Consider the following 115,343-nt stretch of genomic DNA (forward strand, 5'->3'; position numbering starts at 1 on the left):
ATGAATTGATTTGCTGTGAATACTGCCTGAATTGGGCAATATTTCAAGGCGGGCAAAGTACACACCGCTTGGATTTTTTCCTGCATTCCATTCGAGCGCATACTCTCCTGCCTCATATAACTCATTATTCACCAACACGCCTACTTCCTGTCCAAGCAGATTATAAATTTTCAAATTCACCAATGAGGAATGACTTATAACAAATGACAATGTAGTCGAAGGATTGAACGGGTTCGGATAATTTTGAAAGAGCGTTGTCGCTGTCGGGAGTTCATCTTCCGTTGTAACATCTGTGATAGATTGTTCTGTTCTATAAAGTCCCCCCTGATATGTCCCTGCAATGAGATTGTCGTTCTCATCAAACGCGAGAGAGAGAATGGTTGTTTGACGCAACCCTGTATTGCTCATCGCTGCCCATGTCTCACCACCGTTCGATGATGAATACACACCGGAAAATGTGCCTGCATAAAGGTGATTGGTCCCTTTCGGTAGCAGTGCGTTCACATATGTCGAAACAAAAGAAACATACGACCATGTTTCTCCGTTATCGGTCGAACGGTGAACACCGCCGTAACTTCCGGCATAAATATTTCCGGCATCATTGATTGTCAAACAAGAAATTGTTTGGCCTGAGAAACCAAGATATTGCCAAGACATTCCATTATCTGTTGAACGAAACAATCCATCGCCATCCGTTCCGGCAAACACATCGTTGAACTGATTGACTGCAAGTGTTGTGACAATGGTTGATTCTAAATGTGCTTGCATCCAATCTTCACCTTGATTTGAAGAACGATAAACTCCCCAGTTCGTTCCGATATACATCATTCCAGATTGAGCAACAGCCACACAATATGCATTTCCTCCGAACGTAGAATCCGTCAGGTTTCTCCAACTTGTTCCATGATTCGAAGTTCGGTACAATCCTCGGTCGGTTGCGGCGTACACAAAACTATCCGCGTTTGCAAAACCATGGATTTCATCACCAATGGTTCCATCAGGAAGTTGCGTCCAGCCAGTTTCATTATAGTTTGAGGAATAAATTCTGTTCCCCCACGTTCCGAGATAAATTTTGTTTGATTTATCCAAACAAATTTTTGCAACATTTTCATTTCTGACAGTAATCGTCTTTGACCAAGTCGTACCTGCATTCGTTGTGCGATATAAACCTTCCGCCGCGCCTGAAGTAAGTATAATGTTTGATTTGGTTACAAGCATGTCATCGAACGATGCAGATTTTGGCCCGATAAAATTCCAAATCGTTCCTGAACCGGAATACTGGTACAAACCCTTGTCTGTTTGAGCATAGATAGTCCCCAGTGAATCAGAACTAAGAGAAAGAATCGGCTTGATTGTCAACCCTAAGAGTCTCCAAGTTTTCCCTGTATCGGATGAAAAATAAACTCCTCCTTTGTTTGTATCCTTTAACGCAGTTCCGGCAAAGACATTGTTGGTTGGCGAGACATAAACAACTGAGACATCTTTGTTCTGTAATACATTGTTCCAGGTTTTTCCCGTATCGTAAGAGACATACATTCCGTTTCTATTTGTGCCAACAAAAAAATTCAACTTGTTATCCACACGAAGTGCTGTGGGGTCTTCACCCGTAGATAAAGTCAATGAAGTACCGATTGCTCTCCATCGTCTCAATACCAAATCACACTGTATAACCTGTACCGGATTCCCTAAATCCAAAGCATAAATTCCGCCTGAATTTGACAACGCATGAAAATAGGGGAAGAAACCTCTTGTCCCGATTAGTGAACTCCATGTCGAACCGTTATCCGTCGAGTAATTTCTAACATAGTCAAAGTTGGGACGTCGTGTTGTCAGAAGATATTTACCGTTTGTTTCAAACTCGTCTATTTGACCACTGATGGCTGTCCTGGTCCAAGACATCCCTTCGTTCGTCGAACGATATAATCCATCTTCCGAACTCGCGAGTGTATTGAAAACACCATACGTCGCGAACAACACACCGTTCGCTCCTTCGTTCAGCAATGAAAAATTAGGAGAACCGCTCAAGTCTTTCCAAAAGGGAGTTTGTCCCATCGTCAAACTTACTGCAATCAAATACAACAGTATGAATCTCAATTTTAAATTTACTTTCGATGTCATTAGTCAATAGTCATTTGTCATTTGTAACCCCAAATCCGTAACCTGTAATCCGTAACCGGAAACAGAAAACTGGAAACTCAGAGTCGTCCCTTCTTACTTTCCTTCTTGAACGCCGCTTCCGGAAATTCTTTCTCAAGCAGATTCTCGTAGTAGAAACGAATGTTTTCCATGCGCGAATGGTCAGACTTTGGCGGTCCCCAGCCGTGGCGTTCATTCGGATACACCATAAATTCAAAGTGTTTTCCAAGATTTTGGAGCGTATCTACAAGTTGAAGCGAGTTTTGATAATGAACATTATCGTCTGTCGTTCCATGAACAATTCGCAATACGCCTTTGAGTTTATCCGCATACGTCATCACTGAACCATTCTTATACCCTTCAGGATTTTCTTCCGGCGTATCCATATACCGTTCGGTATAATGCGTATCGTACAGTTTCCATTCAGTCACAGAAAAGTTTGCAATGCCGTGTGTGAAGTAATCCGCACCGGCAGTGAGAGCCATTGCCGTTGCATAACCGCCGTAACTTCCGCCGGTAATGCAAATCTTCGTCGCATCAACATACGATTGCGATTGTAACCATTTCACTGCTTCGATGTAATCGTTCATTTCCCACTTGCCGAGATTACGATGCATTAACGCGACTCCTTCTTTTCCAAAATGACCCGACGCGCGATGGTCAACAGTGAACGTGATTAATCCTTCAGTAGCAAGTGCTTGATTCGTCATCGAAAGTTGCCAGCCATCAGCAACTGAACCAGCGGCTGGTCCGCCATACACACTTATCAGGACAGGATATTTTTTGTTTGGCTCCATGCGAGTCGGCTTCATGATGATTCCCGGAAGTTTGTAACCGTCAGGAGTTGAAATCTCCACAAACTCTCGCTTTGCTAATTCATATTCATCCAGATCTTTTTGATATGCATCGCCGAGTTCACGAATAATTTTTCCAGCGTCATTGCACAAAGCCATCTTTGGTGGCGTTGAAACATTGGAATACGTCGTGATGAAATATTCTCCTTCAGGAGAGATTCGGACAGAATGTGTGAAGTCACCAAACGTCAATCGCTTCAACCCTTTCCCGTTCAACTTCACAGTGTATAAATCCGTTCTTGTTGATGCTTCTTTTTTTGCTGTGAAATATATCAGACCATCTTCCTCATCAAGAAATTCAAGATTCACGACTTGCCACTTTCCTTCCGTGAGTCGGTTCTTTAATTTTCCATCCATCGAATACAAATAGAAATGCGCCCAGCCATCTCGGTCTGATTTGACAATGAAGCCCTTGTTGTTTTTCAGGAAATGAATTTCGTCATACCAATCAACCCACGTACTTTGTTTCTCATCTAAGATTTCCTTCTTCGCACCGGTTGATGGATCAACAGAAATAATTTTTAAATCATCCTGACCGCGATTCATCCATTGTACCCAAAATTCTTTTCCGTCCGGTGTCCAGAACGGTGTTCCGAAATATTGGTCATCTTTTTCATTGAAATCCGCCCACGTAGTTTTTGCTGTTGCAAGGTCAACAATTCCGACTTGTACTTCCGGATTCGGGTCTCCTGCTTTCGGATACCGTGTTTTTTCCAATGTTCCATGATGTCCGTCTGAATTGTAAATCGGGAACATCGGCACGTTCGATTCATCGAAACGATAGAATGCCAGATGCTTGCTATCGGTTGACCACCAGAATGCACGATAGTTTGTACCACGTCCGAAAATTTCTTCCCAATATACCCACGCCGCATAGCCGCTATAGACAACATCACTCCCGTCGTTCGTGTACTGAAATTCTTTTGCAGAATTCAAATCAATCGCGAACAGATTGTTATCACGCGTAAATGCAATCCAATTTCCATCCGGCGAGAACGTCGGATTTTTTTCTTCCGACGAATTGTTCGTCAACCGTTTGAATTCCTTCTTCACAACATCGAGCAAATACAAGTCGTTCTCTTTCGTGTAAATGTGCATCGTCTTTTTCTCGTTTGAGAGAGTTGGACGCGACACAGTAAACGTAGTATCAACTATCCCCTTGAAATCATCCCAATTCACATCGGGCTTTTTCTCTCCCCTCTCTTTTCCACTCTTTGCCTCAATGATGTATGTCTTTGCTTTTTCCTCTCCATCCTTTTTCTTTGATTCGAAATATGTTTTCTCATCCTGCCAACCGGAAATGTTCGGAAGTTGCTTCGTCAATTGCATCGGAGGGAACTTGAATCCTATTTCGGGAGTGATTCGCTTTTTGTCCTGTGCGTTGAGGGTAACAACGTACAACGTACAGAGTACAAAGTACAAAGTAATGAATCGTACATAATTCTTGTTGTGTGATTTCATTGTATAGTTCTTTCAGTTATTAAAATAAATCTATTGTTGGGTTGATTTTCGTTTTGATTGCTTTAATGTCGGATACGAATATTTCTTTCGATGACCCTTTTTCTGTTGTTCAATATATTCAGAAATCTTTCTTCGTTCCTCCGATGACAACTCACGATTCACAACATAAAAATCAACCCCTTTCGGTTCTTTAACTATTCCCATTTGTATTCCTTAAAATATCGTTGAACAAGTTCTTTAGAAATTTCATATTTGAATATCATTACATCACCAAATAATATTTCAGCGTTAAGACTTTGCTGATAATGTTGTTTCAGTTTAGTCTTTGAGATAAATGAAACAAAACCGTTATAACCTTTCTCAAATGAAACCTTGCATGCATACGCGAAGAGATTTCCCGCAACTCCATCATAGAGTTTTGATTTACCCCGGTTAAATTTAGCGCTTTCAATCAAGTTAACTAAGATGTGATCCCTCTTATCCTCAATACTTATCATCCCCTGAATGATGTCCGGATTTTTCGTAACGGATAATTTGAAGACTTCTTTCGATGCGTCTTTCAATTCTTTGTGCCAATCAAATTGCCATTCTTTTTTCTTTATAAATTTACCATCTTTTTCTGTTAACCGAAACATTTCGGTGTCGAACTTCTCGCCTGTTACTCTATTCTCTATTGACCTTGTGAGTTTATCAATGACAATTCCGATAGGATGCCTTTTTCTTTTATCGTTGCCTGGCAGCCAATCAATAATAATATCAATCGGATGAACGGTTTTCCCTTTCATCATTTCAATAGAAATATTTCGAAATGCTTTCTTCAACTAACAATATTTTTAAAAATCTCAAGTGAATCAGTATTGCTCAGTCGGAATCGGAACTTCCCACATCAGCCGAGCAACAGGATAAAGATTGATGTGCTTATCCCAATACGGTGAACGCTGATAAAAGAAATTCAATCTATCGTACGAAGATTTTGCAAAAGCCGAATCGTTCTGAAGTTTGTAATCAAATTCAGTTTTTAATTTCGGATTTGCTGCTATCATTTCGCGTGCGACATTTTCCATCACGTAATCTTCAAAATATTCTTTCTGCTCGAAGATTGCATCGAAGAATCCCCACTGCACAAACGCATCTGGCGCTTCCGGTTCAAGGGCGTGAATCAACACACGTGCAGTCCGTTGGTTCATCCACGCGACAATTGTTCCGGCAGGGAATGTACGCTTTTCTTTGAACTTCTCAACAGAAAATGTAACCGGATGCCGTCCTTCGTACGGTCGCTCCTGCCACTTCGCATTCGTGAAGCGATACATCTCAACATCCAAATCGAGTGCGGTTGTCATTCGCTCCAACTTCACACCATGAATCTTCAGGCGACCAATCACTTCCTGCCATTGCGGCGGAATCAAATATGCTTTTGGCGGCTCGATTGTCTTCGTTACATAAATGCTGTCGAGCCGCGGTATATCCGCTTCGTACGGCTCGTTCGAGTACTTAATCCAATCGCCGCCGGAGATATCGCTCTTTTCTACTGTATGTTTTAAACCAAGAAAATGTGTTGACGAGGTTGAACCTTTGCCAACGCCAAACAACAGAGGGTACGGATTTTCAATTGCATTCTTTGTTTGCTCGTCAGCCGCTTTCACTGCTTTCTTCAGTTCACTGAAATCCTCATTCACTTTTTGAATTGTTGCAACGAGCGTTTTATATGTTCCATCAACTCGTGTCTTGTAATCTTTCAGCATGTGCGTTTCAATGAGCAAGCCCGGACGATTTTGAATTGCAGAATAAGCAGTAGAGAATCGCGGCGGCGAGGGCCAATCGAGCAAGCCCTTCATCGGTTCTTTGTTATCAGCGAAGAAAACATACGGCACAATGTTCACACCATCATTCTTTAGTCGCGATGTAATTGTGGGGATGTATGAATCTTTAATCCACGTTCTGACAGGTTCGGCTATCATCTCGCGAGTTTCAATTCCATAAGTGACGACATGTTGGAAATCCGCGCCATCGGTTACATGGCAATCAACAAAAAAATCCGGCAACCACGAGTTGAACAGTTTCAGCCATGCCTGCATTTCGGGCGCGTCTGCTTTCATGTAATCGCGATTGAGATTCAGGTTCTGTGCTGTAACACGCCAACCCATTTCTTCCGGTCCGTTTTGGTTAATGCGATTGTACTTCCCGAATCGTTCATGTCCATCCACATTGAAAAAAGGAATGATGAGCAAGTTCACATGGTCGAGCAGAGATGCTTTTGTTTTCGTTATTGCAATATCACGTAGCAACATCAGACACGCGTCTTTCCCGTCAATCTCCCCCGAGTGAATTCCGTTTTGAATAAGAACCGTCGCCTTCTTCGATCTTGCCGCTTTCTTTGCATCGAAAGTTTTATCACTTGATGCAATCACAAGCAACATCTCTCTCCCCTGAGGACTCTTGCCGAAGTTCGTCACCTTAATCCACGGCGATGCCTTCTCAAGCTCTTTGCAAAATTGCAATGTCTCTTCGTAGCGAGGAGTTTTTTTGAAATCGGATTTCTCGTAGTACGTCAACCATTTTTCGGGAATGGATTGCGCGTAAAGGTTCGAGGACGTTAATAGAAATGTAAGAACGATTAGTATTCTTTTCATAATGATTTCGAATTGTCTATGACTCGTAGAGCGGATTGTCAATTTCGGATTTATACTGTTGATGGTTTTTGAATGTTGATTTATCTACGCTTGTTTTCCCATTCATCACACTTTCTGTCTTCGTCTAATTTTGGTTCGAATGACCAAAGGTATTTATTATCGCTAAACATGTGCGAAGCAATTTTCAAAAAATCTCTGGATTCTCTCTTCGTGAGTAACCATTCTGATTCTTTTGCCCTTGGGTTATCTGTTCCAATATTAAATTCATTGAGAACTTGATTCAATGTATTGATGCATGAATACCTTTTCGATTCTTTATGAATGGCGGTGATGGAGAAAGAGAATAATTCCTTGTAAGGCTGAGACTCGACTTCAAAAGAATATTTGAAGCCGCTGAAGGTTTTAACATATTTTAATCTGTAAATTGATATTCAGGCATCTCGTTATAAAATTTTCCATTGAGTTCTCTGCCATTGGCTTTTTTGTTTCGACCCCCCCACTGTTTGAAGAAGAAAGCAACATTTGCCTTCTCGCATTGCTCCTGAATGTCAAGAACCCAATCTGCGTCCATCGGTCTCGGTCTGAAGCCGCTTTCGCCGCCTGCAATCACCCAATCTATTTTTCGAAGTTTGAGATTTGGTAACGGACCAAGCAACGGTTCTAAAGATAAAAACTTCACTTTGGCTTTTGTTCTTCTTAACAAGTCAATGCGATAAGTATAGTCAACATTTTCGACAGAGACTCCCATCCAAATATTATGTGTCCAGTCAAGTTCTTTGTGAATTTCAAAAAGCCGTTCTGCTCTCTTTGTTAATATTTGAAAAACATGATTGGGATTATCTTTCATAACATCAAAGACTCTTTGAATAAACTCAAGAGGAATTTTTTCATGGAATAAATCGCTCATCGAATTGACAAAAACAATCTTCGATGATTTCCAAGTGTAAGGAATTCTCAATGCCTCAGGATGAATCCTTACTTTGAACCCGTCTTTGTATTTTTCAAGTCCCATTGCTTGAAGTCGTCTTGACATAACTTCAGCATAACAGAACTTACATCCGGGGGAAATCTTGGAACAACCTGTTGTAGGGTTCCAAGTCATTTCTGTCCATTCTATACTTGATTCAGCCATATTACTTATTATATTTTTTGACTATATCGTTCGCAATGTTTACAGCGGTAGCATTGTTCGAAGCCAAAAACAAATGATACATAAGAACATTTCTGTTGTTTCTTAATTCATATGGTTTTTGAATCACGTTCAAACATCTCCTTCATTTCTTCACGATGCGTTTTTGATGAAATCGTATTCGCATTTTTTTCGTGTCCTTACATAATCCAGATGTAAGCATGGCATGAAAAATATTTTATATTCTTCCTGTACCACCACAAGTTGGACAAGGTTTACCTGACGGTCCCAACATGTAAGATTCCCTAATTAATTCTTTTATAAGTTCTTTGATAATAGCTTCATCTGCTTCTTTATTAAATTGTTCAAAATTCAAACTTGAGGTTTTTTTCTCGTTTATTTGCCTATAAGAGCGTAACGTTAATGTTGTATCTCGAATTGATTTTTTAACTTCTTCAAAAGTCATTAGAATTTCCTTTTAATGTTGATGTTTTTAAATAGTTGATTGGGTCACTTTATTAATATCCATATTCTGCATGTCCTGATATGCCCTAATAATTTCTGAGGTTAATAAATCACGACATTTCCTGTTTATTCCTGGAACTAATTTAGAAGAAGATTGTAATGTATCATAAATATCTTTATAGGGAATCCAGTAAGTTTGATATAAGATTTCCTTTTCTATAATGTCATGATTCCAAAGCGTCGCAGTTAATGCAAGTGCATTTACAGCTTTCACAACGTCAGGTGTAATAAGATTCGATATTTGAATTTCATTTACTCCACTCCAAGCCATGAAAAGATCAATCACACCTTGTCTTTTAAACATTTTTTTATTTGTGTTGTAAGATTTTCCAGCCATTATAAGTGCTATTGAGCTAAAAATCAAACTAATAATAGCCGCCCCTGCTGAAACAGCTGAAATAAAATCTGCTGTACTCATTTTTCTAAAACCTTTAACAAAATTATTTTACTTGGAATAAAAATCAATCATCCTCTCAATCGCCGCACTGCACACTGGGTCGAAATCAATAAGAGAAAGCGTGAACATGCGGCAATCAATTGCGGGACGATAGAAACCTTCGGAAGCGTAACCGGCGCCTTGAAACGCTCCGACTTTGCCCACGTACTTTGTCTCTTTAAGAATTTTCATTTCTGCATCGTACAATGGTTTTCGTTTTTCATAATAATCAGAGGCAAGGCGATTGAGTTTTCCTCGTTCTCGTCCAAGACTATCGTATTGATGCTTTTCCCATGGAGTAGGAAGTGGTGTTTCGGCTTCCATCATATTTTTCCACTTCATTGTTTTCGGATTCAACAACGCAGTGATGTTCGGTTCCCACGGCTCGACTCCTTTTTGATAAAAATCATTGTAGGCAACTTGCGACGAATAATATTCATCACCAAGTCCGCCGAATGAATGACCGAACTCATGTACATAGACATAATCCATCTGCCACTCCATGCCTTCCTTGTCGGTTTTGGAAAAGCATGTTGCATACAAATTATAAATACCGCCGCCGCCGTAACGGTTGTCGTTGACAAGTATGTGAATAAAATCGTACGGTGCGGCGGAAGCAATATCACGAAGCGCACGATTCTCCATCGTCAGTACGTAGCGAGGCGTTTGGAACACATCGTAACTCGTACCGAGCGGAGTCTTTCTCCACACATTCGAGTCCGGTCGGTCAATTCCCGATTCTTCCGACTCGACTTCAACAATCCACACATTAAAATTATCTTTCCGTTTGCTGAACGGATACGTAGCAAACAATGCGTCAGTAAAGTGTTTGCAATCTTTTCTAAATTTTTCCATTTCGGCTTTCGTATAACCATCACCGAGAATAACAATATCCACTTTCTTTTCCGGCGCGCCGTTCTTCAATAACTGAGTAACTTTGAAATCCGGTGTGTGTTTCTCTTTGCTGATTTCTCTCGAAGTATTCGGGTCAATCGTCGTAGAGAAAATTTCATTAAACAACATCTGCTTATTGCGGTGAGAAATCGTTAATTGAATTGCATTCTTTGGGTATGGCAATCGAACCGTCTCATGAAATGTGCGAGTCATCTTATCGGCTTCATCGGTTGTTTGCCATTCGTTGAAGATAGTCGAGTAGCCGCGTGAATAAATCATCGTCGTTGTAGCGACATCATACACGCGCACCAAAAATTCGCCGTAGTTCATGACATCAAGAAGATTGGTTTTGCTTCCGGGCCATGCACCTTCTTCGTACACTTGGTCAAGACTAACACTCTCGGTTGATTTTGTTCCGGAATGAAAATAATCTACACGCAGTGTTTTATCTACAAAGAATTGGTCGAAATCTACTGACTGTGAAAAAGTAGTTGAGTAGATGAGTAGTTGAGATGTTAGTAGTAGAGTGGTGAGTAGTGAGTAGTTTTTCATTTTGAATTTTTCATTTTTAATTGAGAATAATTCCTTGTTGCCAGAGAACGAACAATACAATTGCCGTAATCACTGTCAGAAGGAAAATAAAAGCTAAAATCTTTGAGAGCATCCACAGCGCTTTCAGGGGAATCCATATTGGAGCGGTGAGGATTTTGAATAATGTTTTCATTGAACGTGCAATTCAGATTTTTTGGGAATCAACCAGACGGCTAAAAGATAGCCAAGACCGAACGGGAAAAATCCGGTTCCGATAAGTAAGATGATAAAGATAATGCGTACAACAACCGGGTCAATGTTGAACACTTCGCCGATGCCGCCACAAACACCGGCAAGTTTTTTATCTGTTTCTGAACGGTAGAGACGTTTCATAGTTCTTGATGCTTGATATTTGAAAATAGATTCTGTTACTGCCCTTTGAAAAACTTAGAAAGTCGAAGCACTTCACCAACTTGTGTCATGCTGTTTTTCCTGAGTAAAGAACTGTATTCGCCTTCCTTGCTTCGTCTACTAACCGCATCATGTTTTGGAGAGCTAATACGCGTTCAGTTGGTGTTTGTTTAAGTATGGATTGATTCAACGTCAAATCAATCCCATATTCTTTCGCACGTTCGATTGCGGAACCTGATTGTGGTTTTTCTGTTTCCATATTGCGCAGTAAATATAAAGAGAAAATCAATCTCAGAGAAACAAAAATTCTCTTTTGCTCACTTTTTCCTTATCTTTCTGCCGCTTGATGAAGATACGGATTGAAGATACAAATTTGATTATGCTTAGAACTACTACCAACCGTCAACTGACAACTTACGAATCACTACTTACCACTCACAACTCACTAACAGAAAATGAATATTCTTGTATTAAACTGCGGCTCATCATCTCTTAAATTCCAGATTATTGAAACTGACCTTGACCTCATCGAAAAGAATGCTGACAAACGGCTTGCAAGCGGATTGCTTGAACGTGTCGTCGGCAACGCGCTCATCACGTTGCAGGTTGAAGGACAACCAAAAGTTCGCGAAACCGCGCCGTTGCGCGACCATCGTTCGGCAATTGATTTTGTGTTGCGATGGATAATTTCTCCGAACTCAAAAATCAACAACATCAAATCACTCGGAGATATTCACGCTGTCGGACATCGTGTTGTGCATGGCGGCGAGAAGTTTACCAAGTCTGTTTTGATTGATGAACAAGTGATTGAACAAATCGAAGACAACATCGAACTCGCTCCTCTTCATAATCCTGCAAACCTGAAAGGAATTTACGGCGCGAGAGAACTTCTTGGTTCAGGCGTTCCGCAAGTCGCTGTGTTTGATACTGCGTTTCACTCGACCATGCCTGAGACTTCGTACTTGTACGCGATTCCATATCAGATGTATCGTCGGCATCGTGTACGTCGTTATGGATTTCATGGAACGTCTCACCGATATGTCGCGTATCGGTATCGCCAATTGGTGAATATCGAACGGGAGAATGTGAATATCATAACTGTTCATCTTGGCAACGGCTGTTCCGCCTGTGCGATTAAGAACGGCGAGTCGCTCGATACTTCAATGGGGCTCACGCCAATGGAAGGACTTGTTATGGGAACCCGTAGCGGTGATGTTGACCCTTCAATTCTCGAATTCATCCATCACAAAGAAGGAATCGGGATGCGTGACATTGACACAATTCTCAACAAACAATCGGGCTTGCTCGGCATTTCCGGTTTGACGAACGATATGCGAGAACTTCTCGCTGAAGAACAGGAAAAGAACGACCGCCGCGCACGTCTCGCTATTGATATTTTCTGTATGCGTGTGAAGAAATATATCGGCGCGTACCTTGCGGAGATGGGTGGAGCGAATGCCATTGTCTTCACCGGCGGAATCGGAGAAAACAGCGCCGCTGTGCGTGAACGAATTTGCAACGGCTTAGAATGGATGGGTCTCTCTCTCGATAAAGAACGAAATGGAGAAAAAGTGAACGGACGAGAAGGAGAAATATCCACGGAAGATTCACGATTGAAAGCATACGTCATTCCCACGAATGAGGAATTACTGATTGCACGGGATACAGTGAGAACGATAAAGGATGTGCCGAGAAGATGGTAGTTATTTGTTGACAGTTAACAGTTGTCGACACATGGTTAAAGATTTCATTTGCATTCATCCATAAAGAAATGTATTTTTTTGATGTGATACGGTACAGACGTGCAATATAATTTCGAATGGGACCCAAAGAAAGCCAAAGAAAATTATCAAAAACACAAAGTTACTTTCGAACGTGCATCTGAAATTTTTCTTGACCCATTGATGATTTCCATATTTGACGAGGAACATAGTGATATGGAAGACAGATGGATTACTATCGGTAAAGATCGAAACGATGTTAACCTTGTTGTCATTCATACATTTCGTGAAGGAACTTCACAAACATCAGGGATTCGAATTATCTCGGCACGAAAAGCAACAAAGCAAGAAACGAAACAATACATAAGTAGATAAGTTTATGAAAAAAGAATACGATTTTAGTCAAGGGGTTCGAGGAAAATTTTACAAGGCAAATACTCGCCTCAATTTACCAGTGTATCTTGATGATGATGTCCTCAAATTTGTTCGGGAATTTGCTAAACGTAAAAAAGTTGATACACAAACAATAGTCAACACACTTTTACGCAGTAATAAAGACATCGTGCTAACTTTAAAAGAGTGAATACTTGTTAGAATCCCTCAACATAGAAACCATTCTCTTCTTAGACATCGAAACCGTTCCGCAGTTTCCTGATTACGATTCTGTGCCGGAACACATCAAACCGTTGTGGAACAAGAAATCTGAATCGTTGATAAAAAATCCTGAAACGGAAACACCGAAAAGTATCTACCCACGAGCGGGAATTTATGCTGAGTTCGGAAAAGTGATTTGCATTTCGGTCGGGTATATCAATGGAAAAGAGTTTCGTGTGAAATCGTTTGCAAGTCATGATGAAGCGGAACTCCTTTCGGAATTTATTTCTCTTGTCAACAAACATTTCAACAGGAGCGAGAACCTGCTTTGCGCACACAACGGAAAAGAATTCGACTTCCCCTATCTTGCACGAAGAATTCTCATCAACGGATTGAAACTTCCGAGAGCACTCGACACCGCAGGAAAAAAGCCGTGGGAAATTCAACATCTTGACACCATGGAATTGTGGAAATTCGGTGATTACAAAAATTTCACTTCGCTCAATCTCCTTGCCTCCATCTTCAACATCCCGACTCCGAAAGATGACATTGACGGAAGCAAGGTTTATGAAGTCTATTGGCAGGAAAAAAATCTTGAACGCATAGTCACGTATTGCAACAAAGATGTGCTCACCGTTGCTCAGATTTTATTAAGAATGAGAGGCGAACCGTTGATTGAACCGGATAAGGTGTTTATTGTGTGATCTATGAAATTAAAACTATTTCCCCTGCTCATTATTATCATCTTTCTCGCTTGCTCTGATGATGATAATCCTATCGGTAGTACACAACAATCGCTGAGGCTTTTTGGAAAAGTTGTTGACAGTCTTGGTGTACCAATTGATAGCGTTGGAGTTCATTACTTGTTTGAATATAAATCAGGAAAATTTCTTAAATCCCCTTCTTCACCTCCTTCTACACAAATCCGCTATTCCCTACCTCATCGCTCTTATGTAAGAATCGATATCTTTCGTTGGTTTACGCGCGATTCAATCAGTTCATTTATTAATGATACACTCAATGCCGGGATACATACTTTTACCGTTGACGTTTCAACAATGACCAATGGTTTTTACATTTATCGAGTCATAACTAATAATTTGGTTCAGGAAAAATATTTTGCTTTGCTCAATACGAACATTTCTGAAGTGATACAGCTGAACCTTTAGCTGTTACCGATACATCGGGAAGTTTTTCACTTCCGTATGCCCTTTTAGGTTTCGGAGTTCCCTTGTTTCGCGCGCTTGATAATCCAACTGTCGTTGATACAATGTATATTTCCCGTACCATCGAACTTGTGCTTCATAAAACAGGATACAGTACGAAAGTTCAATCAATAACAATTGACACTTCTACAAATATGTTTCGAACTTTTGTTCTTGAGCATTAAATTTTTGAAACAAGTACCTTTCCAAAAACGAATCTGACTCACACCACATTTACTATGTAAAGCCTTTTTCTTCAAAGTAGAACTTCTTATATTCACCCATCAACTTCGGGGAAGATTGATGCAATGTGCATCAATCAGTAATGTTCAAATTACCGTGCAAGACATTGAAAGAATCTCATTCACTTTTTTTGATTTTCCTGTTGTTGATTGCCGTGTTGGCTGTTATTTCTCTCAGTCTTCGTGGCTGGGAATATTATTTGACGCCACTTGAAGCGCGTCCGTTTCATTCCGAGTACTCTACGCTCAAACCTTCCGGTTCGTACAGTCATGGTCTTGGTATCATCGGGACATTGATGGTCATCGTCGGTGTCTCGACCTATTCAACCCGTAAGCGAATTCGTTCGCTGTGGAATGTAGGCAAGTTAAGCCGGTGGTTGGAATTTCATATTTTCCTCTGTTTACTCGGTCCCATCCTCGTTCTCTATCATACAACATTCAAAGCGGGCGGCATTGCGGCAATCAGTTTGTGGACAATGCTTTCTGTTGCCACAAGCGGAATAATCGGGCGATTTCTTTACACGCTTGTTCCGAGAAATCTCAATGGCAACGAATTGACGTTGGAAGAAATCAATGCGCAATTAAATGAACTCGGTTCTTCACTTGAATCAAGCACAATCGGGAAACAGATTGTTCAGATGATTGACGATGCGTTTGCAAACATCAGCAAACCGAAAAGCTTGGGTGAAACATTTTCCACGTTTATGCACTTGCAAACAATCAAATCGCATGTAAAACATAACATTCACAAGTTGATTGTTGAAAGCAACCTTTCACACGACATTGCAAAGCAAATGACTGCATCTTCCAACGCTCGTGCCTCACTCTTTCAAAAGTCATTGGTGCTTTCACAAGTCGAGCGAATCTTTTTCTATTGGCATGCGATTCATCTTCCGTTCACGATTATTATGTTCATCACGCTTGCCGCGCATGTTGTGGTTGTTGTGATGCTTGGCTACAGGTGGATATTGTGAGATTACAGACAATAAAGAACAGGAGTCATTCCGAACGAAGTGAGGAATCTCGTGTCTCAATTTTACATCAAACCACACGTGAGAGATTCTTCACCCCGCTGAAGCGGGGATTCAGAATGACACTAAACTATATGTTGTCGTATATCCTCTTTTGTTTTGCCTTGCCATTACCATCATTCGCTCAATTCTCCCCTGGCGAACTTTCACGAGCTCATCAAAAATTGGAAGGAACAGATAATTGCACGCAGTGTCACGAAGTCGGACAAACAATTAGCGGTGCGAAGTGTTTGGCGTGTCATACGGAAATTAAAAAACAGTTTGATAACAAACGGGGATTTCATTTTTCAGAATCAGGCAAGCAATGCGTTGATTGCCATAAAGACCATCTTGGTCGCGATGCAAAGACGATGATGTTTGATGAACAATCATTTGTTCATACAAAAAGTGGATTTGCTTTGAGTGGAAAACATAGCAACGTCAAATGCGAACAATGCCATGCGACAAAATATATCAAAGATGAAGATGTGAAAAAGAGATTGGCTGAGTTTCCCCACAAAACTTTTTTGGGTTTGAATCAGTCATGCAGTTCTTGTCATGAAGATACTCACAAAGGAAGATTCAAGGATGAATGTTCATCCTGTCATACTCCTGCCAGATGGAAACCTGCATCAAAGTTTAATCATGCAACTCTTGCGTTCAAGTTGGAAGGCGAACATGCAAAAGTGGAATGTTCGAAATGTCACTCTTCCCTTTCTTCAAAAAAGAATTTGGTTGATTTCATGACAAAGATTTTTTTTGATTGCACTCCCTGCCATGCAACTCCGCACGGTGAAAAGTTTTCAGGAAAAGAGTGTAAATCGTGCCACAGCACGCAGGGCTGGCGAGCGACGATGAAAAAAACTTTTGACCATAAGTTGACAGCGTTTAACCTTGTGGGACTTCATGCAACAGTCAAATGCGAGAAGTGTCATCAACCGAACAAAAAGAAAGCAAAGTCGCTCCGGCTTGCGCATGAGCGTTGCACCGATTGTCATTCGGATAAACACAACGGTGAGTTTCTTGCACGATATAAGAACGACTGCAAAGTCTGTCACGATGAAAACGGATTCAAGCCATCAACGTTCACTTTAGCACAACATAACGAGAGCACGTTCAAACTTTCCGGCGCACACACGGCAACTATGTGTTCTTCCTGTCATGTGAAAAAAGAAACAATGCAACTTCGTTTTCATTTTGAAAATCAACGATGCGAATCGTGCCACAACGACCCGCACAGGGGCGAGTTCAAGAATGTTATGCTTAATGATGGTTGTGCGAAATGTCATTCGACAGAGCAGTGGAAGTCAGTTTCATTTGACCACTCAACAACGAAGTTTCGTTTAGAAGGAAAACATGCACGTGTATTATGTTCTGATTGCCACAAACAACTTGGCAAAGAAAATCAAACAAAGGAATTTGGGAAACTGAAAACAGAATGTGAATCGTGTCATCAAGACATTCATCAAAAACAATTTTTTTCCGGCGAAGGAACGAATTGCGGTTCTTGCCACAAGCCTGATAGCTGGAAGATGCGCGTCTTTAACCATGAAACACAAAGTTCATTTTCATTGAAAGGTGCACACATGAAAACTGAGTGTCGTTCATGTCATCGAGTTGAAGAATCGGGCGGAGTAAAGTTTGTTCGATTTAAACCTTTGGCTTCTCAGTGCGAATCATGTCACCAGAAAAGTAATGAGCGATGAATCTGAATTCTTACCTACTCTCCACTATCCGTCATGCTGAATTCATTTCAGCATCTATCAACGCTCGTTTATGGATCCCGAAACAAGTTCGGGATGACATAATACTATTTTTATTGATATTTTTACCAGCGTCTGCCTCTTCACAACAATCACCACATGGAAAGATTGCATTGAAATGCGAAACGTGTCACTCGACTGAGTCATGGAAGATGCGGACAGATGCTTCGTTTAATCACAACTCAACCGGATTTGCACTTGAAGGGAAACACAAATTTACTTCGTGCCAATCGTGTCATCAGAAATTTGAGTTTACCAAAGTAACAAGCGAATGCGCGTCTTGTCATACAGATGTTCACAAATCGGAATTGGGAACAAATTGTCTTCGTTGCCACTCGAATGATTTGTGGCTTATTCCCGATATGAAAGAGAAACATCAGCAAACTCGATTTCCGCTTATCGGCAGTCATGCTTTTGTAACGTGCGAAGCGTGTCACGAACGGACTTCTGCAAATCGTTTTTCCGGCACACCGCTTGAGTGTATTGCGTGCCATCAAAAAGAATATCAGGCAACGACAACTCCAAGTCACGAGCAAGTAAAATTTCCGGTGGATTGCAATCGTTGTCATCAGGTAACATCAACATGGTCGAGTGGATTTAACCACAATCGTACAACATTTCCGTTGACGGGCGCACATCAAACAGCAATTTGTTCACAGTGTCATGTAGATAATAAATTCCTCAACCTCCCTTCTGATTGTTACAGTTGTCATGCTCAACATTTTGCCGATGCACAATCACCGAATCATGTAGCGGCTGAATTGAATCACGATTGCAAATTGTGTCACACCACAAGCGTTTGGAAACCTTCTACTTTTGAACACAGCGCAACAGCGTTTCCACTTACAGGAAAACATTTCACCACTGAATGTCAAGAGTGCCACAAGAATGGAGATTACAATCTGACATATTCTAACTGCGTGGAGTGTCATCAAACAGATTTTCAACAGGCTTCAAATCCGAATCACCAGGCGAATGGTTTCAATCAGCATTGTCAATCATGTCACACAACAACTAATTGGCAAACAACAACGTTCGACCATACAACAACAACATTTGCTTTGACTGGCGCACATCAAGTTGTTCTTTGTTCATCGTGCCACACGAACAATAATTTTCAATTGACATATACGAATTGTTATCAATGCCATCAGGCGGATTTTCAGCAAGTAACAACGCCAAATCACGTGGCCGGAAATTTTAATCAAACATGTCAGCCATGCCATTCAACCACGGCATGGAAACCGGCAACGTTCAATCATGACGGAACAAGTTTTCCGCTGACTGGACGACATGCGTACTCTCAGTGTCAATCATGCCATGAGAATGGGAATTATAATTTGACTTATTCAAATTGCGTACAGTGTCATCAGACAGATTTTCAGCAGGCGACAAACCCGAATCATCAAACAAGCAGTTTCAATGAGAATTGCGTTTCTTGTCACTCGACGGATGGATGGAGTCCGGCTTCGTTTGACCACACTTCAACTGCATTCGCTTTGACAGGAAGCCATGTTTCAACTCTTTGCTCATCATGTCATATAAACAACAATTACCAACTGACGTATTCGAACTGTTACCAATGTCATCAGACAGATTATCAACAAGTAACAGAACCGAATCATGTGAATGGAGTTTTTATTTACACATGCGAGCCGTGTCATTCTACTTCTGTGTGGACTCCTTCGTTGTTTAGTCACAGCAATACAAATTTTGCCCTTTCAGGTCAGCACATTACGACCCTTTGTCAGTCATGTCATCAAAGTGGAAATTATAACATCACGTACACGGATTGTTATCAGTGTCATCAAACAGATTATACTCAGGCAACAAATCCTGACCATCAATCAAATAATTTTAACCATGATTGTACGTCGTGTCATTCTACAGCAGGTTGGTCGCCTGCGTCGTTCGACCATGCTAACACTGATTTCCCGTTGACAGGACAACATATCTCAACTGATTGTCAGTCGTGCCACGTGAATGGTAACTACAATCTCACTTACACTGATTGCTACCAATGCCACCAGACAGAGTTTGATGGAACAACGAATCCGAATCATGTCGCGGGAAATTATCATCATGATTGTACAGAATGTCATACAACATCAGGTTGGAGTCCCGCTTCGTTTGACCATACACCAACGGCATTTCCTCTTTCCGGAAGTCATGTTGCAACGCTGTGCGTCTCATGTCATACGAATGACAATTATCAGTTGACGTATTCAAACTGCTACGTTTGCCATCAAACAGATTATCAAACACCGACGAATCCGAATCATTCAACAAATGCGTTTGATTATGTATGCCAGCCTTGTCATACAACAACTGCGTGGTCACCATCAGTGTTTAATCATAGCACAACTGCGTTGCCACTAACAGGGGCGCATACAAGCACAACATGCATCTCGTGTCATACAAATGGAAATTATCAATTGACATACAACGATTGCTATCCTTGTCATCAAACAGATTATCAGCAACCGACAAATCCGAATCACGTGCAGGCAAACTTTGAACACGATTGTTCGCCCTGTCATACAACCTCAGTGTGGACTCCCTCGACGCTGAATCATGATACGAGATATTTTAAGATTAAGTCAGGTAAACATCGCGGCAAATGGACGCTATGTACTGAGTGCCATACAACACCGACAAACTACGGAACATTCTCCTGCATTGATTGCCACGAACACAATCGAACCGATACCGATAGAGACCATCGTGAAGTTAGTGGTTACTCGTATGTTAGTTCAGAATGTTACCGATGCCACAGGAATGATTAAGGATTTCGGATTGACGATTTTTTCATTGACGATTGAATCATTGCCCTAACATGAAATTATTTAGTATTGTATTTATTTGCCTGATGCTACTCGCTTCCGTTGGGGTTTCACAAACAACGCAAGTTCGAGGAACGATTACCTACATCGTCAAGGATGCAGTCTATACTTCACTTGGTCGTAATGCCGGCGTGCAAGATTCAAGTCTTCTGTTTGTGGTATCAAAAAATGATACGGTTGCGACTCTCATGGTTTTTGCCACAAGTTCTAAATCTTCGGTTTGTAATATTCAATCAACCAAAAGGAAATTGGTTATTGGCGATTCGCTTGTTGCTGATGTTGAACTTCCTAAACAAAAGGAAGAGCAACAACCACCAATCTCAAAACGGGAAATTGTTAAACAAGATACTACAGTTGAGATTGCAGAAGTTGAAAAACTAAAACTACCCACATCTCAAAACTCACATCTCATATCGCTTCAAGGACGCATTTCACTCCAATACTCTTCTTCCGTCCAATCAAATGCGAACCTGATTTTCACTCAACCCGGAATTGTTCTCAATCTTCGAGGCGCGTTCAATAACTCACCCTTCAAGTTTGATGTGTATGCAAACTTCCGTTCGAGAGTTATGGGAACGCAAAGTCCGTTTTCATCAAACAGCACAAGCCAAACCCGGCTCTATCGGTTTTCGGTTGATTATGATGATAGTGTTTATCGTTTTTCCGTAGGAAGAATTATTCCACAACACGCGCCCTCGGTTGGATACATTGATGGCGTTTTGATTTCGAGAAAGTTCAATAATTTTATTGTCGGATTGACAGGTGGATTTGAACCAAGTTATTCTCAACGAGGAATCTCGACTGAATTCAAAAAGATTTCTCTGTTCGGAAATTTTCAATCGGATGGTGTGTTGCGTTCCAATATCAATGTTTCTTATGCACGAACGTACTTTCATTCACAACTTGACCGCGAAGTTGTGAGCGCTATGTTGTTTAGTTCCATCACAAACAACATTTCCCTCACTGCACAATCGGAGATTGACATGAGAACAAAATCAGGAAACAACTTTGAACTCGCTCCACGTTTGACAAATCTTTTTTCAAACATCAATTATCGTTTCTCTCCCCTCTTCACTTTCGGGCTCGGATATAATTCCTACCGCTCGATGTATTCCTATTCATCGGTTCAGTTGATTCCTGATTCCATGTTCGATAGAACTTCACGCAACAATCTTAACGTGAATCTTAACTTCTATTTCCCTTCGGGTATTTCTTTCTACAATACATATTCACCCCGTTCATCAACGGAAGGTTTCGGGAGTGAGTTCTCAAACTCTTCATCACTATCAGTTTCAAATATATTCAATCAGGGAATATCGGCACGAACTTTATTCACTATCAATTCAACTCTTTTAAGCAGAACGCTCGGCATTGGCGGTTCCTTGCAAAAAACATTCAGCAATGTATTTGATGTCAGCGCACGCGTTCAAACATATTCTCACAACATCAAGCAACTCGATGAAACCCGACGCACACAATCGTTCGGGATTGATTGCATGACGCTCTTTCTTGAACGGCTGACTGTTTGGGGAAGCATTGAGTGGCTGAGCGGCTCAAACACGAACGGCTATAATCTTTTTGCCGATGTGAGTTGGAGATTCTGATGGAATCCCTCATCACGCTCCTCATCTTCTTAGTTCTCCTTCTACTCGTCGGTGTTCCGTATTGGAGAAGAACGATACTGCATCGTAAGCAGGCAGAAGAGGCACGGGAGAAAAATGTAAAAGTCGGATTGCACGAACCCGTCACGCTTCATCCACGCATTGATGTCATGACTTGTATTGGTTGCGGAAGTTGCGTCCGTGCTTGTCCCGAAGATGTGCTTGGAATTGTTGATGGCAGAGCGGCGGTTGTTCACGGAGCGCGTTGTATCGGTCATTCGCTTTGTGCAGATGCTTGTCCCGTGAATGGAATTACCATGACGTTCGGTACGCCGAAGCAAGGAATGGAAATACCATTCTACGATGAAAACTTTATGACCAACATTGCAGGCTTATACATCGTCGGCGAACTTGGAGGCGTAGGGTTAATCCGCAACGCGTTTGAACAAGCCAAAAAAGCAATCGAACATATTGCAACCTCCAACACTCCATCACTCCAAAACTCCAACACAACGTTTGATGTTGCAATCATCGGTGCTGGTCCCGCCGGAATCTCTGCCGCTCTTTCCGCAAAAGAAAAAGAACTCACTCACATCGTATTAGAACAAGACGATTTCGGCGGCTCCGTCCTTCATTATCCGAGACAGAAACTCGTTCTTACTTCTCCGGTTGAATTACCGCTCTATGGCAAGTTGAAATATTCTGAAATCTCCAAGGAGGATTTGCTTGTGCTGTTCAATTCTCTTATTAAGAATCATGAGTTGAACATTCAACCAAAACAAAAAGTAGAAGCAATCACAAAAGAAGAAACATTCTTTACCGTCAGAACATCAACACAAACAATCACTGCAAGAAATGTTGTGCTTGCGCTCGGACGAAGAGGCAGTCCCCGCAAACTTGGTGTGCCGGGAGAACAACTTCCGAAAGTCTATTACAAATTGATTGAAGCCGAGTCATACAACAACAAACATTTGTTGGTAGTCGGCGGAGGCGATAGCGCAGTTGAAGCGGCGATTGGTTTGGCGCGGCAAAAGGGAAATACCGTTACACTCAGTTACCGGCGAGAATCATTTGTTCGATTGAAAGAAAAGAACGAGCAACGAATTCAGGAGATGATTCATGCCGGGAAGATACATGCGCTCTTCAACTCTGAAGTCATGGAGATTACTTCTGAATCAGCAATCATCAAAGAACAAAGCAATCTCATTCATAACATCAAGAACGATGTTGTCTTCATCTTTGCCGGAGGAGAATTGCCCGCCGAGTTCTTAAAAAAGATTGGCGTTCAATTACGAACCAAAGAATCAACTATCCTCGCGGCGTGAAATCATTTATTGGTGAATGTCAATTGTCATTTGTCATTTGTTATTTGTCATTCGTCATTTGCTATGAAGAACTTTAGTGGAATTCAATCCTAAGAAAATTCACTAATGACTAATGACCAATGACCAATGACAAATGACTATAACAAACGACAATTTACAGCCTCATTTTTTTAAGATTTTTCTTAAATATTTCTTGGATTTTTAAAAATCCTTTTGTAAGTTTGCAAAGTCGTTAAGACGAAACGAAGAACGTGAATCGTTCTGAGGATGGGGATAGTCCTAAAGTTCCATCGTACTTCCCGCACCAGCCTTCCTTAGAAGTTCCGTGTTGTTTCTGACTGTTGTTATAAGCGTTCATCATTCGACGTTCTCAATTCGATATTCATTATTCAAATGAATGTCGAATAATGAATGTTGAATAATGAACTTTGAAGTTGTCAATCAACTATCGCATTGGCATCTGATTTCAACAGGTAAGTTTGCACAAAGCAATCATTTGCTTTGTATGTAGATTTTGAAGAAATCGCGGTCTTTTACCCGCTACGATTTCAAGGTTTAGTAATAATATCAATATGTTACTGCTCTTTGATAAAGTATATCTGTAAATACTTACACTATTTTCTTGTTCGATGCGAACATCCTTGCATTTTCTTTTTGCATCCGGGCATCCGCACGTTGCATACGAGCATTTTCCTTGCGCATCCAAGCGACCGCATTGCGCGACCAAGCATCCGCATTGCGCAGGGAAGCCCACGCACGTTGCAACCACGCTCCCGCACTGCGCATCTTAGCATGTGTGATGGCGCATCTAAGCAAAAGGAAACCGCAACCTTGCCTCCGCTACGAGCAGGGAAGCAAATGCAATGAACAAACAGGCATAAGTTTCCCGCAGGTTTGTGTATGAGGTGTTTGAAAACGGATATACACAAAACAGAATGAGAAAGGAATTATGCTCCGAAGAGTATATACCATCTTGTGACTGTCCGAAATGGTCTTCATCATTCGATATTCATTATTCGACATTTGATATTTGAGTGAATAACGAATATCAAATGACGAATTCTGAACTCCGAAACTCCTTTTGGACAACCACAGTGGCAGAGACGCTCTCTACGAGTCGTTGACCGGCGTCTTTATGGAACATGATTCAAAATAAATTTAATAATATAACGGACGCAAGAGCGTCAATAACGAACATGGGGCTGTCTCAAAAGTTAGATTTTATTGTAGGCGCAAACTTCATGGTTGCGTTTCTAAATCAAAAACGCAGACATAAAGTCTGCGGCTACATCATAATCAGACTTATGAGACAGCCCCACGAGCTAAAAACATCAAGATATATTAGAAACATTATGAGTCAAATAACAAGTGATAACGGTCCTAAGCAGGAACGTGAGAAAAAAGAAGTACGGACTTCATTAACCGAACCTTCTTATAAAAAAAACAATCTTTTCTACATTATTTTTGGATTTATTTTAATTCTGGTAATCGCTGTCTTAACGTTAATGTATTATACAAATTATACAAAAAGCGAACGAGTACTCTTTTTTGGATTGGTGTTATCGGTTATTATTATGTACTGTTTGAAGATCATGCAAGATGCTAAACATACATCATCTAAGGGCAACGATAAACCACAACAAGACTTCGAAAGAACAATTCAAACGATAGAAAGGATTTCAGATGTTAAGATTAAAGATTTGGTAATAGCACAAATTATCTTGAATGAATCCGGCTTACAACTTACATCCGAATTGTTAAATTCGATTGAAAACAAAGATAAGGACAACAAACCTAACGGAGGAAAACCATAATGGAGACTATTATCAATTTTACATGGAATTTTTTCATATTTTTATTTTCAGTTCTTCTCTTTAGTTTTCTCGTCATTATTCTGTATGCCATACTGTATTTCTTCACGCGAAGATACTCTACCATACATCATCCACATCAGGATATTTTCGGAGTACACGGTTTACCACCGGAAGCGCAAGAGAACTTAAAAAAAATAGGATTGGATTTCTTCTTTGCAGGTAGATCGGAAGAACGAAAATGGTATTGGAAATTATTTGATGAACCGGATGAGAATAATCGAATACGATTTTTAGGACTATTACCTTTCGACCATAAAGTCATTCTCGGAGACCACGAGAAAGTTTCACGATTAGTATTCCGAAGATTACTGCTACGGTATAAACAACTCGGCATATTAACCAAATTAACAGAGGAGCAACTCAGTGGAAGGATCGAGAAGAAGAATGAAAATTTGGAAATAACCGAAACAAAGCACTTTCGAGATTCTAATAACAGTGATAGATTTGATTATAAGCAATCAGTAGAAAAAAAAATATACGAACCCCCATTTGGAAGTTCGGGACTAATAAGTTATAAACACGCTATCACCGATTTATTTGTTGAAAAAGCAATAACATACCTTGAAATTCAAGCGGCGAAATACAAAAAGTGGGGGCATTTTGCTTACACTCTTGGACTGATAACGATAGTTTTCGCTACCGTTTTTTCCGGTGCGTTGTATTTACACAGATCCCATACTTCATTAAATGATGTTATCGAGCGATTGAATATTTGGGATGAAAGTAATAGAAAGATTACTGATCAAAGCCAAATTACAATAATCAATAAGAATGGTACGGCTAATCAAGATACAATTCAACAAATTGTTATGAGAGTTTATGATTCAAAAACCGGTTTGATGTATGCAAAAATTGATTCCTTAGAAAGGAATATCATTCATTATGGCAGCGAAACAGGTGAATGGTATTCTGTTGCAGAAAAATTTATCCTTGGATTTACGTTCTATGGTTTTTTAGTTCTCGCAGCGGTTGGGCTTTGGAGATTTGGTCGAGCTATGTTAGACCAGGCTGAACGGCTGTTAGAACGGCGACATGCCTTACGCCAAGGAAGATTATTTGTTCACCTTCATAACGGTGAACTAACAATTGACGATATGGAAAAAGCTTTTAATTGGAATGTCTCACAACCTAATGCTTTCAGTCATATGTCAACTGATGCAAAAGCACCGTGGGGTGTTGTCCTCAGTGAAGCGATAAAGGCAGGTGCAGAAGTTGCAAAAACTACTAAGGCTGCAAAAGAAAAAGAATCTAAAAAGGAATAATTAAAATAATCCAAGGGCGTCATGGACCACTCCATGACGCAACATCAGTGTCACGGTATGGACCGTGACACCCCGGAAAAGAAAACAAATTTTTCAAAACTATAATCAACTAACTATTCATAACAATCAAGGATTAAACTTATGGCAGACAAAAACTTTCCTACAATGTTTCAGACCATCAGGGATTTGCGGGATGCAACGACTTCAATGTCTGGATTTTCACCAAGACAAAATGCAATCAAAGCCGCCAGCTTAGATGAAAAAATCAACACGCTCCACGGCTATGATACAACCATCAACGAGAAGGAGAATGTCCTCCGGGGATTTCAGACAGAGCGGAACATTCTCGTTGACGGAAAGGAGGAAGAGGATGGCAAGGATGGACTCGTCCGGCTCACCCGGCAAATCATCAAATATGTTGATGGCTTGGGAGATGAGTACGATTCCGATGTTGACACATTGAAAAAAATCCTCGCGAAGATGGCGCCAAGTTCCACCCGTCGCAAACCTGTGGATGACAAAGATAAAACCCGTAGCACCTCCGAGCAGAGTTTTGAATCAATGGTAAAACATGCGGAGAAAGTCTATGACACAATCAAAACCATCCCCGATTACGCTCCTGCGGATGAAAAAATTACTCTTGCTAAATTCAAAACCGATGTTGACCGTCTCAGTGAATTGAACTCGCTTATCCACAACATGGAGAACAAAGAATTGAAACCGCTCCGGAAGAAACGCTTAACCGAATACACATCCCAAACAAGTGGCGTTGCCAAAATTTTACAGGAGACGAAAAAGTACGTCGCCGGCAATTATGGTCTTCGCTCGGATGAGTATAGTCAGATTAAACATTTGAAGGCGTGACCATTGGAGTGTTGGAGTGTTGGAGTGATGGAGTGTTGGAGTGATGGAGTGTTGGAGGAATGGAGAAATGGAGTTTTTCAGAATGAATATTCCTTACTCCATCAATCCACGACTCCAACGCTCCATCAATGCAATCTTTCAACCAAGTGCATCACGAACTATTCCCTACGGGTCAAAGACCATTACGCAACTGTGCCGCTGTGTGAATATTGATACCCAAGACAAAAATATAGAAATAACACAACCACCAAATCAATAACTATTTTGTCCTGAAAGTAGGAATACGGTTTTTGTTCGATTAACAGATGTATGCGGCAGTTAATATGGGCGTAAAAGATATGTTCCGTGATACGCCGTTTAAAAATTTACCAAGAACATAAGTTTTTTTGAAGGTCAGTATGAAAACCATTGTACCATATCTCACTACAATTGTATTCCTGTTGTTCATCTCATGTTCAGAGGATGAACAACCATCGGGTCCTCCGCCCCCGCCGCCACCGAAGAAAATTTCGGTACGTGGTTACGGTGCGCTACTTGAAAGTTCGTATTACAAAATATGGTCAGATAGTAGCTGGGAAAAATTCAACCGGCTGATTACAGTCAACCGTGTTTTATATGCTACAACCATTGACAATCACCAGAACGAATTTTATTACAGCGAGTTTGGTTATGCCGGCGTAAAACCAAAAGGTCAACCACTCTTACTGTTTGATAGTATTCCTGCGCCATTACCGGAAACACTCATTGCGATGGAAACATATAGGCGTCGTACAACCTATACGTATGGAGGAAACAACTATACAGTAGTTACAGACCAAATATTACTTGATACTGCAACTGTGACAGTGAGTTTTGGTACTTTTTCTTCGTGCCTTTGGTTTAAAACAATAAACAGAGTAGCCGTAAACGGCTATCTACAAGAAACGGATTCAAGGACATGGTTGGCAAAAGGTCCTTCAAGCATTCAGTATGAATCGCATGTAGAAGAGCGGTTTAAAATGGTAAGAGGAAGAGTTAACGGGCAGGGCTGGGGAATGCCGTATCCAAAATCGCAACCGGATTCTCCGATGCTCAGTCCATCCAATCTCTCTGCTATTGTTCTGAAACCGTTACTTACGGGAAATGTTTTTGAAAAGAATTTTGTGCGGTTGAGAACATCATTTACTGAGACACCCAAAAAATAATAACTCTCTGAAAGAGGAACTAATGAAAAGTTCAACATTGTTTACAAACACAGTTAGCAAAATAACGCTGATTTCAAATTAACTAAACATCTTCAATCACCATTACAGGAGAACGCCATGAGATTCAAATTATGTTGCATCATTATCTTCATCACAATGTTCATCAATGTTCTTTCCGCGCAATATGTCGTTTCGTATCCATATCTGCTTGAAGAAACTTATTCATCCGAATTTTATATCGGGTCGAGATACTTCACCATTCCTCGTGGAGGAGATTCTTATACATCTATCAGAATAAGAAGTATGTCGGATGGCTTTTCAGGATTGATACGAGATTCTTATTCCGATTATTTTCTTAATTCTGCCAATGCACTCTCCGACAAAAAAGAATTGTTCGGAGACCTTGGTTCAGTATATAGTGGTGGAAAATTTCTCCTGGGCGGGTATTTCCCTACAGATAATTTTTCTGCCAGTGCGTTTGTAGGATTAGATAATTTACGCTCAACTACTTCCAATCAATATACATCGTATGGAACAAGCAGTTCATTTTCGACCGAAACTACCAATCAAAAATATTCGCCTCATCAATACAATATTTCTTTTAGTGTTGCGAAACCGGTCTCGGAGGATAAGCGAATTGGAATCCTCTATCAATACGTGAACATTGATAACATCAGTAGAACCGATAGAATAAGTACCAGCACTTCCAGTTCTTATCGAAGTAATTCTGCTCGATATTCAGACTATTCTACGAATGGAAATATTCACAAAGTTGAATTCGGATTAACTTCTGCAAGTGAAAACCACGAACTTGATGTTCGTTTACGCGGTTTACTCTCTTCATATGATTTAACTAACTCGTATGATAATACAACCTATTCATTTTCCGGTACTTCTTCATCAAAATACTTTCAACGCCAGCATATCCCCAGTACTGTTGATGCGGAAGGTGTATTTATTCTTGTTGGATGCGGTAGTAGTTCTTCTGAGAATAATTACACAAAATATGTATCTGAAATCGGATACACATCGTATGAGCTTTCAGGGACACGACTTAATTATGATTCGAGTGGTTCACAATCAAAACAAACCGGTGTTCATTCAACCAAGGGAAAAATCTGGGATTTGAAATTTGGTGCAGGCTTTGAACATCATCTTTCAGAATGGTTCACACTTTTCTTCGGACCATCAATCGCTTATTTAAGTAATACTTTTGATAATATTGATTACAGAAAAAGATATTCTAAAAGTGGTTCAACCACTGATTCATCAACCCAATCGCAATCGTCAAATAAAAAATTAGTAAGTTATGCACTCAGGTTCCCAATTGGAGTTGAATATACATTGAACGAGTACGTATATTTTCGTGGTGGATTAGAACCGATGTACCTGAAGGGAAAACGTTACAACAGTTCGTATTCTAATACATCGTATTACTACACGTCGCAACGCAGCGATTACGAAAGAGAAGAGGACGGTCTTTCACTATCAGCAAATTCCGGAGTGACATTTCAACACCAAGACTACGGCGAACTCAATATCATGTTAGGAAACATACTGACTGATATGAAATACTGGTCGTTCTCTATGAGGTATTGGTTGTAAGAAGAGTATCCTCTGAAAGCACAAACAACGGTGTCGGGAGGAAACTTCCGACACCTATATTTTCATTTGGTTCTTTCTAATTTTCCCATCACCCACATCAACAATGAGACACTGAGTCCGGGATACATCGGCTCAACTCCGAATGGATAAACACCATCTTTTCCGAGCATCAACCAGCACAGAGAAGTCAGCCACCCGAACAACATTGAAAGAAAAGCAAAGCGGGCTGATATTTTCAGTCGCTCAAAATAACCGGACACCAACGGCACAAGCAAACCCGGAATCACCACTGTTCCGAGAGTGTACCAAATTTTCACTACGCTCGGAACCAGCAATGCAAGAATTACAGAAGCGAGAAATGAAATAATCAAACCAAACCGAATCAGCGTTATCGAAGATGATTTCGGATTTCGGATTTCGGATTTCGGATTTTCAGAATTCTCATTTTGCTCGTCACTTGAATCCTGAATGCTGTATCCTGAATCCTGAATCTTAAATCCCAAAACACGAAACCCAAAACTCAAACCTCTAAACAAAAAACCATTCACTGATAATCCCTCAATTATATCTCTCCCCAACGTCTGCGCCGAAACTAACGCCAGTGTGTTCAGTGTTGACATGATTGTCGCCAACATTCCGACATAAAATAATCCCTTCGCAATCGGGGGAAGCACCGCTTCGGCAAGCATCGGATACGCTTTCATCGGTTCTTCAAGATTCGGAAGCGCGGCTCGTGCGTACAATCCTGCAGTTGCTGTGAGAAAATCAAACACAAGCCAAAACAAAATCGAAACAAGAATTCCCTTTTGTGCAGTCGCTCCGTCTTTCGCCGCGTAACAACGTTGATGAAACGCAGGGTCAACGAGCGTCCACAACGCGATAAAGAACCAGACAAGAATATATTGCCACGAATTTCCCCCATGCATCGTTAAATGCAACGGTGGTAACTTTGATTGAAGAAATTCCAGCCCGCCAAAGGAAGAGACACAAAACGGAATGATAATCGCGAAGCCAAGAAACATGAACACAAACTCGACTTTGTCTGTATCCACATCAGAACGAAATCCCCCAAAAAATAAATATGAAACGGAGACAACTGCCGTAATAAGTACACTGACCAACATACTCCATCCGAAGAGCATTTGGAGAAAAATACTCAGCATCAAAATGTACGGCGCGGGCGTCATCAGAATGAACGTGAGAACGGAGCCGAGGAGCGCCGTCTTCTTATCATACGATTGCTCCAACTTATCGGGAATGGAAACAAGATTTGTTTCACGGATTTTTTTTGCAAGGACAAAAGCAAATATCGCCGCAAAAATATAATATGGGACTCCCTGTGTTACCCAGTTTGAAATTCCGTAACGATAAGAAAACTCACCGACGCCAAGTATCCCGCCGTACCATGTCGAAACGAGCGTCATCACAAAGACCGGAAGCGTAAGCGAACGTCCGGCGAGAAGGAAATCCTCATCACTCGTTTGCTTTTTTCTTGCTGAACGAAATCCTACAAAAAGTATGATTCCGAAATACGCAAAGATAATCAGGTAATCAGGAAAACCGAGATGAATCAATTTCGAAAGTACAATGTAGTTGAGTAGTTGAGATTATGAGTATCAAGCATCGAATCAATGAAAACGATAAAGCAAGAGAATCCCCTTTTTCACTGAAACTGAAATAGACGACGAAAGCGCCTCGTTACTTATTCCCTCCTGCACTCCAATTTCCACGACGGAATTATTCAGTTCATACTTGAGATTATTCGTTGTAACACCGACACATCTTCCGAAAGGAATAAGCGAAAGTTTCTCCCCCTTTTTTGTTTTGATGGTTTCAGATTTTTTTATTCTTGTGAGAACACCAACCGAATCAACAAATCGTAATCCAATGTTCTTCCCGAATTTTTTGAAGCATCCAAGACTCCCCGTCGTATGGTCTAACCTATCTCCGAACGCACCAATAATATCAGCCGAGGTGATTCCTTGCTCAATGCAGTATTGAATCGCTTTCTCTAAATCCGTGCTGTGTTCATTATTGATATGCAATTGTGGTACATCCTTGAAATACCTCTTCGTCGAAGCAGTCACCGAATCAAAATCACCGAGAATAATTGTGGGCTGAATATGTAACGCTCTTGCATGATTCGCTCCTCCATCCGCGCAGATTACAACATCTGCCAATTGTTCTAACGAACGAACAATCCGCATCGATGGCAAAGAACCATTTGCTATAATTAATGCTTTCATTTTTTGATTTACAAAAATCTAGAACCTCAAAACAGGAAACCGGAAACAGAAAACAGGAAACTCTCAGAGATTAACTGTTACTCCAACAAGATAACTTCTCTCCGCCGCCGGGAAAAATTTATCTCCCTCGCCGCTCATCAAATATAATTTGTTCAGTAAGTTCCGAACTTCACCACGCAAATTGAATTCCATTCCCAATACTTCAGGCATTTGATATAAGAACTCAAAATTGATGACGGTGTACTCATCATTTTTGTTCATGCCGTTTTCAAAATTATCTGTAAAGAACGAACCGACATATTTTGCAACAAGTGAAGATGTAACTCCTTCATAATTATATGTTGCCCGGAGATTACACAACACATCAGGAAATCCGGCAATTGAATTACCATCGAGCGAAAACGGAACTGTCAAATCATTTCCGCTTGCATCTTTGAATGTAGAAAACCGAACGAGGTTATTCTGTGAAATTGTCAAATTTCCGCTCAACGAAACCTCATCATTCATCTTCGCGACACCGTCAAACTCCAGCCCGATGTGGCGCGTACGTTCTGCATTCCCTGTTACCGGCTGACCAAACATATCCACCTGACCATTCTTTACTAACTCATCGGTAAATTCCATCCAGAAAAGATTAGCCGTCACCTGCGCATCTGCTGTTTGATATGCAACTCCCACTTCAACATCGAACAATCGTTCCGGCTTCACGAGCGGTTTATCAAAATTGTATTTCATCGTTCCGCCTGTTGTATCCGATTCAAACTGCGGTCCCTGCCACGACCACCATTGGTCTTCCGCTGCGTACAAATTTTTCAATCTCGGTTCGCGGGAAGTGTAAGCAAGTGAAATATATCCGTTCCACTCAGGATGAAAATTATAGTTGATGCCGATTCGTGGATTCACAAAACTATACGGCATACTGAAACTGTTGTTCAGAAATTTTTCATTGGCAATCCCATAGCGATTGTAAACAAACTGCAAGTCTCCCATCAATGTTAGATTACTATCGAGGCGATATAATTCGTGTGCATACAACGAAACAATATCTTTCTCTCCGTTGTACTCATAGAAATGATAATCCGGGTCGTAACCGAAAGGGAGGTTTTCTGCATACTGAACTTTTCCCCAATGCACAGAGCGATGAATACGCAATTCAGTTCCGAGGGTTAAGGTTCCGTTTTCGTGCTCAATCTCCAAACGCGGCAACCAACCGAATTGTTGATTTTCAACATACGCACGAACAAGTGTGTTTGAAGGATTCTCCGTTGCCGGTATTCCCCAATCCGAACCGATACGTAACGCCGAAGTATCAGCCCATGATGCATCATAATCAAACGAACCTTCGCCTGTGTAGAAGAACAAAGTATTGTAAAGAGTGTATGTGGGAGATAATCGCCATTCATTCATCAATTCATAGTGCGGTTGGAAAAAATTCTCCACCTCTTGCGGGCGGCGGCGAGGTATGGAAGATAAATCTTTTGTTACGGTATCTGCCTTATATAAATCCGACATGAGATTGACACGTCGAAGTTGTAAATCTTCATTCACAAATTTGGGCAATCCATAATAGGCAAGTCCGTCAGAAAGCGGTCCTCCAAAGAAGTGAAATCGCGTAGTCATATCTTTGTCGAATCGTACAGCGCCGAGAAAGTACGAATTCAAATCCACCCACGAGTGTTCGCGGTATCCTTCGCTTCGTATCTTTCCTAACTTTGCAAAGAGTGCATATTGGTTTTCAATCATTCCTGAGTTGACCGAGACTTCATATTTTCTTGTATTAAGTTTTGTTTCACTCCCGCCAAACTCCTGAAAGCCGAACAGTGATTCGAGTTTAATTCCCTTCTTCTCATTAAACGGAGTCGTTACAAGATTAATCGAACCGCCAATTGCCGGAGGTCCGTAAAATGCGCTTCCCGCGCCACGCTGAATTTGTATATCGCTAGTGCTTGCAAGTAAATCAGGAAAGTCAATCCAATAGACATTGTGGTCTTCCGGGTCGTTTTGCGGTATGCCATTTATCATCACCGACAAACGTCGCTGGTCGAAACCGCGCAAGTTAATGTAATTGTAACCAATGCCGCTTCCGTTCTCCGAGTAAAATGTCATCGAAGGCATCTCGGAAAGCAGAACGGGAATATCCTGTACAGTGTATCTCTCTTTCAATTGTTCCTGCTTCAAGTTGGAAAACGTCACCGGTGTTTCCCGTTCCTTCGCCTGAATCGGGTTCACAATCACGGGAGATAAATAATACATCGTGTCACGTTCTGCTATTGCCAACTCTTGTCCAACCAGTGATGACAAAACAATCGAACAGTACATCAAACAATACAATATTTTCTTCATAAAATTTCTTTCAATCAAACACAAAATAAAAAGCCGTTATCCTTTTTACCAACGTGGTAAAATGAATGACGGCATGAAACTCGTGTTCAATTTCCCTACGCTGGCATAATCCAGATCAGGTGATAAGGGTATAATCTCAGTCCCGTTCGACTCTGTCGAACGGGACACCCCAAAAATTCAAAGAGCAATTTTTGACTGCGACAATATACGCGGACGAATCTCGGTTTACAAATTGGTTTTGTAAGTTTCTCGGAAATTCCTATATTTGCAGGCGTTTTTAGAAAAATCAATAGAATAGGAATTTAATGCAACGACATAAATCAGCCCAAAAGCAGGCAAGAAAAGCAATTCGGAATCAGGTACGCAACCGCCGTGATAATTCAATAATGAACACCGTGGTAAAACGAGTTACTGAAACGAAGGAATTAGACAAAGCAGTAACCGCTCTCAACCGTGCGTACAAAATCTTAGACCAACTTGCGGCAAAGGGTATCATTCACAAAAACAAAGCGGCTCGACAAAAGTCTCAGTTAAAGAGACTCGTCTCTTCCTTACAACCTGCGGCTGTTGCCGCGACTCCTGCCGCGTAATTAAATTTAAATCTTTTCACCGCTCATGCGGTAAATAAAAAGTCCCGTCGAGTACGGGACTTTTTATTTAGACAAGATGTACCGTCCTTCTGAATCCTGCTTCAGAGGGATGAAGAAACCAGATTTTTTTGAATTTAGCACTTAACCGGTTTTCTGGATTCTTCGTCACCCGCTAAAGCGGGATTCCTCAGAATGACAAAGCTTTGCTTGGTTATTTAATCATACCACCCTTCACTCAAATCTTTCCACTCGGGATTTATTGATTCAATTAAAGCGAGTTTCTTTTTTCTGACCCATCCTTTAATTTGTTTCTCTCGTGCTATTGCCGCGTTCACATCAATAGTATCCTCGAAGTACACTAATTGATGAAGTCCATATTTAGACGTAAATCCTTGAATCAATTTATGTTTGTGTTCATAAACTCGACGCTCAAGATTGTTTGTCACGCCCGTGTACAAGGTACCGTTTCTCCTGTTCGTCATTATGTACACATAATAATTCTTCATCAGTCCATAAAAGAGAACGGTGTCATTCTGAATCCCCCGATTTATCGGGGGTGAAGAATCCAGATAACTCTACAAACGTTTTGGATTCTTCGCTTCGCTCAGAATGACACTCGAAAAGTGTATTACAGTTTCTTCTCCAACTCCCCTATTCGTTTCTCAAACTCGCCGCGATGTTCCGGTTTCATCTCGATGAGTTTTTCGTATGCTTCAATCGCTTCAACAATCAATCCTTGCTTCACATAAATTTCCGCAAGCGTGGGACTGACAAACTCTCCCTGAAACTCAATCATTTCCTGTGACTGTTTGGGTTGTTCCTTTGCCGATTGAAGAGGTTGAACCGGTACATTCGTTTTTTTTGTCTCCCATTCATTCTTCAAGATGAAGAGTTGCTCAGAATCCGGGAAGATTGCTCTCGTCTGTGAAAGCGTTCTCAACGCCTCTTCAAAATCCGATTCAGCGGCAAAACATTTTGCAAGGACAATGTATCCCGATGCGTATTTCGGGTACTGATTGATTCCATTTAAACATACATCTTTTGCTTCGTTCACGTCACCATGTTCGAGCAACATGTAGGCAAGTCGTGCAAAGAGAGGAGAATCGGAGCGGCGCATAACACGCGCCTGAAGTTCATCAAATTCCATAATGTCTTATGAGGCTAATACTTCTACCTGATTTGTTTCTAACTTTTGTTTTCGGGCGGCAAGTGCGAGACGGCGTGCGGTAAATGCCTGACCAATCGAAAGCCAGCCGACAAACCCGAATCCCATTGTGTATAATAATTGAAACGGCACGGCGGCAATTTCTAAATAATAAATCGAAGAACCGACGCCGAACAAACAATAAATCGAAAGCAGTGCTTCGATAACAACGGTGAAACTGAGTTTGACAGGCACATAATGTTTTCCATGCCACTTGTCTTTCTTATCAACGATGCGATACTTCGGGGTGCGCACGAACTCGGATTTCTTTTTGAAAATTCCTTCGATGACTGCCCGTGTATTGTTCACCGCAAAACCCATGCTTCCCGCCATGAAGAGAGGAAACAACAACATCCGCCTCTGCCAATCGCGATAGACAGCTTTCTGTGAATACATGTAAAACAAAAATGAACCGAGAAACGCCAGCACAAACACCGCCATGATTCCGAAATACATTTCGTACCCGCCCTGATGTTTGATGTAAATGAGCGGCACATTTAAAATTCCCGTTAACAAAATAAACGGGAAAACAACGTTGCCGGTGAGATGAAGCGTCGAAGCCATCTTTTTGTTGAATGGCAATTTCGATTTCCACACCATCGGTAAAATCTTTCGTGCAGTTTCCACGGCGCCTTTTGTCCACCGGAACTGTTGCGTTTTCAACGCGTTGATTTCCGAAGGGAGTTCTGCCGGCGATGTAACATCATTGAGGTAACGGAATTTCCATCCGCGTAACTGAGCGCGGTAACTCAAATCCAAATCCTCTGTAATCGTATCCGCCTGCCAGTTGCCTGCATCTTCGATGCACGATTTTCTCCAGATTCCTCCTGTTCCATTAAAGTTCAAAAAGAATCCTGCTTTGTTCCTCACATTTTGCTCGATAACAAAATGCGCATCGAGCGACATTGCTTGTGCGCGTGTCAAAAGCGAATAATCAACATTGATGTGTTCCCACCGCGTCTGCACCATCCCGATTTTTTCATCCATCAAAAAGTAGGGCATCGTTCTCATCAGGAAATCAGGATTCGGAACAAAGTCCGCATCGAATACACCAATGAATTCTCCCTTCGCTGTCAGTAAGCCTTCTTTCAGCGCGCCCGCTTTATATCCCGAACGATTTGTTCGATGGACAAGCGTTATGTCGTGCCCCATCTGACGATACCGTTCGACTTCTTCCGCGACAAACTCCGTTGTTTCATCCGTCGAGTCATCCAGTACCTGAAACTCAAGTTTCTCTTTCGGATATTTCATCTGCACGACCGCTTCAAGTAAACGATGGACAACATACTTTTCGTTGTACATCGGAAGTTGAATGGTCACCATCGGGAATTGTGTCAGTTCAGGCGGCGTCTCCATTTTCTTGTTCCGATACTTCAAATAATAATAGACCATGATGAAGCCGCTCGAGCCAAACATGAACAAGAGCGTTAACGAAACGAAATATACACCAATTACTGTATCAGCCATTTATTTTTTAGAATCAATTTACTCAGTGTGTGTTTGAATTTCTAATTTGTAAATCCGAAATCCTAAACCCCGAAGGGATCCCTTTGGGACAAATTCGAATATCTACTATCGAAAATATTAGACGCGAATGAAATAAGTTTGAGAATTCTCGTTTAGGATTTGTTTAGGATTTTGAAATTCGATATTAGGATTTATTAGTGTTACCACCCCGAAACAGTATCAAGCAAAATATCTTCTGTCAATTGTTCGATTGCGGTTGTGATAGCGGCTTGCTTTGCAGATGGACCACCGGAAATATCGTAGTCAGCGTAGCGGGAGAATTGCTTTTCCCAGATTTGCTTCTTCATTTTTTGGTCACGGTAGAGAACCTTCACGTTCACTGTAACGCGGTTCTTTGTTACCTGCTCGCCTTTTGTTAATACCGCCGGTTCATTCGGCATTGAAGTGATTGTTCCTTCAAGCAACGCATCTGCAGTTCGCTTATCCGCAAGTTGGAAATTGTTATCGCGTATAAAACTTTCCTGCAACTTGTTCGTCAGTTGTTCCCGCAGATTCGGTTCTCCCGAACCGCTTTGGTCATCGAACAAAGGAATTGCAATCGTCTTCAAATGCGGCGGAACGCTCGCACCCGTGAACGAATAGCAACCAACAACTAAACCAACTAAAACTAACAATAAAAAACTAAAAACTAACTTCGCTACCATAGGTTCTCGATTCCATACTCCTTCGCCCGACGATACAACGTCCGCTCACTGATGTTCAACGCTTTCGCGACCAACTTTCTGTTCCCATGATATTTTCTCAACGCTTCGATAATCATCCGCTTTTCCATTTCTTTGATTGGAATTACCGATTCGTCTAAGTGCGATGAATCTGCAGGTGGCGCATCATGCGAGTTCTCAACATCAAGCAGAGGCATCTTCACTATCATATCCTGATTGACATACACAGGTTTTTGCAACATCTGTTTGATTTCCATGATGTCGTTCTTCACTTCAAGCAATGCGCGGTAAATTAATTCGCGTTCTGCTTGTTCAGGAGATTTATTTGTTACAACTGGTAAATTTCGCGTAGGGGGATAATAAAGACGTAAGTACCGCTTCACACCATCAGATTCTATCCGTACTCCGCCACCTAATACAAGCAAACTTTCAACAACATTTTTTAGTTCTCTTACATTCCCTGGCCATGAATATGCCTCTAGTGTTTCAATCGCCTCCTCTGAAATACCCCCAAACTGATAACCTTTCTTTTCTGATAATTGCTCTGTAAAATATTCGATCAAAGGTCGAATATCCTCTACACGCTGACGCAGTGCTGGGATATTGATGTTGATTGGGCGTAAGCGAAAATAAAGGTCTGTACGAAATCTCCCGTGACGTACTTCAAAATTTAGGTCTTTATTCGTTGCGGCAATCACCCGTACATCCACTTTGCGCGGCGTAGCGGAGCCGACTCGCATGTACTCACCGCTTTCAAGAACGCGGAGAAATTTCACTTGTGTTCCGAGAGGAAGTTCCCCAATCTCATCAAGAAAAACTGTCCCGCCATCAGCAAGTTCAAAATATCCCTTCCGTGTTTCTGAAGCGCCGGTGAACGCTCCTTTTTCATGTCCGAATAATTCGCTCTCGATAATTCCTTCGGGAATCGCTCCGGCGTTCACGGAAATCATCGGCTTGTTTTTTCTTGAACTTGCTTTGTGAATAGCCTTAGCGATGACTTCTTTCCCGACTCCGCTCTCCCCTGTTATCAACACAGTAATATCCGTCGGTGCGACTTGTTGAATCACATGGACAATTTCTTTTATCTCCAGCGATTCACCGACAATCCCAAGTTCTTTTTGTTGAGACTCGCTGTTCATCACCGTTCAATCACCATTGAACTTAAACCAAATTTTGACTTCACTTCTTTCGATGCTTTCTCTGCATCGTCACGTGTTTTATATCCGCCAACCCACACTTTGTACAAACTCTTTCCGTTCTGAACTTTGCTTGCGACTTCTACCTTGTACCCTTTTTCTTCAAAACTGCTTTTCACTTTTTCTGCATTCACCGATGTAGAAAACGCGCCAACCTGCAACGTAAATCTTTCCTGACTTCCTTGCGGCTTAATTTCCTGTTCGTTCGTTTTTTTCGTCTCTGTTTTGTTTGATTGCACTTCGGGTTCCTTCGCAACTGTCACCGGTTTATCAACTTTCGGCAAATCCGATTTCGGAACGCTCTTCACATACGGCGATTCGGGATACTCTTTTGCAAGTTGTTGAAGTTGAGCGCTTGCAGTTCTGTATAAACCCATCGCATAATTGTATTGATACAACCGGTACAACGCATCATCCGCCCACTCGCTTTTCGGAAAGTTGCTGAGAATGGTTTGATAAAATTGCTTCGCCTCATTCGCATTCGTCGCCAATCTCCCTTGAAGATACACCACACCCGCATCGTTCTGATATTTCGTGATCAGTTCAGGCAGAAGAGACTTGACTTCATTCACTTCACCCTTCTCTAAGAGTTGGATTGCCTGAGCCACTTCGTTCTTGTTTTGAGTTTCGGGTTTTGAGTTTTGTCCATAGAGCGTTGAGCAGTGAGCAGTGAGCAGTGTAAGGTAAATTATTAGGAACAAAGTACAACAACGAACTGCCAACCGACAACCGTCAACCAAATGATTAATGACCAATGACCAATGACGAATAACGTTCACGCGACTGCCACCTCCAATTCCTCAACAACACTCTCAACTTCACCGAATAACGTCCCCGAATTGGCGCGAACAATTTTCACATTGATATAATCACCAACATTGAAATTACCTTTCGGAAACACCACCATTTTATTTCCGTCCGTTCTTCCCTGCCAGTCGTCAGATGATTTCTTACTTTCCCCTTCAACCAAAATCTCAAATATCTTGCCGACGAGCGCTTGATTATTTTCAAGCGAAACGCGTTGTTGCAATTCTACAATCTCATTTATGCGTTTTGTTTTGATTTCTTCACTCACATCATCAATCATGGTGAACGCAGGCGTATGTTCTCGCGGAGAATACTTGAACATGTATGCGCCATCGTACCGTACTTCTCTCATCACGTCAAGTGTTTTCTGATGGTCTTCTTCCGTTTCCGTCGGGAATCCAGTGATGATGTCGGTGGAAAGACTTGCGTCGGGAATTTCTTTTTTGATTTTCTCCAACAAGCGCATGTAATGTGCGCGGTTGTACGTCCGGTTCATCAATTCCAAAATTCTATCCGAGCCGGATTGAATGGGAAGATGAATAAACTTGCAGATGTTCGGATACGAAGCAATCGTCTTAATCAGTTTGTCCGACATATCCTGAGGATGCGAAGTTGTGAACCGTACACGAATCGAAGAATCAACTTCAGCAACAGCTTTCATCAAATCAGCAAAATCATCATTCCCGTCACGAAACGAGTTCACGTTCTGTCCGAGCAATGTCACCTCTTTGAAGCCACGCGCGGAAAGTATTTCCACTTCCTTCACAACGCTTTCCACTGTTCGACTTCGCTCGCGCCCACGCGTAAACGGCACAACACAAAACGTACAGAATTTATCACACCCACGCATTACCGTAATCCATGCGCTGATTCCATCGGTACGTAACGGTGCAAGGTCGTCATACGTTTCCACACGGGAGAGCCGCACGGCAATTCCCTTCTCGCCATCCCACGCCTTGTTCACAAGTTCCGGAACTTTCCGGTATTCATCCGGACCGACAATCAAATCAACAATCTGTCCGACACTCTTTGCTTTTTCTCCCGTCAGTTTATCGCGCAATCGTTCCGCCATGCAACCAAGCACGCCGACCACAACCTCCGGTCTCTCTCTCTTTAATTGCTTGAACTTCCCAAGCCGACCATACACACGTTGCTCGGCGTTCTCTCGCACGCTACACGTGTTCACCAAAATGACATCGGCATCGGAAATCGAATTGGTAATGTCGTAGCCATCCTTATCGAGGAGACCTAACACCAACTCCGAGTCCGCCACGTTCATCTGGCAACCGTATGTTTCAAGATAGACTTGTTTCTTTTGTTCAGGCATAGAAAAGTTTTCCCGATGAGCAGATGGCTATCGGGAAGTAAAATTGTTTAATTCGTTCGTATTCGTGGTTTGATTTCAAAAGTTCGGTACAAAGATATGGAAAATGTGACAGATAGTCAAACGGGTGACGGAATGACATTTGAAAGTTCATAATTATTAAAATCAGCCTGAAAATGCACGATATTACTTTAGGGAAATGATTTCCTCCTTCGAGGGAAACTTCCCCTCCTTGAAGGGAAACTTCCCCTCCTTGAAGGGAATCTTCCCCTCCTTGGAGGAAATCTCTCCCTACTTTGAGGGAAACTTCTCCTCCTTGGAGGAAATCTTCTCCTCCTTGGAGGAAATCTTCCCCTCCTTGGAGGAAATCTTCCCCTCCTTGGAGGAAATCTTCCCCTCCAACGAGGGAATCTTTTCCTTCAACGAAGGAATTTTTTTCCTTTACTATAAGTTTATACATCACACTAAATAACGGATTATGCTCTGCTTGCAGGCATAACTTTTTTTCAAATAATTAAAATAATATAGGAAGCTTAGTTATATGTCAATTCCCAAATTTAGAAACATGTCAGACGAACGGTTTAACACAACTGTCACGGAAATTAAAAAAGAACTTGTTGATAATTCCGGCGCGTATCAGATTACTGATACTGACAAACAGGCTGTTGATAATGACACCAATACGTGGAGCGGAGATTATGGAACGCATCTCAGCGCGCAATCGGCGGCGCGGGCGGCAACCGTGAAGAAAGATGATTCACGGGAGAAGCTCACCAAAACCATGTCATCGGTTTTGAAAAAGGTGAACCAAAACGATGCAATTCCTGCTGACCAGAAAATCAAGGTTGGCATTACTCAATCGGATAGCACGCCGACTGCATCGCCCAAACCTTCCACTCGTCCGATGTTCCGTATTGACACAAGCACACACCTGCAACATACCATTCACTTTTTTGATGAGACCACTCCCAAGAGCAAGGGAAAACCGAAGGGTGTTCTTGGCTGTATGATTTATCGGAAGATTGGCGGACCCGCACCGGTGGATGAAACAGAGATGAGCTTTTTAGTCCTTGATACTGCCACGCCGTACGTTGTCACGTTCAATGCCTCGGATGTCGGCAAGACGGTTTACTATCTCGGTTGGTGGCAAAACACCACCGGACAGCCCGGACCAAAAACCGAAATCGTCAGCGCAGTGATAGCATAAGAATAAATTTCTTGTGCGATGAAATGGAGTCCACCTTCCGGTGGGCTCCATTTTTTTTGTTTTTTGTTTGATTGAAAAGAGGAATGGTGTATATTTGCTGAAATCAAGTATGCAATTCCAATTCTGTACTTGTCGGACAGAAATAAACTTTGAATTTTATCGTAGTAATAGATTTTAGATATTACCAGAAAATGCTTTAATGTTCACAATCACATAAACTGACATTGCTAAGAAAAAAAAACAATGATGCAACTTAAAGACCTCTGTTTAGCTTTGGTTCATTGCGAAACCGAAGATGAAATAATTGAAATTTTGAAACGGGAAAAGTATTGGGACAGACCAGAGAATTGGCAACTGTTCGGTGATGACGAAAACAATTATTCAATCATCGGCAATCAGCAGAACAAACCTGAATCAGCAATAGTTGAAAAGATAATAAACTCTGTTGATGCAATGCTCATGGGAGAATGTTTACGCCAAGACATAAACCCCGAAAGTCAAGATGCACCGCAAAGTATCAAAGATGCTCTTGTAAAGTATTATCAAATCTTTGACGGAAAGTTGACTAACATTTCTCCAAAAGAGAGAAGTAAGTTAGCGGAGAACATTGGCTTTGTAGCAACAGGACAAAAGACAAACCCTAACTATGCAATTTTTGATAGCGGTGAAGGACAATCTCCTGCACGACTTCATAGCACAATTTTGTCAATTAGAAAATCAAATAAACTTCGTATTCCTTTTGTACAGGGTAAATTCAACATGGGAGGAACAGGAGTATTTCGTTTTTGTGGAGAGAGAAACATTCAATTAATAATTTCAAAACGCCATCCAGGAATTGCGGAATACGAAAGCGACCCGATGAAAGATTTTTGGGGTTTCACAATAATCCGTAGAGACGACCCACAACATGGAGCAAGAAGTTCAAACTACAAATACTTAGCACCAAGTAATCATATTTTGTTTTTCCCAGCTGATGAACTTCTAATCCTTCCAGGTGATTATCCCGAACCTTACTGCAAACCTATGCAATGGGGAACTTACATCAAGTTGTTTGAATATAAAATTGGACCAGGGCTTAGAACAATTGTCAATTTTGACCTTTACAATAAACTTTCGGTTTTAATGCCGAGTATTGCTTTACCTGTGAAGCTTTACGAGCGAAGGAAAAATTATTCTGCTCACACTTATGAAACAATTCTTTCTGGTTTATCAGTTCGTGTAGATGAAGACCGCTCAGAAAATATTGAAGATAATTTTCCAACTTCAGGTTCAATGACTGTTAGCGGACAGCAAATGAAGTATTCAATTTATGTTTTCAAAAAAGGAAAGCACGAGAAGTTCACTAAAGACGAGGGAATTGTGTTTACAATCAATGGTCAAACTCACGGTTACATATCAAAACCGTTCTTCAACAGGAAAGGAGTTGGACTTAGTTACTTAGCAGAATCAATTCTAGTAATTCTTGATTGTTCAGATATTGACGGTAGAGCAAGAGAAGATTTATTTATGAATAGTCGTGATAGGTTAAGCACGTGCCCACTTAAAACGGAAATTGAAAATGAGTTGGAAGATGTGTTAAAGAAACATCCTGGATTAGGAATTTTGAAAGATAAAAGACGCAGAGAAGAAATAGAAACAAAACTTTCAGACCAACAACCCTTAACTGAAGTTTTACAGAATCTTTTAAAAAATTCACCAACACTTTCAAAGCTTTTCGTTCAAGGTTTGAAACTTATAAATCCTTTCAACACAAATAATGCAGGTAAATCTGAGGAGTACAATGGCAGAGATTTTCCGACAATTTTTACTTTGACCAAAAAATTCAATCACGAAAATCCAAAGCAAGCACATCAGAATAGCAAGTTCAGAGTTGAGTTTAATACTGATGTTGCTAATGATTACTTTGACAGAAGTAAAGACCCAGGCACTTTCAAACTTTTTGTGAATGGAAAAGAATCTGAAAACAGGGACATCAATCTTTGGAATGGTAACGCATACCTAAATGTTTTGCTAGAGAATTCTAAAGTTGGAGACCTTGTTCATTTCAGAAGTGAAGTAAATGATATTAGCCGAGCAGCACCGTTCACGGAAGAATTCTATATTAAAGTTATTGAGCCACTGAACAAGCAACAATCAAAAGGAGGAAAAAGAAAGCCACCTGCATCAAATCAACCAGGTGACGAAACAAAAAAACCTGACGGTTTTGCTTTACCAAATATCATTGAAGTTCCAAGAGAGAATTGGACTACTCAAGGGTTCAATGAAAACTCAGCGTTAAAAGTTAAGGATAGCGGTGAATTGGGTTACGACTACTTTGTAAACATTGACAACATTCATTTGCTTTCAGAATTAAAAGCAGCGAAGAACACAGAGATAAGAGCTATTCAAGCCAAGTATAAATTTGGACTTGTGCTTATCGGACTTGCATTAATTAATGACAATGACAAGGAACAAAAAACAGATGACACGGACGACAGTGAAAACATCTTTACAACAATTGAGAAAATTACTAAAGCAATTTCACCTGTAATTATTCCGATGATTGATACATTAGGTGCGTTGGAGATGCAAGACCTTATCGCTTCAATGCCAGAGGAATAATAAATTGTAATCAGACAGTTTCGAGGACGGAATTTTAAACTTTAAGGAAATAGATGAACAACATTTCATCTTCGTGAACAAAACTTTGATAGCAAAAGAAGAAAAAGAATTCAGCGACTTTCTCAAGAACGGAAGGCAAAGTTAAGTGAGAAATGAACTTTGAGAATAAAAACGCAACATAAAAGATAGCGGCTTAATGCCCCGCATACATCTTCACCCCCGCCCCATCTTTTCTCGATAACGAGAATTAAACTGTTACTTGCTTGTGTTTGCTCTGAATACGCTTCTTGATTTCGCGTACCTCATCCTGTATCTTCTTTATTTGTTCTTCTGAGGATAGATGTTTTGTTGTTTCATAATTTTCTTCGCGAATCTTATGAAGGAGGGTCATTATTTTAGGGTCATTCATATTCTTGTTCAATAGCGTACAACACAAAAATCTTATCTTACAATTGATTTCCCATATTTCAGTATCTCACACGCCAACGGGTTAGAATAGGTAAAATCCTGTTCCCGGAAAGGATGTGGTTCAATTCTGCTATCAATACTTCTTCGTAATCGCATCAACTCTAAAAATATTTCAAGTGTATTATCATACTCTTTGAAGACAACAGCAATATCTATATCACTATCATCATGATAATTGCCTCTGATATAGGAGCCAAATAAATAAACACGGACGCTATCGTATTTTCTATTAATACTTTCCGCATACCGTTTGGCGATGGTTAAAGCTTCTCTATTATCCATGTTCTAAGTAGGGTTATTTTATCTATCCATTCTTTAGTGAATTTCGGAGTGCATTGTTTGTAAAATTCGTTTTTGTAATCATCGTATCTTGCCTGAATATTAAACGAGGTAATCGTATCAAGCCAATCTGAATAATCATCGTCTAATGCAAGATTACACAACTCAGCTAAACGATAAAGATTATGAATGAACGGTGCATGTTGTTGATGAATCTTTACATACCGCGCTTTCAATAACTTTTCTATCGAAATATGTCCAAGAAATAAAGCCCAATGGAATGATTGAGATTCAAACAGTCTCATCATTGTTTGGTAATCACCCTCAGAAGTTTCTATCCAATGATTATAAACTTTATCAAAGTCAATATTTACAAGTTTGTTTACCATAGTAAATGTTAGGTCAAATATACCAAGAAAAATGATTTTCTTTATGTAACAAAACTCTATTATTTTACTCCTACGGAGATTATTTGTGTTTCCCTTTCATTCCTACAATAACATCACCCCGTTGGAGTTGAATAATGCATAACATCAGATAAATCACTAACCAGCACTCGCCTATCAGAAGTGCTGTGAGTACATCTTCTCTCCCGCCTCAACCCGCATTGACAAATGATTCTGTCTCGGAGGAATCGGACAGGTAGCATACGGAGTGAAGACGCAGGGCCAATTGTATGCTTTGTTAAAATCAAGAATTACGTTTCCGTTCGCATCAGGTAAATCGCAATACAGTTGGCGTCCGTTTCCATACGTTTCTTTTCCGCTTGTTTCATCGGAGAACATGATGAATAATTCCTTCGCACCCGGTTCCTCAATCACTGCATCGAGCCGGTAACTTTGTCCATCCAGATCAAACACAATTGCGCCCGGGCAGGAATCATTCACCACCGTTCCGATCTGTGTTGATATTGGAATCAATTTAGCCGGAGTGTACGGCTCAAACTTCGCTTCGATTCTCCATTTCGGATTGATAGGAAAATATTCCATTCCCTTGAAATTCACACGAGCAGAACTTTCTTTGTCTTTCAACCGAACGCCGAATTGTTCTCCTCGCTTTATCACATACAAGATTAAAGATTCAAGATTCATGATTGTAGGATTTGTTGTTCCCTCTCCATCCGATTGTATGGTAGAGTTGATAACCACCGAATCCTTAATCTTCAATCCTAAATCCTGAATCGTTTCCAACCGGAGATTTCCTTTTTCTAAGTATATCGAACCAGCATACTTCGGTGCTTTTCCTTCGGGTAAGATAATTGCATTTGCAGAATCGCTTCCAAACTTGTTCTCTCCTTCTTTCAGCCAGAACAAACCAATCAACGTGAGCCAACTATCTTCTCTGCGGAGTCGTTCATCGCGTTCTTTCTGCCATTGCAGAATTTCTTTTTGATATGCTTCCGGATTGATTTTAGTTTTTTGAGAAGAGCATCCTGCAATCAAAACAAGAAGAACAAATGTCATTGCCACAAAAAACCACAACGACGTCATGCCGAATTTATTTCGGCATCCATTTTTTTCACAATTGGTTAGATTCCGACATTCGTCGGAATGACGACTTATTATCTTACTCATTGACTTTCCTTCATTTGCTTCCGCATCTCCATCCCCTTCACAATCACATAGGCAAGCAACGCGAAGATGAAAAACAACAAGAGCATCCACGCGACACTTTGCATTGTGCCGATGATGGTACGATAGAGTTCAAGCACCCAGCGTTCGTTTGTGAGTTCGAGAATGACGCCTTTTTCGGTTTGCGGCGAAATGTATTTTTCCAAATCCCACACACGGACGCCGCCGGAAATTCCAACGACATAAATCGCAAAGACGATGTACTTACTCCATGCGATAAATATATCTTCCGCAACAAGGCGTTGCAGAATTTTGTCAACCGGCTTTTTGAAAATGGCGCCGACGATAAAACAGACAACAAAAGAAACAATAAAATTGATGATGAGAAGCGTAATAAACATGAGCGAATTCCTAATTTGTCGGCACAAGTGTAAGAAATTTTTGTGTGCCTTCCAATGTTGCTTGCATCGTTCAATCTCCTTATCTTCATGGGCATTTTTTCAATTATTTATAGAAAGCCAAACTATGATTCGCCGCCTCATTCTCGTTCTTTGGGGGATTTTTACGCTTCTCTCCTCTCTCGTCAGTCAACCCGCCAAACCTGATTCGTCCAAAAAAGATGAGTCGAAAAAGGAAGAAAAGTGGGACATCGCGACGAAACACGGACCTACGACTGACATCGAATTCGATACAGACGAAGGAACCTGGATTTCCGTTGATGTTTCTCCAGACGGCAAACAAATCGTATTTGATTTGCTCGGTGATATTTACATCATGTCGAGCATCGGAGGAAATGCAACGTTACTCGCTGGCGGTTCAGCGTATGAAGTTCAACCGCGCTTCAGTCCAGACGGGAAAAAGATTTCCTTCACAAGTGATAGAGACGGCTGTGACAATATTTGGATTATGGACACGGACGGGAAAAATCCGAAACAAATCACAAAGGAAAAAGAACGACAGACAAACAACGCTGTCTGGTCGCCGGACGGAATGAACATTATCGCACGAAAACATTATCGCAACACTCGCTCGCTCGGCGCAGGGGAAATGTGGATGTATCACATCGGCGGCGGCGACGGATTGCAACTAACCAAGCGTCGCAACTGGGAACAAGATGCAGGTGAACCGTGCATTTCTCCCGACGGACGCTATCTCTATTACAGTGAAGATGTGAGCGGCGGCGGCGGCTTCCAGTACAACAAAGACCCATACGGAGTTATTTATGTTATCCAGCGGCTCGACATGGAAAAAGGTCGAACCGAAACATTTATCTCCGGCGCAGGTGGTTCATGCAGACCTCAGGTTTCTCCTGACGGAAAAACAATCGCATTCGTGCGTCGCGTTGGGTTGAAGTCTGTGTTGTATTTGTTCGATGTTGAATCGGGAAAAGAAACTCCCATCTACGATAATCTCAACCGTGACGCACAGGAGACTTGGGCAGTCTTTGGTGTACATCCCGGATTTGCGTGGATGCCTGACGGAAAAAATATTCTCATCTCCGCGAAGGGACATATATGGAACATCAATATCAAGAACAAAGACGCGACACAAATTCCTTTCAACGTTCATGTGAAGCAAACAATTACAAACGCTGTCCGATTTCCACAGGAAGTTTCTCCTGAAAAATTTGATGTGAGGATGCTTCGCTTTGCAACAGTTTCGCCTGATAAGAAATCTGTTATCTACACCGCGCTCGGGAAATTATGGATACGCCCGTTGCCGGAAGGAACGCCAAAACGCTTGACGAACGATGAAACACGCTTCGAACTCTTCCCTGCATTTTCTCCCGACGGGAAATGGATTGCTTACACAACTTGGAACGACGAAGAACTTGGCACTGTTTGGAAAATCAAAACAGATGGAAAATCTCCTACTAAACTTACAACCGAAAAAGGACATTTTGTCGAGCCGTCATTTTCATTCGATGGGAAGAAAATCGTCTTTAGAAAAACCGGCGGTGATAACTTACGCGGCAGAACATATTCAAAAGAACAGGGAATCTATTGGATGTCCTCAGACGGCGGCAAGGCAACGCTTATTACAGAAGAAGGTTCCACGCCGATGTTCAACAAAACCGGTGAGAGAATTTTCCTCAATTCAAATGAAGGAGACAAGAGCGCACTCGTCAGCGTTGGATTAAGTGGCGAACAGAGACGAGTTCATCTCACCTCCGATAATGCAGACCAGATTGTTCAATCGCCCGATGAAAAATGGGTTGCGTTTACTGAACGGTTCAACGCATACATCGCCGTCTTTCCAAAAACTGGACAGGCAGTCAATATCGGTCCGAACACTTCGGATTATCCTGTAAGGAAAATCTCCCGAGATGCGGGAACATATCTGAACTGGTCATCTGACAGCAAAACAATTTATTGGACGCTCGGTCCCGAACTGTTCAGCAGAGATGTAACCAACACATTCAAGTTTGTAGAAGGAGCGAAAGACAGCGTTCAGGAAAAGCCGGACACTTCCGGCATCAACATTAGTTTCTCTGCCCCCACAGATATTCCTTCCGGTTCGATCGCACTGACAGGTGCAACTGTCATCACCGCGAAAGGTGATGAAGTGATCTCGAACGCGACAATTCTTGTCGAGCGAAATCGTATCAAAGCGATTGGCACTTCATCAAGTGTCACCATTCCTGCAAATGCAAAGAAGATTGATGTCTCTGGAAAATATATCATGCCCGGAATGATAGATGTTCACGCACATATCGGAACGGGAAGCAGTGGTATTACGGCGCAATCACATTGGGCGTACTATACGAATCTCGCTTTCGGTGTCACAACCACTCATGACCCGTCAAACGGAACAGAGATGGTATTTACGAATTCTGAGTTGCAGAAAGCAGGCGCATTGGTCGGACCGCGTATTTATTCCACCGGTTCGATTTTATATGGAGCCGAAGCGCCGTTCAAAGCGATTGTAAATAATCTTGAAGATGCGAAATCGCATTTACGAAGATTAAAAGCAGTCGGTGCGTTTTCGGTAAAGAGTTACAATCAACCGCGCCGAGATGCGAAACAACAAATCATCGAAGCGGCACGTGAGCTGAAAATGATGGTTGTTCCTGAAGGCGGCTCGACGTACTTCTGGAATATGAGCATGATTCTCGATGGGCACACCGGCATTGAACACTCGATTCCGGTTTCGCCCTTGTACAAAGATGCGACGACTCTCCTTTCAAAAAGTGAAACGTACTATACGCCAACGCTCATTGTCAGTTATGGTGGATTGTGGGGAGAAAATTATTGGTACATGAAAACCAACGTGTGGGAAAACGAACGATTGCTGAGATTCACTCCGCGAGATGTGATTGAGCCGCGCTCCCGCCGCAGAATGATGGCGGCAGAAGATGATTGGAATTACATCGAGAATGCAAAAGCCGCAACCGTTGCCGCAAAAGCAGGAGCGAAAGTAACGCTCGGCGCTCATGGACAATTGCAAGGACTCGGCGCTCACTGGGAACTCTGGATGTTCGTGCAAGGTGGAATGACCCCCCTTGAAGCAATACGATGCGCAACGATTAATGGCGCGGCATATCTCGGTCTTGATAACGACATCGGCTCGCTTGAAACCGGAAAACTTGCCGACCTGATTGTGCTTGATAAAAATCCATTACAGGAAATTCGTAACAGTGAGGCAATTCGGTATGTCATGCTTAACGGAAGATTGTACGATGGTGTAACGATGGATGAAGTTGGAAATCAATCAAAGAAGCGTGGGAAGTTTTGGTGGGAATAGAAGTTGGTATTTTTGTTATTTAAGGAATTTCTCTACCTTGAAATGGAATTGACTTATGAATTGGCGAGAACATATACATTCAGATAAATCGGTTTTACTTGGCAAACCAACAATTAAAGGGACACGATTATCAGTCGAGTTTCTGCTTCAATTATTTGCGTCCGGTTGGACGGAACAACAAATTTTAGAGAACTATCCTCGACTGACAAAGGAAGATTTGCAAGCGCTTTTTGCATACTCTTATGAGTGCTTGCAAGATGGCCTAATGGTGGAATCACCGAGAAAAGCAGTATGATGAAACTCCTTGCCAATGAAAATTTTCCGCTGGCAAGTGTACACATTCTTGAGCAGGCGGGGTACGACATAAAGTTTATCGGAATCGAATGTCCAAGCGTTACGGATGAAGAAGTATTGCAACTTGCAATTTCTGAAGAACGACTGGTGATTACATTTGACAGAGATTATGGCGAACTTGTTTTCCGACATGGATTCCGACCTAAAAGCGGCGTGGTGTATTTACGCTTTCAATTTTTCACACCTGAATTTCCCGGAAATTACCTGTTAGATTTGTTTCAACTGTCAAATTTGAAATTTGAAAACACCTTTACAGTCATTGATAGCAACAGTATTCGACAGAGAAAGTATTAGTACTCCCCTGTTGCATTTGAACATAAAAATAAATATGTTCTTGCATCATGAATCAGGAAAAAAACTTACCATTAGCCGAATTTGAACAGTTTCTCGAAATTACCAAGCGTCTCCGGAAAGAATGTCCGTGGGATAAAGAACAGACACATGAATCTATCAAACATTACTTGATTGAGGAAGCGTACGAAGTCGTTGAGTCAATTGATAATAAGAATTGGGAAGAACTGAAGAAAGAACTTGGGGATATTTTCCTCCATGTCCTTTTTCATGCAAATATTGCCGAAGAGAATAGCGAGTTCACTCTGAAAGAACTCATCCAAACCATCAGCGACAAACTTGTACGCAGACATCCGCATATCTATGGCGATGCAAAGGTTGATGGCGCTGACCATGTCAAACAGAATTGGGAGAAGTTGAAATTGCAAGAAGGACGTGAATCCATAATTGATGGTGTTCCAAAAGCATTGTCAGCGTTACTGCGTGCGTATCGGATACAAGATAAAGCATCGAAAGTCGGATTCGACTGGAAGAAAGCGGAAGACGCGTGGAAAAAAGTGGACGAGGAGACAGAAGAACTCCATTTTGCAATCACGGAAAATAATCCGGAAAAAATCGAATCGGAATTTGGAGATTTGCTCTTTGCTTTGGTAAATTACTCCCGCTTCATCGGCGTCAATCCCGAAAACGCACTCCGCTCAACGATAGAGAAGTTTATAACCCGTTTCCAATACATCGAAAAACGAATGAAAGAAATGAACAAGGACATTCACTCTTCAACACTTGAAGAGATGGATGCGCTTTGGGATGAAGCGAAAGTTAAAGTTTAACACACCCCTTAATCCCCTCTCAAGAGGGGACTTTCATTCCCCTCCTTGGAGGGGCTATGGGTGGGTTTTCTTTGAATTGTAACAAATGTTTTATCTGTCTAAAGGAAAAGATTGAAAGAAGAATATAAAAAATGGCATACGCAGTGGCTTAGCCGCGAGTTTGAAATGATGGTGTTCGGTCATGCCGGATACCCTGTCATTTTATTCCCGACATCGAAGGCGCGCTACTACGAGAACAAAGATTTCAAACTGATTGACTCTGCCGCGCATCTCATTGAATCTGGCAAGGTGAAAATTTATTGCCCTGACGGAATTGATTCGTTGAGTTGGTACAATTACGCGATTCATCCTGCCGACAGAGTGAAAACACACCTCGCCTACGAGAATGTCCTTGTTAACGACATCATACCAATGGCGAAGAATGAAACAGGATGCAACAAAGTTGCAACAGCCGGTTGCAGTTTCGGCGGATACCATGCGGCAAATCTCGCATTCCGTCATCCTGAACTTGTTGGCTATTTGTTCAGTATGGGTGGCGCGTTCGATATCAAGCAATTCATCATGGGATATTACGACGACAATTGTTACTTCAACAATCCGCCCGACTTCCTTCCGGGACTGAACGATGAATGGCAGTTATCTCAGTTACATCAAATGGGAATTGTGCTTGGCACCGGAGAGTGGGATATGTGTTTGGACGAAAATCTCCGTCTCTCAAACATTCTCAACCAAAAAGGAATTCAACATTGGCTTGATAACCGTTCCGGCACGGGGCACGATTGGCCCTGGTGGCGAGAAATGTTTCCTCAATATTTATCACAAATAAAATAACATTATGAAAAAGATTGGAATCCTTCACGGCATGGAAGAAAGTTTTCCTGCCACACTTGTTGAGCGCATCAACTCGAAGAAAGAAAAAGATATTGTTGCTGAAGCAGTTCGAATTGACAAAGTAATTCAAAACGTATCGCAGGGTTACGCGGTCATCATTGATAGAATTTCTCAGGACGTTCCCTTCTATCGTGCGATGCTGAAGAACGCGGCTATTACCGGAACTGCGGTGATTAATAATCCGTTCTGGTGGACTGCTGACGATAAATTTTTTAACAATGCGCTCGCACTACAAGTCGGTGTCGCGGTTCCCAAAACTGTGATACTTCCTTCGAAAAATCATCCGCCGGATACGACAGATAAATCATTTCGCAATCTTGCTTTCCCGCTCGATTGGGAAGGAATTTTCAACTACGTTGGGTTCCCTGCGTACTTCAAACCGTTTGCAGGTGGCGGTTGGAAACATGTGTACAAGTTGAACAATGCCGAAGAATTTTTCAAAGCATACGACGAAACGGACCAACTCGTGATGATGCTTCAGGAAGAAATTGTCTTCACTGAATATTTCCGTTGCTACTGCTTAGATAGAAAAGATGTTCACATCATGCAGTACGACCCACGGCAGCCGCACCATTTGCGTTACGTTCAAAACCCGAAACCCGTCGAAACAAAATTGTTCAAACTTCTTGGAGATTCGGTGCTGAAACTGAACAACGCGCTTGGGTACGATTTTAACACGGTCGAACTTGCCGTACGTGATGGCATTCCCTATGCAATTGATTTTTGTAATCCAGCACCAGATGCGGAGTATCATTCCGTTGGCGCCGAGAACTTTGAGTGGGTTGTCGAACACGCGGCAGAGATGGCAATCAACAGAGCGAAAAAACATAAAGACGGAAAAATGAATCTCACGTGGGGAGATTTTGTAAAATCCGCGGCTTCAGCAAAATAGAGGAACAAGGGGTTATGGGAAAGAATCACGTTTTTACCATCGGCATCGAAGAAGAATTTCAAATCGTTGACCCGAAAACACGGGAACTTCGCTCACACATCAATGAAATTCTCGAAGAAGGAAAAATCATCCTGCAGGAACAGGATATGCAGGACCAGTTAAAACCGGAAATGCATCAATCCATCATTGAAGTCGGAACAAATATATGTTACGACATCAAAGAAGCGCGGAAAGAAGTCGTTCGGCTTCGGAGTCTTGTTGCACAACTTGCGTCGAATAAAGGATTGTGTATCGCAGCATCCGGAACTCATCCGTTTTCGCATTGGAAAAATCAGAAAATCACCGAACATCCGCGCTACAAGATGATTCAGGATGAGATGCAACAACTTGCATCGGAACTTCTCATCTTCGGTTTACATGTGCATGTCGGAATTCCTGACAAAGAAACCGGAATCCAAATCATGAATGCGGCGCGATATTTTCTTCCGCACATCTTCGCGCTTTCAACCAATTCTCCGTTCTGGCTCGGACGAAACACCGGATTCAAATCATATCGTATCAAAGTGTTTGAGCGATTTCCACGCACCGGCTTGCCGGATTATTTTAATAGTTACGGCGAATACGAAAACTACATAAACTTACTTGTCAAAACCGGTTGCATTGATAACCCAAAGAAAATCTGGTGGGACATTCGCCTCCACCCGGTGTTCAATACGTTGGAGTTCCGCGTCTGTGACTTACCCATGAGAGTAGATGAAACGATTGCTCTGGCGGCGCTTATTCAGGCAGTCGTTGTGAAGTTACATAAACTGCTCAAACAAAATATGGGCTTTCGACTTTACAGAAGAATTTTGATGAATGAAAACCGGTGGCGCGCTGCTCGCTATGGCATCAATGGGAAGATGATTGATTTCGGAAAACAGGAAGAAGTCGAAACAAAATCTCTCCTAGAAGAATTACTTATCTTTGTTGATGATGTGGTGGACGAACTGAACAGCCGTGAAGAAGTTTCATCCATCAAAACCATTTGTGAGATGGGAACCGGTGCTGACAGACAACTCGATGTCTGGTATAAAACAAATGATTTCAATAAAGTCGTTGATTACATTATCAGCGAAACATATCTCGGATTAGAATTGAATTAAAAAGGAAATTCATGCATCATCTCCTTCAGGACATTCCAGTATTAGCTGAACTTTTACAGGGCGCGCAAAATGCCGTCAACGTCTGTTTGCGGATTCAACCGGAAGAACACACCGTTATCATCACAGACGAAGAAACAATGGAAATCGCCGCGGCGCTTGCCCACGAAATTCATAGCATTGGTTCATCGCTCGACGTTTATACACTTGAAGATTTTTCAGAGCGACCGTTGCCCGGCATGCCTCAGCCAATCCTTGAAGATTTGGAACATGCGCAGGTAAGTATCTTCGCGGCACAAGCGCAGCGTGGCGAACTCGGTTCCAGAATTCAAATGACGGAAGTAATTAACCGAAAGAAAATCCGACACGCTCACATGGTGAACATCAACAAGCAGATCATGACCGAAGGAATGAGAGCCGATTTTCTTGCTGTGGATGATTTAAGCACACGGGTTGTCAACCGCGCACGGAAGGCAAAACATATTCGTGCAACGTCTCATGCAGGAACAGATATACGGGTAGAACTATCCGACCAACTCCGTTGGGTGAAGACAAGCGGAATTATTTCCCGCGATAAATGGGGAAATCTCCCCGGCGGTGAAGTATTTACTGCTCCATATAACATCAACGGGCATTTCGTTGTTGACGGAGTCGTCGGCGATTATCTTTGCCAGAAGTACGGCGATTTGAAAAACAATCCGCTCAGCATTACCATCACTGATAACCGTATTAGCAACGTTGAATGTGCAAACGATGAACTACGCGGAGAATTTCTTTCTTACACTTCCACTGATGAGAATTCAAACCGTGCAGGTGAGTTTGCCATCGGAACAAACATAGCACTCAAAGGAGTCATCGGGCATATTTTGCAGGATGAAAAACTTCCCGGCATCCACATAGCGTTTGGAAACCCGTACGGAGAACATACAGGTCAAACATGGAACTCGACTACGCATATTGATTGTGTCGGAAGAGATTTTGATATCTGGATGGATGAGGAGAAGATTATGAATAATGGAAGATTCCTCATCTGATTTTGGAATACATGCCCGCCGACGGCGGGTGCGATTGGGGATTTCGGATTTATGATTGAAGATTTTTGATTTGAGATATGTGATATGCGTTTTGAAATTTCTCCCTTGCTCTCCACTCCCTTCTCCCATGCACAGCAAAAAGTATGATAAAAGAAGTTCGCTCAGAGTACAACAAACAATTCACGCAGGAACGATATAATTCGTTTCTTCAGGAAGTGAATAACACTTATCGTTTTCCCGTTGATTTCCGACTTGCGGAAACTCCGATTTTTCTCTCTCAGGAATTTACTACAAAACTTTACAACGCATGTGAAGAAATTCTTTCGCAACTTCAATCGGAGAATTTTTCACAACACGCACAAACTGCAATTCCTCCAGGGCTTGAAGTTCCGAACGAAACGAACCACACGACATTTCTCCAACTCGATTTTGCTCTTGCGCTTGACAATGATGGAACTATGGTTCCACGATTGATTGAGTTACAAGGCTTTCCTTCTCTCTATTGCTATCAGGTTTTTCAGGACAAGATGTTTCGGAAACATTTTTCCATTCCGGAAAATATGGTGACGTACTTTAGTGGGCTGGATAAAATTTCTTACCTGAACATGATGAGAGAAACGATTGTCGGAAATTTAAATCCGGAGAATGTCATTCTGCTTGAAATAGAACCATTCAAACAGAAAACACGTATTGATTTTGTCTGTACCGAAGCGATGCTCGGTGTACAATCAGTTTGCGTTACTGAAATTGTGAAACGGGGAAGCAAATTATTTTATCAAAACAATGGGAAGGAAATTCCCATCGAACGAATTTACAACAGGGTAATCTTCGATGAACTGCTTCGGAAGAAGCCGGAGATGAGTTTTTCATTAACCGATGAACTTGATGTTACTTGGGTTGGACACCCGAACTGGTATTTCAAAATCAGTAAACACACGCTTCCGTTCCTGAAAAGCGAATACGTTCCTCAAACATTCTTCCTCAATGACCTGACTGAATATCCGTCTGATTTGAGTAATTTTGTATTGAAGCCGCTCTACTCATTTGCCGGAAGCGGAGTTGAAGTTGATGTCACGAAAGAAATGCTCGGAAACATTCAACAAAAAGAAAATTATATCCTCCAAAGAAAAATTACATACGCGCCGGCAATTGAAACGCCAGATGGATTTTCAAAAGCGGAAATCAGAATGATGTTTGTCTGGAACGAAAAGCCAATGCTTGTGAACAACCTCGTTCGGCTAAGCAAGGGAAAGATGATTGGAGTGGATTTTAATAAAGATAAAACGTGGGTGGGGTCGAGTTTGGCGTATCATTATTAAGAAATTATTAAACGTGCCTTCAGGGTTTAAGCCAATTGCTCTGTGGTTTGACGATAAGTCTTGCATTATTATATGCCATCTTTAGGGTTAGACAAGTTCTTGCCGTGTAGGTTCCTTCGTTGAGTTTATGTGCAACTAAGGCTAAATCCGGATTTGGAGAACCAGATGTTAGACATAATGGTAATAACAGTTGTGTTTTTCCATCATAATATTGGGGAACAGCTATTTTGTAATTAGTACGAACTCTCTTCTTAACTTCATCTATGGCACCCACTAATTGTCTTCTAAGTTCTGCATCATCAGCATTCTGAAGGTGTGTAGGAAATCTTGAAATATTATCTTTAAGGATGTGGTCTATATCGGGAATAAGGTCACATTTTGGATTAAATATTAGTAAATCAGGTTTATCAAAAAAATTTGCAACATCTGGAAGGTTTGATGAGAATAACCTCAAAATTTGATTATCACTCTTTCTTAAAAAGGCCTTAAAACAATATGGTGTTGTAAAACCTTGACGAGGGTTTTTATATTTTTCAAAAAAAGCATAAATGTCTTCTAAATTCATTGTCACTAACCCCGTGTTGAAGCAGGCGTGCACATTATCTTTTGTAAAAACAATTTTCTTTTCTTGTTGAAGTTTGCGGAAAGTAAACTCTAAATAATTTTTTAGAATAGAATAATTCTTTGTTGTCGAATCCGAAAAATCCCACTCTTCAGGGTCTGCCAATGTTTCAGCCAAAAACTCGATACTTTTTTCATAGTTAGGTATTACTGCAAATTTGAATAGTTCTGAGTTAAATTGTTTTCCCATAGCAAGTTTTTTTTGATATCAAAATAAATAATAAGAGCCGTCAACTTTAATCTGGACGGCTCTTTATATTTTTCCTTTTTTTATGTTTTGTTTTTTGCTTGCAGATAGATTTGCAGCCATCTATATGTTATAATTGTCATAAATTGAATAGTTTTAGTTCCTATTTTATTAGAATTATTACTGAACTACTTCCCAATACCAACTTCCAAACGTCCCCATAGCGTACACAATAGCGTTTGTCCCAGTGATTCCCGAACTCAGAGTTGCCCAGCCAGTACCATCTGTTTTTGCAATGTTGTTGGCGCCTACTCCTCCTGCGCTGACAAACTTCCCGCCGACGTACAATTCATTATTAAACACGTAAAGATTTCGTACGACACCATCAATCCCGGAACCGACTGGATGCCATGCAATTCCATCCCACTTGGCAATATTGTTGGCGCTGACTCCTGCTATCGAACTGAATCTTCCGCCAACGTACAATTCGTTATTGAACACCGTCATTGCATACACACGAATTGAGTCTACGCTCGACATTCCCGGACTTGCAACCGGCAACCATCGTTCCGCAAGAATATTCCACTTTGTAACATAACTTAAATCTCCGACCGAATCCTGCAACGTGAACGAACCGCCCGCATACAACTCATTATCATACACCGCAAGAGCGTAGACGGTGCTTGGTAATCCGTTTCCAATCTGGTCCCACCGACTTGTTCTCTTTGCAATGTTGTTCACAGGGCGATTACTTGCTTCACTGAATTTTCCCGCCGCAATGAAAGTATTGTTAAAGTACGAAGTTGCATAGACCGGTCCGTTCATTCCGGTTCCGAGCGCTTCCCAACTTGAGCCGTTAAACATTCCAACTCCATGTTGCGCCGCACCCAACTGCCCGAATGTTCCACCTGCATACAATCGTCCATTTGTATCATGGAATGAATATAGATAGTCATTATCATTTGTCAGCGCGCCGACAAGTGTTGAATAAGTCTTACTATCCCAAGCCGTGATTGTTTTCTTTCCCCCGATAAAAATCCGTTCATAGAATCGTTTCAATGCAAACACGGGTTCATCAAGTCCGTTGCCGACTCCCGCCCAATTTGTTCCGTTCCATCGTGCAATGTTTTTCGTGTTTGATGCGCCGGCATAGGTGAAGTTCCCGCCAGTGTATAACTCATCCTTGAAATAAATTTTCACCGTATTTGAATAGAGTGTAGTATTCAAACTGGTTCTCAGATACATTCTGAAACTATATGTTTTGAATCGTTGATAGGCGAACGTTAGAGTTGCCGACGTTGATTCTCTCGGAACAGTCTTGGAAAGCAGGAACGGTCCATTATCTATTTGTCGTTCAATTTCGAAGAACGAACCAAACACAGCGTTATCTTTCCAACGCAATCTGACAACATCATCAGTAATTGATAATACAACTAAGTTATCCGGCGCCGGGAAGTCCAGCGATTTCGAAATCGTATTTGAATAATCGCTGAGGTTGATATTAGACCTCGCTTTGATTCTGAAAAAATAATTCTTCGTCGTCTGATATAAATTCCACAGCATGATTGACCGTGTCCCTCCGGGAACTTGTGCAACACGAACAAAGGGGGATTCATCCGTTCGTGTCCATATCTCATACCGTTGTGCGAAGTTATGCGGGTCATCCCACTCAAGACGTGCCGAGTCTTCATCCATATAAGAAATTCGGAGATTCACCGGCGGAATAAATTCAACTTTTTCCGAAGCAATATTAGAATACTCGCTTCGTCTTCCATCAGTCAACGCCCGAACCCGATAATAATAAGAACTATCATTGAAAAATGAGTCAATCAACACTGCGTATGTTGTATCTGTCGGGACAATAGTCCGTGTGGTAAAATTAATTCCGTCGTTACTCTCTTCCACTTCAAACCCGGATTCGATACTGCTGACATCATTCCATTGAAGAACGGCGGCTGTATCATTTAAAAAGGAAAGCCGAAGGGTATTCGGTGTAAACCGAAGAACGCGGGCAACAATGACCGAAGATGTAGAAACATTTCCATCGGCATCGTATGCTTTTGCATAGATTACATGCAAACTGCTATCGGGCAGGTTTTTTACATTCCAGTGCCATCGAAATGGTGGCTGAATGAATATGCGGGTACTGTTCAGTGTGTTATTAAGATAAAGTTCTACACGAACGATTCCTTTATCATCAGATGCGCCAACATCTATAACTGTGCTGTCCACAACATTCACGGTCCCCTGCATTCCTATGATGGAAACTACGGGAATTGGAGGAACAGGCTCAGGTCCTTCATCCGAACAACCTACCATAAGGAGAAGGAAAATGATTGAAGCAATTAGTATTTTATTCATAAACGTTTGCTTTAAGGGATTTGTCAGAATTTCTTTATCCAACCGATACTGACTTCATAGAATTACACGATGAATTTACAAATCTTGGTTGTCAAATACAAGAGGTTTTGCAAAATAATCTTTCACCTAATTTTCCATGTATAATCTTGTGTTAAAGGCAAAAATGGATGGAAAATGGGTTACAGATTTCCGGTTACGGGTTCCGTCTATGGCATCACTTTGAACATGAACCTTGACACAAAATTCTCATAATCACTAATCACCATTCACTAATCACTAATGACAAATGACCATTGACCAATGACTATTGACAAAGCACCCTTAATTTCCTTCCGTTCTCGGTTCATTACGTGAGCCGTATTTATCATACGCCTCAATGATATCCTTCACTAATCTATGCCTGACAACATCGTGCTTGTCGAAATAGCAGAATGTCACTCCATTGATGCTTTTGAGAACTTCCTGAATCTGAACCAAGCCGGAAACCGTTTTCGATGGTAAGTCTATCTGTGTAACATCGCCCGTAATGATTGCTTTTGAATTTGTGCCGAGACGAGTGAGGAACATTTTCATTTGCATTCCCGATGCATTTTGCGCTTCATCCAGAATAACGAATGCATTGCTGAGCGTTCGGCCGCGCATGTATGCAAGCGGAACTACTTCAATAACCCGACGCTCGACATATGTCTTTAACTTATCAGGAGGAATCATATCATCAAGCGCATCGTAGAGGGGACGAAGATACGGGTCAACTTTCTCCTGTAAATCTCCCGGAAGAAATCCCAAACTCTCCCCCGCTTCAACCGCAGGACGGGCGAGAATAATTCTTGTAATTACTCTATCCTTCAATGCGGCGACAGCCATTGCCACGGCAAGATATGTTTTCCCTGTTCCTGCGGGACCAATGGCAAAGACAATGTCGTTCATTCTCATTTGCCGGATGTATTCTTTTTGTCCGGGAGTTTTTGCACGGATTATTCCGTTCCGCGTGAACAAGACTGCCGAATCTCCATCATCGCCGCCGACCTGTTTTGCAACCGATGAAGGAATTGCGCCTTCTCCGTTGATAGCAACCAAATCCATCACGGTATCAACATCGCTCATTGAAAGCGAACCGTTCTTGGTTAAGATGTAGATGAGTTCTTTGAATATCTTTTCGAGTTGTTCGACTTCTCTCTCTTCTCCCCGAAACGTTAACTGATTGCCTCTCACAAAAATGCTTGCACTGAATCTATCTTCGACTGCATGCAAATTCGCATCGTTCAATCCTAACAGATGAACCATGTCAATTCCCTCCGCCGTAATTTTTTTATCTACCAATGAAGTGATTATCTCCTTAAACGTTTAGTGAATTATTCCTGAAATACCTTCTCCACCTCCAAGTTCAAAGGGGCGATTCGTCTCCCCAAATGATAAAATATCATTATACGTCAGTTTTACAGATGGTCGTCGGATATCGTGTAATAATTCTGTCGGATTCATGTTGCTTATTTTTTATTGATATGATAATACAAATCTCATTTCAAAAAGACAAACACTTCGTAGATTAATGATTCAAGATTCCGGGATGGTTTATAATAAGTGAAAATAACAAAGCCCATCATCCCGATGAGGAATGATAGGCTTGATGACTGACTACTTTTGAAATTTATTTTGGAAGACGCTGGAGCGTTAGATGATACATTCCTTCTCTTGAAAAATAATAGGGTCGCAAGAATAAGAAAAACTACTTAGAACCATAAATAACAACTATTACATTTTGATTAATCATTTGTTCGCCAAACTTTCTATATTCCTCATTTAGAGACCATCTAGATGCAACTTCTTTATTTATTTTTGGTGGTTCCCAGCCAAACCATGTCATACTAATCCTCTCGCGTGGAATTCCATTAGCAACGAATTTATTAAGTACACTAGTAGCACGTCTGCCAGATAAATTCCTGTTAAACTGTTTTTCACCAACTCTGCTAGCATTTCCAAATAATGCAATTCTTTTAGTCCTATCGCTTTTTAAAATATTTGAGTAAGTATCAATAATACTTGAATATTTTGAGGGAACAATATCGCTACCAGTGGGGAAAAAGATAAATTCATGTTTTGTATTTGCGACAGCGACAGCATAACATGATGATAGATGCGCAATTAAAGGAGAACAAAATTGATCACATTCAACGATGTCACGTATATATTGGATATTATCAATCAAAGAATCATTTTTAATAAATTGAAGGAGTTTGGCAACCTTACTCATAGTTGCAATCTGAACCTCGTTTATATCTGCTGTCTCAATCGTTCCTAAAAATTTTTCTAGAGAAAATTCTACTGCTTCCTTAATACAATCAGCATTCATTATTCTCATCATCCCTCCATACGATTCTGAAGGATTACTCTTTGAATCGGCCTTAGTTTCGTTTTTAACTGTTTCATGTAACCCCTCTAATTGTTTGATAATCTGATCCCTAAGATCTCCTATATTTGTTTCCTCATTTCCCTGGCCATAACTGAACCACATTGGAATTAAAAAAAGAAATAGCAATAATTTTTTCATAAATTTGCTGCTCGTCAACTATTTGTTAAGATATCTATTAATTATGGTATTGGTTTCATTTGCGTTCCAATCTAAAGATTGAAATTTTTCACATCTACCATTTTTATCAATTATCAAAGTAAACGGTATCCCCTCAATTTTTTTATCTGAACTCACAAATCTTTTATTTGCCCACTCAATACATCTTTGATCCATGATATCAAGCATTACTGGGAAAGTATATCGTTCTCTGCGCATATAATCAATAAGAATATTTGTAGAGAGATCTGTACTTATTGTTAGAATTTCAACGTCTGCCTCTTTTAGTTCTTTATTTCGCTTGGTATAAAATTGATTAAAAGATTTCAATTCTTTTATACATGGTTTACACCAACTAGCCCAAAAATGCATTACTAATACCTTTCCCCTATATTGTTGAAGAATATTTCCATAATCACTCTCGCTTGATATCATTTCAACTTCATTTTTCTCTGATTTAACATTCTTTTTCTTATCGCATTGCTCAATCTGCAGCACCGCCTCCTGACGATGTTCACTATTCTCCGTAACCAAGGCTAAATAAATTTTCAACTCCTCACATGACATTGGAATATTATTCATTTGTGAATAGGCAAATCCTAAGTAATAAAACACTTCCGGATATTGGATATTGGTCACGAATATCAACTGCTTAACTAGTAAAAAATAGTTTATACTTTGTTGGAATTCTTGCACGTCGAAATACGATTTTCCAATAAACATAAAGATTCTGAGCATTTCTTCAAGTTTTGATTTGTGTCTAACATATGCAGTATCAAGTGCCTTTGTTGCAAAATCTATTTCCTCTTTATTTATGTACTCATAAATCAAAGTAGAATCTTTCAACATCATAGAAATTACATCAGTATTTCGTTTTATAGAATCAACCACAAGAATAAGTGAATCGATTGATTGTTTAAGGTTCTTATTATCTTCATTTAAATTCACGATTGTATTCTTTTGTTCATCTATCTGCCTATTCATTTTTTCAATTGTACGTTCGATCTTATTGGGTAGATTCTTTGACCTATTCTGATGATCTGTAGTCACTGAAGGGGTAACCGATCTATCAAAAGGATAAAATGATGCTTGAATTCCGAAGTAATCATTCGAGTATGTGTTGGTAGAATATTGAATCCCTATTTTTAATGGACTATTACTTGCGAAGGTAATTGGTAGCTTAAGATTATATTCAATTGTGCTCCGCCAAGCCCCGTTTGTATTTTTTATATTGAACAATTCAAATGAGGGTTCAAGCGATAATTCTAAATCACCTAATGAAGTTGTCCTATCACAAATCGTTATTAATGGTACTTGGATTCCAATACCACCCAAAATAATTCCGCTATGTCTTTCATCACCCATTTGACCTGAAGTACCAAGACCAAGGCGAAAAGCCACGTTGGTTGCCTTTCGAGGTAAAATTTTAACATAGTTTTCTGTCGAATCATCAGCAACCTGAATTTTATGATCTAGAAGTGGATAGCCGGTTGTTACTGATATTAATTTAAAATAATCTATGAAATCTAATGAAGCGTTGAATTTTAATTTCGAACTTTCAAATATTTCTAAATGATTGAACTCAACTAACTTCTCTTGTGAAAATACATTTCCAAGATGAGCAGTAGGTAAAAGTAAGATAAAAGTGAAGATAATGTTCACGTGTAGCATACTATAAAATCACTCTTTATTTGCGCTGAATACGTACGATAAATTACCTCTATAATTCTTTTTCGTTCCCTCCTCAATAGAACGTCCATGAAACGATATTCTACATTCCCAAATACCATCTATTAGTGAATCTCTGACTGTTTCAAAAAAAACCAATTTATTATTATCCTGAATTGTACCTCTAAAGGAATTAGTAACTGTTCGACTAAAAATAGAATAGTCTAAATTGCCACTAAAGTTCGCTCCCTCTTGACGTGAAACAGTGATTGTTAAATCATCGAGTTCCTCAGAAACTCTTAGTTGGATCCTTCCTTTCCAAACACCGATAATATTTTCATATGTATTCGGGTTGTAAAGTATGGTATAGGTTCCAACATTATCCGATTCTTCATTCTTATTCTGTCTAGCTGCTATAAATTGACGTAACGAGTCCATATTATTGAAAGATCGAAACTTATATCCCGCGATCTGTATTGAATCTTTTGTAACAGAGTTAGAATAAACAATAATATTTGTTGTTGAAGAGTATAACGAATTTATTAAGTTTTCAGTTATATCTTTTTTATCACCCTCCATCGACATAGCATTACCAACAACAAAACTTAAAAAATAATCTTTTAAGTTAGAATTATATGTTTCCGCTTTAATATTTTTTATTCCCAACCATTTCGATTTTGCAAATTGAATCCAACTAACTGATGGCTCAATGACTAAAGAATCATTAGTAGTCTTATCCACTCTTACTAAAATTACCGAAGGCAATATTTGCAAATTGTTTTCAGGTTGTTCTATTACATAACTTAATTTTTGTAAATCCATTGGAAGCCTCTCTGATGGATTATTTCCAAGTTTATTAAAGAGTAATACTTTTATGTAAACTTCATCTTGATTGTTTTTTTTTGAACATGAAACAATAAAAACAAGTAAAAATATTAAACATATTTTTTCAATAAGGATCGCTCGATGCTTCAAAAAATGGGATTTCATAATATGCAATTTGTTTTTTAAAATTTTATTTTATGCATTTAACATATCAAGTTGATGCCTCAAACCATATTTTGCTAAAACACTTTTTTGCTCTACCTCAGGTTGAATTGAAATGAACGCGTGTAAATCCTCATCTGTTAACATTCCCTGTGATTTGAACATATATACATTTTCCATTTTTTTTTCTTTTATCTCTCCTTCATCATTTTCGACTTTTTCCAAATAATGAAAAGTTCGAACCTGATATGGAACTAACTTCAATTCTTTTTTAACTTTTATAAGTGTTTTATAACTCCGAACACCATAGGTTTTACCACCACTCGAGGTGAATCTTTTGTAATCTCTGATCACTTTATAAGTTGTATACATCTCTTTATACCAGAAGCCAGTAATTTTTATGTGCCCAACTGCTACTGTTATATAAATTACTGCCATGGCTATTACATTTACGTCAAAATCTTCATACAGCAACATAAAACCCAATGTCTTCCCAATAGCGATCAGGATAATAAAGGTAATAAAAACATTATCTAGAATCTTACCTTTTTCTAAAGCCATCTTTATACGTTGGCGAGTAATTTCAATTTGTCTGCTACGTTGTGCTGGATCATTTGGATCGACATCTTTATCATCAATTTTTGGACCTAAGAACTCTAAATCAGCCAATTCGTTCCTTGCACGACATCTCTCTGCTTCTTTCCTATGAAGTAATATTGCAAAAATAATATCAGCTACAATTGCCAATGGAACCAATACTTGTACAGCAAGCATTCCTCCCTCCTCCAAGATACGCCAAGCCCCGAATAATTCTCCCATGATAATAAGTATTAATAAGATTTGATCTCTATCTTTTTTACTAGTAGAAAACAACCCAGGCAACTTGATTCCTGCACCTGCAATTGGCATTTCTTCTTTTCGTGTTCCGAGCCATTCTAATTTTGCATCTCGTGATGGTTCAAAGTATTCAAGATTTTTAATATCAGGCATAACTTTCCTTATTGTTTCTGAAAAAACTTAGAATTTCTGAAGTGTAAATAACTTGTTAATTATTTATATATTCCCCCCTCACCCCACCCACTTCACCGCCGGGTCGCTCCACATTCCTCTCCCTTCGGCGCCGACTGCGGCTACGCGGAACCAGTATTTCTTTCCGCTCTCAAGATTTCCTATCGTGAATTTTGCTTTCGGGGCTATGCCTCCGTGTGTCCATGTCGAGGGTCCTATCGGGTCGGGAGAATATTCCAGCGCATACGACTTTGCCCCCTTGATGCTCTTCCAACGCAAGTCAACTTCCCCTTCGTTTGTCCCCTGCGAAACACGAACATCCAACACTTGCGGCATCGGCTTCGTAAGTTTCACCGTCGAACGAACTGACATACCGGAACTAAGGATGATTACTTCATCTCCATTACTGACATTTTCCACATAACTTGCTAACAAACTTAATGATTCATCCAAGGCTTTCTCTTTTTCTTCCGCCTCGGCTGCAAGTTGAGCCACTGTTTGTCGTGCCTGTTCCAAATTGCTCAGAACTAATTTCAGGTCATCCTGTTTTTGTTGAACTGTGTTCAAATCAGGATTCGGATTTGGAAAATTTGCATTTCCTGTCATCTTTGCCAGAACGTTCGACGAGAACTCTACTTTCTCCTGCGGCTGCATCGTCGCAAGTCCTAATTTAATTTTTGATTTTGCCATTGCTTCTCCTTTTGTTGTAATTGTGTTATTTCAGATGTAGTTTTTTTCCTGTGATATCTTGATTAAAAAATCAATTATTGTACTTATTATTACGTAAAACATGCTTGGTTATTCAGAAAACATCCTTAGTTTTTCTAAAAACATACTTGGTTTTTCCGAAATCATACTTGGTTTTTCTAAAAACATACTTGGTTTTTCTAAAATCATCCTTGGTTTTTCCGAAAACATGCTTGGTTTTTCTATAAACATACTTGGTTTTTCTAAAAACATCCTTAGTTTTTCCGAAAACATCCTTGGTTTTTCCGAAGTATGCTTTGTTTTTCCAAATTCTTGTTCATGTATGTAATAAATTCAGCCGATTTATTATCTCCATGACAAGAGTAGTATTAAAACCTTATGTAAAGAACAGTAGATTGGGGTGGCTTTTTCCCTATTTCATGCCGTTTTAGAGGAAATTCTCTCTGTGTTTTGAAATAACGGAATGAAGAATTTTTGATGAGGCAAAGGTACGAAGAATAATGAGGCAAGTCAATCCCCAGAATTGGGGATTTTTCAATTTATTTTTACTCTTGTGAGGATTTTGTGGTCGGAAAAGTTTTTGTTACCACAAAGAACTCAAAGGATGATTCACAAAGTTTCACAAAGAAAGAACAAATTTCGCTTGGTGTAACTTTGTGGAACTATCTTCGTGTTCTTCGTGGTAGAGGTTGTATGCATGACAACGGCAGAGTGGATTCGATGAGCGGCTTACAAACCGAAAGTTTTATCCAGTAACCCTTCCCTGAGCGCTTTGGAGGTTGCTTCGGCGCGGTTGTGGACATGAAGTTTTTCGTAGATGTGCTTCCGGTGGTCGTTGACGGTATTGTAGGAGAGAAATAGTTCGTTGGCAATTTGTTGTGCAGTTTTTCCGCCTGCGAAGAGTTGGAGAATTTGCAGTTCCCGTTCCGATAAATCGTATGCGTTTTCTACGCGGGAAAAGGTTTTATTTCGTTCGATAATTTTCTTTGCGGTAAATGCGTCCATCGGGCATCCGCCGTTCATCACATCGCGCATCATCTCTTCGATGTTGTAGTGTTGCGCCCCTTTCCAGTAATATCCCGATGCCCCGTTGTTCATTGCATAGATAATTGCTTCGAGTTCGTCGTTGACTGTCATAAAGATAACGTGCGTGCCGGGAGAGTGCTTCTTGAACTTATTCAATCCCTGAAGCCCGCTCATGCCGGGGAGATGAATATCGAGCAGGATAATATGCGGCGGCTCGGAAGTTTTCAAGACCTTGAATGCTTCCTCGCACGATTCGACCGCTAAGGTGCACCGGTAGTTTTCGATTGCCTGCACCTGAGAAACGAGTGTCTTCCGTGTTTCGTGATGGTCTTCGATGATCCAAACATTTGTATTCACCGGCTGATGTTGTAAGAAACTATTGTTCAAAGGAACTCCCTTTCTGTTCTGTTACATGAAAACCTGATTGATGATGGAGCAAATTATTTGTTTTTGTATTACAATTTCACACAATGTGTATCATGGAATGGGTGAACGTAAAGAAAAACAGATTAAAAACCAAAATTGTTCGCCGAAGAATTGGCAAAATGTATGAATAGTTGGAACAATAGTGGAAGAACTTTGCTCTCGTTTCTTCGTTCCGGGGTGGAGATGGAATAGTTAATAGAAAGTTAATTTATATTTATATTTCATTCACATGCTCAAAGTAATTATCGGGTATGTGAATGGTTTATCTGGCGCTCTTTTGCTGCTGGTATGGCATCTAATCGTGTGAAACAATGGAAAATACATCACAAATACTTATTTATCAATCACCAAACGGCATCACGAAAGTTGAAGTACGGATGGAGGAAGAAACAGTTTGGCTCACGCAAAGCCAACTGGCAGAACTGTTTCAAACCACAAAGCAAAATATCAGTTTGCACATTCAAAATATTTTTGAGGAAAAAGAATTGCTGGCTGAAGCAACAGTCAGGGATTACTTGACAGTTCAAAAAGAAGGTAACCGTGAAGTAAAACGCAAGATGCAATACTTCAATCTTGATGTAATAATATCTGTTGGCTACCGTGTTAAGTCTCATGTGGCAACACACTTTCGCATTTGGGCAACACAGCGTCTTAAAGAATACATTGTCAAAGGATTTACGCTCAACGATGAATTATTGAAAAATGCCGGAGGAGGAAATTACTTCGAGGAACTGCTTGCGCGCATCCGCGATATACGAAGCAGTGAAAAAATATTCTGGCGCAAAGTACTGGATATTTATGCCACAAGCATTGACTACGACCCGAATGAAGAAATTTCAAAAGAGTTTTTCAAAACCGTTCAAAATAAAATGCATTGGGCGGCGCACGGTAACACAGCGGCTGAAGTAATTTACAACAGAGTTGACGCAGGAAAACCAAATTTAGGATTGACGAATTTCAAAGGGAGTAAGCCAACACCACAAGATATTGAAATTGCGAAAAATTATCTGAGTGAAGAAGAGCTGAACATTCTCAACAGAATGGTAACTGCCTATCTCGAAGTTGCAGAGTTACAAGCGTTGAACCGAACACCCATGTACATGAAAGATTGGGTAGAACGACTGAATGACTTTTTGAAAATGACCGGCAACGAAATACTGCCACATGCGGGCAGTATCAGTCATGAACAAGCAATTGAAAAAGCCCGAATCGAGTACGGAAAATTCAGGGAGATAAATAAAGATCAACTTTCACGGGTTGAAGAAGACTTTATTAAACAAATTGAGACCACTGCTAAGCAACTGAAAGAGAAGAAATAATATTCTCCTATCCCCCCCCCAGCGCCCTGCCCCCTTGCACTCCTGCAAAACTACAATCCTTCTTGCGCAAGCACATAAGCCAGCACTGCCATCGCCGCCGCGCCAAGTTCAAGTTCACGCTCGTTCACTTTGTCAATCGTGTCGTTATCGGAATGATGATAATCGAAATACCGATGATTATCCGGTCGTAAACCAATAGTAACAACGCCTTTTCTACCAAGCGCAGAAATATCGGCGCCGCCGCCTCCCTTTCGGATTCTGTCGGCATCCACCGGCTCAAATAAATATGCCCATCGTGCAATCTTCTCAAACGTTACCGAATCGGTCGAAACGCCAAACCCTTTCGGTGTAAATCCCCCCGCATCCGATTCCATCGCGGCAAGATGTTTATCTTTTGTCAAATCCCGCTTCGCATATTCTTCACCGCCGCGCAATCCGTTCTCTTCATTCATAAAAAGGACTGCTCGAATTGTTCGCTTCGGTTTCAATCCCATTTCTTTCAGCAACCGTAACGCCTCGATTGATTGCATACATCCTGCCCCATCATCATGCGCGCCTTGTCCCTTATCCCAACTATCAAAATGCCCGCCAATCACAATTACTTCGTCAGGAAATTCTGTGCCGCGCAGTTCACCAATCACATTTGCCGATTCAACATCGGGCAACGTCTGGCAGGATAATTTGAGATTCACACGAACTGATTGTTCTTTCTTCAACAATTCGCTCAGGTAATTTGCATCAACCGTACTTATTGCCGCTGTCGGTACTTTCGGCAACGAATCAACATAGTGCATCGAGCCGGTATGGGGAACATCATCCAACTGCATCGTCATTGAACGAACAATCGCCGCAACACCGCCGACACTTGCCGCCGCAACTGCGCCGCTTCCCCTCTGGTTCACTGCGCCTCCGTATGCTTCAAATGTTCCTAACTTACTTTTATCCATCGGGCGATTGAAGAACACAATCTTTCCTTTCGCTTTCTCTCCCAACGCCTGTAATTCTTCAAATGTTTTCACTTCAATCACTTCGGCTGTCACTCCTTCCGCCGGAGTTGCAACGCTTCCACCCAACGCACAGACAGTCAATTCGACATTCTCATGTTGTTTCCCATTACTTCCGAATGACGAACCGAGAACATACGCCTGCTCAACATCTCCTCTCACCCAATGCGGAACCATCACCGGTTCGAGATACACGCTATCAAATCCGAGCGATTCCATTTTCCGTTTCGCCCACGCAACTGCTTTCGCCGCGTTCTCGGAACCGCTTAACCGATGTCCGATTGTTGTACTAAGTTCATAGAGAAGTTCGTACGCTTTTCCCGAAGCAAGTCCGGTTTTATGAATGTTCAATGCGAGGGAATCGTACGGACGAGCAACTTTCTCTTGCGAGTAAATGCAAAATGAAAAATTTAAAATTAAAAAAAGGAGAAGCGACAATCGTTTATTATTATTCATTTTGATTTCTTATGATAAATTGATATGAAACAGTAGAACAAGAACTATACTTACCTGATTTCTAATTGACCAAGTTTAAGCAATTGCTGAAGGTCCTTTAATCCATCGGGTTGCCACTCCTGAAATACTTTTTTGGTAGAACGAATTAAGGATACATCTGCTTGACCTAACATTCTTGATATATCTGCTAAGTCTTGTGGTCTTCCTGCTTGAAATTTCATTAACACAAGAAAACGAAACGGTAAAATCGGCAACCCTTGAAGGTCACGATTTTTCTGCGCCTCTTTAATTGCATCGCTAATCCATTCAGCATCAGATTCAAGTAAATCAATATATTTTTTCTTTGGTGATTTCCATGTACTTCCTCCGATGGTTAGTTCGCCTTCAAATGTAAAACGTGCTTTCAACAACTTTTCTCTCGCCTCATTTGCATCCTCCAAAGAAATAATTGCATCCAAATCCTGAGTCATTCGTTCAGGCATATAGTGTCTTGTAGCCACCGCACCAACTACTGCCCATTCAATTGGAGAAAGCACTTTTGTCAAATCTGTCCAAATTGTTACTGCTGTTCTTTTCATAAGAAATTCCTTTGCTGAACCGGAACCGGGATGTTGACGGCGTAAAGCCAAATCAATAAAGAGTCTCCTTTTTTCCCTTATTGTAATGTTATTTTCCATCAATATTCTTGATAACAAAAACTAATAAACTGAAAACCGAAAACTGAAAACCGGAAACAGGAAACCGAAATTCAACTCATCTCCATCATCCGTTGCAACGGCTTCAACGCTTTCAATCGTAACTCTTCAGGCAACGTAATTTCAGGAGAACGGTTCTTCATACACAGATAGACTTTCTCCATCGTATTGAGTTTCATGTAGGGACATTGATTACATGCGCAACTTTCTTCCGGCGGCGCAGGGATAAACAATTTATCGGGACATGCCTTTTGCATCTGATGAATGATTCCCGTTTCCGTTGCGATGATAAATTCTTTGTCAGGACTTTGCTGAACATATTTCAGCAATCCGCTTGTGGATGCGATATAATCCGCTTGGTCGAGAACTACTTCTTCACATTCTGGATGTGCAATGAGTTTTGCCTGAGGATAGACGGATTTCAGATGAAGAATCTTTCTATCAGAAAACGTCTCGTGGACAACACACGTCCCCTGCCAAATCACCATCTTCCTTCCCGTTTTCTTTTGAAGATATTTACCAAGATTTCTATCCGGCGCAAAGATAATTGGCTGTCCTTCAGGAATCTGTCGAATAATTTTCTCTGCATTGCTTGATGTACAAATAATATCACTCAACGCTTTCACTTCCGCCGAGCAATTGATGTACGAAATAACCGTGTGTCCGGGATGTTGTTCAATAAACTGTTTGAACTCAGGTGCAGGACATCCTTCTGCAAGCGAACAGCCTGCATTCATATCGGGAAGTAACACTTGCTTTGCCGGATTTATAATCTTCGCAGTCTCTGCCATGAAATGAACACCAGCAAACACGATAACATCGGCATTGGTTGAGGCGGCTTTACGCGAAAGTTCCAAACTATCCCCAACAAAATCGGCAATATCCTGAATTTCACTCTCTTGATAATAGTGAGCAAGCAAAACTGCGTTGAGTTTCTTTTTGTAGCGCGCAATTTCCTCTTCGAGATTCAGGGGAATTTCTTCGGCGATTTGCGATTGACGATTGAATGATTGAGTCATTGTTGTTTGCATAAATATACTTGCTACAAAGTACTTTTGCTAATTATTTTCTGCACTTCAGAATAGACTTGTTCAATTGAAATTGAATCAATGGTACCATCGTTCGATGCGATGTAATGGTTCTTCATACCGATTGGAGCCCATTGCAAAGGATCAGTCGGACCGAAGAGGGATAGCAACGGCATTTTCGTTCCTGCCGCGACGTGCATTATTCCCGTATCATTGGAAACAAAGACGTCTAGTTCATTAATGATGGCAGCGACATCCCTGATGGATTGTTGTTTCACAACCACATACGGATAATGTAAATGAGCGACCATCCGCTCCACTTGTTCTTCATCTTTCGGTCCGCAGGTAATAACAGTCAGCGATTCATATTCCGAATACAGTTGATTTGCAACGGCGGCAAATTTCTCTGCATTCCATTGGTTCTCTTTTTTTCCCGCCCCAGGATGAAACCCGGCAAACAACTTGTACCGTTCGCGAAATGGTTTCAAAAAATCTTTTGCTCTCGCCTGTTCATCTTCTGTCAATTCAATCACACAAGACAAATCATCACACGGTAGATGAAGTAATTTTAGAACGTCAATATTTCTTACAGTTTGATGACGGTGCGGTTCGTCTGTCCAATCAAGTTCCACTGCATGAGTAAAACAGAATGCCGATTGATTCGGTTTACCCGACAAACGTTTCGCCCCGATTCTGATATTCGCTCCCGAAAGCAACGCAAGCAAATCGCTTGTCACCGAAACGGAAACAGTTGCAGGTACAACTGCCAAATCATATTCTCTTGAACGCAAAGCGCTGAGGAATGAATGTGTCGCCATCCATGAACGCCTGAGTATTTCCTTATCATAATTTAACACAACATCAACAAACGGATGGTGTTTCATGATGTGATAATTGACGGGGCTTGCAATAAGTGTTACATGAGAATTGTGAAATTGATTTTTCAATGTTCGTAGCAACGGAACAACGCATAACATATCGCCAAGTTGGTCGTGCTGACGAACGACAAGAATATTCTTGATGTGTTCCGGCTTGAGTTGAGGAATGTGAGAAGGTGTGAGAAAAAACTCCAGGAACCTGACAGCAATGTTCTTGAGTTTATCCTCGAAAGTATAATGTTGGTTATTCAACGACGGGAAGTTGAAAATGCGGCTTTACTTTTTCTCCTCAGAACCGGGAGTTACGTCTTCAAACTCCGCATCTTGTACATGCTTGAACGTACCGTCGCGCTGTTGTTGTGGTTGTTGAAACGGTTGCTGACGGTGTTTTGTCACAACAATTTTCGTGTTCCGGATCAATCGCCACACAACCCAGAATAACAACAGATAGAGAAGATAGCGCAACATGGTTATCGAATCAAACTGACAGGATTGTAATATTCAACCGGCGCTTTGTTCGGACGGAAGATTTCATATACGAGTTCTTCAAAATGAGCATTGTTGTTCACGAAATCAATATTCGACGCGTTTACAATGAGCAACGGCGCGGCTTTATAGCGGAAGAAGAAATAATTGTACGCCTCATTCAAATCGCGAATGTATTGCTCCGACATGTTCTTCTCCATATCTCTCCCCCGCTTTTTGATGTTCGACATCAATCGTTCAACACTTGATTGAATATATACAACGATATCTGGCGTCGGGATATTATGCTCGATGCTTTGAATCAGCGTTTCATATAACTTCAACTCATCATCAGCAAGCGTGAGATATGCAAAGATTTTATCCTTCTCGAAAATATAATCTGAAATAAGAAAGCGATGAAACAAATCAGTCTGATACAACTGCTGTTGCTGTTTGTAGCGGCTCAACAAAAAGAATATTTGTGTTTGAAAAGCAAAGCGTTCATTGTCATCATAAAACTTTGGCAGGAACGGATTCTCTTCAAATTTTTCCATAATGAGATTGCCGCTAAGTTTTTCCGAAAGCATCTGTGCGAGACTTGTTTTTCCCGCGCCAATCACACCTTCGATGGCAATATATCGTATGTCGGTTTCCTGAATAAGAGTTTCGAGTGAAGGGTTCAAGCAATCTCCATAGTTCTATGAAATGGTAAAATAATTTCCGTTCGAGTTACTGTGTGTGTGTCTGAGCAATTCATCAAAAGCGTTGATATTGATTGATGCAAAACTGGATGAACAAGTTGTGGTGCAAGTTCATTGAGCGGTTCAAGAACAAATCGTCTGTTCGCGAGTTCAGCATGTGGAATTTCAAGTTGTTCATCGTTGTAGATGTAGCCATCAACAAGCAAAATATCTATATCGATCACTCTTGGTTTCATGTGCGAAGAAGAGGAACGTCCGAGTTTTGTTTCGATTTTTTTCAAAGAGTTTAATAACGACTGCGGTTGTTTCTCTGTTGATATTTCAACTGTAAGATTGTAAAAAGGATTTGCATCAGTCATACCGACCGGTTCCGTTTCATATACAGAAGAAATCTGTTCAATTGTTCCAAACTGCTCAATCATTGAAATTGCCTGAGAAAGAAATTGCACTCTGTCTCCGATATTTGAACCCAAACCAAGAAACACTCGAAACATTGCCGTTCATCGTTTCTCCGAAACTTCCACTTCGACATAATCAACCACACCTTTAATGGGCGGATGCGGCTTGCGAATTCGGACGGTAATTGCATCAACCAAAGAAAACTCCCGCAAGATATTTTTCATAATTGTATCTGCAAGTGTTTCAAGCAAATAATATTTTTTTGCTGTCACTGTTGTTTGAATAAGGGAATAGATTGTTTCGTAATCAAGCGTCTGTTTGAGACTATCGTGCGAAATGCCGGAAGAAAGGTCGGCATGAAGTTCGACATCCACCTCGAACTTGCCGCCTAAGTTTTGCTCATCCGTATCTGCCCCGTGATATGCATAAAACGAGGCGTTCTTTATTCTGATAACATCATTGCGCATAAGACGGTGCAAATATAGAAGTTTGTCGAACCAGAAGCAAAAGGAACTTTCATTCTTAAAGAAAAAGTAGTTTTAGAAACTTACTTATTCCATCAAAACATTCATGGTCAAAGTTCCAATATCCTTTTTGCGCTCCTAGTCCTAAAGAATTTACTATAGGAGAACGAGAAGCAAGATAAGCTTGGACTCGAGCTTTGGAATCGTTGTATATTAATTTTTCACCCTCACGTTGTTGTGATTGAACACACCCGATATAAGTATCGATACATTCATTAATAGAATCACTTGAAATCGTTTGCAAACAAAGATTTTCCAACATACCGGGATCTTTATTGTCAGGCATTATAAAAACACCCACATAAATACCATCATTCATCATTATGGCATTTGGATTAATCGGAATAGGAAGTTTATGCTTTTGTAAAATATTACAAATACTTGAGAATACTGTAAGAGGTTGATTTGTTTCTGCATCCCGCACAAAACCTAATCGTTTTACCGACGAAAATCCTTCAATAAGTGTAAGGGCAGGAAATTCCTTGAGGAAATTATCTTTACCTCCAATATCAACTACTTGTACCCCGCTAATTCTTAAATGTGAAAGAAAAGCGTCAAAAAAATTACATTCGTCCTTACCTTCAACTAGCAATAAATACTTCGATTCAATTTTAATGTTTTTATTCATTAACGTATCTCGAATTCTTTTTCAATAGTCGTTTTTAATACCTGAGAAGTGGCAGCAATTACTTTTGAATTTTCAGATTCCTTCTGAATACGAAAAAGACGAATATCATCACCTTCTGGTTCGTTTTCTGAATAACAATCCGAAAGTGCTTCAATACACTCTAATGAATGTGTTGTAGCAATTAGTTGTACATTGTATTCCTTACATGTCGAAAGTATTGCTTTCCAAGCAACCTTTAACGATGCATAATGAAAACCATTTTCGATTTCATCAATCAACAAAACTCCATTTTTCATATCAGCTAATGCGGCTAAGAATGCCAATATTCTTCTCATTCCATCTCCCATTATATTTAATGGCATTAAGTTTTCAGAACCAATATCAACAAAAATCATCCCTCCTGCTCCCATTCTAATATCAGTTATAGTTGGTTCTATGCCTTTGAGTATTGCAATCACATTATCTAATTTTTTTTGAACTAACAAACCCTCCATCTGTTTATCAATTTGGAACATTATTGTTTTTTGGTTTAAATAGGCACACCGTAAGTTTTCTTTATAAGGTGAGGGTACGGTCACTTTACTTTCTTTCAAACTTATTTGCCCATGAAAACGTTGATTCGTATGGTTATAACAATCTAATTGAATTCCTTCTACAAGACGTACAAAATTTGTTGAGGCTGTATACTTATCCTGTGAATTAACTATTTCTGTATTTTTCTGCTTCTTAGTTTGTTGTGGCCTGTAGTCTACATAAAGAGGAGTGATAATCAACTTTCTGTTTCGGTTATCAATCTGACCACTTAAGATTATGGGTGATTCAAAGTTCATATTCCTAAACATAAAACTAAAATCATCATCGTTCGTCAGAATTAAATCGCGAAAATTGTGAATATTAACAGGAAGTTGAGGATTGGACATACCTGACAACAAAAAAATAGCCTCTAGTACAGAGGTTTTTCCAGAGTTATTTCTTCCAACCAACAGATTAATTCTTTTTAAATCTGATAACTCAAGTTTGGAAATTCCTCTAAAATTTTCAATGATTAAAGACTGATATCTCATAACTTTTTTCCTTTTATTTCACGAATTAACATTTGTTGTTGAATGAAATCGTTCGGATAAACAGCATTATACTTCACTCACATTATTTTAGTACTGTAAATTCAGGTAGTTAGAAAACCACCATTCACCTCTGCTTTGAGTAATATGTCGTTGCAAATCATCTGCAACATCCGGCGGAAGTTTTCCGGCAAACTTCTCAGAGAGATCTTGTTGAGTCTGAAGATTGTTTCTTAACAATTTTATGATGTGCATCTCTTCGAGTTTTTGTAGCAAACCTAAAGCATTTTGGTTTGTTAATTGAACGACTACTGTTTCCATACTTTTTGAATAATTTGTTGATGTTTATTTAAATTACAAATATGTTAATTCCGAACCAAAATCAACTTCCACTTTTTTCAATCTTCGCCCAAGTATCTCGTAACGTAACTGCCCGATTGAAAACTAACTTCTCAGATGTCGAATCCAAATCAACACAAAAATAGCCAAGACGCTCAAACTGAAATCGTTCTTGTATCTTCACACTTGCTAACGCCGGTTCCACCTTCGCGTTTGATAAAACTTCAAGCGAGTTCGGATTGATGAATGATTTCCATTCATCTCCGCCCGGATTCTCGACAGTAAACAATCGGTCATATAATCGCACTTCCGAATTAACCGCATGTTGAGCAGAGACCCAATGAATCGTCCCTTTCACTTTCCTCTGACTTGTTCCGGTTCCGCTCTTTGTTTCAGGATCGTACGTGCAATGAATTTCTGCCACGTTGCCTGATGCATCTTTTACCACATCAACACACTTGATGATGTAAGCATATCGCAATCGTACTTCTCCCCCCGGAAATAATCTGAAATATTTCGGAGGAGGAACCTCGCGGAAATCATCCTGCTCAATATAAATGACTTTCGAGAACGGAAGTTTCCTCGTTCCCATCGCCGGGTCCTCGGGATTGTTGACCGCTTCAAGTTCTTCTGTTTGATTGTCGGGATAATTTGTTATAACAACCTTCAACGGACGAAGCACTGCCATCATTCGAGCAGCGCGCTTATTTAAATCTTCGCGTAGACTGTGTTCAAGCAAACCGACATCAATCATGTTCTCACGCTTTGCAACTCCGACTTTATCCGCAAAATAACGGATTGATTCAGGAGTATAACCACGTCGTCGTAAACCGGAAATTGTCGGCATTCGCGGGTCATCCCAACCATTGACAATTTTTTCCTCAGCAAGCTGCAACAATTTTCTCTTGCTCATCACCGTAAATGAAAGATTCAACCGTGCAAACTCAATCTGTTGCGGATGATGAATTCCCAACTGCTCGATAAACCAATCGTACAGAGGGCGATGGTCTTCAAACTCAAGCGTACATATCGAGTGTGTAATTCCTTCTATCGAATCCGACTGACCGTGTGCATAATCGTACATTGGATAAATGCACCACTTGTTCCCTGTTCGATGATGCTCGGCATGGAGAATCCTGTACAACACCGGGTCACGCATGTTCAGGTTCGGATGCGACATGTCAATCTTCGCACGTAGCGTTCTCGTCCCGTCAGGAAATTCTCCCTTGCGCATCCGCTCAAACAAATCAAGATTTTCTTCCAATGAGCGATTACGAAACGGACTTTCCTTCCCCGGTTCAGTGAGTGTACCGCGATGTTTCCTTACTTCATCAGCATTCAAATCACAAACAAATGCTTTTCCTTTTTTGATAAGTTGAATTGCCCACTCATACAGTTGGTCGAAATAATCCGAGGCGAAAAATTCCCGTTCCTCCCAATCAAACCCAAGCCAGCGTACATCTTGCTTGATGGAATCAACATACTCTTGTTCTTCTTTTGTCGGATTGGTGTCATCGAATCGGAGGTTGGTCTTTCCTCCGTACTGTTGCGCCAAACCAAAGTTCAGGCAAATAGATTTTGCATGACCGATGTGAAGATAACCATTCGGCTCCGGTGGAAAACGAGTGTGAACCCGCCCATCATTTTTGCCGTTCTTCAAATCTTCTTCGATGATTTCCTGAATGAAGTTTTTCGATTTAATAATCTCGTTTGATTTATTGTCTGTGTTTGTATCCATAAATGTTTTTCTATTCTCATGTGCGACCCACCCCTAACCCCTCCAAGGAGGGGAATTGGAAGTCCCCTCTTGAGAGGGGATTTAGGGGTGTGTTATTTTCTCTATTGCAATTTGAATTCTCTTGATTACTTCATCTTTCCCCAAGATAAATAAAATATCATAAAGTCCCGGACCGCCGCTGACTCCAGAAACCGAAAGCCGAACGCCATGAATCAATTTTCCGTTTCCGATACCGAGTGCTTCTGCTGTTTTATGAAGTGCGGCTTCGAACATTTCTTTTGTCGGATTTTCTAAAAAAGAATATTCCTCAATCAGTTTTCTGAGGTGAACCGGAGTATCTTCTTTCCATCGCTTCTTCACAGCATCTTCTTCGTAGTGTGCCGGCGCTTCAAAAAAGTAGGAACTCTGTTCGATAAAATCCTTAACAAACGAAACACGTGGACGCATCGCTTCGATAACTCGAAGCAAATATTCATCTGCAAATTGTTTTCCACTGAACTTGCTGTTTGATAATTCAATCTTCAACATTATCAAGACTTCTTCGTCCGGCAATTTTCGGAGATGCTCAAAGTTCAACCAATTTAATTTGTCGAGATTAAACACCGCGCCCGCCTGATGAACTCGTTCCAACGAAAACTGTTCGACAAGTTCATTCAGATAAAAGAACTCCTGTTCTGTCCCCGGATTCCATCCAAGCAATGCGACAAAATTAATCAGCGCATCTTTCAAAAATCCTTTTGCCCGATAATCTTCCACTGCAACGTCACCCTGCCGTTTGCTGAGTTTTGATTTATCAGGATTCAACAACAACGGAAGATGGGCAAAGTTCGGTTTCTCCCATCCAAAGGCATCATACAAAAGCACATGCTTCGGAGTCGAAGGCAACCACTCCTCGCCTCGAATAACATGAGTTATCCTCATCAAATGGTCATCAACAACATTTGCAAGATGGTATGTCGGGAATCCGTCGCTTTTAATTAACACTTGGTCATCAATCAAGTTGCTGTTAAACTCAACCCGACCTCGAATCAAATCATCAACAGTAACTGTTTGATTCTGTTCAACATTCAGTCGAACCACGTAAGGCAACCCTTCAGCAATTTTCTTTTTGAATTCTTCCTCTGAAAGATTCAAACAGAACTTATCATACTTCGTTTGAAGATTTTTCTGTTGCTGTTCATTCCGAAGTTGTTCTAATCGCTCTGCAGAACAAAAGCAATAGTATGCTTTTTTCTTTTCTATCAGGTGTTGTACATGTTCTTGGTAAATCTCTAATCGTTCCGATTGAATATACGAACCAAACTCGCCTACCTGAACAACACCTGGATAATTTATTGAGTTAGAACAATTTGAAATTGACAATCCGCAATCCGAAATTCGCGGTCCTTCATCATACTCCAATCCAGCCCAAGCAAGAGTCTTCAGAAGATTCTCAACAGCCCCTTCAACATAGCGTGTACGGTCTGTATCTTCAATGCGAAGAACAAACACGCCGTTATTTTTTCGGGCGAAAAGATAATTGTAAAGCGCCGTACGCAAACCGCCGACGTGTAAATAACCTGTCGGACTTGGCGCAAAACGGACTCGGATTTTTTCTGATATTGTCATAATATTTGAAATAAAAAATCCCCAAGTGAATGGGGATTTCGTTTTATTGTTGGCGGAGAAGGAGAGATTTGAACTCTCGGTACAGGTTGACCCCGTACGGCGGTTTAGCAAACCGCTGGTTTAAGCCACTCACCCACCTCTCCAAGTGTTTTACTTAATTTTTTGAACGGCAAAATGTACAAATTTATCTACTAAGTTACAAACCTCATTTTCGCTCTCCATGTTCTCTGACCTCATATTTTGCATCAATAGTAATTCGTTCTGCATACGAACTATTCCAACTTTTGTGGAAAATATTTTGAAGTTGTTTAGCAAGCCGATTGTTCTTTACTACAATTCCCAAATTGCGTGAAGTGTAGAAATAACTTTTCTCACAGTTGCTTGTCCCAAGCCAAAACTCTTTTCCATCAACGAGAATTAATTTGGAATGAACAACCCGTGCATACGAAATATAACCACCTGACCATTCAGGAATAACCATATATTTCAATTCGATATTCGGCGTGGTTGATAATGCCTGCAAAGAATCTACTCCGGGATGGTCTTTCTCCCAATCCGAAACAATCATTTTTACCTTCACACCCCGTGCGGCGGCGTTCTTCATCGCATCCTGAATTAATGAGTAGGTACTTTTGTCCCTTGCCTTTGTCGAGTACGAAAGAAATTGCAAGTACACTTCTTCTTTTGCACTGTTAATGAGATTGACAATGTTCGGTTCATCCCACAAAAGTGTATCGGCAATGTATGGTTTCGGACTGCATGTCGGTTTGAAAAATATCGTATCGTTATTACTCTCAATAATTTCCATTGACGTTGCATATTGTCTCCGTTCGATAAACGGTTTCAATCGTGCTTCCTCTGCATTGCCGGAGAGTCTCCAATCAAATTCGAAAATATCTTTATAGACCTGAACGGCTTCTTTGTGTTTCAATCGAATTCCTAGTTCTTGAATATGCTTTAACGCCCGCCAATCGAAGTTCTGACTTCCGAGAAACAATTCTTCATCATCAACAATAAAGAACTTCGCATGTTGAATTCCCCCTCCAATTTTTCCGAAGTCAATGACATGCGTTTCGATAGTTCCTTCCAACGGCGTCCCATCATATTTTAATTTATTCTTGTAATTATCAATCACAGCAGGATACGTTTTATACATTCTCGAATCAACAATAATCCGAACACGAACACCGCGAGCCGCCGCATCTTCAATCGCATAGAGAATGGCATCGAGCGGCTCACCTTTCTCCGGTGAAATATAAAATTGTTCGATGTCGAGTGATTTCTCTGCCCGTTTTATCATCTCGAGCCAAACATCATACGCATCACGGATGTCGGGATTGTCGAGCGTTGTTTCGATGGGAGTGGTTTCGACAAGTTCAATTTCGCCTCGTTGCTGCGATAAACTTATAAACGAAAGAAGTAATATCAATAAAAGTATTTTGGTCATCATATAGTTGTAATTGGATTGCATCAAAATAAAAAAGGGTCGGGAATATTCCCAACCCTCATCATTCAAATCTGCGTTGTCCTTATTTTGGAATCTGCATCGTGATAAAATTCGTCGTTCCTTCTCTTCGTTTTACACGAAGTAATACCGCATCACCCGCCTTCTGATTTTCGAGAACCGATTTCAAATCTTTCACCGATTTGATTTGCTTCTTATCGGCTTCGAGAATGACATCGCCGGTGCGCAGTGAACGATTTGATGCTTCGCTGAATCGTTTCACATCAGACACAACCACACCATTCTCAACTTCATAATCTTCTTTCTGTTGCGATGTTAAATTCTTCACAGAAAATCCGATGTCTTCGAACGAAGCAGTTTTCGTTGGCATTTCCTCTTCATCACTCTCTTTCTTTCTCGGATTTGAATCTCTTGCAGAAACAGTTTCTGCATCGCGTGAACGGAGAGTTACAGATTTCTTGAATGTTTTCCCGTCACGGAAGATTTCCAACGTAACATTATCTCCGGGATGATGTTGTGCAATCATGGATTGCAATTCGTTCGATGCGTTCACTTCTTTTCCATCAATCGAAAGAATAACATCACCATCTTTCAATCCTGCTTCTGCGGCGGCACCGTCTACCTGAACATTATCAATAAATACTCCGTGTTTGTTTTTTAAGCCCAATGCTTTCGCATCAGTTTCATCAACGCTCCGAATGCTGACCCCGATGTATCCGCGACGAACTTTTCCATACTTAATAATATCTGATGCAACCGCCGTTGCAAGATTTATCGGAATTGCAAACCCGTATCCCTGATATCTCGCATTCGTTGTAGCAATTGCTGAATTGATTCCGACAACTTCGCCGTAAAGATTCACTAAGGGTCCGCCGCTGTTTCCCGGATTGATTGCCGCATCTGTCTGGATGAAATTTTCAATGCGATATGGATTGCTTGCATCAATAATCCCAATATTTCTTCCAATGAAACTGACAATACCGGCTGTTACCGTTGATTGCAAACCAAGCGGATTACCAACTGCAATCACCCACTCGCCCACTTCAAGGCTATCTGAATTTCCAAGTGCGGCGGTCGGTAAATCTTCACCGTCAACTTTCACAACGGCTAAATCGGTGGTCGGGTCAGTTCCGACGACTGTTGCTTTCAATCTTCTCGTGTCGTTGAGAATCACTTCAACGCCATCATCTGCCGCGCCTTCGACGACGTGATTGTTTGTCAGAATATATCCTTCAGGGTTGATGATAACTCCGGAACCTGCGCCTTGTTGCGGCTCAGGGTTTTCAAACTTAAAGTCCGGTCCGAAGTGTTTGAAAAATTCCTGAAGTCCCCCATCTTTTGAATCGCCGCTTCCACCTTTGGTTGTCACATTGATATAGACAACAGTCGGCGTTACCGCTTTTGAAACAGCCACGAACGATTTCCCCAACGCTTTTGAATCGAAGTTTGAATCGTGAAGTTTACTCGGTGCGCCGAGTTTCACATTCTCATCGCCCGCGAATCCAAATTCCACTCCGCCTTTGAAACTCGATACGAGTATCGCTCCAAACACGATTCCGATTGTTACTAAAAATATTGCTGCAAGAACAGATTTTTTATTCATTGATTATTCCTTTTTGTTTTTACTGCACTAATATACTTGATTTTTTCAAACTTGTTTCACCGTGTGTCATTGCTTGTGTGATAGATTTTCCGTGAACGTAATTGCTTGAAACCCGTAACATGCGACTGAAAGTATCGAGCAAAAAATTCTTCAATTTCGTGTTCTTCTTTTTGTTCAAGCGTAAATCCACCAATATCAGAAGTTGTTTTAAACGATAATTGCTGAAGTTTGTTCAATGCCGCTGCTGAAATTTTAAACAATCCATGTTGTGCAGGTGAACAATGTTCGCACACAGGAGAACCTTTATGCAAGTCGAACATCAACCATTTGCCTGCGTTCGGCTCCCGGTTGATTTCCTTTTTACAAAGATGACAGTTACCAAACACTGGTGCGAATCCTAAAAGTTCCGCCAACTTCAGCATGAAGAAAAATAATATCGCAGTGGTGGCGGAAGTTTTATTCACCGTAGCAAGTGAATCTGCCATCAACTCAAACAATGGAATGTTCTGTTCCTGTTCGTGGGCAATGTCATACACAAGTTCGATGATGGATAAACCGACGGAGAGTTTCTCAAGGTCGGCGGCGAAGTGATGATACGAATAAAGCAAAGCGCACTGCCCGACCGTTTGAACTTCTCTCCCCTCTTTGATATACAGTACAATCTGCACATGCGACATCGGCTCAAGCGCCGCGCCTATTTTACTGTTTGCCCGGCGCGCCCCTTTTACAATTGCACCAACGCGCCCCAGTTCTTTCGTGTAGAACGTAACAATCTTACTCGATTCTTTGAACTTGATTGTTCGGAGAACAATGGCTTCTGTCTTTACAACTAACAATGAAAAATTAAAAAAGCAAAATGAAAAATGGCCTATTACACATTATCAATAAATAAATCACTACTGACGAATGACTAATAACAAATGACCAATGACCATTGACATTACAATTGAAACGGCGGGTACTGAATTCCATTCTCAGTAACAATTGCCGAGATTAAATCATGTGGTGTGACATCGAACGAAGGATTCCAAACTTGAACATCGCTGGGCGCGATGGGAGTCCCAAAGACTTCTCTCACTTCGTTAGCATCCCGTTCTTCGATAGGAATCTGAGTTCCATCTTCAATTGACGTATCAATTGTTGATGTCGGGGCGATGACATAGAACGGAATTGAATGATGTTTTGCAAGCACGGCCAAGCCGTATGTACCGATTTTGTTCGCCGTATCTCCGTTGCGTGCAATTCTGTCGGCGCCGGTCAACACGCAATCAATCTTCTTCGTCTTCATCAACGATGCCGCCATACTATCAGTTATTAAGGTTACATCAATGCCTCGCTTCATCAATTCCCACGTTGTCAATCGCGCGCCTTGAAGCAACGGTCGGGTTTCACATGCAAACACTTTTATTTTTTTCTTCTTTGATGCAGTGACAACAACTCCAAGCGCAGTCCCGCCTGCACCGGCTGTAGCCAAATCGCCTGTATTACAAATTGTCAGAACATTTGCCTGAGCGGGGAGAAGAGTATTTCCATGCTTTCCGAGAAAATAGCAATATGACATTTCTCGCTGATGTATATTCGACGACTCCTCTTGGAGAAGCCCGATGCCCGTCGGAACATCTTGAATCCTTTCAATTACCTTCTCCATTATTTCAAGGCAACTAAACAAATTCACCGCTGTCGGTCTTGTTGCTTTCAGTTTGTTAATAACTTTTTTGAGTTCACTTTTGAATGTCGGAAGGTCTGCCTGAAGCAATCTCTGAGCCGCCAACGCGACTGCATACGTTGCGGCAATCCCGATTAACGGCGCTCCGCGAATTTGTAATGATACAATCGCCTCAACAATGGTCTGATAATTTACTGTGCGAACATAATATTCTTCAAAGGGAAGTTTCGTTTGGTCAATAAATTTTACAACATCATACTCCCATTGTATTGCTTTCATAATTACGAAAGAGTCAAATCGTCGAACTTCGTTAATTGCCGGAACTCGTGGAAACGGTCCTGAATTTCCAAGTACGTCAAATCGTTGAATCGTTCGAGACTAAACCGCTCGACACAAAACGAAGCGAGAGTGCTTCCGTAAATCACTGCACGACGGAAATTCTCTTCTGATAAATCATCCGTCCGCGCAATCCAACCGATGAAACCGCCGGCAAATGTATCACCTGCACCTGTCGGGTCGTAAATACTTTCTAACGGAAATGCCGGAGCGGAGAAATATGTTTTCTCAGTGAAGAGCAACGCGCCATGCTCTCCTTTTTTAATGATGAGAACTTTCGGTCCCATTTTCAAAATTTTTCTTGCGCCCCGAACAAGGTTCGGGTCTTGCGCGAGCAGACGAACTTCGGAATCATTAATGATGAGAATGTCCATCAATTCAAGCGTTTTCATCAACTCTTTATGCTTTCGGTCTATCCAAAAGTTCATTGTGTCGCCGACAATGAGTCGCGGCTTATCGAGTTGCTCGACAACGCGGCGTTGCAACGTCGGGTCAATGTTGCCGAGACAAACGTAGGTTGAACCTTTGTACGATTCGGGAATTATCGGATTGAAATGCTCAAACACATTCAACTCTGTGAACAATGTATCCCTGGCATTCAAATCGTAATGATAACGACCGCCCCACCGAAATGTTTTTTCATCTTCGATGATTTGTAATCCTTCCGTATCAACATGGCGTTCTTCCAAAAACTCGATTGCGCTCTTTGGAAAATCGCCGCCGACAACTCCGACCATTCGAATCGGCTCAAGGAAATAACTTGCCGCCGTCGAAATATATGTCGCTGAACCGCCAAGCGCGTCCTTCACGCTTCCGAATGGTGTTTCAACTGTATCTAATGCTAAGGAACCTACTACTAATAAACTCACTTCTTCTCAATTCAAAGTTAAAAATTAAAAATTTAAAAAAGTATTTGAGTATTTGAGTACAAAGTACAGAGTACTAAGCACAAACTCCATGAAGTAAAAATTCTACTATCAAATGACCAATGACCATTGACTAATGACAAATGACTTTCAACAAAGGACAAAGTACCAAGTACAAATCAATTACTTCCATGCGCCGGGGCTTCTGGTTTCGGCATTGGTTTACGGGGAAACTTCTCGTCGCGCATTGCCGCGTTGTATGCAAACGCCGCCATGATGACTGATGCTTGTTTCAAATCTTCCGTCTGAGCGCGTTCATACACATCCATCGTTGAGTGATGTGTGCGTGAACTGTATTCAATTTGGTCTTGAATGAATTGGAAACCGGGGAGTAACATTCCATCGAACGATTGATGGTCTGTCCCGCCCGTATTACGGATGGTGATTGTTGATGCGCCCATACTTTCAAACGGCTTCAACCACGAACGGAAAATCGGACGGGTTGCTTCGTTTCCTTGCATGTAAATGCCCCGCACTTTTCCGGTTCCGTTATCATTGTTAAAGTATGCGGAAAACTTTTCTGCATCCGGTTTGTAATTGTATGTCGGTACTCCATTCGGTTCCGTTGCATCAACCCGTTCTCCGAAATGCGCTTTCACATATTCACGTGAGCCAATCAATCCCTGTTCTTCTCCGCCCCATAATGCGATACGAATTGTTCGTCTTGGTTTCAAGCCGAGCGTTTTCAAAATTCTCATCGCTTCCATGCAGACTGATGAGCCGGTTGCATTGTCCGTCGCTCCGGTTCCTCCTTGCCACGAGTCGAAGTGCGCGCCTATCATCACAATTTCATCTTTCAAATCCGTTCCGGGAATCTCTGCAATAATATTGTATCCTGAATCCGCTTTTGCCATTTCTACTTCGAGATTGATTTCCAACTTCGGCTTCTCTCCTTTTTGAATCATCCGAACGAGGCGATTGTAATGCTCAACTCCGACGGAAAACTGAGGAAGAATTTTCGGCGCTTTCGGGTCTTGCGCACTTACTCGTTTTGTAAACGGAGTATCGGGATGAGCGGCAACACTCGCCCCTTGAACAAATATATTTCCACCATCGCCGCGGCTTATTGTGAGGATTCCAAGTGCGCCCTCTTTCTCAGCCATTTCCATTTTATGAAAATCAACTAACGCGCGCTTTTTCATTTCCGGAGTCATCTCGAATTGTCTCCGACCGCCGCGCCCGCGCTGTTGCATATCGGCATTTGCCATTTGTAACAATGTCGAATCTGCTTCACGTGTTGCTTCCGGTTCGAAGTGCGCTTTTACTTCACGCACATCATTCAATAAAATATATTTCCCTTTCAACTTACCTTTGTATGTATCGAGTGCGCTGTCAGTCGTCGCATCGAGATACAACAACTCTCCTGTTACCGCTCCTTTCGTTCCGGGCGACCATGCTTTCGGGAAAGAAATCAGCGGAAAGTTTTGCGCGGCAAGCACGTTTGCAGAATATTTTTTTAACGTCCACGGCTTGCCCATTGGTGTCCACGATTCGATATGAACATCACTCAAATCCATTGCGCTTAATCTCTGCTTTGCCCACTCGGCGGCGCGCATGTAGCCGGGAGAATAGGTCAGGCGAGGTCCATAGACATCGGTCAGATAACTCATAAATTCCATCACGAGCGAGCGATTCATTCCTTCATCTTTGATTTGAGCAATGGCGGCTGAATCATATTTTTCCTGCGCACTCACTGATGATAACGTGAGCAACGTTGCAAGAATCAGAAGCGAAAAAAAGTTAAAGCGTTTCATTTGTTTGATAAGTATTGTGAGAATGTATTGCGATTTTGTAACTGATGATTTCAAAATAGGCGTGCAAATATACCTTTTTTAGAGATGATATGCCAAGATGTGTTGGTGATTAGTGAGTAGTGAGTAGTGATTCGGGATTTGTGATTAGACCATCTTGATTTTAGGATTGATTAAATGGTATGATTTACTCACTACTCACAAATCACCACTCACAAATAGAAAATATTTTCAATAAAACGCTTGCTTATTTCCAGAACTTTTCTAACATTAGCACCACGTAAAGGGAAGAACAAACTCCCAAGTTATTATCATCAAACAAGCCCGAAGTATTTCAGGGAAAACGGGCATCGTTCTTTGTCCAAAAATTGTACAAAAAGATGATATTTCCGCCTCGGCGGAAGATAGACTTGCGAGCAGTCCACAAGCCTACCAATTTCAACAATCATCAAAAATAGCCCATTTTGGGTAAAATAACCTTCAGTGAGCCGCTCACTGAGCTTCGGAAATCGCTCACTGAACTTCGGAAACCGTTCACTGAACTTCGGAAATGGTTCACTGAACTTAGGAAATGGTTCACTGAACTTCGGAAATGGTTCACTGAGTTTCGGAAACCGTTCACTGAATTACGGAAATCATTCACTGATATTGGGAAACCACTCACTGAGTATCGCCGGAGTGTTCCTGAAGTACGGAAGTACCTCACTGAATGGTAGAATAGATTTATTGTCATTGTGAAAGAGTTTTTTTTTAATCAACAATATTCTCAACACATACAGAAGGAATGACAGTCATGGATAATATTCCAGAACCCGATAATGAGTTTGATCATTTTCAATCAAACTTTCGGGCGAAAACCGAAGCCGACCACGCAAAGTTCGGCTTAACAGATACCAACAAATCAAACATGCAAACATTGAGCGATGCATGGCAGGCAAAATACGCCGCCGATATCGTCGCACAAAATGCGGCGCGGGCGGCGAAGCAGGAAAAAAATACTGCACGACAGGCGCTCGAAGCGGAACTCAGGCGTGACATCAAGAAAGTGTATGCAAGCGAAACCGTTACCAACGATGACCTCGCCGCATTAAACTTACCACAACGCGACACAGTCAAAACCCGCGCGAACCGCCCATCCACCATCCCGATTGTGCGGATTGATTTTTCTCTTCACCTCCAACACAAAGTATATTTCGTTGACTCGGCAACACCGTTGAAGAAAAAGAAACCGGATAAATATCGCGGGGTGCAAGTCTATATGAAGATTGGCGGACCGCCGCCTGCCGATTACCGTGAATGTTTCCACGCGGGATTCGATACAAACTCTCCCTATTTCTACTCGTTCCAACAGTCCGATTTAGGAAAGACGGTCTATTATATTTTGTTCTGGGAAAACACCCGCGGCGAAATGGGAAACCCGAGCGAAATTTATAGCGCGGTGGTGGGATGATTGATAAATCGTTTAAGTATAAAAAACTGTCGGGACGGAAGTCCCGACAGGACAATCAATTTATTTCATACAAGCACAATATTTTTTTACTGTACATTATTATCGGTTTACTAACATATATTTAAATTCGAAAGGAGAAACAAAATGGAAATAGCAATCTTTCTCGTACTGACTCTCTTCATTATCATAGTCTTATTGAAATCTGCCCGAGTGGTCCCTCAAAAAACAGTTTTTATTATTGAGAGGTTGGGAAAATATCATGTAACTTTTGAGGCAGGTTTTCATATTTTAATACCATTTTTGGACAAAGTTGCATATAAGCATTCCATGAAAGAGATGGTTGTCGAGGTTCAACCTCAATCATGCATTACAAAAGACAACATTGCGGTTGAAGTTGACGGGATATTATACATGCAGATATTCGATCCTGTAAAAGCATCTTATGGAGTAACAAATTATGTGTTTGCAACAACACAACTCGCTCAGACAACAATGCGAAGTGAAATAGGTAAAATTGAATTAGACAAAACGTTTGAGGAAAGGGGAAATATCAATGCAGAGATCGTTGCAGCAGTAGATAAAGCATCGTCACCTTGGGGTTTGAAAGTTACCAGACACGAAATAAAAAATATAATACCACCTACAAGTATAAAAGATGCGATGGAGAAACAAATGAGAGCAGAGAGGGAAAAAAGAGCCTTGATTGCAGAATCAGAAGGCGATAGGCAAGCAAAAATTAATCGTGCTGAAGGGGAGAAACAGCAAGCAATAGCAGTCTCCGAAGGTGAAAGAATGAAACGAATCAATGAAGCAGAAGGAAGAGCACAGGAAATAGAAAGAGTGGCACAAGCGACGGCAAAAGGAATCCGCGAAATTGCTACAGCAATAAATGAACAAGGAGGAATGGATGCAGTTAATCTTCGAATTGCTGAACACTATCTCGACGAATTTGGAAAGTTGGCAAAGACCAACAATACAATGATCATACCTTCCGATCTTTCAAATGTTGCCGGAATTGTTGGATCATTTGGAAAAATATTTGATATGATGAAGAAAGAAGTCAAATAAACGCATCAAATAACTATGAATACTTTTTTGACATCAGCATTATTCTGGTTTTTGCTGGGAATATTTTTTTTGTTGGTTGAAATCTATAATTATGGATTCATTTTTTTCTTTTTTGGAATTGGTGCTTTTATAGTTGCTATGATTACTTGGATAGGAATAATTGATTCACTGACTGTTCAGATATTAATGTTTCTTATCATTTCATTAGTTTCACTTGTATTTTTCAGAAATACATTAAGTGATACATTCAAAGGAAAAATATTTGGTAAACTCAAGCCAGGTCAATCCTTTGATGACATCAAAGGAGAAAAAGCAATAGTATTGTCAAAAATTGAACCCAATAAACTTGATGGGAAGGTAGAATACCACGGAACTGTTTGGTATGCTCAATCAGATGAAATACTTGAAAAAGGTCATGTGGTCGAAATTGTTGAGCGAGTTGATTTAACATTGAAGGTTAAAAAAGTTAGTTAAAAACTCGCACGTTATTTTCACTACTCAATAAGTGTTTTTTTCTCGGGCGTCATCGACCATTCCTTGACGCGACAATAGCAAACAAAATAGGAAATAACTACAATGAAAATACCTTACCTTATAACAATAATCATGATTGCGTTCACTGTTCAACTCAACGCCCAACAATGGACAACAGCCACAACGCCGTATCCTTCTGTCGAGCAAATGCTCGTTGCCGACAATAAATTATTTATTGCAACTGCACTCGGCGTCTATTACACAACTGACGGAACTACATGGGTTCATGCTGTTACCGGAATGACTCCCGTGTATTCCAATGTGTATTATAATGTCACCATCCATAACTTCAATGGCGTGTTATATTCCGGGGCGATGGGGAAACTCTATAAGTCGGTTGACTTCGGCGCAAACTGGACTGAACTCTCAGGTGCCGCTCCTAACGCAGGAACATTGAACACCACATTGTATGCAAACGGCGATACCATCATTGCCGGTTGGAAAAGCAACCCGAAAATAACAAAATCCATAGACGGCGGAACAACCTGGACCTATAGCGAATTGTATGAAGGCATTTCGAAAAACATTGTACGATTGAATGGCAACTTCTATGTACGAGCATACACGGGGATTCATAAATCTACTGATGTCTGTGAAACCTTCACGACGCTGAGCAATTCTCCAATCAATACGAAGGATGGCGGTTTAACTGTAAGCAATGGCATCCTCGTTTGCGGAACATCCGACAGTAGTCTTTATCGCTCGAGCGATGAAGGGAATACGTGGACAAAAACAACAACATCGAACGAACCGTATTGTTTGGAAGTACATCAGGGTCTTCTCTTTCTGGGAACAAGAGATAGAAAAGTTTTTACATCAGCCGACAACGGAGCAACGTGGACAAACCGCACAGGCACCGGCATCAACTCGGATGGAGTAAAAAGTTTCGCACTCTTCAATGGATATGTCTATGCGAGCGCTACCGGCATGCTGTATAAAACCGCCGATATTGTTTCAGTTCAGGAAGAACTCCTTCCATCTGATTTTACCTTACAACAGAATTACCCGAATCCATGTAATCCAAGCACCACCATTTCATTTGAATTACCGAAGGCATCATTCGTTACATTGAAGATATTCGATATACAGGGGCACGAAATCGAAACTCTGGTGAATGAAAAACGAGATGCCGGAAACTATCAGGAAATGTTTTCAGGTGCAACAGTCCCGACAGGTCTGTATTTTTTCCGATTGCAAAGCGGGAATTTTGTTGAAACAAAAAAGTTTATGATACTCAAATAGGTATTCGCATCGTTTCAGTCTTCGAGATCCTTTCAAAGTTGTAGGACAGACATAAGCAAGTGTCTGTCCTACTATCATTCAACAATTTTAAACTGACTCGAAATCTCTCATACCTTTGTTTATCTTTCGATATTGTAGCCGCTGTTCACCTCTATTTTCCACTACTACAGTACACACATGAAATTTTTTCTCATTGCAACATTGATGTTAACGTTCATATCTCCTGTTCTTATATTCTCACAATCTCCCGCGTGGACGGTCGTAACACGTTCTCTGGATACATTGCGTGAAGTTACGATTAGTAGTTTACAAAGAGATACGGTTGTATTCCAAACGCAAAATGGTATCGTCTCCCTTCCTGTTGATTCAGTGAAGTCGTTACACCAGTACATAGAATCCTCTTTTTGGAAACGAGCAGGGACAGGAACGCTCGTCGGTACAGTTGCAGGTGGTGTTATCGGTATTGCTTCGTACACCAAACCCCGCGGCGGTTTTATTGATATCGGACCTGCCGGACATGCGTTAGGGGGAGCGGTGCTGGGAGCCGCAACAGGTTTTCTTGTCGGAGCAATCAGCGGCGCGTTTTCCGGTGGGGAAACATCCTATGATTTCACGGATAAATCTCTGGAAGAAAAAATAAAGATTCTCCGGGAACTTCATAGGGAATATCTGATACAATAAACGGCAGACCTAAACTATTGACGAGGCAAAAAAAAAAGGACTCCACAGTTACGTGAAGTCCATTCATTGATAATCTAAGATGACTTATTAAGCGGTCGCTTCGGTTTCCTTTGCTTTCTTCTTTTCCGTCGGTTTCTTCGGCGCTGCCTGCCCGGTATTATAATCCACCAACTCGACGATAGCAACTTCGCCGCCATCGCCCCAACGTTGACCTAATTTGACCACGCGGGTATAACCGCCCGGTCTCTCGGCAACTTTCTGTGCGATTTCAGTGAAGAGTTCTTTAACGACTGCTCTGTCTTTTACGTACCGTGCAACCATTCGGCGTGCATGAACTCCTGCGGCAACATTTTCTGTTCCGAGTGTGTTCTTTGCCCGCGTGATAAGTTTATCAACAAGCATACGAACTTCCTTCGCTTTGGCAAGCGTAGTTTTCACTTTCTTATGACGAAGAACAGAAGTGGAAAGATTCGATAAGAGCGCTTTCCTGTGGCTTGCCGTTCGTTTTAATTTTCTACCTGCTTTTCTGTGACGCATTTCTAAATTCTATCCGATGATGATTACTTTACAACTTCTTTCAAGTATTTGTCAACGTCCATACCGAACGTGAGACCATTTGTTTCCACGAGTTCTGTCAATTCGGCAAGGGATTTTCTACCGAAATTCCTGAACTTGAGCAACTCCCCCTCATCCTTTCGAACAAGGTCGGAAATTGTTTTAATGTTTGCCGCACGAAGGCAGTTGTGCGAACGAACGGATAATTCCAAATCATCAATATCCGTTGTAAGGATTTTTTTGATACGGGCGTGTTCCATGTCTTTCTCTTTCAATTCCTCTGCGCTTTCGCCGCGGAATTGAAACTGGAGAAACAGGTTCACATGCTCATTGAGAATCTTTGCCGATTGTACCAGCGCATCGTCCGGTGTTATGGAACCATCCGTCTCTACTTCAAGAATCAGTTTTTCGTAATCGGTCTGTTGACCGACTCGTGTCTGTTCAATAAAATAACGAACGTTTTTAATCGGAGTAAAAATGGAATCAATGGCAATCGTTCCCATCGGTTGGTCGGGACGTTTATTTTCTTCCGAAGAAACATATCCACGTCCTTTCCCGATATTCAATTCCATATCAATCTCAGCGCCTGCATTCATCGTGGCAATGTGAAGGTCGGGGTTGAGAATTTCGATTCCCGGATTTGCCTTTTGAAAATCAGCGGCAGTAATTCGTTTCGGACCGGAGAGTTGTAACTCAACATTCGAAATTTTCTTGTCCACTAATTTCATACGGACTGATTTCAAATTGAGGATGAGTTCAACGAGGTCTTCAACGACTCCCGGGATGGTTGAGAATTCGTGCTGAACGCCGCGAATATGGAGACTCGTAAATGCGACGCCGGGGAGTGATGATAACAAAACTCTCCTGAACGCATTTCCGATTGTGACGCCAAATCCTTTCTCGAGCGGCTGAAGACTGAATCGACCGAATGAATCGGTATAACTCGCTTCATCGAGCTGGATTTTATCCGGCATCTGAAAATTGGGTGTTCCCATGTGTTTCCTTTTCGATAATCCTGCAATTACTTTGAATAAAGCTCAACAACAAGTTGTTCGTTTGCATTCAGCGGAATGTCAGCACGCTCCGGAATACTCAAGAACGTTCCTGCCATTTTTGCTTTGTCTAAACTTACCCATGTCGGTAGCATTGTATCTTTTATGCGCTTCATCGAAGAATGAAAAACTTCCATTTTCTTACTCCGCTCCCGGATTTGTACTACTTCACCGGGGCGAATGAGATACGATGGTATTGTTACCACTTTATCGTTGACCAACAAATGTCCATGATTGACAAGTTGCCGCGCTGCTTTGCGCGATGGAGCAAATCCCATACGGTACACAACATTATCCAACCGACGTTCTAACAATTTCACTAAGTTTTCGCCCGTTCTTCCGGGCTGGGCTAATGCTTTTTCAAAATACTGATGAAATTGTTCTTCCATTAATCCATACATACGACGGATTTTCTGCTTCTCGCGAAGCTGAACTCCGTACTCCGACGTTTTCTGACGGCGAGATTGTCCATGCTGGCCAGGAGGATACCCTCTCCGCTCAACCGGACATTTTTCAGTGAAGCACTTTGTTCCTTTGAGGAACAACTTCGTACGTTCTCTTCGGCATAAACGACAACTTGAATCTAAATAACGACCCATATTTTCCTTACTTGATCAACAATACAATAAAACTGAATTAGACACGACGGCGTTTTGGTGGTCGGCAACCGTTGTGTGGAATCGGCGTGATGTCCCGAATACTCAGAACTTCCAATCCGCAGGTAGTCAATGAACGAATGCCCGCTTCACGACCGGAACCCGGACCTTTGACAAAGACATCCACTTTCCGTAATCCTAAGTCGTACGCTTCCTTTGCGGCGGCTTCTGCTGAAACCTGAGCGGCAAACGGGGTATTTTTCCGTGAACCTTTGAATCCGTTTCTTCCTGCTGAAGACCAACTGATAACATTGCCATAGACATCGGCAATAGTTACCTGGACATTGTTGAATGTTGCCTTGATAAAAACTTTCCCGGTAACATCAACCTGAACGCGGCGTTTCTTTTTTGCTGCAGCCGCAGAAGCACTACTTTGTTTTGCCATAATAATCCTGTTCTGAAATTACTTCTTCGCTGCGGCTTTCTTCTTGCCGGCGACTGTCTTACGTTTCCCTTTGCGCGTACGCGAGTTTGTTTTCGTACGTTGTCCGCGCACAGGTAATCCTTTCCGATGACGGAGACCGCGATAACAGTTAATGTCCATCAATCGTTTGATGTTCATTTGCACTTCACTGCGTAATGCGCCTTCGACCTTAAAATCGCTTGTAATAATGGAACGGATTTTTGCTACTTCTTCATCCGTTAACTCACTTACGCGTTTATTAAAATCCACACCTGCAGAAGTAAGAATTTTCTTCGCACTTGTTCTGCCGATGCCATGGATATATGTCAGACCAATTTCTGAACGTTTTTGTTTTGGTAAATCAACTCCGGCGATACGAGCCACGCGGTATTACCCTTTCACTTAATTGTTACTGATTAACCCTGACGTTGTTTGTGTTTTGGATTTTTACAAATAATCCGCACAACGCCGTTGCGTTTGATAATTTTACAATTATCACATAATTTCTTTACTGATGAACGAACTTTCATTTCTTACTCATTTATATCTGTAGATGATACGTCCTTTAGTCAAATCGTATGGCGACATTTCGACTGTGACTTTATCGCCAACTAATATTCTTATATAATTCATTCTCATTTTACCGGAGATGACTGCCAATATCTCATGTCCATTGTCGAGTTTCACACGGAACATCGCGTTGGGCAATGTATCAGTTATCACTCCATCAATTGTAATGGGACCTTGTTTTGCCATTCAGTTCCTTACACTGTTAATATTTCTGCGCCATTTTCCGTTATTAAAACCGTATGCTCAAAGTGAGCAGATGGAAACCCATCTTCTGTTTTTACTGTCCAACCGTCCGAATCGGTAAACACATCGTACGCACCTGCATTCACCATCGGCTCAATTGCGATTGTCATGCCCGGCACTAATTTCATCGTCGGGCTTTTTTCTGTAAAGTTCGGGATATTCGGCTTCTCATGAAGTTGTCTTCCAACTCCATGACCAACTAATTCTCTGACGACCGAGTACCCGTTACTTTCTACATGTGTTTGTACTGCCTGAGAAATATCGCAAACACGATTTCCGTTTGTCGCTTGCTTTATTCCCTCGTACAGTGACTCTTCTGTTATTCTCAACAGCCGCAGTTTCGCGTCAGATATTCTTCCGACTTGATACGTCCACGCACCATCACCGAAGTAATTATTTTTCTTTACTCCGACATCAATGGAGATAATTTCCCCTTCTTTTAGATGGTAGTCATTCGGAATTCCATGAACAACCTGGTCATCAACCGAGGCACAAATACTTGCCGGAAATTTATTATGCTTGTTAAATCCGTAACCTTTGAACGCCGGAACAGCATCTTGCGAGCGAATGAAATCCTCAGCAAAACTATCTAATTCTTTTGTACTGATTCCCGGGCGAATTATCTGACCTAACAATCTTAATACTTCAGCGACAATCCGACTGCTGTTTCGTATGAGTTCAATTTCATACGGAGATTTAATTAATGCTTTCGACATATCCTGCTGACAAAGAGCAGAACCATCTTACCAATTAAAATCTTCTGCCTTTGAGCTTACCGCTCTTCATAAATCCATCGTAGTGGCGCATCAACAAATGAGATTCAATTTGTTGTAATGTATCAAGACCAACGCCAACGATAATCAACAAACTCGTACCGCCAAAGAAACTTGCAAAACTTGAAGTAACACCCATGTTCATCATGAACCCCGGAAGAATTGCTACGATGGCAAGAAAAATTGAACCGGGAAGTGTAATCTTCGTGAGAATGTTATCAATAAAATCTGAAGTATGTTTTCCGGGTCGAATACCGGGAATAAAGCCGCCTTGCTTCTGCATGTTTTCAGCAACGTCTTTCGGGTTGAATGCGACTGCTGTGTAAAAATATGTGAAGAAGATAATCATTAACGCATACACAACCGAATAGGTAATCGAAGTGTATTGAAAATACCCTGCAATTGACTGCATAAATTCACTGTCCGGGAAGAATGTCAGAATCGTGTTCGGTATGAACATGAGCGACTGTGCAAAAATAATTGGCATAACGCCTGCTGTATTTACACGCATCGGAATGTACTGAGTAACTCCACCGTACACTTTTCGTCCGACCACTCGCTTTGCATATTGAACAGGAATTCTTCGAGTCGCCTGTGTAATCATAATAACACCTGCTACGATTAACACCATGAGCGCGAGAATAATTAATTCGATAATCGGTCCACGAACTCCTGAGCGCAATAACTGAAATTCATCGAGTATCGCGTTAGGGAAACGAGCAATGATACCAATAAAGATAATCAATGAAATACCATTACCTATTCCTCGTTCAGTTATTTGCTCTCCAAGCCACATGACAAAAATTGTTCCTGCAGTGAGAACAATCATCGTCGAGAATTGAAACATAAACGGACTCACCGCCGCATGAACGATGGGAACTCCGCCTGCATTCATACTCATCAACTGAACACTCATTCCCCATGCTTGCAGAATGGAGATAAACACGGTTCCATAACGCGTAAGTTGAGTAATCTTTTTTCTTCCTTCTTCTCCTTCTTTTGTCAATTTCTGGAAATAAGGAATGACAGCGCCAAGTAACTGAATAATAATTGAGGCACTGATGTACGGCATGATACCAAGCGCAAAAACGGCGGCATTACTGAATGCACCACCGACGAATAAATCATACAAGCCGAAAAGTGTGTCACCTACACGGCTCTTGGTTGCTTCGACAAGCACTTTCCCATCAACACCGGGAAGCGTAACATGTGAGCCAATACGAACGACAATCAAGAGTAAAGCAGTGTAAATTATTCGCTGCTTTAATTCCTGAATCTTGAAGATATTTCGAAAACTTTCGCTTAATCTAACCATCGTGTTTCACTTCTTACCGTGAACTTGTTGCAACTGTTTGTGCTGAACCGCCTGCTGATTCAATTTTTTGTTTTGCTGTCTCACTAAAAGCGTGAGCAACAATGTTCAACTTTGTTTTGATTTCCCCTTCGCCAAGAATCTTAACCGGCTGAGTTCGTGAAGAAATCGCACCTATAGAAAATAAAAATGCAGGGTCAATTTTTTCTGCCGTAAGTTTTCCCTTACTTGCAAGTTCTTCAAGACGTGCAACGTTTACCGCTTGATATTCTACCCGGAACGGACTGAAGAAACCGACTTTAGGGATACGACGGTTTAAAGGCATCTGTCCGCCTTCAAACCAATTACGAAACTTTGCGCCGGAACGTGAGTGCGCTCCTTTGTTTCCTTTCGTCGCTGTACCGCCATGCCCCGAACCTTGTCCACGACCTATGCGCTTTACGCGTTTCCGTGAACCTTCTGCGTACTGTAAATTATTAAGACCTTTTGTCATTGTATTAAACTCTTACTTGTAAATTTAAGCTGCGTCTATTTCTTCGACTTTAATGAGATGTCGTACTCGTGTGATCATCCCGCGAATGATTGGTGTATCAGATTTAATCACTGAATATGATGGTCGTCCGAGTCCAAGCGCTTCAATAGTACGTTTTTGTTTTTCCAAACAGTCAATCTGGCTGACAAGCTGTGTTATTCGAAGTTTCTTTGCCATAGTTTTAGTTCGTCGTTGCTTCTACAGTCATACTGAATAATTTATTAATTGATGTACCGCGGTTCATCGCTACCGCCGCGGCATCACGTAAGGTCATTAATCCCTGCATTGTCGCTTTCACGACATTTTGAGGATTCGATGAGCCAATGGATTTCGTTAAAACATCTTTTACACCGGCAGACTCCAACACTGCTCTCACACCGCCACCGGCAATAAGTCCTGTTCCGGGTGAAGCCGGTTTCAACATAACTCTTGACGCGCCAAAACGTCCGAGAACTGCATGAGGAATAGTTCCTCTGCCTATGTTCACTTTTACAACATTCTTTTTGGCTTCTTCTACGCCTTTTGCGACTGCGTCCTGAACTTCGTTTGCTTTTCCCAGACCGATACCTACGTGACCATTTCCGTCACCAACAACAACGAGCGCACTGAAGCTAAAGCGTTTACCGCCTTTCACTACCTTTGCGACACGGTTGATTGCTACTAACCGATCCTTGAGGTCTAATTCACTTGCTTTAACTCTTTTCAAACGATTCTCCAAATGTAAAACGATGATAGATAAATTTCATACTTTTATTTATTTGCTGCCGGACATGGATTCGAACCATGACTGACGGCTCCAAAGGCCGCTGTCCTACCATTAGACGATCCGGCAATGCTCGAAGCCGTACGAACGGTTGCGTGCTTAGAAAACTAATCCGCCTTCTCGTGCACCTTCTGCTAACGACTTCACGACTCCATGATATTGGTATCCGTTTCTATCGAATACAACTGTCTTGATATTATTCTCAATTGCTTTTTTTGCTACCGCAATTCCAACTTGCTTCGCAATTGATTTTTTATCTTTTGCACCTGTTTGTAACACGGTTTTCACACCTTCAGACAATGTTGAAACTCCGAGTACTGTTTTTGAACTCGTATCATCAACAAGTTGAGCATAGATGTGTTTCAAACTTCGATACACAACCAAGCGAGGACGTGCTGTCGTACCGCGAACGGTTTTCTCAATATGCTTTTTTATTCGCTCCCGTCGGGAACTATGTGTTTTTGTACTCATGCTTATTTCGCTCCGGCTGTTGCCGCGGCTTTACCTGCTTTTCTTCTAATATATTCACCTTCATACTTCACTCCTTTACCCTTGTAAGGTTCCGGTGGTCTGAAGGAACGAATTTTCGATGCAACCTGACCGACTAATTGTTTATCAATTCCTGAAACTAAAATGTTCGTCGGAATAGGAACTTCAACCTTAACGGAGTCCGGCGGGACGAAAATAATCGGATGAGAATACCCCAGGTTTAATTGAAGTCTCTTCCCTTTCATTTCAGCCTTGTAACCGACGCCCACAATTTCAAGTTTGCGTTGAAATCCTTCCGAAACACCCTTTACCAAATTATTAATGAGTGCGCGCCATGTTCCATGTAAAGCACGTTGACTTTTTTCATCAGAAGAACGGGTGATAAATAATTCTGATTCCTTGACTTCAATACTAATTGAAGTTGGTACTTTTGCCGTTAACTCTCCTTTGGGTCCCTTCACTTTGAGTATGTCAGATGATTTTTCAATCTTCACACCCTTTGCTACCGGAACAGGTTTTCTGCCAATTCTTGACACTCTTTATCCTTTCAAATCTACCAAACAAAACATAAAACTTCACCGCCGACATTTGCTTCTTTAGCTTGAGCATCTGTCAAAATTCCCTTCGATGTGGAAATAATTGCCATGCCTAAACCGTTTAACACGCGGGGAATTTCAGACGATGGAACATACAACCTTCGTCCAGGTCGGCTAACTCTTTTTAATCCTTGAATCGCATTTGTGCCTGACATATATTTCAATGCAAGCCGAATCGTTCCCTGAGGAGAATCCTGAAGTTCAGTATAGCCGTTAATAAAATTATGTTCTGCTAAAACTTTTGAGAGCGCTCGTTTCATGTTCGATGCAGGGATATCAACTTTTTTATGTCCTGCTCGAATTGCATTGTTGATGCGAGCTAAAAAATCTGCAATTGGGTCTGTTGTATTCATTCTTTCTTTCTTACCAACTTGCTTTCACAATACCGGGTATTTTTCCATCAAGTGCGCGTGAACGGAAGCATAATCTGCACATGCCGAATTTTCGGAGATATGCCCGCGGACGTCCACATACTCCGCAACGATTATGTTTTCGTACTTCAAATTTTGGTGTTCGTTTCGCTTTCGCGACCATTGCTAATCTTGCCATTGCGGTTCCTTACTTTGCTGAAGATTGTTGTTCAACAGGTTCGTCTCGTTTCACAAACGGCATCCCGATTGCTTTCAGCATTTCGTATGCTTCCTGATCCGTATTCGCTGAAGTTACAAACGTAATATCCATACCGAACATTCTTGTTACTTTATCAATATCAATTTCAGGGAAAATAATATGTTCTTTGATTCCAAGCGTATAGTTCCCTCTACCATCAAATGACTTATCGGAGAAACCACGAAAATCTCTAAGACGCGGAACAGCGACACTAATAAATCTGTCAAGAAACTCAAACATTCTCTGACGTCGTAAGGTCACCCGAATACCAATCGGGATACCCTCGCGTAACTTAAAATTTGAAATTGCCTTCTTTGCTTTAGTCGTTACTACTTTTTGTCCTACTATGAGTTCAAGGTCTTTCGCAACAGTATCAACTACTTTTGCATCCTGCGTACCATAGCCGACACCAACATTTACACAAATTTTCTTGAGATGCGGAACCTGCATAACATTTTTGTAATTAAACCGTTTCATCAAATCGGCAATAACAGTAGTTGTGTAGAGTTCATACATTCTGGGCGAAATGCCCTTTTCATCACCGTGTTGCTGGGCGGGAGACTTTTTTTCTTCCGCTGCGTCTGTTTTCTTTTTATCTTTTGCCATCGTTACTTATTTGTCTTAAAACATTTCTTCGCATTTTCTACAAATGCGCATGGTTTTTTTCCTGGCTGAAATAGTATCCTGTATTGATTTATGCCCGATACGAGTTTGCTTACCGCACTTGGGACAAATCACCATCACATTCGATACATTAATTGGCGCTTCTTTCTGAACTACGCCGCCCTGCGGATTCTTCACATTGGGCTTAGTATGACGTTTAATAATATTTACGCCTTCAACGATTACGCGATCCACATCACGAAAAACCTTCAATACCTTTCCGGTTTTTCCACGTGCATTTCCTGCAATTACTTTTACTTGGTCATTTTTGTGAATATTCATATCAATCAACTTTTATAATACTTCAGGCGCTAACGAAATGATTTTCATGTAATTTCTATCGCGTAACTCACGCGCAACCGGACCAAAGATGCGGGTTCCTCGTGGTTCGCCCTGAGCATTCAATAATACAGCGGCATTCTCATCAAATCGAATATAAGAACCATCTTTCCGCTGCGTCTCTTTTGTCGTTCTAACCACGACAGCGCGGGAAACTTCACCCTTTTTCACGCCCGCCCCGGGAATTGCGCTCTTCACAGATACGACAATTAAATCTCCGACACCTGCATAGCGTCTGTCATGTCCGCCCAAAATTCTAATGCAACGTACCTTTTTTGCACCGGAATTATCTGCTACAACTAAATTCGTTTCTTCCTGTACCATGGATAGTTCTCTTACTTTGCTTTCTCAATAATTTCCACGAGTCTCCATCGTTTTCGCGAACTGATAGGCCGTGTTTCCATTATCTTCACTTTATCGCCTATGGTAGCCTCTTGTTTTTCATCATGCGCCATAAGTTTTGTTGTGAGTTTATAATATTTTTTAAACAACGCATGTTTCACACGACGTTCGATTGCAATAACAATACTCTTCTGCATCTTCGTGCTAACAACTTTTCCTACGCGTGTCTTACGTTTGTCGGTTCGTTCAAGCATTTTTCTTTTCCTGCGTCTTGGCTGTTGCAGCCATCTTTGTTTGAAGCTCCTGTAAAACCGTTCTCATGCGAGCAATCGTTCTTCGTGTCGTACGAATTTTAATCGGGCTTTCAAGCTGACTAGTAGCTTTTTGGAATTTTAAGTGTGCTAAATTTTCTTCTTCTTCAAGAATGCGTTTTGCCAATTCTACTTCGGCCATTCCGCGCATTTCAGTAACTTTCATTAACGGCATATTTTAAGCACCCTCATACGTTGGTCGAACAACTACTTTGGTTTTAATAGGCAACTTGTGCATCGCGAGATGAAATGCTTCTTCTGCAATTTTTTTATTTATTCCACCAAGTTCAAACAAAATCGTCCCTGGTTTCACTACGGCAACCCAAAATTCAGGTGCGCCTTTTCCACTACCCATACGGGTTTCAGCAGGCTTTTTCGTCACCGGCTTGTCGGGGAAAATTCGAATCCAAACTTTTCCTTCTCGCTTCATCAAACGTGTTAACGCTACGCGCGATGCCTCAATCTGACGCTGGGTTATCCAACCGGGTTCCATTGCTTTCAAACCAAAATCTCCGAAAGAAATAGTTGCCCCGCGCGTGGCAATTCCACGCATTCTTCCACGCTGTGCTTTTCGATATTTAACTCTTTTGGGTAATAACATTTTTTATTTTTCTAAACTTACTTTCCGATTCTTTCAAGAATTTCACCACGGCAGATCCAAACCTTGACACCGATTGCACCATAAATGGTTCTTGCAGTCGCCTGTGCATAATCAATATCCGCACGAACCGTATGAAGCGGAACACGACCTTCACGATATTGTTCCGAGCGAGCAATTTCCGCACCGCCCAAACGACCGCCGCACATAATTTTTATTCCCTCGGCACCCATCCTCATCGCTGAGGTCATTGCCGTCTTCATTGCTCTTCTAAATGAAATCCTTCCCTCCAACTGTGATGCAACATTTTCTGCTACGAGATATGCATCAAGTTCCGGTCTCTTGATTTCATTAATAAATATTTTAACGTCTTTGTTTGTAATTTTCTTCAGTTCTTCTTCCAACTGACTAATTTCTTTTCCGCTTCTTCCGATGACGATTCCCGGACGCGAGGTATGTATCGTTATTGCTGCACGCTTGGGTGTGCGTTCAATTAATATTTTTGATACTCCAGCCTTTTTGAAACGGCTACGAATATACTGTCGAATCTGCTCGTCTTCTTTGAGTTTACCTGCAAAATCTTTTTCATCATACCAGTTTGAGTCCCATGTGCGAATAGTTCCCAAACGAAATCCTATCGGATGTACTTTTTGTCCCAAACGATCTCCTATTGTTTTGTTGGTTCGGTTTGTTTCTGCTTTGCGACTGAAGCTTTTTTCACTTTGCGTGGCTTCTGTGCAACAACAATTGTAACATGGTTTGAACGCTTTAACATTCTGTATGCCCGCCCCATGGGTGCAGGCAACATTCTTTTTGCAGAAGGACCTTCATTAACGTAGGCTTCTTTTACAAACATTTCACTCGTTTCCAAACGCGCTCCTTCATCCTTGTTATGAAGATTGGAAACCGCAGACAATAAAACTCGTTCTGCATCTCTCGAGGCATGCTTTGGAGAGAAATGTAAAATACTCAATGCTTCATCAACCGATTTGCCGCGAATGAGGTCAATAACCAAACGCATCTTTCGAGGCGAAGTACTGATATAACGATTTAATGCTCTTGCTTCTAACATAAAAATTATCCTGTCGCTCCTTCGGTTTTTAGTCCGGGATGTCCGCGAAAGAGTCTCGTCGGTGCGAATTCACCAAGCTTGTGTCCTACCATACCTTCATGTATGTACACGGGAATAAATTTGTTGCCGTTGTGAACGGCAAATGTGTGACCTACAAAGTCCGGCGTAATCAATGACGCTCGCGACCATGTTTTAATTACTTTTTTTTGACCGCCCTTGTTCATCGTCTCTAACTTCTTTGAAAGCTTCGTATCAACAAACGGCCCTTTTTTAACTGAACGACTCATGCGATTACCAATTTCACTTTCGACGTTTTACAATATATTTGTTTGAGCGCGCCTTTGGATTTCGCGTCTTCATGCCTTTTGTATGCCAACCCCAGGGCGAAACAGGATGCGGATTGCCTTGCGGTGATTTACCTTCACCACCACCATGTGGGTGGTCACAAGGATTCTGTACAACTCCACGCGACTGTGGTCTTATGCCAAGCCATCGTGAACGACCCGCTTTACCGAGACTGATATTTTCATGGTCCAAATTACTTGCAACTCCAATCGTTGCATAACAGTTATTGGGAACATTTCTCACTTCACCGGAAGGTAATTTTATTTGAACAAAATTTCCATCCTTTGCCATAATTTGTACTGACGAACCGGCACTTCTTGCAAGCTGCGCGCCTTTTCCTGCTCGAAGTTCTACATTATGAACAAACGCTCCCGCAGGAATGTTAAGCAACGGAAGACTGTTACCAATTTTAATATCCGCACCGGGTCCCGACATTAATTTTTCCCCTACTTTAACTCCATGCGGTGCTATGATATATCGCTTTTCACCATCAGCATAAATCAATAAAGCAATAAATGCCGATCTATTCGGGTCATATTCTATGGAATTAACCCTTGCTTCAATTCCAACTTTATTTCTTTTGAAATCAATGATGCGATAAAATCGCTTATGTCCTCCGCCGCGATGCCGCGAAGTAATATGTCCGTTGTTATTTCTTCCGCCGGATTTTTTGAGCGGCTCCAATAACGAACGTTCCGGCTTCGACTGAGTAATCTCGTCGAAATTCAGAACTGTCATCCACCGAGTTCCGGGCGTATTTGGTTTTAGTTTTCTGATTCCCATGAAGGTATTCTAACTTTTCTTTTCTTTATATATTTTCAAAGAAATCTATTTTATCACCGGCTTTCAATGTCACAACAGCTTTTTTGAAGTGTGCCGTTTTTCCGGAGAATCTTCCACGTCGGGTTAACTGTGTTTTTGTTTTGCCCTTGTAATTCATCGTACGAACATTTTCAACCTTTACATTGAATTTTTTCTGTACTGCTCGGGCGATTTCAATTTTATTTGCAACCGGGTCAACTTCAAAAGCATAAATTCCTTTATCTTGGAGTTGGGTTGACTTTTCAGTTACAATAGGTCTGTATATAATTCCAATCATACTATCACTTATGACAACGATTTCACTAACGATTCAATAGCGCTCTTCTGAATCAATATCATTTGATTATCCATCAACTCATATGTTGACGCCTTCGATGCCTCAATAATATGTAACTTCGGAAGATTTCTTCCGGATTTTACAACCGTCGAGACGCTCGCAGGAAGAAGGAGCAATACCTTTTTTTCATTCATTCCAAGAGATTTCAATACTGCGACCATCTCTTTTGTTTTTGGTGTATCGAAAGAAAAATCTTCAACTACTTTGATATTTCCTTCTTTCGCACGATACGTTAAAGCCGACTTACGAGCAAGCGATTTCATTTTTTGTGGAATGGACATCGAATAATCACGCGGAACCGGACCAAAAATTGTTCCGCCGCCCTTCCATAATGGAGAACGTATAGCACCCATACGAGCGCGTCCTGTGTGTTTCTGTTTCCACAACTTTTTACCGCTTCCGCTCACTTCACCATACGTCTTCGTCTTGTGCGTGCCTTGACGTTGGTTTGCTAAATACACACGTACAGCCTGATAAATTGCGTGGTCATTCGGCTCTACTTCAAACACTGAAGCAGGAAGTTCTACCTTCTCACCGGTAACGGAACCATCTTTTTTATAAATGTCAACTTTCATAGCTTACGCTTGTTCCTTGTAAATCTCTACATAACTGTTATTATGTCCGGCGACCGAGCCTTGAACCAACAAAAGATTTGATTCGGGAATTACTTTTACTACTGTAAGATTTTTAACGGTGATTTTTTCACCGCCCATTCTTCCAGCCATCAACATTCCTTTGAATACCCTTGAAGGATAGGAACTAGAACCGATAGAACCCGGCGCGCGCTCACGATCGCTCTGTCCGTGTGTTCTGAATCCGCCGCCAAAATGATGGCGCTTCACAACACCCTGAAACCCGCGACCTTTGGAAGTTCCGGTAACAGAAATAACGTCACCTGAAGAAAACAGGGAATCAACCTTTATTTCATCACCCAATTTGAATTGGGATAAGTCGAATCCTTTAAATTCCTTCACAACTTTTTTTGCTTTCAAGCCTGCTTTGTCAAAATGACCTTTTTCCGGCTTATTGACCGAGCGTTCTCGTTTTTCGTCAAAGGCAAGCTGAACCGCTTCATAACCATCGGTTTCCTTTGTTTTGATTTGAGTAACAAAACAAGGACCTGCTTCGATGACTGTACAGGGAATCATTCTTCCCTTCTCATCGAAGACACTGGTCATACCAATCTTCTTGCCGAGAATTCCTTTATACCTCATTCTATCAAACTTTCTTTATCCTGTTCGTAGCGTTCTCGATTAAACCTTAATCTCAACATCAACACCAGCAGGAAGCTCGAGCTTCATGAGCGAATCAATTGTTTTATTTGAAGAATTCAAAATATCAATCAATCGCTTGTGAGCACGCATCTCAAATTGTTCGCGTGATTTTTTATCAACATGCGGCGAACGAAGAACAGTATAGACCGACCGACGGGTTGGCAGAGGAATCGGACCGGAGACTATTGCTCCGGTCGATTTCACTGTCTTAATAATTTTTTCCGCAGATTTGTCAATCAAACTATGATCGTACGACTTGAGTTTTATGCGTATTTTTTGTCCAGCCACCTGAGTGTCCTTTAATTAACTATCAGTTTCTTATTCAATAATCTTCGTAACAACACCGGCACCAACCGTACGACCGCCTTCACGAATAGCGAAGCGCAATCCTTCTTCCATAGCAATTTCAGAAATTAACTCGACATACATGTTGTCAACGTTATCGCCTGGCATAATCATTTCCATGCCGCCGGGCAATGTCGCAACTCCAGTAACGTCAGTCGTTCTAAAATAAAACTGTGGACGGTATCCATTGAAGAACGGTGTGTGTCGTCCGCCTTCTTCTTTTTTCAGGATGTACACCTGGGCATTGAATTTCTTGTGCGGTGTAATCGAACCCGGCTTTGCAATAACCTGACCGCGTTCCAATTCTGCTTTATCAATACCGCGTAATAACAATCCTGCATTGTCACCGGCTAAAATTTCGTCAAGTTCCTTACGAAACATTTCAGCTCCGGTAATAACAGTTTTCTTGTGCAAGCCAAGACCAATCACTTCAACTTCGTCTCCGACCTTTGCACGACCGCGTTCGCAACGACCGGTACCTACTGTTCCACGACCGGTAATCGAGAACACGTCTTCAACCGGCATTAAGAATGGTTTATCAACTTCACGCTTCGGGAGAAGAATGTAGTTATCAACCGCATCCATCAATTCATAGATACATTTGAATGCAGGGTCATCCGCTTTCGAAGCAGGGTCACTTGCTTTTTCAAGTGCTTTCAAACCGCTTCCGCGGATGATAGGAATTTCATCACCTGGAAATTCGTACTTCTTTAATAAATCGCGAAGTTCCATTTCGACTAAATCTAACAGTTCCGGGTCATCAACCATGTCCACTTTGTTCATGAACACAACCATACGAGGTACGTTTACCTGACGAGCAAGTAAAACGTGTTCACGCGTTTGAGGCATAGGGCCGTCATTCGCCGCAACGACGAGAATTGCTCCGTCCATTTGCGCCGCGCCCGTGATCATGTTTTTAATGTAGTCAGCGTGACCGGGACAGTCAACGTGTGCATAGTGTCGCTTATCTGTTTGATACTCGACGTGAGCAACGTTGATCGTGATTCCACGTTCGCGCTCTTCCGGTGCGTTATCAATACTATCGAATGTACGCACCTGGGAAAGACCACGCTTACTTAACGCCATCGTAATGGCAGCGGTTAAGGTTGTCTTCCCGTGGTCAATGTGACCGATAGTCCCAATGTTGACATGGGGTTTCTCTCTGCTGAATTTTTCTTTTGCCATACTGTAGTCCTTGTATTAAGACTGTTATTAAAATAGTGATCTAAAAAACTTATGCTAAAACCGATTCGCCTTTTACACTTTGAGCAACTTCTTCCGCGACGCTCTTGGGGGCTTCATCGTAATATGCAAACTGCATTGTGTAAATTGCACGACCTTGAGTCATAGAACGCATATGAGTAGCGTAACCAAACATTTCGGCAAGCGGAACTTTTGCTTTGATGACCTGAGCATCTTTTCTTGGCAACATCCCTTCGATTTTTCCACGACGGGAATTCAAGTCACCCATAACATCACCTAAATATTCTTCCGGTGTAACAACTTCGACATCCATGATCGGCTCTAAAAGCACCGGACCCGCCTTCCTCGCGGCTTCCTTGAAGCCGATTGACGCTGCAATTTTGAATGCCATTTCCGAAGAGTCAACTTCGTGATAGGAACCGTCAAACAATTTCACTTTGACGTCCACAACCGGATAACCAGCTAACACGCCATTACGCATCGCCTCTTTAATACCTTCCGAGACCGGCTTGATATATTCCTTCGGAACAACACCACCAACGATAGCATTTTCAAATTCAAATCCCTTGCCTTTTTCGTTAGGTCCGACTTCAAGCCAGACATCTCCAAATTGACCGCGTCCACCACTCTGACGAATAAACTTTCCTTGTTGCTGAACTTTCTTTCGAATCGTTTCACGATAAGCAACCTGCGGTTTTCCGACATTTGCTTCAACACGAAACTCACGCTTCATCCTATCAATAATAATCTCAAGATGAAGTTCCCCCATGCCACTAATAATTGTTTGCCCCGTTTCTTCGTTCGTCGAAATTCTAAATGTCGGATCTTCATCAGCCAATTTCGCCATTGCTTCACCCATCTTTTCCTGATCGGCTTTCGTCTTGGGCTCAATGGCAATCGCTATAACCGGTTCGGGGAAAACCATTTTTTCTAAAATTATCGCGTCATCTTCAAGACACAACGTATCACCGGTTTTTGTATTTTTTAAGCCGACAGCAGCAACAATATCTCCCGTGTACGCTTCATCAATATCCTCACGATGATTTGCGTGCATACGAAGAATCCGTCCGATTCTTTCTTTTTTGTCTGACGTAGCATTATAAATATAAGAACCCGGCTTCAACGTACCCGAATAAACTCGGAAATACGTAACCTTACCCACATAAGGGTCACTCATAATTTTGAATGCAAGCGCTGTAAACTTTTCTTTGTCCGAAACCTTTCGAATAACCTGGTCCTTCATATTCACATGATGACCAACGATTTCAGCATTACTAACATCAAGAGGTGACGGTAAAAAATCAATAACCGAATCAAGCAAATTCTGAACACCCTTATTCTTAAAGGCAGAACCGCATAACACAGGTATAATACTAACCTTCAGACACGCGCGGCGCAAAACCGCTCTGACCTCATTCGGTGAAATCTCTTTTCCTTCGAGATACTTTTCCAAAAGAGAATCATCCTCATCCGAAACCGCTTCCAACATTTTTGTCCGATACTCAGCGGCAAGTTTTTCCAAGTCGTGAGGAATCGGCATTTCATCCCAGGTAGTACCCTGGTTCGTCTCATGAAAGACACACGCCTTCATGGTAATTAGGTCAATAATACCCGCAAACAAATCTCCTTCACCGATAGGAATATGTACGGGAACCGCATTTGCCCCCAATCTCTCTTTCATCATTTGAATAACATGAAAGAAATCGGCGCCAACGCGATCCATTTTGTTTACAAAAGCAATTCGCGGTACGCCATACTTATCTGCCTGACGCCAAACCGTTTCTGACTGCGGCTCTACACCACCGACAGAACAAAATAAAGCAATCGCTCCATCAAGCACTCTCAACGAACGTTCAACTTCCGCCGTGAAGTCCACGTGACCCGGAGTATCAATAATATTAATTCGATGATTATCCCAAAAGCATGTCGTAGCAGCACTTGTAATAGTTATACCACGCTCTTTCTCTTGCTCCATCCAATCCATCGTCGCTGCGCCATCATGCACTTCTCCCATGCGATGCAAAACTCCTGTATAAAACAGGATACGCTCTGTCGTCGTTGTTTTTCCGGCATCAATGTGAGCCATGATACCAATATTTCTTGTTCGTTCTAACGGATATGCTCTGGGCATAAAAGATCAATAAACCTGATTAAAATATTCCACACACTACCACTTGAAGTGAGCGAACGCTTTGTTCGCCTCTGCCATCTTGTGGGTATCTTCTTTTTTCTTCACAGCGTTGCCTTCATTATTTGAGGCAGCCATAATTTCCGATGCCAACTTCAAAGACATTGACTTATCTTTTCGTGCACGCGCATAAATAAGCAACCAACGAAGCGCAAGAGCAATACTTCTATCTTGCCGCACCTCGGTTGGAATTTGGTATGTAGCACCACCAACACGACGCGCCTTAATTTCTAACAACGGCCTTAAATTATTCATGGCTTTTTTGAACACATCCAAGCCAGCCGTCTTACTACGCTCTTCAATAATACTGATTGCATCATACACAATTTTTCGAGCTTGATGCTTTTTCCCGCTCTGCAAAACTGCATTGATAAATTTTGAAACCAGAACGTCATTAAATTTCGGGTCCGGTTGTGCTATTCGTTTTTCTGCGCTTTTTCTTCTCATAACTTACTTCGGTTTCTTTGCACCGTATTTCGATCTTCCTTGCTTTCTGTCAGTCACACCAGCAGTATCTAACGTACCGCGAATGATGTGATAACGAACGCCGGGAAGGTCCTTAACTCTTCCACCACGAATCATTACGATTGAGTGTTCCTGAAGATTGTGCCCCTCGCCAGGAATATACGCGGTAACTTCAATACCGTTTGTAAGTCGAACACGCGCTACTTTACGTAATGCTGAATTTGGTTTTTTGGGAGTAGTTGTGTACACCCTTGTACATACACCGCGTTTTTGAGGCGAACTTTGAAGCGCTGGAGATTTACTCTTCCAAGCGACTTCTTCCCTTTGAAAGCGGATTAATTGATTGATTGTTGGCACTAAAAAGTCTCCAGTTTATGTGAAAAAGCCGAACAATATATGAAAATATTTCTAATTGTCAAAACGAGATTTCTGGTTTATTTTTGATTATTCTATTATTACACGCTCTAACTTTGGATCACTACTATATTCGTCATCCGTTCCAAGGTCCAACAAATCCGATGCTGAAATCGGTGGATTTTCGGCATTAGGAACCACAATGAGATTTTTAAATTTCTTTAAACCAGTTCCCGCCGGGATTAAATGTCCCATGATTACATTTTCTTTCAAACCCAACAATAAATCAATTTTTCCTTCAATTGCTGCATCTGTAAGTACTTTTGTTGTTTCCTGGAACGAAGCCGCCGAAACAAAACTATCAGTTGAAAGAGCGGCAGAGGTAAT

General features: G+C 41.3%; 129 protein-coding genes, 2 tRNA genes and 1 riboswitch (1 of these 132 running past the window's edge). Of the genes, 38 read left to right on the forward strand and 93 right to left on the reverse strand.

Features of this window, described 5'->3' with window-relative positions; translation table 11 throughout:
* The 12 genes from HY960_02875 to HY960_02930 all read right to left on the reverse strand — a co-directional run.
* Positions 1-2,118, reverse strand: a 2,118-nt coding sequence (locus HY960_02875; protein ID MBI5214675.1) for a T9SS type A sorting domain-containing protein, incomplete at its 3' end; no start/stop codon positions are given.
* 77 nt (positions 2,119-2,195) lie between these two features.
* Positions 2,196-4,451, reverse strand: a complete 2,256-nt coding sequence (locus HY960_02880; protein MBI5214676.1) for a S9 family peptidase — start codon at positions 4,449-4,451, stop codon at positions 2,196-2,198.
* Between the two features lie 30 nt (positions 4,452-4,481).
* Entirely contained in the window at positions 4,482-4,655 is a 174-nt protein-coding gene (locus HY960_02885) for a hypothetical protein (GenBank protein MBI5214677.1), read from the reverse strand.
* Positions 4,646-5,158, reverse strand: a complete 513-nt coding sequence (locus HY960_02890) for a hypothetical protein (GenBank protein MBI5214678.1) — start codon at positions 5,156-5,158, stop codon at positions 4,646-4,648. The genes HY960_02885 and HY960_02890 overlap by 10 nt, the downstream gene beginning before the upstream one ends.
* Before the next feature lie 144 nt (positions 5,159-5,302).
* On the reverse strand, positions 5,303-7,081 hold the full coding sequence (locus tag HY960_02895) for a peptidase M14 (GenBank protein MBI5214679.1): 1,779 nt from the start codon (positions 7,079-7,081) through the stop codon (positions 5,303-5,305).
* A 412-nt stretch (positions 7,082-7,493) separates the two neighbouring features.
* A complete protein-coding gene (locus HY960_02900; protein MBI5214680.1) occupies positions 7,494-8,213 on the reverse strand; it encodes a phage Gp37/Gp68 family protein in 720 nt (239 codons plus the stop codon).
* Between the two features lie 235 nt (positions 8,214-8,448).
* The gene (locus HY960_02905) at positions 8,449-8,676 is read right to left on the reverse strand and encodes a hypothetical protein (protein ID MBI5214681.1); all 228 of its coding nucleotides are present in this window, start codon (positions 8,674-8,676) and stop codon (positions 8,449-8,451) included.
* A gap of 27 nt (positions 8,677-8,703) precedes the next feature.
* Positions 8,704-9,153, reverse strand: a complete 450-nt coding sequence (locus HY960_02910) for a hypothetical protein (protein MBI5214682.1) — start codon at positions 9,151-9,153, stop codon at positions 8,704-8,706.
* 27 nt (positions 9,154-9,180) lie between these two features.
* Positions 9,181-10,617 carry a peptidase M64 gene (locus HY960_02915; GenBank protein ID MBI5214683.1) on the reverse strand — a complete coding sequence of 479 codons (1,437 nt, stop codon included), beginning with the start codon at positions 10,615-10,617 and terminating at the stop codon, positions 9,181-9,183.
* Between the two features lie 16 nt (positions 10,618-10,633).
* Positions 10,634-10,789, reverse strand: coding sequence for a hypothetical protein (locus tag HY960_02920; protein ID MBI5214684.1), 156 nt, complete (start codon positions 10,787-10,789; stop codon positions 10,634-10,636).
* Positions 10,786-10,989 carry a PspC domain-containing protein gene (locus tag HY960_02925; protein MBI5214685.1) on the reverse strand — a complete coding sequence of 68 codons (204 nt, stop codon included), beginning with the start codon at positions 10,987-10,989 and terminating at the stop codon, positions 10,786-10,788. The genes HY960_02920 and HY960_02925 overlap by 4 nt, the downstream gene beginning before the upstream one ends.
* An 85-nt stretch (positions 10,990-11,074) precedes the next feature.
* A complete protein-coding gene (locus HY960_02930) occupies positions 11,075-11,266 on the reverse strand; it encodes a hypothetical protein (protein MBI5214686.1) in 192 nt (63 codons plus the stop codon).
* A gap of 196 nt (positions 11,267-11,462) precedes the next feature.
* Here HY960_02930 and HY960_02935 point away from each other — a divergent pair, with 196 nt between their 5' ends.
* From HY960_02935 to HY960_03015, 17 genes are all read left to right on the forward strand, one after another.
* Positions 11,463-12,710 carry an acetate kinase gene (locus tag HY960_02935; protein ID MBI5214687.1) on the forward strand — a complete coding sequence of 416 codons (1,248 nt, stop codon included), beginning with the start codon at positions 11,463-11,465 and terminating at the stop codon, positions 12,708-12,710.
* A gap of 99 nt (positions 12,711-12,809) precedes the next feature.
* Positions 12,810-13,103, forward strand: a complete 294-nt coding sequence (locus HY960_02940; GenBank protein MBI5214688.1) for a BrnT family toxin — start codon at positions 12,810-12,812, stop codon at positions 13,101-13,103.
* 4 nt (positions 13,104-13,107) lie between these two features.
* Positions 13,108-13,311 (forward strand): hypothetical protein, encoded by a 204-nt coding sequence (locus HY960_02945; GenBank protein MBI5214689.1) that lies wholly within the window; start codon positions 13,108-13,110, stop codon positions 13,309-13,311.
* A gap of 4 nt (positions 13,312-13,315) precedes the next feature.
* Positions 13,316-14,026 carry a 3'-5' exonuclease gene (locus HY960_02950; GenBank protein ID MBI5214690.1) on the forward strand — a complete coding sequence of 237 codons (711 nt, stop codon included), beginning with the start codon at positions 13,316-13,318 and terminating at the stop codon, positions 14,024-14,026.
* A 3-nt stretch (positions 14,027-14,029) separates the two neighbouring features.
* The gene (locus tag HY960_02955) at positions 14,030-14,491 is read left to right on the forward strand and encodes a hypothetical protein (protein ID MBI5214691.1); all 462 of its coding nucleotides are present in this window, start codon (positions 14,030-14,032) and stop codon (positions 14,489-14,491) included.
* A 62-nt stretch (positions 14,492-14,553) separates the two neighbouring features.
* On the forward strand, positions 14,554-14,712 hold the full coding sequence (locus HY960_02960) for a hypothetical protein (GenBank protein MBI5214692.1): 159 nt from the start codon (positions 14,554-14,556) through the stop codon (positions 14,710-14,712).
* Positions 14,713-14,852: 140 nt separating this feature from the next.
* Complete coding sequence (locus HY960_02965) at positions 14,853-15,743, forward strand: hypothetical protein (GenBank protein ID MBI5214693.1); 891 nt, start codon at positions 14,853-14,855, stop codon at positions 15,741-15,743.
* Between the two features lie 116 nt (positions 15,744-15,859).
* On the forward strand, positions 15,860-17,485 hold the full coding sequence (locus HY960_02970; protein ID MBI5214694.1) for a cytochrome C: 1,626 nt from the start codon (positions 15,860-15,862) through the stop codon (positions 17,483-17,485).
* Positions 17,482-20,328: a hypothetical protein gene (locus HY960_02975; protein MBI5214695.1), complete on the forward strand. Its 2,847-nt coding sequence runs from the start codon at positions 17,482-17,484 to the stop codon at positions 20,326-20,328. Before HY960_02970 ends, HY960_02975 begins: the two co-directional genes overlap by 4 nt.
* Before the next feature lie 50 nt (positions 20,329-20,378).
* Entirely contained in the window at positions 20,379-21,989 is a 1,611-nt protein-coding gene (locus HY960_02980; protein MBI5214696.1) for a hypothetical protein, read from the forward strand.
* Positions 21,989-23,311 (forward strand): NAD(P)-binding domain-containing protein, encoded by a 1,323-nt coding sequence (locus HY960_02985; protein MBI5214697.1) that lies wholly within the window; start codon positions 21,989-21,991, stop codon positions 23,309-23,311. Before HY960_02980 ends, HY960_02985 begins: the two co-directional genes overlap by 1 nt.
* A 585-nt stretch (positions 23,312-23,896) precedes the next feature.
* Positions 23,897-24,178, forward strand: a complete 282-nt coding sequence (locus HY960_02990) for a hypothetical protein (GenBank protein MBI5214698.1) — start codon at positions 23,897-23,899, stop codon at positions 24,176-24,178.
* Between the two features lie 485 nt (positions 24,179-24,663).
* Positions 24,664-25,125: a hypothetical protein gene (locus HY960_02995; protein MBI5214699.1), complete on the forward strand. Its 462-nt coding sequence runs from the start codon at positions 24,664-24,666 to the stop codon at positions 25,123-25,125.
* Positions 25,125-26,447 (forward strand): hypothetical protein, encoded by a 1,323-nt coding sequence (locus HY960_03000; GenBank protein ID MBI5214700.1) that lies wholly within the window; start codon positions 25,125-25,127, stop codon positions 26,445-26,447. Before HY960_02995 ends, HY960_03000 begins: the two co-directional genes overlap by 1 nt.
* 141 nt (positions 26,448-26,588) lie before the next feature.
* On the forward strand, positions 26,589-27,311 hold the full coding sequence (locus tag HY960_03005) for a hypothetical protein (GenBank protein ID MBI5214701.1): 723 nt from the start codon (positions 26,589-26,591) through the stop codon (positions 27,309-27,311).
* A gap of 398 nt (positions 27,312-27,709) precedes the next feature.
* Entirely contained in the window at positions 27,710-28,495 is a 786-nt protein-coding gene (locus tag HY960_03010; protein MBI5214702.1) for a hypothetical protein, read from the forward strand.
* 117 nt (positions 28,496-28,612) lie between these two features.
* A complete protein-coding gene (locus tag HY960_03015; protein MBI5214703.1) occupies positions 28,613-30,100 on the forward strand; it encodes a hypothetical protein in 1,488 nt (495 codons plus the stop codon).
* A gap of 62 nt (positions 30,101-30,162) precedes the next feature.
* Here the strand turns inward: HY960_03015 and HY960_03020 are convergent, their stop codons facing one another.
* The 3 genes from HY960_03020 to HY960_03030 all read right to left on the reverse strand — a co-directional run bounded on the left by HY960_03020 (position 30,163) and on the right by HY960_03030 (position 34,689).
* Positions 30,163-31,674 carry a sodium:solute symporter family protein gene (locus tag HY960_03020; protein MBI5214704.1) on the reverse strand — a complete coding sequence of 504 codons (1,512 nt, stop codon included), beginning with the start codon at positions 31,672-31,674 and terminating at the stop codon, positions 30,163-30,165.
* Positions 31,675-31,728: 54 nt separating this feature from the next.
* Positions 31,729-32,346 (reverse strand): thiamine diphosphokinase, encoded by a 618-nt coding sequence (locus HY960_03025; GenBank protein ID MBI5214705.1) that lies wholly within the window; start codon positions 32,344-32,346, stop codon positions 31,729-31,731.
* Positions 32,347-32,409: 63 nt separating this feature from the next.
* Complete coding sequence (locus HY960_03030) at positions 32,410-34,689, reverse strand: TonB-dependent receptor (protein ID MBI5214706.1); 2,280 nt, start codon at positions 34,687-34,689, stop codon at positions 32,410-32,412.
* Between the two features lie 75 nt (positions 34,690-34,764).
* Positions 34,765-34,871: riboswitch (TPP riboswitch) on the reverse strand.
* Positions 34,872-34,994: 123 nt separating this feature from the next.
* Between HY960_03030 and rpsT the strand changes: the two genes are divergently transcribed.
* Positions 34,995-35,279 carry a 30S ribosomal protein S20 gene (rpsT, locus tag HY960_03035; GenBank protein MBI5214707.1) on the forward strand — a complete coding sequence of 95 codons (285 nt, stop codon included), beginning with the start codon at positions 34,995-34,997 and terminating at the stop codon, positions 35,277-35,279.
* A gap of 215 nt (positions 35,280-35,494) precedes the next feature.
* Here rpsT and HY960_03040 read toward each other — a convergent pair whose 3' ends face one another.
* From HY960_03040 to miaB, 7 genes are all read right to left on the reverse strand, one after another.
* A complete protein-coding gene (locus HY960_03040; GenBank protein ID MBI5214708.1) occupies positions 35,495-35,785 on the reverse strand; it encodes a GIY-YIG nuclease family protein in 291 nt (96 codons plus the stop codon).
* A gap of 122 nt (positions 35,786-35,907) precedes the next feature.
* A complete protein-coding gene (locus HY960_03045) occupies positions 35,908-36,426 on the reverse strand; it encodes a hypothetical protein (GenBank protein ID MBI5214709.1) in 519 nt (172 codons plus the stop codon).
* A 6-nt stretch (positions 36,427-36,432) separates the two neighbouring features.
* Complete coding sequence (locus tag HY960_03050; GenBank protein MBI5214710.1) at positions 36,433-37,950, reverse strand: glycosyltransferase; 1,518 nt, start codon at positions 37,948-37,950, stop codon at positions 36,433-36,435.
* A 200-nt stretch (positions 37,951-38,150) separates the two neighbouring features.
* Positions 38,151-38,654, reverse strand: coding sequence for an LptE family protein (locus HY960_03055; protein ID MBI5214711.1), 504 nt, complete (start codon positions 38,652-38,654; stop codon positions 38,151-38,153).
* A complete protein-coding gene (locus HY960_03060) occupies positions 38,648-39,811 on the reverse strand; it encodes a sigma-54-dependent Fis family transcriptional regulator (GenBank protein MBI5214712.1) in 1,164 nt (387 codons plus the stop codon). Before HY960_03060 ends, HY960_03055 begins: the two co-directional genes overlap by 7 nt.
* Complete coding sequence (locus HY960_03065) at positions 39,811-40,647, reverse strand: SPOR domain-containing protein (GenBank protein ID MBI5214713.1); 837 nt, start codon at positions 40,645-40,647, stop codon at positions 39,811-39,813. Before HY960_03065 ends, HY960_03060 begins: the two co-directional genes overlap by 1 nt.
* Positions 40,644-42,002, reverse strand: a complete 1,359-nt coding sequence (gene miaB / locus HY960_03070; GenBank protein ID MBI5214714.1) for a tRNA (N6-isopentenyl adenosine(37)-C2)-methylthiotransferase MiaB — start codon at positions 42,000-42,002, stop codon at positions 40,644-40,646. The genes HY960_03065 and miaB overlap by 4 nt, the downstream gene beginning before the upstream one ends.
* A 196-nt stretch (positions 42,003-42,198) precedes the next feature.
* On the opposite strand from miaB, the gene HY960_03075 reads away from it, so the two are divergent.
* The 3 genes from HY960_03075 to HY960_03085 all read left to right on the forward strand — a co-directional run bounded on the left by HY960_03075 (position 42,199) and on the right by HY960_03085 (position 45,807).
* The gene (locus HY960_03075) at positions 42,199-42,471 is read left to right on the forward strand and encodes a hypothetical protein (protein ID MBI5214715.1); all 273 of its coding nucleotides are present in this window, start codon (positions 42,199-42,201) and stop codon (positions 42,469-42,471) included.
* A 69-nt stretch (positions 42,472-42,540) separates the two neighbouring features.
* Positions 42,541-43,206: a hypothetical protein gene (locus tag HY960_03080; GenBank protein ID MBI5214716.1), complete on the forward strand. Its 666-nt coding sequence runs from the start codon at positions 42,541-42,543 to the stop codon at positions 43,204-43,206.
* A gap of 243 nt (positions 43,207-43,449) precedes the next feature.
* Positions 43,450-45,807, forward strand: a complete 2,358-nt coding sequence (locus HY960_03085) for a hypothetical protein (protein MBI5214717.1) — start codon at positions 43,450-43,452, stop codon at positions 45,805-45,807.
* A gap of 441 nt (positions 45,808-46,248) precedes the next feature.
* On the opposite strand, the gene HY960_03090 is transcribed toward HY960_03085, so the two are convergent.
* The 4 genes from HY960_03090 to HY960_03105 all read right to left on the reverse strand — a co-directional run bounded on the left by HY960_03090 (position 46,249) and on the right by HY960_03105 (position 48,526).
* On the reverse strand, positions 46,249-46,557 hold the full coding sequence (locus HY960_03090; GenBank protein ID MBI5214718.1) for a nucleotidyltransferase domain-containing protein: 309 nt from the start codon (positions 46,555-46,557) through the stop codon (positions 46,249-46,251).
* Positions 46,536-46,922, reverse strand: coding sequence for a HEPN domain-containing protein (locus HY960_03095; GenBank protein MBI5214719.1), 387 nt, complete (start codon positions 46,920-46,922; stop codon positions 46,536-46,538). Before HY960_03095 ends, HY960_03090 begins: the two co-directional genes overlap by 22 nt.
* Positions 46,923-47,117: 195 nt before the next feature.
* A complete protein-coding gene (locus HY960_03100) occupies positions 47,118-48,128 on the reverse strand; it encodes a DUF1684 domain-containing protein (GenBank protein ID MBI5214720.1) in 1,011 nt (336 codons plus the stop codon).
* Positions 48,125-48,526, reverse strand: coding sequence for a hypothetical protein (locus tag HY960_03105; GenBank protein MBI5214721.1), 402 nt, complete (start codon positions 48,524-48,526; stop codon positions 48,125-48,127). The genes HY960_03100 and HY960_03105 overlap by 4 nt, the downstream gene beginning before the upstream one ends.
* A gap of 124 nt (positions 48,527-48,650) precedes the next feature.
* On the opposite strand from HY960_03105, the gene HY960_03110 reads away from it, so the two are divergent.
* The 9 genes from HY960_03110 (at position 48,651) to HY960_03150 (ending at position 58,622) form a co-directional block, all read left to right on the forward strand.
* Positions 48,651-51,869: a PD40 domain-containing protein gene (locus HY960_03110; protein MBI5214722.1), complete on the forward strand. Its 3,219-nt coding sequence runs from the start codon at positions 48,651-48,653 to the stop codon at positions 51,867-51,869.
* A gap of 55 nt (positions 51,870-51,924) precedes the next feature.
* Entirely contained in the window at positions 51,925-52,164 is a 240-nt protein-coding gene (locus tag HY960_03115) for a DUF433 domain-containing protein (GenBank protein MBI5214723.1), read from the forward strand.
* Positions 52,164-52,517, forward strand: a complete 354-nt coding sequence (locus HY960_03120; GenBank protein MBI5214724.1) for a DUF5615 family PIN-like protein — start codon at positions 52,164-52,166, stop codon at positions 52,515-52,517. The genes HY960_03115 and HY960_03120 overlap by 1 nt, the downstream gene beginning before the upstream one ends.
* A 47-nt stretch (positions 52,518-52,564) precedes the next feature.
* A complete protein-coding gene (mazG, locus tag HY960_03125) occupies positions 52,565-53,344 on the forward strand; it encodes a nucleoside triphosphate pyrophosphohydrolase (GenBank protein ID MBI5214725.1) in 780 nt (259 codons plus the stop codon).
* Between the two features lie 111 nt (positions 53,345-53,455).
* Entirely contained in the window at positions 53,456-54,175 is a 720-nt protein-coding gene (locus tag HY960_03130; protein MBI5214726.1) for an esterase family protein, read from the forward strand.
* A 4-nt stretch (positions 54,176-54,179) separates the two neighbouring features.
* On the forward strand, positions 54,180-55,127 hold the full coding sequence (locus HY960_03135; protein ID MBI5214727.1) for a hypothetical protein: 948 nt from the start codon (positions 54,180-54,182) through the stop codon (positions 55,125-55,127).
* A gap of 14 nt (positions 55,128-55,141) precedes the next feature.
* Positions 55,142-56,272, forward strand: coding sequence for a carboxylate-amine ligase (locus HY960_03140; protein ID MBI5214728.1), 1,131 nt, complete (start codon positions 55,142-55,144; stop codon positions 56,270-56,272).
* Positions 56,273-56,283: 11 nt separating this feature from the next.
* A complete protein-coding gene (locus HY960_03145; protein MBI5214729.1) occupies positions 56,284-57,303 on the forward strand; it encodes an aminopeptidase in 1,020 nt (339 codons plus the stop codon).
* A gap of 143 nt (positions 57,304-57,446) precedes the next feature.
* Positions 57,447-58,622: a hypothetical protein gene (locus HY960_03150; protein ID MBI5214730.1), complete on the forward strand. Its 1,176-nt coding sequence runs from the start codon at positions 57,447-57,449 to the stop codon at positions 58,620-58,622.
* Positions 58,623-58,641: 19 nt separating this feature from the next.
* Here the strand turns inward: HY960_03150 and HY960_03155 are convergent, their stop codons facing one another.
* The 10 genes from HY960_03155 to HY960_03200 all read right to left on the reverse strand — a co-directional run bounded on the left by HY960_03155 (position 58,642) and on the right by HY960_03200 (position 68,980).
* Positions 58,642-59,433: a DUF3825 domain-containing protein gene (locus tag HY960_03155; GenBank protein ID MBI5214731.1), complete on the reverse strand. Its 792-nt coding sequence runs from the start codon at positions 59,431-59,433 to the stop codon at positions 58,642-58,644.
* 177 nt (positions 59,434-59,610) lie between these two features.
* Positions 59,611-61,791, reverse strand: coding sequence for a fibronectin type III domain-containing protein (locus HY960_03160; protein MBI5214732.1), 2,181 nt, complete (start codon positions 61,789-61,791; stop codon positions 59,611-59,613).
* Between the two features lie 321 nt (positions 61,792-62,112).
* The gene (locus tag HY960_03165; protein MBI5214733.1) at positions 62,113-63,075 is read right to left on the reverse strand and encodes a PhoH family protein; all 963 of its coding nucleotides are present in this window, start codon (positions 63,073-63,075) and stop codon (positions 62,113-62,115) included.
* Between the two features lie 60 nt (positions 63,076-63,135).
* Complete coding sequence (locus HY960_03170) at positions 63,136-63,273, reverse strand: hypothetical protein (GenBank protein MBI5214734.1); 138 nt, start codon at positions 63,271-63,273, stop codon at positions 63,136-63,138.
* A gap of 244 nt (positions 63,274-63,517) precedes the next feature.
* Positions 63,518-64,339, reverse strand: a complete 822-nt coding sequence (locus tag HY960_03175) for an OmpA family protein (protein MBI5214735.1) — start codon at positions 64,337-64,339, stop codon at positions 63,518-63,520.
* An 18-nt stretch (positions 64,340-64,357) separates the two neighbouring features.
* Positions 64,358-66,019: a TlpA family protein disulfide reductase gene (locus HY960_03180; GenBank protein ID MBI5214736.1), complete on the reverse strand. Its 1,662-nt coding sequence runs from the start codon at positions 66,017-66,019 to the stop codon at positions 64,358-64,360.
* An 18-nt stretch (positions 66,020-66,037) separates the two neighbouring features.
* Positions 66,038-67,015 carry a hypothetical protein gene (locus HY960_03185; protein MBI5214737.1) on the reverse strand — a complete coding sequence of 326 codons (978 nt, stop codon included), beginning with the start codon at positions 67,013-67,015 and terminating at the stop codon, positions 66,038-66,040.
* A gap of 30 nt (positions 67,016-67,045) precedes the next feature.
* Positions 67,046-68,002 (reverse strand): hypothetical protein, encoded by a 957-nt coding sequence (locus tag HY960_03190; GenBank protein ID MBI5214738.1) that lies wholly within the window; start codon positions 68,000-68,002, stop codon positions 67,046-67,048.
* Positions 68,003-68,080: 78 nt separating this feature from the next.
* Positions 68,081-68,710, reverse strand: coding sequence for a fibronectin type III domain-containing protein (locus HY960_03195; protein ID MBI5214739.1), 630 nt, complete (start codon positions 68,708-68,710; stop codon positions 68,081-68,083).
* A 108-nt stretch (positions 68,711-68,818) separates the two neighbouring features.
* Positions 68,819-68,980, reverse strand: a complete 162-nt coding sequence (locus HY960_03200) for a hypothetical protein (GenBank protein ID MBI5214740.1) — start codon at positions 68,978-68,980, stop codon at positions 68,819-68,821.
* 312 nt (positions 68,981-69,292) lie between these two features.
* Here HY960_03200 and HY960_03205 point away from each other — a divergent pair, with 312 nt between their 5' ends.
* Positions 69,293-69,484 (forward strand): hypothetical protein, encoded by a 192-nt coding sequence (locus HY960_03205; protein ID MBI5214741.1) that lies wholly within the window; start codon positions 69,293-69,295, stop codon positions 69,482-69,484.
* On the opposite strand, the gene HY960_03210 is transcribed toward HY960_03205, so the two are convergent.
* Positions 69,458-70,141, reverse strand: coding sequence for a response regulator transcription factor (locus tag HY960_03210; protein ID MBI5214742.1), 684 nt, complete (start codon positions 70,139-70,141; stop codon positions 69,458-69,460). The genes HY960_03205 and HY960_03210 overlap by 27 nt on opposite strands.
* Before the next feature lie 350 nt (positions 70,142-70,491).
* On the opposite strand from HY960_03210, the gene HY960_03215 reads away from it, so the two are divergent.
* A complete protein-coding gene (locus HY960_03215) occupies positions 70,492-71,499 on the forward strand; it encodes a virulence RhuM family protein (GenBank protein MBI5214743.1) in 1,008 nt (335 codons plus the stop codon).
* A gap of 50 nt (positions 71,500-71,549) precedes the next feature.
* Here the strand turns inward: HY960_03215 and HY960_03220 are convergent, their stop codons facing one another.
* From HY960_03220 to HY960_03315, 20 genes are all read right to left on the reverse strand, one after another.
* On the reverse strand, positions 71,550-72,959 hold the full coding sequence (locus HY960_03220) for a M20/M25/M40 family metallo-hydrolase (protein ID MBI5214744.1): 1,410 nt from the start codon (positions 72,957-72,959) through the stop codon (positions 71,550-71,552).
* A gap of 50 nt (positions 72,960-73,009) precedes the next feature.
* A complete protein-coding gene (locus HY960_03225; GenBank protein MBI5214745.1) occupies positions 73,010-73,537 on the reverse strand; it encodes a hypothetical protein in 528 nt (175 codons plus the stop codon).
* 170 nt (positions 73,538-73,707) lie between these two features.
* Positions 73,708-74,685: a quinolinate synthase NadA gene (gene nadA / locus HY960_03230; GenBank protein MBI5214746.1), complete on the reverse strand. Its 978-nt coding sequence runs from the start codon at positions 74,683-74,685 to the stop codon at positions 73,708-73,710.
* A gap of 11 nt (positions 74,686-74,696) precedes the next feature.
* Complete coding sequence (locus HY960_03235; GenBank protein ID MBI5214747.1) at positions 74,697-75,812, reverse strand: glycosyltransferase family 9 protein; 1,116 nt, start codon at positions 75,810-75,812, stop codon at positions 74,697-74,699.
* 24 nt (positions 75,813-75,836) lie between these two features.
* Positions 75,837-76,028, reverse strand: a complete 192-nt coding sequence (locus HY960_03240; GenBank protein ID MBI5214748.1) for a hypothetical protein — start codon at positions 76,026-76,028, stop codon at positions 75,837-75,839.
* A 2-nt stretch (positions 76,029-76,030) separates the two neighbouring features.
* Positions 76,031-76,684 (reverse strand): deoxynucleoside kinase, encoded by a 654-nt coding sequence (locus tag HY960_03245; GenBank protein ID MBI5214749.1) that lies wholly within the window; start codon positions 76,682-76,684, stop codon positions 76,031-76,033.
* Between the two features lie 20 nt (positions 76,685-76,704).
* Entirely contained in the window at positions 76,705-77,220 is a 516-nt protein-coding gene (gene folK / locus HY960_03250) for a 2-amino-4-hydroxy-6-hydroxymethyldihydropteridine diphosphokinase (GenBank protein ID MBI5214750.1), read from the reverse strand.
* Between the two features lie 6 nt (positions 77,221-77,226).
* On the reverse strand, positions 77,227-77,592 hold the full coding sequence (gene folB, locus HY960_03255; protein MBI5214751.1) for a dihydroneopterin aldolase: 366 nt from the start codon (positions 77,590-77,592) through the stop codon (positions 77,227-77,229).
* A 55-nt stretch (positions 77,593-77,647) separates the two neighbouring features.
* Complete coding sequence (locus tag HY960_03260) at positions 77,648-78,277, reverse strand: hypothetical protein (GenBank protein MBI5214752.1); 630 nt, start codon at positions 78,275-78,277, stop codon at positions 77,648-77,650.
* Positions 78,277-79,341: an AAA family ATPase gene (locus HY960_03265; GenBank protein ID MBI5214753.1), complete on the reverse strand. Its 1,065-nt coding sequence runs from the start codon at positions 79,339-79,341 to the stop codon at positions 78,277-78,279. The genes HY960_03260 and HY960_03265 overlap by 1 nt, the downstream gene beginning before the upstream one ends.
* An 87-nt stretch (positions 79,342-79,428) precedes the next feature.
* On the reverse strand, positions 79,429-79,659 hold the full coding sequence (locus HY960_03270) for a hypothetical protein (protein MBI5214754.1): 231 nt from the start codon (positions 79,657-79,659) through the stop codon (positions 79,429-79,431).
* A gap of 61 nt (positions 79,660-79,720) precedes the next feature.
* Positions 79,721-81,415 (reverse strand): glutamine--tRNA ligase/YqeY domain fusion protein, encoded by a 1,695-nt coding sequence (locus HY960_03275; protein ID MBI5214755.1) that lies wholly within the window; start codon positions 81,413-81,415, stop codon positions 79,721-79,723.
* Between the two features lie 81 nt (positions 81,416-81,496).
* Positions 81,497-83,023, reverse strand: a complete 1,527-nt coding sequence (locus HY960_03280; GenBank protein ID MBI5214756.1) for a glutamate--tRNA ligase — start codon at positions 83,021-83,023, stop codon at positions 81,497-81,499.
* Between the two features lie 50 nt (positions 83,024-83,073).
* Positions 83,074-83,166 (reverse strand) — tRNA-Ser (locus tag HY960_03285).
* A 62-nt stretch (positions 83,167-83,228) separates the two neighbouring features.
* Positions 83,229-84,473, reverse strand: a complete 1,245-nt coding sequence (locus HY960_03290; protein ID MBI5214757.1) for a hypothetical protein — start codon at positions 84,471-84,473, stop codon at positions 83,229-83,231.
* A 79-nt stretch (positions 84,474-84,552) separates the two neighbouring features.
* Positions 84,553-86,091, reverse strand: a complete 1,539-nt coding sequence (locus tag HY960_03295) for a Do family serine endopeptidase (protein ID MBI5214758.1) — start codon at positions 86,089-86,091, stop codon at positions 84,553-84,555.
* 56 nt (positions 86,092-86,147) lie between these two features.
* A complete protein-coding gene (gene recO / locus HY960_03300) occupies positions 86,148-86,927 on the reverse strand; it encodes a DNA repair protein RecO (GenBank protein ID MBI5214759.1) in 780 nt (259 codons plus the stop codon).
* Positions 86,928-87,031: 104 nt separating this feature from the next.
* Entirely contained in the window at positions 87,032-88,036 is a 1,005-nt protein-coding gene (mtnA, locus tag HY960_03305) for an S-methyl-5-thioribose-1-phosphate isomerase (protein MBI5214760.1), read from the reverse strand.
* A gap of 2 nt (positions 88,037-88,038) precedes the next feature.
* Positions 88,039-88,962: a sugar kinase gene (locus HY960_03310; protein MBI5214761.1), complete on the reverse strand. Its 924-nt coding sequence runs from the start codon at positions 88,960-88,962 to the stop codon at positions 88,039-88,041.
* A gap of 176 nt (positions 88,963-89,138) precedes the next feature.
* A complete protein-coding gene (locus HY960_03315) occupies positions 89,139-90,773 on the reverse strand; it encodes a M20/M25/M40 family metallo-hydrolase (protein MBI5214762.1) in 1,635 nt (544 codons plus the stop codon).
* 480 nt (positions 90,774-91,253) lie between these two features.
* On the opposite strand from HY960_03315, the gene HY960_03320 reads away from it, so the two are divergent.
* The 6 genes from HY960_03320 to HY960_03345 all read left to right on the forward strand — a co-directional run bounded on the left by HY960_03320 (position 91,254) and on the right by HY960_03345 (position 95,745).
* Entirely contained in the window at positions 91,254-91,508 is a 255-nt protein-coding gene (locus tag HY960_03320) for a hypothetical protein (GenBank protein MBI5214763.1), read from the forward strand.
* A gap of 55 nt (positions 91,509-91,563) precedes the next feature.
* Positions 91,564-92,220, forward strand: a complete 657-nt coding sequence (locus HY960_03325; protein MBI5214764.1) for a hypothetical protein — start codon at positions 91,564-91,566, stop codon at positions 92,218-92,220.
* Between the two features lie 144 nt (positions 92,221-92,364).
* On the forward strand, positions 92,365-93,288 hold the full coding sequence (locus HY960_03330; GenBank protein ID MBI5214765.1) for an SPFH/Band 7/PHB domain protein: 924 nt from the start codon (positions 92,365-92,367) through the stop codon (positions 93,286-93,288).
* Positions 93,289-93,303: 15 nt separating this feature from the next.
* A complete protein-coding gene (locus HY960_03335; protein MBI5214766.1) occupies positions 93,304-93,762 on the forward strand; it encodes an NfeD family protein in 459 nt (152 codons plus the stop codon).
* A gap of 102 nt (positions 93,763-93,864) precedes the next feature.
* Entirely contained in the window at positions 93,865-95,064 is a 1,200-nt protein-coding gene (locus tag HY960_03340) for a T9SS type A sorting domain-containing protein (GenBank protein ID MBI5214767.1), read from the forward strand.
* A gap of 177 nt (positions 95,065-95,241) precedes the next feature.
* The gene (locus HY960_03345; protein MBI5214768.1) at positions 95,242-95,745 is read left to right on the forward strand and encodes a glycine zipper family protein; all 504 of its coding nucleotides are present in this window, start codon (positions 95,242-95,244) and stop codon (positions 95,743-95,745) included.
* A gap of 87 nt (positions 95,746-95,832) precedes the next feature.
* Here the strand turns inward: HY960_03345 and rplQ are convergent, their stop codons facing one another.
* From rplQ to rpoC, 36 genes are all read right to left on the reverse strand, one after another.
* A complete protein-coding gene (rplQ, locus tag HY960_03350) occupies positions 95,833-96,282 on the reverse strand; it encodes a 50S ribosomal protein L17 (protein MBI5214769.1) in 450 nt (149 codons plus the stop codon).
* Between the two features lie 23 nt (positions 96,283-96,305).
* Positions 96,306-97,295, reverse strand: a complete 990-nt coding sequence (locus tag HY960_03355; protein ID MBI5214770.1) for a DNA-directed RNA polymerase subunit alpha — start codon at positions 97,293-97,295, stop codon at positions 96,306-96,308.
* Positions 97,296-97,321: 26 nt separating this feature from the next.
* Complete coding sequence (gene rpsD / locus HY960_03360) at positions 97,322-97,951, reverse strand: 30S ribosomal protein S4 (protein ID MBI5214771.1); 630 nt, start codon at positions 97,949-97,951, stop codon at positions 97,322-97,324.
* Between the two features lie 37 nt (positions 97,952-97,988).
* Entirely contained in the window at positions 97,989-98,393 is a 405-nt protein-coding gene (rpsK, locus tag HY960_03365; GenBank protein ID MBI5214772.1) for a 30S ribosomal protein S11, read from the reverse strand.
* 18 nt (positions 98,394-98,411) lie between these two features.
* Positions 98,412-98,795 carry a 30S ribosomal protein S13 gene (rpsM, locus tag HY960_03370; GenBank protein MBI5214773.1) on the reverse strand — a complete coding sequence of 128 codons (384 nt, stop codon included), beginning with the start codon at positions 98,793-98,795 and terminating at the stop codon, positions 98,412-98,414.
* Between the two features lie 32 nt (positions 98,796-98,827).
* Positions 98,828-98,941 (reverse strand): 50S ribosomal protein L36, encoded by a 114-nt coding sequence (gene rpmJ / locus HY960_03375; GenBank protein MBI5214774.1) that lies wholly within the window; start codon positions 98,939-98,941, stop codon positions 98,828-98,830.
* A 7-nt stretch (positions 98,942-98,948) separates the two neighbouring features.
* Positions 98,949-99,167 (reverse strand): translation initiation factor IF-1, encoded by a 219-nt coding sequence (infA, locus tag HY960_03380; protein MBI5214775.1) that lies wholly within the window; start codon positions 99,165-99,167, stop codon positions 98,949-98,951.
* Between the two features lie 8 nt (positions 99,168-99,175).
* Positions 99,176-99,940 carry a type I methionyl aminopeptidase gene (gene map / locus HY960_03385; GenBank protein MBI5214776.1) on the reverse strand — a complete coding sequence of 255 codons (765 nt, stop codon included), beginning with the start codon at positions 99,938-99,940 and terminating at the stop codon, positions 99,176-99,178.
* Between the two features lie 34 nt (positions 99,941-99,974).
* On the reverse strand, positions 99,975-101,312 hold the full coding sequence (gene secY / locus HY960_03390; protein ID MBI5214777.1) for a preprotein translocase subunit SecY: 1,338 nt from the start codon (positions 101,310-101,312) through the stop codon (positions 99,975-99,977).
* Positions 101,313-101,325: 13 nt separating this feature from the next.
* A complete protein-coding gene (gene rplO, locus HY960_03395; protein MBI5214778.1) occupies positions 101,326-101,802 on the reverse strand; it encodes a 50S ribosomal protein L15 in 477 nt (158 codons plus the stop codon).
* Positions 101,803-101,826: 24 nt separating this feature from the next.
* Positions 101,827-102,018 carry a 50S ribosomal protein L30 gene (gene rpmD / locus HY960_03400; GenBank protein ID MBI5214779.1) on the reverse strand — a complete coding sequence of 64 codons (192 nt, stop codon included), beginning with the start codon at positions 102,016-102,018 and terminating at the stop codon, positions 101,827-101,829.
* Between the two features lie 4 nt (positions 102,019-102,022).
* On the reverse strand, positions 102,023-102,559 hold the full coding sequence (gene rpsE / locus HY960_03405) for a 30S ribosomal protein S5 (GenBank protein MBI5214780.1): 537 nt from the start codon (positions 102,557-102,559) through the stop codon (positions 102,023-102,025).
* 43 nt (positions 102,560-102,602) lie between these two features.
* Positions 102,603-102,673 (reverse strand) — tRNA-Gln (locus HY960_03410).
* Between the two features lie 30 nt (positions 102,674-102,703).
* A complete protein-coding gene (locus HY960_03415; GenBank protein MBI5214781.1) occupies positions 102,704-103,075 on the reverse strand; it encodes a 50S ribosomal protein L18 in 372 nt (123 codons plus the stop codon).
* Positions 103,076-103,077: 2 nt separating this feature from the next.
* On the reverse strand, positions 103,078-103,629 hold the full coding sequence (gene rplF / locus HY960_03420) for a 50S ribosomal protein L6 (GenBank protein MBI5214782.1): 552 nt from the start codon (positions 103,627-103,629) through the stop codon (positions 103,078-103,080).
* Positions 103,630-103,646: 17 nt separating this feature from the next.
* On the reverse strand, positions 103,647-104,042 hold the full coding sequence (rpsH, locus tag HY960_03425) for a 30S ribosomal protein S8 (GenBank protein ID MBI5214783.1): 396 nt from the start codon (positions 104,040-104,042) through the stop codon (positions 103,647-103,649).
* A 10-nt stretch (positions 104,043-104,052) separates the two neighbouring features.
* Complete coding sequence (locus HY960_03430; GenBank protein ID MBI5214784.1) at positions 104,053-104,238, reverse strand: type Z 30S ribosomal protein S14; 186 nt, start codon at positions 104,236-104,238, stop codon at positions 104,053-104,055.
* 9 nt (positions 104,239-104,247) lie between these two features.
* On the reverse strand, positions 104,248-104,904 hold the full coding sequence (gene rplE / locus HY960_03435) for a 50S ribosomal protein L5 (GenBank protein ID MBI5214785.1): 657 nt from the start codon (positions 104,902-104,904) through the stop codon (positions 104,248-104,250).
* 15 nt (positions 104,905-104,919) lie between these two features.
* On the reverse strand, positions 104,920-105,243 hold the full coding sequence (locus tag HY960_03440) for a 50S ribosomal protein L24 (protein ID MBI5214786.1): 324 nt from the start codon (positions 105,241-105,243) through the stop codon (positions 104,920-104,922).
* Positions 105,244-105,255: 12 nt separating this feature from the next.
* Positions 105,256-105,624, reverse strand: a complete 369-nt coding sequence (gene rplN / locus HY960_03445) for a 50S ribosomal protein L14 (protein ID MBI5214787.1) — start codon at positions 105,622-105,624, stop codon at positions 105,256-105,258.
* An 11-nt stretch (positions 105,625-105,635) separates the two neighbouring features.
* Positions 105,636-105,896, reverse strand: a complete 261-nt coding sequence (gene rpsQ / locus HY960_03450) for a 30S ribosomal protein S17 (GenBank protein ID MBI5214788.1) — start codon at positions 105,894-105,896, stop codon at positions 105,636-105,638.
* A complete protein-coding gene (gene rpmC / locus HY960_03455) occupies positions 105,889-106,119 on the reverse strand; it encodes a 50S ribosomal protein L29 (protein MBI5214789.1) in 231 nt (76 codons plus the stop codon). Before rpmC ends, rpsQ begins: the two co-directional genes overlap by 8 nt.
* Positions 106,120-106,131: 12 nt before the next feature.
* Complete coding sequence (rplP, locus tag HY960_03460) at positions 106,132-106,554, reverse strand: 50S ribosomal protein L16 (protein ID MBI5214790.1); 423 nt, start codon at positions 106,552-106,554, stop codon at positions 106,132-106,134.
* Positions 106,555-106,571: 17 nt separating this feature from the next.
* A complete protein-coding gene (gene rpsC, locus HY960_03465; GenBank protein MBI5214791.1) occupies positions 106,572-107,210 on the reverse strand; it encodes a 30S ribosomal protein S3 in 639 nt (212 codons plus the stop codon).
* A gap of 8 nt (positions 107,211-107,218) precedes the next feature.
* Positions 107,219-107,623, reverse strand: coding sequence for a 50S ribosomal protein L22 (gene rplV / locus HY960_03470; GenBank protein ID MBI5214792.1), 405 nt, complete (start codon positions 107,621-107,623; stop codon positions 107,219-107,221).
* A 5-nt stretch (positions 107,624-107,628) separates the two neighbouring features.
* Entirely contained in the window at positions 107,629-107,910 is a 282-nt protein-coding gene (gene rpsS, locus HY960_03475) for a 30S ribosomal protein S19 (protein MBI5214793.1), read from the reverse strand.
* Between the two features lie 13 nt (positions 107,911-107,923).
* Positions 107,924-108,751 (reverse strand): 50S ribosomal protein L2, encoded by an 828-nt coding sequence (rplB, locus tag HY960_03480; GenBank protein MBI5214794.1) that lies wholly within the window; start codon positions 108,749-108,751, stop codon positions 107,924-107,926.
* A gap of 25 nt (positions 108,752-108,776) precedes the next feature.
* Positions 108,777-109,064 (reverse strand): 50S ribosomal protein L23, encoded by a 288-nt coding sequence (gene rplW, locus HY960_03485; GenBank protein MBI5214795.1) that lies wholly within the window; start codon positions 109,062-109,064, stop codon positions 108,777-108,779.
* A gap of 11 nt (positions 109,065-109,075) precedes the next feature.
* Complete coding sequence (rplD, locus tag HY960_03490) at positions 109,076-109,702, reverse strand: 50S ribosomal protein L4 (protein MBI5214796.1); 627 nt, start codon at positions 109,700-109,702, stop codon at positions 109,076-109,078.
* Between the two features lie 3 nt (positions 109,703-109,705).
* Entirely contained in the window at positions 109,706-110,341 is a 636-nt protein-coding gene (gene rplC, locus HY960_03495; GenBank protein ID MBI5214797.1) for a 50S ribosomal protein L3, read from the reverse strand.
* A 39-nt stretch (positions 110,342-110,380) separates the two neighbouring features.
* Entirely contained in the window at positions 110,381-110,689 is a 309-nt protein-coding gene (gene rpsJ / locus HY960_03500; GenBank protein MBI5214798.1) for a 30S ribosomal protein S10, read from the reverse strand.
* Positions 110,690-110,719: 30 nt separating this feature from the next.
* Positions 110,720-111,931, reverse strand: coding sequence for an elongation factor Tu (gene tuf, locus HY960_03505; GenBank protein ID MBI5214799.1), 1,212 nt, complete (start codon positions 111,929-111,931; stop codon positions 110,720-110,722).
* 49 nt (positions 111,932-111,980) lie between these two features.
* Positions 111,981-114,080 (reverse strand): elongation factor G, encoded by a 2,100-nt coding sequence (gene fusA / locus HY960_03510; protein ID MBI5214800.1) that lies wholly within the window; start codon positions 114,078-114,080, stop codon positions 111,981-111,983.
* A gap of 36 nt (positions 114,081-114,116) precedes the next feature.
* Complete coding sequence (gene rpsG, locus HY960_03515; protein ID MBI5214801.1) at positions 114,117-114,584, reverse strand: 30S ribosomal protein S7; 468 nt, start codon at positions 114,582-114,584, stop codon at positions 114,117-114,119.
* 3 nt (positions 114,585-114,587) lie between these two features.
* On the reverse strand, positions 114,588-114,959 hold the full coding sequence (locus tag HY960_03520; protein MBI5214802.1) for a 30S ribosomal protein S12: 372 nt from the start codon (positions 114,957-114,959) through the stop codon (positions 114,588-114,590).
* An 87-nt stretch (positions 114,960-115,046) separates the two neighbouring features.
* Positions 115,047-115,343, reverse strand: partial view of a DNA-directed RNA polymerase subunit beta' gene (rpoC, locus tag HY960_03525; protein ID MBI5214803.1) — the 3' portion only. It continues 3,990 nt past the right edge of the window; only the last 297 of its 4,287 coding nucleotides appear in the window; the start codon falls outside the window, past its right edge — the gene reads right to left on this strand; it ends in the stop codon at positions 115,047-115,049.

Source organism: Ignavibacteriota bacterium, from assembly GCA_016212665.1.
Lineage (GTDB): Bacteria > Bacteroidota > Ignavibacteria > UBA10030 > SZUA-254 > FW602-bin19.

What these genes read in the sequence shown, in the direction of transcription:
- HY960_02880 (MBI5214676.1), bottom strand. Translation starts at nt 4,451, where the DNA reads ATGAAATCACACAACAAGAATTATGTACGATTCATTACTTTGTACTTT.
- HY960_02885 (MBI5214677.1), bottom strand. Translation starts at nt 4,655, where the DNA reads ATGGGAATAGTTAAAGAACCGAAAGGGGTTGATTTTTATGTTGTGAAT.
- HY960_02895 (MBI5214679.1), bottom strand. Translation starts at nt 7,081, where the DNA reads ATGAAAAGAATACTAATCGTTCTTACATTTCTATTAACGTCCTCGAAC.
- HY960_02900 (MBI5214680.1), bottom strand. Translation starts at nt 8,213, where the DNA reads ATGGCTGAATCAAGTATAGAATGGACAGAAATGACTTGGAACCCTACA.
- HY960_02905 (MBI5214681.1), bottom strand. Translation starts at nt 8,676, where the DNA reads ATGACTTTTGAAGAAGTTAAAAAATCAATTCGAGATACAACATTAACG.
- HY960_02910 (MBI5214682.1), bottom strand. Translation starts at nt 9,153, where the DNA reads ATGAGTACAGCAGATTTTATTTCAGCTGTTTCAGCAGGGGCGGCTATT.
- HY960_02915 (MBI5214683.1), bottom strand. Translation starts at nt 10,617, where the DNA reads ATGAAAAACTACTCACTACTCACCACTCTACTACTAACATCTCAACTA.
- HY960_02920 (MBI5214684.1), bottom strand. Translation starts at nt 10,789, where the DNA reads ATGAAAACATTATTCAAAATCCTCACCGCTCCAATATGGATTCCCCTG.
- HY960_02925 (MBI5214685.1), bottom strand. Translation starts at nt 10,989, where the DNA reads ATGAAACGTCTCTACCGTTCAGAAACAGATAAAAAACTTGCCGGTGTT.
- HY960_02930 (MBI5214686.1), bottom strand. Translation starts at nt 11,266, where the DNA reads ATGGAAACAGAAAAACCACAATCAGGTTCCGCAATCGAACGTGCGAAA.
- HY960_02935 (MBI5214687.1), top strand. Translation starts at nt 11,463, where the DNA reads ATGAATATTCTTGTATTAAACTGCGGCTCATCATCTCTTAAATTCCAG.
- HY960_02945 (MBI5214689.1), top strand. Translation starts at nt 13,108, where the DNA reads ATGAAAAAAGAATACGATTTTAGTCAAGGGGTTCGAGGAAAATTTTAC.
- HY960_02955 (MBI5214691.1), top strand. Translation starts at nt 14,030, where the DNA reads ATGAAATTAAAACTATTTCCCCTGCTCATTATTATCATCTTTCTCGCT.
- HY960_02965 (MBI5214693.1), top strand. Translation starts at nt 14,853, where the DNA reads ATGTTCAAATTACCGTGCAAGACATTGAAAGAATCTCATTCACTTTTT.
- HY960_02970 (MBI5214694.1), top strand. Translation starts at nt 15,860, where the DNA reads ATGACACTAAACTATATGTTGTCGTATATCCTCTTTTGTTTTGCCTTG.
- HY960_02975 (MBI5214695.1), top strand. Translation starts at nt 17,482, where the DNA reads ATGAATCTGAATTCTTACCTACTCTCCACTATCCGTCATGCTGAATTC.
- HY960_02980 (MBI5214696.1), top strand. Translation starts at nt 20,379, where the DNA reads ATGAAATTATTTAGTATTGTATTTATTTGCCTGATGCTACTCGCTTCC.
- HY960_02985 (MBI5214697.1), top strand. Translation starts at nt 21,989, where the DNA reads ATGGAATCCCTCATCACGCTCCTCATCTTCTTAGTTCTCCTTCTACTC.
- HY960_02995 (MBI5214699.1), top strand. Translation starts at nt 24,664, where the DNA reads ATGAGTCAAATAACAAGTGATAACGGTCCTAAGCAGGAACGTGAGAAA.
- HY960_03000 (MBI5214700.1), top strand. Translation starts at nt 25,125, where the DNA reads ATGGAGACTATTATCAATTTTACATGGAATTTTTTCATATTTTTATTT.
- HY960_03005 (MBI5214701.1), top strand. Translation starts at nt 26,589, where the DNA reads ATGGCAGACAAAAACTTTCCTACAATGTTTCAGACCATCAGGGATTTG.
- HY960_03010 (MBI5214702.1), top strand. Translation starts at nt 27,710, where the DNA reads ATGAAAACCATTGTACCATATCTCACTACAATTGTATTCCTGTTGTTC.
- HY960_03015 (MBI5214703.1), top strand. Translation starts at nt 28,613, where the DNA reads ATGAGATTCAAATTATGTTGCATCATTATCTTCATCACAATGTTCATC.
- HY960_03025 (MBI5214705.1), bottom strand. Translation starts at nt 32,346, where the DNA reads ATGAAAGCATTAATTATAGCAAATGGTTCTTTGCCATCGATGCGGATT.
- HY960_03030 (MBI5214706.1), bottom strand. Translation starts at nt 34,689, where the DNA reads ATGAAGAAAATATTGTATTGTTTGATGTACTGTTCGATTGTTTTGTCA.
- rpsT (MBI5214707.1), top strand. Translation starts at nt 34,995, where the DNA reads ATGCAACGACATAAATCAGCCCAAAAGCAGGCAAGAAAAGCAATTCGG.
- HY960_03040 (MBI5214708.1), bottom strand. Translation starts at nt 35,785, where the DNA reads ATGAAGAATTATTATGTGTACATAATGACGAACAGGAGAAACGGTACC.
- HY960_03045 (MBI5214709.1), bottom strand. Translation starts at nt 36,426, where the DNA reads ATGGAATTTGATGAACTTCAGGCGCGTGTTATGCGCCGCTCCGATTCT.
- HY960_03050 (MBI5214710.1), bottom strand. Translation starts at nt 37,950, where the DNA reads ATGGCTGATACAGTAATTGGTGTATATTTCGTTTCGTTAACGCTCTTG.
- HY960_03055 (MBI5214711.1), bottom strand. Translation starts at nt 38,654, where the DNA reads ATGGTAGCGAAGTTAGTTTTTAGTTTTTTATTGTTAGTTTTAGTTGGT.
- HY960_03060 (MBI5214712.1), bottom strand. Translation starts at nt 39,811, where the DNA reads ATGAACAGCGAGTCTCAACAAAAAGAACTTGGGATTGTCGGTGAATCG.
- miaB (MBI5214714.1), bottom strand. Translation starts at nt 42,002, where the DNA reads ATGCCTGAACAAAAGAAACAAGTCTATCTTGAAACATACGGTTGCCAG.
- HY960_03075 (MBI5214715.1), top strand. Translation starts at nt 42,199, where the DNA reads ATGATTTCCTCCTTCGAGGGAAACTTCCCCTCCTTGAAGGGAAACTTC.
- HY960_03080 (MBI5214716.1), top strand. Translation starts at nt 42,541, where the DNA reads ATGTCAATTCCCAAATTTAGAAACATGTCAGACGAACGGTTTAACACA.
- HY960_03085 (MBI5214717.1), top strand. Translation starts at nt 43,450, where the DNA reads ATGATGCAACTTAAAGACCTCTGTTTAGCTTTGGTTCATTGCGAAACC.
- HY960_03090 (MBI5214718.1), bottom strand. Translation starts at nt 46,557, where the DNA reads ATGGATAATAGAGAAGCTTTAACCATCGCCAAACGGTATGCGGAAAGT.
- HY960_03100 (MBI5214720.1), bottom strand. Translation starts at nt 48,128, where the DNA reads ATGAGTAAGATAATAAGTCGTCATTCCGACGAATGTCGGAATCTAACC.
- HY960_03105 (MBI5214721.1), bottom strand. Translation starts at nt 48,526, where the DNA reads ATGTTTATTACGCTTCTCATCATCAATTTTATTGTTTCTTTTGTTGTC.
- HY960_03110 (MBI5214722.1), top strand. Translation starts at nt 48,651, where the DNA reads ATGATTCGCCGCCTCATTCTCGTTCTTTGGGGGATTTTTACGCTTCTC.
- HY960_03115 (MBI5214723.1), top strand. Translation starts at nt 51,925, where the DNA reads ATGAATTGGCGAGAACATATACATTCAGATAAATCGGTTTTACTTGGC.
- HY960_03120 (MBI5214724.1), top strand. Translation starts at nt 52,164, where the DNA reads ATGAAACTCCTTGCCAATGAAAATTTTCCGCTGGCAAGTGTACACATT.
- mazG (MBI5214725.1), top strand. Translation starts at nt 52,565, where the DNA reads ATGAATCAGGAAAAAAACTTACCATTAGCCGAATTTGAACAGTTTCTC.
- HY960_03135 (MBI5214727.1), top strand. Translation starts at nt 54,180, where the DNA reads ATGAAAAAGATTGGAATCCTTCACGGCATGGAAGAAAGTTTTCCTGCC.
- HY960_03140 (MBI5214728.1), top strand. Translation starts at nt 55,142, where the DNA reads ATGGGAAAGAATCACGTTTTTACCATCGGCATCGAAGAAGAATTTCAA.
- HY960_03145 (MBI5214729.1), top strand. Translation starts at nt 56,284, where the DNA reads ATGCATCATCTCCTTCAGGACATTCCAGTATTAGCTGAACTTTTACAG.
- HY960_03150 (MBI5214730.1), top strand. Translation starts at nt 57,447, where the DNA reads ATGATAAAAGAAGTTCGCTCAGAGTACAACAAACAATTCACGCAGGAA.
- HY960_03155 (MBI5214731.1), bottom strand. Translation starts at nt 59,433, where the DNA reads ATGGGAAAACAATTTAACTCAGAACTATTCAAATTTGCAGTAATACCT.
- HY960_03160 (MBI5214732.1), bottom strand. Translation starts at nt 61,791, where the DNA reads ATGAATAAAATACTAATTGCTTCAATCATTTTCCTTCTCCTTATGGTA.
- HY960_03165 (MBI5214733.1), bottom strand. Translation starts at nt 63,075, where the DNA reads ATGGTTCATCTGTTAGGATTGAACGATGCGAATTTGCATGCAGTCGAA.
- HY960_03170 (MBI5214734.1), bottom strand. Translation starts at nt 63,273, where the DNA reads ATGAATCCGACAGAATTATTACACGATATCCGACGACCATCTGTAAAA.
- HY960_03175 (MBI5214735.1), bottom strand. Translation starts at nt 64,339, where the DNA reads ATGAAAAAATTATTGCTATTTCTTTTTTTAATTCCAATGTGGTTCAGT.
- HY960_03185 (MBI5214737.1), bottom strand. Translation starts at nt 67,015, where the DNA reads ATGAAATCCCATTTTTTGAAGCATCGAGCGATCCTTATTGAAAAAATA.
- HY960_03190 (MBI5214738.1), bottom strand. Translation starts at nt 68,002, where the DNA reads ATGCCTGATATTAAAAATCTTGAATACTTTGAACCATCACGAGATGCA.
- HY960_03195 (MBI5214739.1), bottom strand. Translation starts at nt 68,710, where the DNA reads ATGGCAAAATCAAAAATTAAATTAGGACTTGCGACGATGCAGCCGCAG.
- HY960_03200 (MBI5214740.1), bottom strand. Translation starts at nt 68,980, where the DNA reads ATGTTTTTAGAAAAACCAAGTATGTTTATAGAAAAACCAAGCATGTTT.
- HY960_03215 (MBI5214743.1), top strand. Translation starts at nt 70,492, where the DNA reads ATGGAAAATACATCACAAATACTTATTTATCAATCACCAAACGGCATC.
- HY960_03220 (MBI5214744.1), bottom strand. Translation starts at nt 72,959, where the DNA reads ATGAATAATAATAAACGATTGTCGCTTCTCCTTTTTTTAATTTTAAAT.
- HY960_03225 (MBI5214745.1), bottom strand. Translation starts at nt 73,537, where the DNA reads ATGAAAAGAACAGCAGTAACAATTTGGACAGATTTGACAAAAGTGCTT.
- nadA (MBI5214746.1), bottom strand. Translation starts at nt 74,685, where the DNA reads ATGCAAACAACAATGACTCAATCATTCAATCGTCAATCGCAAATCGCC.
- HY960_03240 (MBI5214748.1), bottom strand. Translation starts at nt 76,028, where the DNA reads ATGTTGCGCTATCTTCTCTATCTGTTGTTATTCTGGGTTGTGTGGCGA.
- folK (MBI5214750.1), bottom strand. Translation starts at nt 77,220, where the DNA reads ATGTTTCGAGTGTTTCTTGGTTTGGGTTCAAATATCGGAGACAGAGTG.
- folB (MBI5214751.1), bottom strand. Translation starts at nt 77,592, where the DNA reads ATGCGCAATGATGTTATCAGAATAAAGAACGCCTCGTTTTATGCATAT.
- HY960_03260 (MBI5214752.1), bottom strand. Translation starts at nt 78,277, where the DNA reads ATGAATAAAAACATTAAAATTGAATCGAAGTATTTATTGCTAGTTGAA.
- HY960_03265 (MBI5214753.1), bottom strand. Translation starts at nt 79,341, where the DNA reads ATGAGATATCAGTCTTTAATCATTGAAAATTTTAGAGGAATTTCCAAA.
- HY960_03270 (MBI5214754.1), bottom strand. Translation starts at nt 79,659, where the DNA reads ATGGAAACAGTAGTCGTTCAATTAACAAACCAAAATGCTTTAGGTTTG.
- HY960_03275 (MBI5214755.1), bottom strand. Translation starts at nt 81,415, where the DNA reads ATGGATACAAACACAGACAATAAATCAAACGAGATTATTAAATCGAAA.
- HY960_03280 (MBI5214756.1), bottom strand. Translation starts at nt 83,023, where the DNA reads ATGACAATATCAGAAAAAATCCGAGTCCGTTTTGCGCCAAGTCCGACA.
- HY960_03290 (MBI5214757.1), bottom strand. Translation starts at nt 84,473, where the DNA reads ATGATGACCAAAATACTTTTATTGATATTACTTCTTTCGTTTATAAGT.
- HY960_03295 (MBI5214758.1), bottom strand. Translation starts at nt 86,091, where the DNA reads ATGAATAAAAAATCTGTTCTTGCAGCAATATTTTTAGTAACAATCGGA.
- mtnA (MBI5214760.1), bottom strand. Translation starts at nt 88,036, where the DNA reads ATGAAAGCAATACAATGGGAGTATGATGTTGTAAAATTTATTGACCAA.
- HY960_03315 (MBI5214762.1), bottom strand. Translation starts at nt 90,773, where the DNA reads ATGAAACGCTTTAACTTTTTTTCGCTTCTGATTCTTGCAACGTTGCTC.
- HY960_03325 (MBI5214764.1), top strand. Translation starts at nt 91,564, where the DNA reads ATGGATAATATTCCAGAACCCGATAATGAGTTTGATCATTTTCAATCA.
- HY960_03330 (MBI5214765.1), top strand. Translation starts at nt 92,365, where the DNA reads ATGGAAATAGCAATCTTTCTCGTACTGACTCTCTTCATTATCATAGTC.
- HY960_03335 (MBI5214766.1), top strand. Translation starts at nt 93,304, where the DNA reads ATGAATACTTTTTTGACATCAGCATTATTCTGGTTTTTGCTGGGAATA.
- HY960_03340 (MBI5214767.1), top strand. Translation starts at nt 93,865, where the DNA reads ATGAAAATACCTTACCTTATAACAATAATCATGATTGCGTTCACTGTT.
- HY960_03345 (MBI5214768.1), top strand. Translation starts at nt 95,242, where the DNA reads ATGAAATTTTTTCTCATTGCAACATTGATGTTAACGTTCATATCTCCT.
- rplQ (MBI5214769.1), bottom strand. Translation starts at nt 96,282, where the DNA reads ATGCGTCACAGAAAAGCAGGTAGAAAATTAAAACGAACGGCAAGCCAC.
- HY960_03355 (MBI5214770.1), bottom strand. Translation starts at nt 97,295, where the DNA reads ATGGGAACACCCAATTTTCAGATGCCGGATAAAATCCAGCTCGATGAA.
- rpsD (MBI5214771.1), bottom strand. Translation starts at nt 97,951, where the DNA reads ATGGGTCGTTATTTAGATTCAAGTTGTCGTTTATGCCGAAGAGAACGT.
- rpsK (MBI5214772.1), bottom strand. Translation starts at nt 98,393, where the DNA reads ATGGCAAAACAAAGTAGTGCTTCTGCGGCTGCAGCAAAAAAGAAACGC.
- rpmJ (MBI5214774.1), bottom strand. Translation starts at nt 98,941, where the DNA reads ATGAAAGTTCGTTCATCAGTAAAGAAATTATGTGATAATTGTAAAATT.
- infA (MBI5214775.1), bottom strand. Translation starts at nt 99,167, where the DNA reads ATGGCAAAACAAGGTCCCATTACAATTGATGGAGTGATAACTGATACA.
- map (MBI5214776.1), bottom strand. Translation starts at nt 99,940, where the DNA reads ATGTCGAAAGCATTAATTAAATCTCCGTATGAAATTGAACTCATACGA.
- secY (MBI5214777.1), bottom strand. Translation starts at nt 101,312, where the DNA reads ATGGTTAGATTAAGCGAAAGTTTTCGAAATATCTTCAAGATTCAGGAA.
- rplO (MBI5214778.1), bottom strand. Translation starts at nt 101,802, where the DNA reads ATGACAAAAGGTCTTAATAATTTACAGTACGCAGAAGGTTCACGGAAA.
- rpmD (MBI5214779.1), bottom strand. Translation starts at nt 102,018, where the DNA reads ATGGCAAAGAAACTTCGAATAACACAGCTTGTCAGCCAGATTGACTGT.
- HY960_03415 (MBI5214781.1), bottom strand. Translation starts at nt 103,075, where the DNA reads ATGAGTACAAAAACACATAGTTCCCGACGGGAGCGAATAAAAAAGCAT.
- rpsH (MBI5214783.1), bottom strand. Translation starts at nt 104,042, where the DNA reads ATGAATACAACAGACCCAATTGCAGATTTTTTAGCTCGCATCAACAAT.
- HY960_03430 (MBI5214784.1), bottom strand. Translation starts at nt 104,238, where the DNA reads ATGGCAAGATTAGCAATGGTCGCGAAAGCGAAACGAACACCAAAATTT.
- rplE (MBI5214785.1), bottom strand. Translation starts at nt 104,904, where the DNA reads ATGGCAAAAGATAAAAAGAAAACAGACGCAGCGGAAGAAAAAAAGTCT.
- HY960_03440 (MBI5214786.1), bottom strand. Translation starts at nt 105,243, where the DNA reads ATGAATATTCACAAAAATGACCAAGTAAAAGTAATTGCAGGAAATGCA.
- rplN (MBI5214787.1), bottom strand. Translation starts at nt 105,624, where the DNA reads ATGGTACAGGAAGAAACGAATTTAGTTGTAGCAGATAATTCCGGTGCA.
- rpsQ (MBI5214788.1), bottom strand. Translation starts at nt 105,896, where the DNA reads ATGCTTGAACGAACCGACAAACGTAAGACACGCGTAGGAAAAGTTGTT.
- rpmC (MBI5214789.1), bottom strand. Translation starts at nt 106,119, where the DNA reads ATGAAAGTTACTGAAATGCGCGGAATGGCCGAAGTAGAATTGGCAAAA.
- rplP (MBI5214790.1), bottom strand. Translation starts at nt 106,554, where the DNA reads ATGTTATTACCCAAAAGAGTTAAATATCGAAAAGCACAGCGTGGAAGA.
- rplV (MBI5214792.1), bottom strand. Translation starts at nt 107,623, where the DNA reads ATGTTAGAAGCAAGAGCATTAAATCGTTATATCAGTACTTCGCCTCGA.
- rpsS (MBI5214793.1), bottom strand. Translation starts at nt 107,910, where the DNA reads ATGAGTCGTTCAGTTAAAAAAGGGCCGTTTGTTGATACGAAGCTTTCA.
- rplB (MBI5214794.1), bottom strand. Translation starts at nt 108,751, where the DNA reads ATGGGAATCAGAAAACTAAAACCAAATACGCCCGGAACTCGGTGGATG.
- rplD (MBI5214796.1), bottom strand. Translation starts at nt 109,702, where the DNA reads ATGAAAGTTGACATTTATAAAAAAGATGGTTCCGTTACCGGTGAGAAG.
- rplC (MBI5214797.1), bottom strand. Translation starts at nt 110,341, where the DNA reads ATGAGGTATAAAGGAATTCTCGGCAAGAAGATTGGTATGACCAGTGTC.
- tuf (MBI5214799.1), bottom strand. Translation starts at nt 111,931, where the DNA reads ATGGCAAAAGAAAAATTCAGCAGAGAGAAACCCCATGTCAACATTGGG.
- fusA (MBI5214800.1), bottom strand. Translation starts at nt 114,080, where the DNA reads ATGCCCAGAGCATATCCGTTAGAACGAACAAGAAATATTGGTATCATG.
- rpsG (MBI5214801.1), bottom strand. Translation starts at nt 114,584, where the DNA reads ATGAGAAGAAAAAGCGCAGAAAAACGAATAGCACAACCGGACCCGAAA.